The following is a 115,343-nucleotide window of genomic DNA, read 5'->3' as shown; positions in this document are numbered from 1 at the left end:
GCGGTGGCCGGGAAACTCGCCTCGGCCGCGTCGGCCACGTCGAGGATGCGGATGCCCGCGAGCGCGGCGTCTCGGGAGACCACGTCACGTACCAGCGGGAGGTGCTCGGTGTCGGTGACGATGACCCGCGCGCCGGAGTCGCGCAGCACGAACTCGAGATCGGCCGCGCGGTAGGCCGAGTTGACGGGCACGACGACAGCGCCGGCCTTGAGGACCGCGAACCAGGTGAGCGGCCACTGCGCGACGTTGGGCAGCATGATCGCGACGCGGTCGCCCGGGGCCACGCCGTCGGCCTCGATCAGGCGGTGTGCCAGCCGCGACGACGATACGTCGGCCTGCGCGTAGGTCCACGAAGCGTCTCCGAAGCGCAGCAGCTCGGCGCCGGGGGTGCGAGCGGCGCCGTCTGACAGCAGGCCGGTGACCGTGCGCACCCTGGGCGTCGCCCCCATCTGGTCGTGGGTGACGGCGGGGTGCCGCGGTGTTTCGTCCCTGGTTGTCGTCGCGGTTGTCGTGTCAGTGGACATACTCGATCTCCTGCCGTTTTCTCGATTCATCGACGATCCAGGCCATAGCCGGGTCGTCGCGTTCCATCCACTCGGGGTGCCACTGCACACCGAGGATCGGCGCGCCGGGCACCTCCACGGCCTCCGCGACCCCGTCGGGCGTGCGGCCCGTGACGACAAGGCCCGTGCCGCACCGGTCGACGGCCTGGTGGTGCCACGAGTTGGTGACGACGCTGGCGCCGAAGATCCGCGCGGCCGTGGAGCCGGGTTCAAAGCTCACGCGGTGCTCGGCGTCGCCGTCGGTGGGCGCGGCCAGCGGCGACAAGTGCGGCACCGGGCCGGGCGGCAGGTCCGCGATGAGCGTTCCGCCCAGTGCGACGTTGAGCAGCTGCATTCCCCGGCACACCCCGAGCACGGGCAAGCCGCGGTCGATGGCGGCGCGGGCCAGGGTGAACTCGTATTGGTCGCGTTCGGGGTCGTGCGCGTGGGGATCGAGCCGTGGGTTGACGTCGCGGACAACGGAGGTGTCGCCGCCCCACCGGGCCGGGTGCACGTCCTGCCCGCCGGTGATCACCACGCCGGACAACCACTCACAGGCGTCGAGCGGATCGGCGTCGTAGGGCAGGTGCACGGGCACGCCGCCCGCTTTCGCGACGCGTGTGGCGAAGGCGGCCACGAACGCGTCGACGCACGCCGTGGCGTAGCGGTCGTCCGTTCCGGCGATCAGACTCAGCTGGACGCGGCGGCCGGTGATCCCGACCAGTGGCTTGCCCGTCATGGGAACTCGAAGTAGCGACGGGACTCCCACGCGGAGAGTTCGGCGTACGGGTCGCCGCCCTTGGTGTGGAATTCCATCCATTCCCACCGGCGTGAGGCCACCCAGAAGTCGACGAACTCGTCACCCAGGTACTCGCGGAGCACCTCGTCGCCGTCCAGCGCCGCGATGGCCTTGGTGATCGAGTCCGGGACCCGCTCGACCCCGGTGTCGTCGGGCAGGCACCACGCCATGTCGTCGACCTGCGGCGGGGCCTGCATCCTCCGTTCGATGCCTGCCACCACCCCGGCCAGCACACCGGCCAGGGCGTAGTACGGGTTGACGTCCGAGCCCGGCAGCCGGTACTCGAGCCGCGAGTACTTGGGGTGCCCGACGATGGCCCGCACCGCCGCGGTCTTGTTGTTGACGCCCCAGGAGATGGTCGTCGGTGGTCCGCTGATGTCGACGAGGCGCCGGTACGAGGTGATCTGTGGCAGCGACAGCAGGGTGTTTCCCGCCATCGTCGTCAGCAGCCCACCGACGGCCTGCAGCATCACCTCGGACGGTCCGTCGGGTGCGAAGAACTGGTTCTCACCGTCCCGGTGCAGCGAGAGGTTGATATGCGCGCCCTGCCCGAAGCCTGCGGTCGGCTTGGCCATGAACGTCACCGTCCGGTCCTGCTCGAACGCGACTTCCCGCATCACTTGCTTGGTGCGCACCCAGGAGTCGCCGAGCGCCACCGGATCGGTGGGTGCGAGATTCAGCTCGGTCTGGCCTGCGGCCGCCTCGTCGGTCCACGCTTCCCAGGTGATGCCGAGCTCGTCGAGCCGGTCGGTGACGGCCTCCATGTAGTCGACCCAGTCCTTCGACCTCGCCAGGTGATACGTGGCACCGGTATCCCCACCGAGCGGGGTGAGATCGCGGTAACCGCGGGCCCGCGCCTGCTGGACGGACTCCTCGAACAGTGTCGTTTCGATTTCCACCGCGACCGTGGCGGTGTAGCCGAGCGCCCGCAGTCGCTCGACCAGCCTGCGCACCATATTCCGCGGACAGATCGGTACCGGCCGCCCGTCCCGGAGCCAGTAGTCACCGATGACGGCGCCGAGGCCGGGCTTCCACTCCACCAGCGTGTCCATGTCGGGAATCATCGAGATGTCGTAGAGGTTGCCGCGCCAGTCCGGAAAGGCGTCACCGAACACGAACTCGTCGCCCAGGTCGATCGCGAACAGGATGTCGGCGAAGGCGAAGCCCGACTCCTTGCCGGACGCGAACTTCGCCGGCGTGATGGTCTTTCCCAGGAAGCTCCCGTCGTGACCGGTGGCCTCCAGGCGGATCGCCTTCGTCGGTACTTTCCACGCGGAGCAGATGGATTCCGACGGGGTGAGCTCAGACATCGAAACGAACCTTCCACGAGGCGGCCGTCATGACCGACACCTGCGAGAGCGTCCCTTGGACCCGCAGCCCGGAGTCCAGGGAGGTGAGGAGATAGTCGGCGCCCGTGAACACCCCGGCGAGCGCGTCGGGCGTGCCGACCATGCGGTAGGTCGTCGGGCCCGAGCCGAACCGGGCCTCCTGGGGGCCGTCCGGCCCCTGTGCGACCGCGATGAGGACGTCGGGGATGCCGCGGATGCCGCGGGTCACCTCCCAGAAGCGCTCGGCGGCCTCCTGCCACGAGGGCAGTGGGTGCTGTAGGGCGCGCAGTACACCGTCAGCCAGGTCCGCGTCACCGTCGGGGTCCTGGGTGAGCGCGAAACGGGCTTCGAGGTCGACGACCAGCGTCGCGTCGGCCGGCGCGAAGACGCCGCCGGTCACGGTGACGGCGCCGTCGCACAGCGTGACGGTGGCGGCCTGCGGTGTGTTGTGCGAGCGGACGGCGACCGTCCCGATGCCGCGATCGAACACCTCGGGCAGATGGCCGAGCCGGACCGCGTCGCGCAGGGTCCGGCCGAGCAGCCGGACGATGGGAGTGGCGTCGTCGTCGATCTCGATCGGGGCCGGCGCGCGCTGCGCCGCCGGGCCAGGCGCGATCGTCGGGGTTTCGGTCATTGTCATACCTTTCTTCGGTGGCGGGTGCGGTGCTCTCGGGGCTGCGGGTGCGGCCGTCATTCGAGGGCGGCGTAGGTCTGCGGCCGACGCCGGCGCAGGAGCGGCGACCATGCGAGGCCGCAGGCGAACGCCCCGGCGATGACCGCGAGGAAGACGTAAGCCCCGGTGCGCGACCCGATCAGGAGCTCGAAGTTGCCGATGACGAGCACGAGGATCGCCCCGAGCGCGGCGAGCGACAGGACGGGGGCGACGGTGCCCGTCCACGCCGTAGCCGTGCCGACCTTGCGGAAGTGGACGACGATCGCCGCGGAGGTCAGGGCCAGCAGCACGATCAGCCCGAGGGTTCCGGCGCCGCCGAACCAGGCGTAGATCTCGACGACGGGGTCGAGCCCGGCGATCGCCGTGGCCGCGAGCAGCGTGCCGATCACCCCGGAGGTCAGCAGCGAGGCCACGTGCGGCGACCGGTGCGTGGGGTGCGCCGATCCGAGCGAGACCGGCAGAGCGCCCTGGCGGCCGAGGGCGAACAGGTAGCGGGCCACCACGTTGTGGGCGGTGAGAACGCATGCGAAGAAGCTGGTGACGAGCAGAACCTGCATGACATCGTGGGCGGCCTGCGACAGGTAGCGGGTGGCGAGCCCGGGTGCGAGTCCTTCGGGGTCGTCGGCAGCGAGGTCGACGGCACGCGCGACGCCGAGACCGTTGATCATGGCCCAGGACGAGAAGGCATAGATCAGCGCGATCAGGACGACCGCGATGTAGGTGGCCTTCGGGATCGTCCGGTCGGGGTCCTGGGCCTCGGACCGGAAAACGGCGGTGGTCTCGAACCCGACGAAGCCGAAGACGGCAAACATGATCCCGGTGCCTGTGGCACCGGTGGTGAACGCGTCCCAGGTCAGCGGCTGCGCCGAGAGGCCGTTGTCGCCGCCGCGCAGCACGACGGCGAGGTCGACGAGGGCGACGATCGCGACCTCCGCGATGAGCAACGCGCCGAGCACCCGCGCGCTGACCTCGACGTTGCGGTAGCCCAGGTACCCGATGGCCGCGAGCCCGGCGGCCGCGAGGCACCACCACGGCACCGACACACCGGAGAAGGTCACGAGCACATTGCGCGCGGCAGCCCCGAGGTAGGCCGAGACGGCGACGATGAGCAGCGCGTAGGTCACCAGGGCGAGCGCTGCGGCGCCCAGCCCGGCACCGGTGCCGAGGCCGCGCTGGACGTAGGAGTAGAAAGCGCCCGCGTTGCGTACTTCAGGAGTCATCGCCGAGTACCCGACGGTGAACAGCACGAGCACGATTCCGACGAGCACGAAGTCGACCGGTGTCCCGATGCCGTTCCCCGAGCCGAGCATCAACGGGATGAGTCCGGCGAACACCGTCAGGGGCGCGGCCATCGCCACCACCATGAAGACGATCTGCGGGACGCCGAGTGTCCGGTCCAGGCCGACCGGGACCTCCTGCGCCCGGTCTTCGCTCTGCTGACTCATGCCAACCACTCCATTCTGTGGCGCCTCTCCGCGACCTGAATCACCCGACATCTACGACCGACCGGTATGCATTTCAGGGAACGAAAGACAGCCACCTGCGAATTCTGTGAAACGGAAACGAACGATCAGGAAGGTGGACGGTTTCGGACGCCGACGCCCGCACCAGGTCCGCGCCGCCGCGCCGGGGAGGCTCGGTTACACCCGAGATCGTCGGCCTGCGCTACAGCGCGTCGATCTCCCCGGGCCTCCCGGTGCCGATGACAACGTGGTCCGTGGTGCTCAGCTCGGACACACTGATGCCCTTTCGAGGTGTCCCACGACGTGGTCGGCGACGAGGAGCGCGAGCGCGTCGGGCAGGTGGTGCCCCATTCCGGGAATCACCACGTGCCGTGCATGCGGAATCGCGGCAGCGGTGGCGGTGCCTCCGGACGGCGCGACGATGGGGTCGCGATCGCCGTTGATCACCAGAGTGGGAGCCGTGATGCGGGTGATCTCCGCCGTTCGGTCGCCCGAGGCCTGGATGGCCTGGACCTGCCGGGCGGTCCCTGCCGCAACGTCGCCGGCCGTGCGGTCCCACGTCTGCACGGCGTGGTCCGCTTCTTCGACCTCGTCGATCGGGAACCCGGCACCCGCGAGGTGTGCCGTCATGCGAAGGTGCGCCCGCACGGCCTGCACCCGGTTCCGGGGCGGCGGGGCGGCGATCAACGCGATCGTCGACGCGGCGGCCTGCCCGACCTTCGGATCACCTGTGGTCGAGTACAACGAGGTCAGCGACCTCGTGAGTGCGGGGTAGCGCGCCGCGACGGTCTGCGCGATCATCCCGCCCATCGAGCGCCCGATGAGGTGCGCCGGTCCCCGACCGAGGTGCTCGATGAGCTGCGCGGCATCGGCCGCCATGTCGGCCAGCGTGTACGCGTCCGGACGGGGCCGGGCGAGCAGTTGCCGTAGCGTGCTTGGTGGCGGGGTGATCGCGTAGGTCGAGCGGCCGCAGTCCCGGTTGTCCATCCGGATCACCTGAAAGCCGGTCGCGACGAGCGCGGAGACGAACCGCTCGGACCACATCGTCAAGTCCTCGCCGAGGCCGGCGAGGAGCAGGGCCGGCGGGTCGCCGGGATCGCCGTCGATTCGGTAGCAGACACGCGTGCCGCCCGGGAGGGTGACGAAGCGGTCCTGGGCGTCGTCACGCACGGATCGCCTCCCCTGCGGTCGAGCGTGCACTGTCGTCGGTGGTGGAGCTGAACCGCAGCGCGTCGTCGAGCAGGGGGCCACGGAGCAGCTTGGCGTCCTGCGGGTACGACATCGACATCTGCCACAGGCCGGTGCCCTGCTTCGGGGTGCTCTCGCGGGCCCGTTGCGCGTAGCCCGCGCTGAGGTCCATGACCGGGCGCGTCTCCATGCCGGGATCGGCCTCGACGACGACTCGGTCGTAGCCGAAGGCGTCCATGTGCTTCACCAGGTTGCAGAAGTAGCGGCACAGGATGCCGACCTTCAGCGTCCACGACGAGGTCGTGTAGCCGATGGCGATCGCCAGGTTGGGGATCCCCGAGAGCAGGGTGCCGCGGTAGACGACAGAGTCGGCGAGGTTCACCGGCACGCCGTCGACCGCCAGGTCGATGCCGCCGAGCAGGCGCACGTTGAGGCCGGTCGCGGTGATGATCACGTCGGCGTCGAGGTGCTCGCCCGATTCGAGCTGGATCCCCGACTCGGTGAAACGCGAGATCCGGTCGGTGACGATCGAGGCGCCGCCGGCACGTAGTGCGGCGAAGAAGTCGCCGTCGGGCGACAGACACAGGCGCTGATCCCACGGGTCGTAGGGCGGGTTGAAGTGGGTGTCCACGTCATAGCCCTCGGGCAGCAACTTCTTGTTGATGCGCCGGATCAGCGCGCGACCCAGACGGGGGAACGTGCGTAGCGACTTGACCACGCCCCGATCGATCCAGATGTTGTTGAACCGGGTGATCGCGTAGCCGCGTCGTTCGCCGAAGAGCCGGGTGAACAGGAGCGCGAGGGAATCGACCTTCGGCCACGGCATCACGTACGTGGGGGTGCGCTGGAGCATGGTCACATGAGCGGCGGCGCCCTCACCGGTGAGCATCGACGGGATCAGCGTCACCGCGGTCGCGCCCCTGCCGATCACGACGACCTTCTTGCCCGAGTAGTCATATCCCTCGGGCCAGTGCTGCGGGTGGATGATGTCGCCGCCGAAGTCCTCGCGACCCTCGAAATGCGGGGTGTAGCCCTCGTCGTAGCGGTAGTACCCGGTGCCCGCGAAGATCCAGTTGGCGGTGATGGTCTTGTCGCCGTCGGCGGTGTGCACGTCGATCGTCCAGCGCGCGTCGGCGCTCGACCACTCCGCGCGCTGCACGCCGTGCCCGAGCCGGATGAGCCCGCCCAGGTTGTTCTCTTCGACCGTCTCCTGCAGGTAGTTCCGGATCTTGGGGGCTTCCGCAATGGCGGCGCGGTCCTTCCACGGCTTGAACTCGTAGCCGAAGGTGTGCAGGTCGGAATCGGATCGGATGCCGGGGTACTTGAACAGATCCCAGGTGCCGCCGATATTGTCGCGCCCTTCGAGCACGACGACGCGTTTGCCGGGAAACGCCTCGACGATGTAGCGCGCGGCGCCGATGCCGGAGATGCCGGCACCGATGATGACGATGTCGAACTCCTCGGTTCGTTGCTTCGATGCGTTCATCGTGGGGCCTTTCGGTGGTGGTCACGTCGGTGTGTGATTCCACGGTGACCGCCGCGGCGGCCCGCGCTCTACGCCGCCGTGCCCCGTCCTTCGCGACGCGGTGGTGCACAGTGCACTGCGCGCGCCTTTGAGATGCCGATCACACGGCCTCGTGGTGCAGTGTGTCGCGGCTGGCGCGACACGTGGTTGCACGTCGGCGTAGCGGGCGTCCTCATGGGCACGCCACTGTGGAGGCCACACGAGATCACGGACACTCCCAAGGAGGCGCTGCCATGCGCGACATTCTTTTCGCCGCGGCGGACATCTGGATGATCGTCGTCGGATTCATCTGCGGCGTGAAGTTCATTCGGCGCCATCACAACTATTTGATTGGTCTCGAATGGATCATCATGGCCGTCTCGGGGACCAATTTCCTGCTCTACGGGGTGACCAAGTCCGGCACCGATTCCCCGATGTACCACATCGCCTTCTTCTTGGACGCGTTCTCGCGCTCGATCGGGTTCACGCTGATCCTGGTCCTCGGGTTGCTGGTCGTCACGCACAGGTACAAGCCCACGCTCGGCGTCGAGGTGGGCGCGTTCGCCCTGGCCGCGATCCTCGGGTTCTTCCTGTCCGAGTACGCCGAGGAGATCGGCACGCCGGGCAAGGTGTTCTTCTTGATCACCGCGCTCGCGACCTCCGGCTTCCTGTGCTACTTCGCGTGGCGCCTCTGGGAGCTCGGCGAACGCGCCCACGCCGCGTGGGCGGCGTGCGCCACCGCGCTGAACGTGGTCGTCGCCTCGATCTACGACTTCTGGCGAATTCCGGGCGACGACGCCAACCACACCCTCTTCTACACCCTCGCGCTGTTCACCTGGGGCCTGGCGATGCTCGTCATCTACCGGGCGTATACGGCCTTCGCTGCCCACAACAAGCGGGACGACGCACACCTCGATCCGACCGCCGCCTCCCCCGTCCGAGGAGCTGAAATCGCATGAGCTCTACCGCGAACACGACCTACACCACCTTCACCGGGTGGGTCGATCCGCCCACCGACATCCGACCACCGCTGACGGAGAACTTCACCTGCTCCGTCGCGGTCATCGGCGGCGGGCTCGCGGGCATGGCGACGGCGCTGCGACTCGCGGAGCGTGGCGTCGACACCGTGCTGCTGGAGTCGGACTTCTGCGGGCACGGTGCGGGCTCGCGCAATGCCGGCCAACTGGCGAGCGCGCCCGGCGGCGACATCCAGCTGCTGAATCTGCTCTACCGCAAGGGCATGCCAGCGATCATCCGCCTCACCGAGAACGCCGCCGGCCACGTCGAGAGCATGATCGAGAAGCTCGGCATCGACTGCGACTACGAAGCCGTCGGCAACGTCTTCGCGGCCGTCTCGCGCGGACAGCTGGGACGCACGCGCCGCATCGCGAAGATCCTCCGCCGCGCCGGTGCCCACGTCGAGGAGGGCACGGCACGCGAACTGGGCATCCCGCACGGCTTCCTCGGCGGCATGCGCGAAATCAAGGGCGGAATCATGAACCCCGGCAAGCTCCTACGTGGCCTTCGCAGCGCGGTGCTCGCCTCGACCGTGCGGGTCTTCGAGCAATCAAAGATCGTCGACGTCGTTCGCGGCAATGGCGGCGTCACTGTCGAGACACCCGGCCGCGTGATCCTGGCGCAGAAGGTGGTGCTGGCCACGAACGCCTATGCGGGCGAGTGGGACATCACGCCGAAACGCCTATCGTCACCGATGTGGGTGACCGAGGTCGAAACCGAGCCGATCTCCCCGCAACGTCTCGCCGCGCTCGGTTGGACCAGCCGATCCGGACTCATCACACAGCACAACATCATGGAGAACTACCGACTCACCGCACGCAACACCATCGTGTTCGGCGTCCGCCAGATCGAGCGTGCCGCAAGCTATCCGCTGCCCGAACGCCATCCCGACCCGGCGGTGGTCGCCGACCTCGCGAAGGCATTCGCACGACGCTTTCCGCCGCTGGCGGACGTCGCGATCGACCGCGCCTGGGGCGGGTGGATCGGGATCACCTCGACTTGGCTACCGGTGGCCGGCACGGTCGGCGACGACGTCTACTACTCCCTGGCCTGCAACGGCCACGGACTCGCCCAGGCCACCTACGTCGGGGCCCTCATCGCCGATCGGATCGCCACCGGCATCACCCCGGACGATCTGCGCACCATCTGGGTCGACGAACCGAAATTCGGCCACGCGGTGCCGATGATCATGGGGAGGATCGGGCTGCGCGCGGCATGGACCGCAGACAGGTTCAACGACATGATCAACGGCAGCAAGCGCCACGCGCGCGAGGGATTCGCCACTGCCGCACGTGGCTTCACCGCCCCCGCGTAGCGCATTGTGCTGCGTTCCTGATGCCGGAACGACGGGTGCGAGGTCGGCGGCGCCGGTGTCGCGACGGAAGTCGCCGCTTCCAAAGCCGAGCCGGGAAGTTGGCTGTGCAGAGGCGGTCGTTACCTGCGGCAAATAACGCGTGACGGTCCACATGCATTCACAAGTGCCCAGGCAAGTCCCGAACAAGCAAGCATCCCCTCAGTACGACGCCCGGCCACCGCTGGCGTCGTAGACGGCGCCGGTCGAGAAGCTGAGCGCCTCCGAGCACAACCATGCGACGAGTTCCGCGATCTCCTCGGGCCGTCCCATCCGGGCCATGGGGGTCAGGCTCTGCGACCGCGCGAGAATCGCCGGGTCGGTGCCGGCATTCATCGGGCTCTGCACCGCGGCGGGTGCCACCACGTTGGCCAGGACACCGGTCTTGGCGACCTCCTTCCCGAGTGATTTCGTCAGCGCGATCACGGCCGCCTTCGACGCCGAGTAGGCGCTCTGGTTGGGATTTCCATCCTTCGCGGCGATGCTCGCCAGATTCACGACCCGCCCCCAGCCGGCGTCGGTCATGGCCGGCACGAATGCGCGGCAGAGGAGGAATGTCCCGTCGACGTTGATGCGGAACGTTCGGCGCCAGTCCCCGAGGTCGACGTCCACCAGAGGAGCGGACGGTCCCACGACGCCGGCGCTGTTGACGAGGATGTCGACACGGCCGAGCCGGGCGGCGAGCTTCTCGACGGCGTCGGCATCGGTGACGTCGAGGTGTTCGTCGGCCCCCGTGGCGACGTCGGCGGTGACGACGCGGACCCCAGCGTCGGTGAGGCGTTTCGCGCACGCCGCGCCGATTCCGCTCGCGCCGCCGGTGACGAGCGCGGTGGCGCCCTCGGGATACGTGGACATGGCGGTTTCTCCTCGCGACTGTGTGCGCATTAGTCTTGTTCTATGTGCGAAATCGGTTTGATCCGTGTCGCACTGTGTATGAATTGGAATATATGGGCTGAGCAACACTCGTCAAACTCGCCGAAGGGAATCCGATGGAGATTCGCTGGCTGCAAGCGTTCGTCGCCGTCGCCGAAGAACTGCATTTCGGCAGGGCTGCCGCGCGCCTCCAGATGGCCCAGTCGCCGCTGAGTCAGACGGTGCGCAAACTCGAGAAGGACATCGGCGTGCCGCTGTTCGAGCGGAGCACCCGCAGTGTCGCCCTGACGTCGGCCGGCCATACGTTTCTGCCGCACGCCTACCGCATTCTCGAGAGTGTCGACATCGCGCGGCAAGCTAGCCGCGCGTCCGCCGGGGGCGTGTACGGCCGGATCAAGATCGGCTTCACGGGCGTGCTCAATCACCTGTCCCTGCCGCCACTCACCCGCGCGCTCCGGCAGCGCTATCCCGACATCGAACTCACCCTCGTCGGGCGCATCATGACTCGTGAAGCTCTCTCTCAATTAGATAGCGGCGCACTCGATCTCGCGTTCGTCGGACTTCCCGTCGAGACGGCTTCGGTGTCCACCCGATTGATCCGCCGCGAGCCATTCGGGGCGGTGCTTCCGGCGGACCACCCGCTCGCGTCCGAGCAGGAGATCGACCTATGCGACCTGGCCGACGACGGGTTCGTCACGACACCGCTGTCGGCCGGCTCGGCATTGCAGGAGGTCGCGATGCGGGCCTGCGTTGATGCAGGGTTCCGTCCCCGCGTAGTGCAAGAGATCACCGACCCGTACATGATCCTGATGCTGGTGGCGACGGGTGTCGGCGTGGCGCTCATGACGTCGGGCATTGCAGCGCTCACGCCCCCGGGCACGGTGTTCGTGCCGCTCACCGGCGAGCCGATCTACATGAATCACGGACTCGCGTGGTCGCCGCGTCGGGTATCCGACGCGCTCCGGGTGGCCCTCGCGGTATCGGAGGATATTCTCCCCACCCCCGATTAGGACATTTTCGATCTATATCTAAGACTTTTTTTGCGCTGGACTGCGCATAGTCTGCCATGACACGCTCGTCACGGTCCGGAACTTCGTGTGAGGTGGATCACCTCCGAACAAGCGCTTCGCGGCGCACCGGATCCTGGGACGAAAGGAACACCATGGCAAGCACGTCTACTCGTGACACCGGGGGACAACCGAACGAGAACGCCCGCCGGGCCGCCGTCTCGGGATTCCTAGGCAGCACGCTGGAGTACTACGACTTCTTCATCTACGGATCCGCGGCAGCGCTGGTCTTCCCGCGGATCTTCTTCCCGGGCGGAGGCGCCACGGCGACCCTGCTGTCGATCGGCACGCTCGGTGTCGCGTATATCGCGCGTCCGCTCGGCGCAGTGCTGTGGGGACATCTCGGGGATCGATACGGGCGCAAGAATTCGCTGCTGGCGTGCCTCCTGCTCATGGGTATCGCGACCGTGGTCGTCGGGTGCCTGCCCACATACGACCAGATCGGCATCGCCGCACCCGTCATCCTGGTGTTCCTGCGATTGCTGCAGGGTCTGTCGGCAGGCGGCGAATCGCCGGGATCCTCCGCGTTGACGCTGGAACACGCACCGGACAACCGTCGCTCGTTTTACACGTCGTTCACCATGAGCGGCATCATGTTCGGCATCGTGCTCTCGAGCCTGGTGTTCATCCCCGTGGCCGCGCTGCCGGATGACGCGCTCTACTCGTGGGGCTGGCGTGTGCCCTTCCTGCTCAGCATCGTCGTGACGGGTGTCGCGGTTTGGCTGCGTCGCAAGCTCGACGAGCCGGAGGTCTTCGAAGAGTTGAAGGAACACGACGACACCGCGGGCATTCCGGTGGTCGAGATGTTCCGCTCGCACTGGCGCACCGTGATCCGCATCAGCCTCAGCGCGACGTTCGCGATGATCAACACCATCGTCAACGTCTTCGCGTTGGCGTACGCGGTGCAGGTGGCCGGGCTCGAACGCTCCACGATGCTGTGGGCCATCGCCGTCGCCAACTTCGTCGCGGTCCTCACCCAGCCGCTGTTCGGAATGCTCGCCGACCGGATCGGCCGTAAACCGGTGTTCGTGACGGGCGCCGTCGGTGCCGCGGGCATGGTGTTCGTGTTCTTCCACGCGATCGGAACGGGCAGCGTGCCAATGGTCTTCGCGGCCGGCATCGTTCTGATCGGCCTGTTCTACGCGATGCCCAACGGCGTGTACCCGGCGTACTTCCCCGAGCAGTTCCCCGCCAAGGTCCGGTACACCGGAATGGCCGTAAGTCTCATGCTGGGGCTGTTGGTCGCCGGCTTCACCCCGGCCATCGCGCAGTGGCTGTCGGCGGGTGACACCGCGAACTGGGCCCCAGTCGCCTGGATGTGCCTGGGCTTCGCGCTGCTGTCGTCGGTCGCCGCGCTCACCGGTCCCGAGACGTACCGCACACCCACCGAGCAGCTCGGCGAACCCGGCACGACGACGGCCGGCACGCGGCACCATGCGCTCGCCCGCACCGACGCCTGATCGGACCTTCACCACTGCAGGAGATTTTCATGCACCCCTTTTCCACCCGGCACCGGATCCGCCTCGTCGGGGCAGGGATCGCCACGTCCCTGTCGCCGGCGCTGCACGAACACGAGGCCGCCGCCCTCGGCCTGACCGACTACCGCTACGACCTGATCGACGTCGCGGCGGAAGGCATTCCCGTCGACCGTTCCGGCGACGCGCTGCGGCAGGCAGTTGCAGCGGGTTGCACCGGACTCAACGTCACCCATCCGTGCAAGCAGGTGGTCGTCGACTCCCTCGACGAATTGTCTGGCAACGCGCGACTTCTCGGCGCCGTCAATACCGTCGTCGTCCGTGACGGGCGGCTGATCGGTCACAACACCGACCACAGCGGATTCCTCGCGGCGCTGCGCCGGGGACTGCCCGATGCCACGCTCGGCCGTGTCGTCCTCGCCGGTGCGGGCGGTGCCGGTTCGGCCGTCGCCTACGCGCTCGCCGCCGCCGGGGTGACGGACCTGCGCGTCGCCGACCTCGACCCGGCCCGTGCCGCGGACGTCTGCGCGCGCCTCGCGGCGGCCTTCCCGCAGACGCGGGTCACGGCCATCCCCCTCGAGGCGATCGAAGCGAACCTGGAGCACTGCGACGGCGTCGTCAACGCCTCCCCGATCGGCATGGTCGGACATCCGGGAACGCCGTTCGACACCGACGCGCTCCATCCCGGACTGTGGGTCGCCGACATCGTCTACCGCCCGCTGCAGACCGAACTCGTCGCGGCAGCAACCGCTCTCGGCTGTGATGTGCTCGACGGCGGTCAGATGCTCGTCGCTCAGGCGGCCGACACGTTCGCCCTCCTCACCGGCATCACGCCCGACCCCGACCGCATGCGACGTCACCTCGGCGAACTGGTCGCCGATCAGTGCGCCCCGACCGTTCTCGAGGAGTCCCGATGACCGCGCGTCTCTTCGCCGCACCACTCGACCTGGGCAACGTGCGACTGCGCAACCGCTTCGTGTCGGCGCCGATGGAGCGCAACTACTGCGAGGTCGACGGCACGATGACCGACGAGTACATCGCGTACCTCGAGCGCCGTGCGGCGGGCGGCGCAGCTCTCGTCTTCACCGAGGCCAGCTACGTGCGGGCCGACGGCAAGGGGCGTATCCGGCAGATGGGTGTGGACGTCGACGAACGCATCCCGGGCATCGCGAAGATGGCCGAGGCGATCCATGCGCAGGGTGCGCTCGTCGGCGTCGAACTCAATCACGGCGGCCGCACCGCGCAGGGTTCCGTCAGCGGATTCGTCCCCGTCGCACCGTCACCGATCCCGTGCGCGGTGGTCGGCGGCGAAATGCCCGAGCAACTCGACGGCGACGACATCGAGCACATCATCGAATGCTTCGGCGAGGCCGCCGCGCGCTGTCAACAGGCCGGGGTCGATGTGATTTCGCTGCACGGCGGTCACGGCTACCTCATCCACCAGTTTCTCTCGCCGGCGTACAACCACCGCGACGACAAGTGGGCCGATCCGGCACTGTTCGTCAACAAGGTGATCGACGCCGTGCGCACGATGGCACCGGATATCGCTCTCGGACTGCGGTTCTCGGCGTTCGAGGCCGTCGACGGCGGTCTCGACGCGGAGACGACCCGCGCCCGGATCGACGCGATCGACACCGACCGGCTCGACTTCCTCGACGTCTCCGCCGGCAACTACGAATCCGGGCAGTGGATCATCCAACCCGGCGAGTGGCCGCGCGGACTCCTCGCCCCGTTCTCCGAGCAGTACACGCGGGACTTCGACCTCCCCGTCGGGGTCGCAGGCCGGATCAGCTCACCCGAGGTCGCGGCGCAGATCATCGAATCCGGGCAGGCCGACTTCGTCAGCATGGCCCGCACCCTGCACGCCGACCCGGACTTCCCGAACCGCGCGCTGGACGGCGGCCGGTACCGGCCCTGCATCGCTTGCAACTACTGCATCGACAGCCTCGCCGCCGGACCCGTTCCGTGCTCGGTCAATCCGTGGGTGGGCCGCGAACTCGAGCAGCTGTCGAAGCCGGCGGCCGCGGCGGTGCGTGTCGCTGTCGTCGGCGGCGGGCCGTCGGGGATGGCGGCCGCCCGCGACCTCGCGCTCGCCGGGCACCGTGTCGACCTGTACGACGAACGCGGGAGTCTCGGTGGAGATTTCGCGCTGGCCTCCCGGCTGCACGAGTACCCCGAGTACTCACGGATCGTCGACTGGTACCTCGCCGAGATCGCCGACCTCGACATCACCTGCCACCTCGGCACCCGGGTCGACGCCGCCGCACTGGCCGGCCTGGACTTCGACGCCGTCGTGCTCGCGACCGGCGGCCGCGGACCCGAGGTCGACCTCCCCGGGGCCGACACCCGGAGGGTCCGCGACGTCCGGGAGTTCCTGGAATCCGGAGACCCCGCACCCGCGGCGATCACGATCTTCGGCGCCGACCGGGAAGCAGCCGCGGTCGCCGACGACCTGCTCCAGCACGGCACCGAGGTGGTCATGATCGGCCCGCAGGAGACGATCGCCCACGACGTCGGCCGGCGCGGAAAGATAGTGCTGCTGCCGCGGCTCGCGAAGAGTGCGAACCTCACCACCCACCTGTCGTCGATCGTGACGCGGATCGAGGAAGACCGGGTGGTGATCTCGACCGCCGGGGACGAGCGGGTGGTGGACGCTCCCGGCGAACTGCTGATCTCGCACGGCGTCGAGCCGCGCACCGACCTGCTCGCCGCAGTGCGGTCGCTGGCACCGCGACTCGGCGTCCACACGGTCGGTGACGCGAGTGGCGACGGCGGCTCCATCCACGCCGCTCTCGTCACCGCAGCCGACGTCGCCGCGAAGATCACCGCGGCCGCCGATGCTCGCGAGGTCAGCGCATGATCGACATGCCACCCCTCGGTCTCGGGACCTGGCCGCTGACCGGACCGGACGCCACACGGGCCGTGCTGTCCGGCATCGAGGCCGGCTACCGGCTCGTCGATACCGCAACGATCTACGACAACGAAGAGGCAGTGGGTGTGGCGCTCGCGGAGTGCGGACTGCCACGCGAGGAGCTGTTCGTCACCACGAAACTGCGTGGGAGCGATCACATGTCGGGCGACATCCGCGGCGCGGTCGAGCGGAGCCTGAAGAATCTGGGACTCGATCGGCTCGACCTGTTCCTCATCCACTGGCCGCTGCCACGCCACGACAGGTACGTGGCGGCGTTCGAGGCGATGCTCGCCTGCCGTGACGCCGGCCTCGTCCGCCACGTCGGTGTCTCCAATTTCCTGGAGACGCACCTGCGTCGCGTCGTCACCGAAACCGGAGAAGCGCCGGCAGTCAACCAGATCCAGATGGACCCGTCGCTCGCCCGGCTACCCGTCCGGCGCGCGAACGACGTACTCGGCGTGTCCACGCAGTCGTGGAGCCCGCTGGGCCGCGGCGAGGTGCTCGACTCACCCGTGGTCACCGACATCGCCCGGCGCCTCGACCGCGCCCCCGCACAGGTGGTCCTGGCCTGGCACTTCGCGCAGGGTGTCGTGCCGGTCGTGAGATCCGCGAATCCCGCCCGCCAGGACGAGAACCTGGCCGCCCTCGGCGTGCGGCTCACCGCCGACGACGTGGCCGCCCTGAATCGACTCGACCGCGGCGAATCCGCGGCCCGGGACGTCGAAACCGAGGAGCACTACTGATGGCCCTACGTATCGGCATCGTCGGCTGCGGCAAGATCGCCGGCAACCACGCCCGGGCCCTGCAGCAGGTGCCCGGCGTCGAGGTGGTCGGCTGCTGCGACCCCGACGTCGACCGCGCCCGCGAGTTCGCGGACTCGCACCGTATCGCGCGGGTCGTCGGTTCGGTGGAGGAGTTGATCGACCTCGGCCTCGATGCGTGCACCGTCTGCACACCGCACCCGGTGCACGAGCAGGTGGTCGTCGCGGCGGCTGAGGCCGGGATCCACGTGCTGTGCGAGAAGCCGATCGCGGTCGACGTCGCCGCGGCAGACCGCATGATCGCGGCCGCCGACCGCGCCGGCATCACGTTCGGTGTGCTGTTCCAGCGCCGGTTCTGGCCGGCCGCGCAGCGCATCAGGACGGCCATCGACGACGGCCGGATCGGCATTCCGGTGCTCGGCGAGGCGTCGGTGCTCCTGCACCGCCCGTCGTCCTACTACTCCGCCGACGAGTGGCGCGGACGGTGGGACACCGACGGCGGCGGAGTCCTGATGACGCAGGCCGTCCACCAGATCGACATGCTCCAATGGTTCATGGGTGAGGCCGTGTCGGTGAGCGGCTTCATCCGCACCCACACACACGGCGGCCACATCGAGACCGAGGACAGTGCGTCCGCCGTCGTCTCGTTCGCGTCGGGCGGCACGGCGACCGTCACCGCGACCACCGGCGTCAACCACAACCTCGGCAACCGGGTCACCGTGATCGGGCAGACCGGTGCGATTGCGAGCGTCCTCGAGTTCCCGGAGGGCAGGGAGGGCGTCAACGAGCTCTGGACGATCCCCGGCGAAGTGGAGTTCCGTACCCCGTTCACACCCGGCGTCCGTGCCAATCTCGACGTCACGGAAGTCAACGCCCGACTCGCCGACTTCCACACACTCCAGGTGCAGGACTTCGCGGACGCCGTCCTGACCGGTCGCGACCCCGCCGTCACCGGACGCGACGCGCGCGCCTCGCTGGCGATCATCGCGGCGATCTACGAGTCCTCGCGCACCGGCCGGGTGGTCGACCTCACGCCCGCACCGACTTTCGCAACAACATCCGCTCAGGAGACGCTATGACCCCCGATCACACCACCTCCACCTATGACGTCGTCGTCATCGGCTCCGGAGCGGGCGGTCTGTCCGCCGCCGTCGCCGCAGCCGACGGGGGCGCCTCCGTCCTCGTCGTCGAGAAGGCGGACACGTGCGGCGGCGCGACGGCATGGTCCGGCGGCTGGATGTGGGCGCCGCGGAACCTGTTCGCGCAGGCGGACGGCGTGAACGAGGACCGCTCGCTGCCGCGCACCTATCTCGAGCACCGACTCGGCGAGAACTTCGACGCCGCCAAGGTCGATGCCCTGCTCGACGGAGCACCCGAGATGGTGGAATTCTTCGAGACGAAGACGGCGCTCCAATTCGTTCCGGGCGCGAAGATCGCCGACATCCACGGCGACACACCGGGTGCGGGCACAGGGCACCGCTCGGTCGGACCGAAGCCGGTGAACCTCCGGAAGCTCGGCCCCGACGTCGCGGCGCTCCTGCGTCGCCAGCTCTACGAGACGTCGTTCCTCGGCATGGGCATCATGGCCGGCCCGGACCTCCAGGCCTTCCTGCACTCGACCCGTTCGGCGAAGGCTTTCGCGCACTGCGCCCGAAGGGTGTCCACGCACCTGCTCGACCTCGCCACCACACGCCGCGGCCAGCAACTCGTCAACGGCACCGCGCTCGTCGGTCGGCTTCTGCGGTCAGCGCTCGACGCCGGCGTCGAGATCCGCGTGAGCACGGCGGCCACCGCGCTGACCACCGACTCCGCGGGCACCGTCACCGGCGTCCGGCTGGAGGGCCCGGACGGGGTCTACTCCGTGTCCGCCCGCCGCGGAGTCGTCCTCGCGACGGGCGGCTTCAGTCGCGACGTCGACCGGCGCCGTCAACTTTTTCCCCGCACACCCACGGGCCGTGAACACTGGACCCTCACCCCGTCCACGACCACCGGCGACGGCATCACCCTCGGCGAATCGGTCGGCGGCCGACTCGACCGCTCGGTCGCGTCCCCGGTGGCGTACTGCCCGGTGTCGATCGTCCGGTACCGCAACGGCAAGGAGGGTGTGTTCCCGCACATCCTCGACCGCGGAAAGCCCGGTGTCATAGGCGTTCTCGCCGACGGCCGCCGCTTCGTCAACGAGGCCCTCGGCTACCATGACTACACCCTCGCGATGGTCGAACAGGTCCCCGACGGCGATGAGGTCTGCTCCTGGTTGATCGCCGACCAGCGGTACCTGCGGTACTTCCCGCTGGGCATGGCCAAGCCGCTGCCAATCCCCACGTGGCCGTACCTGAAGTCGGGGTATCTCACCCGCGGCCGCACGGTGCGCGAGCTGGCCGAGAAGATCGGTGTCGACCCCGACGGCCTGGAGAAGACGGTCGCAGCGTTCAACGAGGGCGCCCGCGACGGCGTCGACCCCGAGTTCGGTCGCGGCACCACACCCTTCACCGTCGGCTCCGGCGACCCCGACAACCCATGGCCCAACCCCTCCCTCGCACCGCTCGAAGAAGGCCCGTTCTACGCGGTCAAGGTGGTGCCCGGCAGCTTCGGCACGTTCGCCGGTCTGGTCACCGACAGCATGTCCCGGGTTCTGAACGACGACGACCAGCCGATCGACGGGCTGTTCGCGGTCGGGGTCGACCAGTCCAGCGTCATGGGAGGCCACTACCCGTCCGGCGGTATCAACCTCGGCCCAGCCATGACCTTCGGCTACCTCACCGGCCGCCGCCTCGCCTCGACGACAGGAGCTCTGCGATGACCGCCCCACTCGGCCTTGCCGCACTCACCGTGCTCGACACCGCGCCGCTGCAGCAGGTGGACCTCGCCGAGAAGCACGGCTTCGACACCATCGGTATCCGACTGCTGCCCGCAGCGCCCGGCGCCACCGCCTACCCGCTGCACGAGGACGACGCCGCCCTCGATGCACTGATCCGTCGCCTCGACGATTCGCCGATCGAGGTGTTCGACCTCGAAATCGTCCGGCTGCAAGCAGATTTCGACCCAAAGTCGTACGTTCCGCTGCTCGAGGCGGGCGCACGCCTCGGCGCGAAGGCCGTGCTCGTCGGCGGCGACGACCGCGACCGCGCCCGGCTCACCGACTCCTACGCCCGGCTGGCGGAACTGTGTGCGCAGTACGGCATCGTCGCGAGCCTCGAGTTCATGCCGTGGACGGCTGTGCCCGACGCGACCACCGCGGTCGAGATCGTGACGCAGGCCGACGGGCCGGCGCGTAGCGTACTGATCGACGCTCTGCATACCGCCCGTTCGACGACGACCCTCGGCGACCTGGCGGCGATCCCACGCGAGTGGCTGCATTACGCGCAGATGTGTGACGGTTCGGTGCCTGCACCCACCAACGACGCCGAACTCGTCCGCCACGCACGGGAGGAACGGCTCGTGCCCGGCACCGGGGGCATTGACCTCACCGGCATCTGGTCGACACTGCCCACCGACCTTCCGGTGAGCGTCGAACTGCCCAACGAACCCCTCCGCCGTGCGGTCGGCACCGACGCGTGGCTCGACCGACTCGTCACGCAAACACGAAGAGTTCTCGACACGAATCGCACCACTTCAATCCACTGACCACGATCGATGCGACACGACGGCGGCCCTGCGCCTCGCGAGCTGGGGCTCGTCGACGACGTGGTGTGAGATTGCGTGGGGCGAGGTCGAGGATCAGGCGGATCACATCGGCCGGCGCGAACTTCACGGTGCGACCCTGCCCTCGGACATGTCCTTTCCTCAGGTCACTCGCACCTGCGTCTCACGGGCGTGCACCGTAGGGCCTAGCCTGAAGTGGTCGGGTGAGCGATGACGAGTGATGGCGGAGTCATGGCCGTGTCGTCCGACGATGGCGGCCTGGCCGATTTAAGCTCGAATGATGGTGCGCGCAGCCGACTTCATCAAGCAGGTGGTCTCCTCGACGCTCTACCGCCCGGACGGGACCGTGGAAACGACCCGAGATCCGGCAGTGTGGACCCTGGCCCACCGCGGGTACAGCGGGTCCGGTCGCCTCGACGTGTGGGCCTACCGAACACAGGCCGACGCACTTCGAGCGGGTGCCGTACTGGCGATGGAAGCCGGGATGGACGAAGATCCGCAATGCGTGAAATTGTATGCGGCAGGACGCTGGTCGGAGGTGATGGCGCGGTATGAGGAGCTCAGCCCGGAGGGCCATCTGCTGCGGGTGCAGGCAGCATTCCTGCAACTGGACGACGGTAACATTGATAACGGCTGACCATCGGAATCCGCGAATCCTGATGGTCGACCGAGACCATTCACCGAGAATGACCAACTATCACGCCCGGTCCGGGAGTACGTCGATGTTGCGCAACTCTGCAAAGCGCACTGGACTATCGACCAGCTCGGCTGGACGCTCTCAGCGGCAGGCGATTACAGGAAGTGGGACTGACGATTCTGCCGACTTGATAAGAATTTCAGGACCACGCGACAGTGCGAGTCCGCGTGCATGCATGCCAGATTCGGGACGATGCGAGTGTCCGCCTGTCGGTGCGACTGGTGGACCAGAAAATCCGGGCGCCATGTATGGAAGCTCTCGAATCCGCCCCTCACCGGCGACGGAGCGAGGACGATGGGAGCAGAGCTCGATTTGCCACTCCGCCGCACCAGCGCGGGGCACAGCGTCCGCATCGGGTGCGACCGGGACGGATGTACAAGCGGCCAGGGGGTAGATGGGTGTGACCGCGTCAGAAGACAGCAAGGAAGCCGACCTCGTCCTAGCAGGTGGCGGCGTCAAAGGAATCGGGTTGGTCGGCGCCGCCTCTGCGCTCGTCGATGCCGGATACACCGTTCATCGAGTGTCCGGTACGTCGGCGGGCGCGGTGGTGGGAGCCATCCTCGCGGCCGTCACCGCCAGCGGGGAACCTGTGACCGGCGAGCAACTGAAGAGGCTCACCCATCTCAACTATCGAGAGTTTCTCGATCCGGGACTCCTCGAGAACATCCCGCTCCTCGGGCAATCGTGGGCACTGCTGCGGGGCACCGGCCTCTACCGGGGCGATCGTGTCCACCAGTGGATAAAGGACACGCTCGAGAGCCTCGGGGTCTCGACCTTCCGCGACCTGCATATCGAGGACGACACCCTGCCCCCGAACCAGCGGTACAGGCTGGCAGTCACCGTCTCCGACGTGACGACCGGGCAACTGGTGCGACTGCCCTGGGACTTCGAACGGGTCTACGGCCTCGACCCCAACGCTCAGTCCGTAGCCGACGCGGTACGGGCGTCCATGGCAATCCCGTTTTTCTTCCGCCCCGTCTCGTTGACCAGTGCCGCCGGATTGACCTCGACGCTGGTGGACGGCGGAGTGCTCTCGAACTTCCCGATCGATTCTCTGGATCGGACCGATGGACAGTTGCCGCGATGGCCCACCTTCGGGGTCACCGTTCTGCCCAATCTGCCGGCCGGGAACGATGACGTCATCCCCCATCTCAGACTCCTACGCCTTCTCGGGCCACCTCACCTGTTCGAGAGCGTTCTCAGCACCATGCTCGTCGGCCGCGATCAGGCGTACCTGAACCAGCCGTGGGTGAGTGCCCGTGCAATCAGGGTGGACTCCACCGATGTAGGGGCTCTCGACTTCAACATTCACCAGGAGGACATCGAAGCTCTCCACCGGAACGGATACGAAGCGGCACAAGCATTCCTATCCACCTGGAATTGGAGATCCTACGTTCAAAGGTTCCGGCAGATGCCGCCCAGGTAGCTTCCATAAAATTGCGCGTCCGCCCGGGAACCGGACTCGGTCACGGTCCGCAGTGAACTCCGCGGCGGCGTCATCCGGCGTTGGTTTTCTCCACCAACCGGTCTATGCCGTCGAGCATGCGGTCGAGGCCGAAGCGGAACTCGTCTCGAGCCAATCGGCGACGTCGCTCCCGTCCGGATCGAATGCACCAGCCGCGATCGCGGACAGCAGCGCGGAAATTCGCTCCCGGTCGAGCAGGAATGGGCGCACCTGCGAATAGTCGACCGGTGTGGTGGACGTCGCCGCGATGACCGCCCGCACCACCACGCGCATCCGGCGCAGCCCCAAGACCGTGATCATGGGCGTCGTCCTTCCAGTACTGCTTCTGCTGCTCTTCGTCTACGTCTTCGGCGGGGCGATGGACACCGGCACCGGCTACCTGAACTACGTCGTTCCGGGAATCATCCTGCTGTGCGCTGGATTCGGCTCCTCACAGACGGAAGTCGGCGTGGCGAGCGACCTGGTGCACGGCAGCGTCGACAGGTTCCGGTCGACGCCGATCACCCGATCCGCGTTCCTGTTCGGTCACGTCCTCTCCAGCGTCGCACGTAACCTCGTGACCTCATGGGTCGTCATCGCCGTCGCGCTGGCGATGGGTTTCCGGCCGTCCGCCGGGCCCCTGGAGTGGCTGGCCGCATTCGGAATCATTGCGTTGTTCATCCTCGCCATCTCCTGGCTCGCCGCCGCACTGGGCCTACTCGCCGGCAGTGAGGAAGCGGCCGGGGGATTCACCTTCTTCCTCTTGTTCCTCCCCTAAGTGAGCAGTGCGTTCGTCCCCACCGACACCATGCCGGCCTGGCCGTACTCGTTTGCCGAGAACCAGCCGGTCACCCCCGGTGATCGAAACCGTTCGGGATCTGCTGACCGGCGGACCGGTCGCCGACACTGCCTGGCTCGCGGTGTTGTGGTGTGCCGGAATCAGACTCGGAGGCTACCTCTGGGCGACCACAGCATTCGCGCGCAGAACAGCACACTGATCCGACCGCCCCGGCAAGAACGTCAGCGTCACCGGAATCGAGTTGCGGAATCCGGGCGAGGGACCGAATGCCTCGGGCGCTGACATTCTGTCGCCTCTGGGGTGATCTGAATCCCTGCCAACGCCTCGCGTACTTTGTCCCATACCCGAGCGAAGTGAGGTTCGACCGATGTTCACCGGACTATCCGCGTTCCCCCTCACCCCCATGAACGAGACAGAAATCGACGAGTCCGCGTTCTCCCGAATGGTCTCGCGCTTGGCGGACGCGGGGGTCGATTCCATCGGCGCGCTCGGGTCCACCGGGAGCTACGCCTACCTGACCAGAGAAGAGCGCAAGCGCGTCGCGCAGCTCGCCGTGGCCGCAGCGGGCACCACACCGGTCATGATCGGTATCGGTTCGTTGCGCACCGCACACGTCCGCGCCCTCGCCGAGGATGCACAAAATGCCGGCGCCGCCGCGGTCCTGCTGGCACCGATGTCCTACCAACAGCTGACTGCAGACGAGGTGTTCGGCCTTTACGAAACGGTGACACGTGAACTGTCCGTACCGCTGTGCATCTACGACAATCCCGGTACCACCCACTTCACTTTCACCGATGAACTGCACAGCCGCATCGCCGAACTTCCCAAGATCGGATCGATCAAGATCCCCGGTGTCCCCCTCGACCCCGCCGAGGCAGCCGGTCGAGTGAACTCCCTCCGATCCCAGATCCCGTCGACGGTCACCATCGGCGTCAGCGGAGACGCCTCCGCCGCGATCGGCCTCAACGCGGGCTGCGATGTGTGGTACAGCGTGCTCGCCGGCGTGCTTCCCAAGCCATGCCTGGCCCTGACCCGCGCATCTCAGAACGATGACCGGAAAACCGCTACCGCGCTGTCCAATCGACTCGAACCCATCTGGGAGCTGTTCCGTACCCATGGAAGCCTGCGCGTCGTATCCGCCATCGCCGAATACCTCAGCCTTGTCGAATCACCCAATCTCCCGCAGCCGCTGCGGGGTCTCGCTGAGGCCGCGCGTTCACGGGTCGCCGACGCACTTCAGCAAGTTGACGATCTGCTGTGATCTTCAGCGAGACACCAGCCGTCCGTGCTGTTAGCGAGGCCCGCCTTTGGTTGTCGAACGTGCCCGCGGCAGCGGCAGGTGCGATTCGCAGCCCTTCTTAACGCGTGGTTGACGATCCGTCGGTTCGTCGAGCTACCCATGGCCCCGCATCATTGCGCACCATCGGTGAGTACCTTTCCTCGAGGAATTCCTCGATCACCCGGACGGCAGCGTCCACCCCACCCGCAGAACGCAGCTCGGCGGCGAGCTCCGCGCTGCGGCGCCGGACCGGCTCGGTGTCGATGTGCGCGAGCGCGTCCCGCAATCCGGCGACCGACACCTCCGAACTATCTACTCGAACCGCCACTCCGGCGGCCACGAGGGCGTCGGCGTTCTCGAACTGGTCGGTGGCCTGCGGTGCGGCGATCATCGGGGTTCCCGTGAACATTCCCTCGCTGGACCCGCCCATGCCGGCATGGGTGAGGAACGCGTCGGCCTGCCCGAGGATGTCGAATTGGGGCACCCATCGGTGGACCTCGACGTTGCCGGGCACGGTTCCGAGTCCGGCGACGTCGACGTGCTGCCCGATCTGCAGGACGACATGCCAGCCGTCGAGGTCGCCGAACGCATCGATGCAGCGCCGGTAGAAGTCGGCGTGATCGGTGAATGCCGTGCCGAGCGAGATGAGCAGCACCTTGGCCGCGCCTGCCGGACGCTGCCACCGGCCGTCGGTGGGCCGTCGGGTGGGCAGCGCCGGTCCGACGAACGTGTAAACGTCCTCGTTCACTCGGTCGGCGTTGGGCTGCATCGATTTCGCGATCAGCACCACCGCTCGGGTGGGGCGCCCGTAGAACTCGTCCGGGTCGGTCTCGACACCGTTGTCCACCAGGAGTTTCCGCTGCCGTTCGTACAGGGCCACCCCGCGTGGGTCTGGCCGCATCGTGTCCACGAACGATCTCATGTCGTCGTCGTAGCCCTCCCACGCGACGTACGTCGGCGACAGCTGCACGATCGGCACACCCCATTCTTCGGCGAGAACCCGGGCAGGACCTCCCGCGATGTCGTAGAGGAACAGGTCGGGGCGGTCGTCCTCGTACAGCGACCGTAGTTGCGGCAGCATCGACTCGTACTCGGCCTGGAACAGGGTGAGTTGATCGATTGTGTCTCCCTCCCATGACTTCTCCGACCCTTCCGTCGCAGCCGCGGTGTTCACGCGTGGCAGCGTCGAGGTGTACTCCTTGAATTCCGCTCCCGTGCTCTCGACGGCATCCTTCACGGCGGCGTCGTTGGCGTACGTCACTCGGTGACCGCGTGCGACGAGTTCGTGGAGAATCTCCAGGCTCGGGTTGACGTGCCCGGGCGCCGGAATGCTGACCATGGCGATGTGTGAGCGAGTCATCTTCCTCCTTCAGATACGGAACGGTCCGTCTCGTTCAAGGGTGGCACGTGCTGCGCGCCGAGTCAAGACGATACGTCTCGTCTGGTCTATGATCAGTTCATGCCGTCCGCCGACAATCCCCGCCGTTCCGAACGGTCCCGCGCCGCGATCCTGCAGGCCACGCAGGCACTGATACGCGAACAGCCTTACGCGAAGATCAGCATCGAAGGCATCGCCGCGCGCGCGAAGGTCGGGAAACAGACCATCTACCGGTGGTGGCGATCCAAGGGCGCGCTGGTCGTGGACGCCCTGCACGAACAGAACGCGGCCCGCGCTCAGGAGACGCTTGCCCTACCGGACACCGGCGACCTCGCCGCCGACATGCGCCTGGTCCTACAGGCCACGGTCGACGAGTTCACCTCACCGGAATTCGAACCACTGTTCCGGGCGCTGTCCATCGAATCGCTGCAGGATCCCGCGCTGCAGAAGCAGATCGTCGAGCGGATCTACCGGCCGCAGTTCGAGTTCGTCGCGGCGCGGTTTCGTTCCGCGCAGGACGCCGGACAGATGCGGCCCGACGTCGACCTCGTCCTCGCGTTCGAGTTGTTCATGGCGCCGATGTTCTACCGCTGGCAGAGCGGAGCGCATCCCCTCACCCACGACCACGCGGACGCCGTCGTCGACCTGGCAATGCGCGCCCTCGCACCCTGACGAAAAAGCAGTCCAACAGAGGCAACGCCATTGATGAAACGCTGAGTGACTGGCTAGCTGAGCAGGGCGGCCAAGCCGCCGCGGCACAGCTCAATCCAGCACGTTATGCCTACTTTCGGATGGCAATCAGCCTCGATCACGCAGCAGCGTTACCGCATCGTCCATGCCGTAACGCGCCACCAACTGATCGAGGACCTCGTCCACGGTCATCGGTGGTCGCGCCAGGCGGGTCGCAAGCATCTCGACCGCCCGCGCCGCCGCAGTCGGTAACACCGACACCGTATCGGCCGCAAACTCCGCCGGCGAGACCACCTGGATGTGTCCCGGAATTCGGGCTGGTGGAAAGTCTCTCCGATTCAGCGTGACGATCACCCCGGCTCCGCCGACGACGGCGGCCGCAACGACGTGCTCATCGTCAGAATCCGGCAGCGAGAACGTACCCTCGAGCGGCTCCCAGCCAGTCACAAGGGCGTCGTCGAAGTGCTCGCGCATCGTCCCCACGAGCCGCGCACCAGTCGCTTGCGCCGCCGCCGCACTGTGCCCGCGTCGTTCGAGCTTGGCGGCCTCATGGAATTCGAGCTCGTCGAGAATTACCTCCGACCACAACGGCCGGTACAAGCCCTCAACGGCCATGGACAGCAGAAAGTCCCGCTGCAGGCTCGGCCAGAGAACACAGGTATCGAGAACTGCTGCGAACACCCCGGCAGCCCTATCGACCACCCATCGCAGTTGACCCGCCCCCACTGCGGGTGCGCCGACGCTCCGCGACCGCCCTTCGCGCGATCTTCAACTGCTCAGCCACCATCGCCGGATCGTCCTCGTCATCGATCTCGACAGCGGTCTGGGCGAGCGCCTCGTACTGGCGGGCCCGGCGCTGCTGCTGATACTCGAGCACATCGCGCAACAACAGCCGATGCCGAGTGCCGACCTTCTCCGCCGGCAACTCCCCCACATCGATCAGCCGGCGCACCGTCGGCCGGCTCACCGCCAGCAGATCCGCGGCCTGCTGCGTCGTCAACATCGTCGCCCGCGGCGCCACCGTCACCGCACGCCCGGCCTGCAATGCGGCCACAACCTGCTTGAGCGCCGCATGCACCTCCGCCGGCAACTCCACCTGATCATGCTCACCTGCACCGACCAACAGATACCGCGGCTCCACCCGGTCGCCGCGTCGCCGCTCATGCGCATCGAGGAACCCCACCACCTCCGCCAACCCAGCGCCCTCTGCCGCCTGCGGCAGGTACGTGTGCTGATCCAACGCCTGCGCACCCATTCTGAACCCCTTCCATTCGAAATAATCGTAACATCTTTCGATTCTTTCGAAAATGCACACATGGAGTGAACACGCACTTGCGCTTCCAGGTGCACGGCAGCGCAGACGGAAGCGCTGACCTCTACCAACGCCTCGAAGTCAGCGAAGTCCCCGTGACCGTGCTCCGCACCCCTACCAGTGATCACCGCGCTCGACGGCCCGAGCGGCCACTCCGCCGGCCGAGCCGAAACAGACATTGTTCGATCTCCGCGGAACCCCTCCCAGGGGTACTTTCTTTCCCCCTCCGAGTCACCGACCACCCCCTTCCGGGGAGTTATCGAACGCCGGCTTCCGGCGAAAACTAGTAGTCGTCCGAGAACACCAAAACCCCGAACTTCAGGAGCCACAGAATGTCCTCGACCACAACACGCACCGCAGCCGCAGCCGCAGCCGGCGTCGCCCTCGCCTTCGGTGCCGTGCTGGCCCAGAGTGCCACCGCCGCAGCAGTACCCACCGATGCCGCCGGACCGAAGTTCCCGCACACCTTCCAGGTGCGCGACCGCATCGGATGCGCCAACGCGTGGCCCATGGTCGCCTGCGATGCCCCCGACGAGGACGTCCCCGAGCAGGTCGAACTCTATGAGCCGGGCACCTCACTCACCCAGCCGGGAGGCGTCGACCTCTTCGGCAACTCCAGCGCCACGTACCACGCCGCGAACTACCCTCTCGAACCCGACGACGGCGTGATCTCCCATTCCCTCGACCCCGACATGCCCTGGATCTGACCACCGCCGGGCTCCGGCGCCGAGTTCCCCCTCGCCGCCGGAGCACAACGGTGACGCGACACCGAGAGTTGCCGCCGCCGTCAGAGGCGGCCCCGACACCGCCCTGCTTGCCAAGCTGCAGCCGCCTATCCTTCCCTCCCACAACGGCCTGGCACAACGATTCGACGGACAGCATGACGGCGCTTTCCGTACCGTCCTCGGGCGAGCGCCGTGTCAACGGGTCGATCGTCATCACCCACACCAAGAATGACCTCGCCGTGGGCGTCGCCTATCCCCTGGCCTCACGCATCGCCCGCGACAATGCAGACGCCCTCGGCGACCAGATCGACCCCTACGGTGGGATGGGGCGCAACGGCGCACAACACACACCCGAACTCGACAGAACAGAACAGAACAGAACAACACTTACGGAAGGTGACCCCTCCGCACCAGTACACCTTCACGCACAGCAAGGTTTTCAATCTCCAGGCCAACGCGACGATCACCGACCACGGCGACGTCGCCAATCCGGCCGTAGCGCAAGCCCTGCGCGACGTGCTCCGGGTGCATTGATCCCGGCCGCCAGGCACGTCACCTTGCAAGGTCGAAGATCTAACAGTTTCCGCGACATCACGTGATGTGGCCGAGGATCACCGTGTGAACGTGGTGGGCCTTGTCGACGCCGCGGAAGTCGGCTTCGAATGTGGTCCCAGCGACGGCGAGGGCGATGCTGCTGGAGGAGAAAAATTGGCCGGCCCACGACTTGTTGCTGAGGAATGAGATCGATCGGATGTGCTTGTAGGGGATGGACGTGATCGCGGTGCGCTTGCCGACGAAACTCTTGTCCTGGATCACGACGCGCAGGTTCGTCATCCCGAGGAAGCCGGTACCCGCGCCGATGCAGTCGTAGACGGCGATAATCTGCTCACCAGGGAGGATTCCCTGTTCGACCTGCTTCAGCTGCTCCGACTTGTCGAAGATCGGTTCAGTCATGGCGACTCCTTCGATGTCGGTGCGGAAGTCCATTCTCTCAGAATGATCGTGCGCGGCCCTGCACTCAGCCGGGTGAGATCGGCTCGAATGGGCGGATCTCGTCCTGCCCGGGTCGAACGACCCCGGCGGAGGACTCGGGCACCTCGTTCCACGCGCCTTCGAGGTCGCGGAGGGGTTCGGAGACCACAAAACGGGTCTCCCCTCCCAGTTCGTGCAGGACCTCGACTTCGGGGTGCAGTGCGCGCAACTTCGCGATCTCGGTGGAGAAGAACAGCGACCTCGACTGCCGTTCACTCGAATACCGGAAGACCCACAGCGATTCACCCTCGGTGGTGGCGACGGTCATCTGCACCGGATGGTCGACACCGTGTGCACGGCCGACGTCTTCGACGAAGCCGACCGCGCGGGCAACCGCACCGAAAGGATCGTCGGCGAGGCCGAATGTCAGGGCGAGGAAGAACAAGGTTTCCGAATCCGTCGAACCCTCGATGTCGAGGAACAAGGCCGGGTCGACGGCCATCACCAGGTCGCGTCTGACCTCGTGGAAACTCCGCAGGGCGCCGTTGTGTACCCACAACCACCGCCCGTGCCGGAAGGGGTGACAATTACTGCGCTGCACCGGTGTTCCTGTCGAGGCCCGCACGTGAGCAAGCAACATCCGCGTTCGCACCTGGCTGGCGATCTCCCGCAGGTTGCTGTCGTTCCAGGCCGGTTCGATGTTCTTGTACACCGCCGGCTCACTACCTTCGCCGTACCAGCCGACACCGAATCCGTCACCATTGGTGGTCGTCGCCCCGAGACGTGAGTGCAGACTCTGATCGATCAGCGAGTGTTTAGGGCGGAACAACAGGTCCTCCGCGAGGATCGGTTCACCCGAGTAGGCCATCCACCGGCACATACCTCAATCCAAGCACTCGCCACCGGCCGCGGGGCCGGAACCGAGAAATCCTCTTCGACAGCTGGTTAGTGCTTGTGAGGTGCGCCTCGACCTCGGCACCCTGAACGGACGCCCCTTCGCCGGCCTGGGCCCGGAAGCAATGGGCTAACCGCGCTCACCTGTTCGCTGAGCCCGCCAACGGCTGGGGCTGACCCCGAAGTGCCCGCTGAACCATCGTGAGAAGTTGCTCGGCGCCGAGAAAGCGAGCACGTCCGCGATCTCGGTGAGACTCAGCCGAGGGTTCGCCACCATCCGTTCGGCGAGCTCGGCGCGGGTGCTGTCGAGGACCGTCGAGAACGACTCCCCACTCTCCGCGAGCCTGCGGTGCACCGTCCTCCGATCCACACCCAGACTGCGGGCCACCTGCTCGACGGAACAGCGGCCGGTGGGGAGCAGCAGTTCGATCAACTCGCGGACCCGGCTCACGATCGTCACGTCGTCCACCGGTTCCCAGGAGTCCAGCAACTGCTGCGTGTAGGGGCGGAGAAGCGGGTCGGACATCTTGTTCGTCGCGTCCAGGTCGGCCGCCTCGATGACGATGCCGGCGAACTCGTTCTCGAACGTCACGACCGGACCGAACAAGCGCCGATGCGTTGCCGTGTCGGCCGGCGCCGTGTGCGGAAAACACACCGTGAGGGGTCTCCAGCCGCCGCCGAGGAAGTCGCGCAGCAACCGGTGCAACACACCGACCGCGAGTTCGATCGACTGCCGAGTCTCGAGCGCCTCCCCGAGATCGAGTTCGATGCGGAGGGTCACCAGGCCGTTCACCTCGGACATCCGCGTCCGCAACGCCTCGTTGTACGTGTGTGCATACCGGGTGAGCACGCGCAGGGCACTACGGACGTCGGGTTCTTCTCGGACGACGAGACTGAGCGGGCCGAGGTTGGAGAACTGTCTGCGTTCGGCAAGGCGTACCCCGAAGTCTTCGCGCCCGGACGCCTCCACCGACTGCTCGAGGAGGCGCGCGATCGCCGCGGCCGGGACCCACCGGTCCTGTAGTGCCAGGCCGGACGGATCGAGACCCGCGGATCTCATCAACGGAGCCGGGTCGATCCCGAGCGACCGGCACAGCTCCAGGTAGCCGTTCAGCGACGCGTAGCGCGCAAGGGGTTTCATGCCACCTCCGAATGCCTGTCCCAGAATGATAGGCCGGCTGTCCCGTCAGGATAAGCGTACGGCCCAATGTGGCCGTACTGTTAGGTGCATCACAGAAGCGGTGCGGAGAGGTGATCCGCCACACCGGATCATCCCCGTCAACCGGCCGCGAGCGTCCGGCCGCGGCACCGCACCGATCATCACGTCGAAGAGGAGAAACACTGTGGCACAGGCAGTTCGGTTCTACGAGCACGGCGCTCCGGAGGTCATGAAGTGGGAGAACGTCGAGGTCGGAGAGCCCGGCCCCCACGGAGTCCGGATCCGGCACGAGGCCGTCGGACTGAATTTCGCCGACACCTACTTCCGCACCGGCCTCTACCCGGCCGAACTGCCCGCAGGCATGGGTGTGGAGGCGGCCGGTGTCGTCGAAGAGGTCGGCTCCGGCGTGACCCACGTGCAGGTCGGCGACCGCGTCACCTACACGGGCAGCCCGCTCGGCGCCTACAGCACCGAACGCGTGATGCCGGCCGCACCGCTGATCCCGCTGCCGCAGGCGATCCGCTTCGACACCGCGGCCGCGATGACCATGCGGGGTCTGACCACGGCATACCTGCTGCGCCGCATCTACCCGCTGAAGGCGGGCGACACCGTGCTGCTGCACGCGGCGGCCGGGGGCGTCGGCCTGATCTTCACGCAATGGGCAAAGCTGCTGGGCATCAAGGTGATCGGCACCGTGTCGACCGACGAGAAGGCGGCAATCGCCCGCGCCCACGGATGTGAGCACGTAATCGTCTACACCCGGGAGAACGTCGCCGAGCGGGTTCGCGAGATCACCGGCGGCGCCGGCGTCCCGGTGGTGTACGACAGCATCGGCGAGTCCACCTTTCAGACCTCGCTCGACTGCCTCGCCCGGCGCGGACTGCTGGTGTGCTTCGGAACGGCGTCCGGACCGATTCCCCCGATCAACGCGATGCAGTTGGCAGTCAGGGGTTCACTGTTCGTGACCCGCCCCGCTCTCGCCGACTATATCGCCGACCCGGCAGAGCGCGCCGAACTCGCCGGTGAACTCTTCGGACACGTCGAGGCCGGCCGGATCCGGATCGAGATCAACCAGAGCTACGGGCTCGACGACGCCGTCCAGGCACACCACGATCTCGAATCCGGCCGCAGCATCGGCTCCTCCGTGTTCCGACTCTGACAGCGGGCCACACATTCACCCCGACGGAGACACCACCATGACCGACACCGCACAACTGACCTACTCGCCCGAACCGCACACGATCCTCTCCCCTTCCGGGCCCTTCCGAATCGCACCGCTGACCTGCTCGATCGGCGCCGAACTGTTCGACGTGAACCTCGGCGACGCCGCCCGCGACGATGCCCTGTTCGCCGAACTGCGGGAACTGCTGCTCGAGTACAAGGTCCTGTTCCTCCGCGACCAAGACATGACCCGCGCCGAGCACGTGGCGCTGGCCGAGCGGTTCGGCCCGCTCGAGGATCACCCCGTCGCGGGCAGCGATCCGGATCATCCCGGGCTCGTGCAGATTTACAAGGACCTCGACAGCCCGGCCGAGCACTACGAGAACGCTTTTCACTGCGACGCCACCTGGCGGGAGAACCCACCGATGGGTTGCGTGCTCCGCTGTGTGGAGACGCCCCCGGTCGGCGGCGACACCATCTGGGTGAACATGGCCCTGGCCTACACGAAGCTGCCCGACGCGGTAAAGAAGCAGATCGGCGGGCTCCGCGCCCGGCACAGCATCGAGGCGTCGTTCGGTGCCGCGCAGCCGCCGGATCAGCGGCACGCGCTGCACGACAGGTTCCCCGACGCCGAGCACCCCGTGGTGCGCACGCACCCCGAGACCGGTGAAAAGATCTTGTTCGTCAACGCTTTCGCGACCCACTTCGTCAACTACCACACCCCCGAGCACATCCGGTACGGCATCGACTACGCGCCCGGCAGCAGCAACCTGCTCAATTACCTGATCAGCCAGGCGTCGATCCCCGAATACCAGGTGCGGTGGCGGTGGACCCCGAACAGTGTGGCGATCTGGGACAACCGATCCACCCAGCACTACGCGGTCCAGGACTACTGGCCCGCCGTCCGCAAGATGGAACGCGCCGGGATCGTCGGCGACCGGCCCTCCTGAAACTTTCTCTATTCCTGTTGATCCGAAACCCCCCGAACGGAGAACACCCATGCACTTCCACGACGACGCCCTCTTCCCCGAGACCCAGGAGAAGCTGGTCATCACCGCCGCCCCGTACGGGCCCGAGTGGGAGCCGGACGACTTCCGCGAAGACCTGCCGCTCACGATGGACGAGCACGTCCAGCAGGCGGTCGACTGCTACGAGGCCGGCGCCACCGTCCTGCATATCCACGTCCGCGAACTCGACGGCAAGGGCTCCAAGCGGCTCTCGAAGTTCAACGAACTCCTCGGGCGCCTCCGGGAGGCCGTACCGGACATGATCCTGCAGGTGGGCGGTTCCATCTCGTTCGCACCCGAAGGTGAAGGCGCCGACGCCAAGTGGCTCAGCGACGACGCTCGGCACATGCTCGCCGAACTCGACCCGAAGCCCGACCAGGTGACCATCGCCATCAACACGAACCAGATGAACATCATGGAGTTGATGACCGCCGACGACATCGCCGGCACCTCGTTCCTACGTCCGGAGATCGCCGACGCGTACCGTGAGATGGTCGTCCCCGCCGGACCGTCGTGGGTGGAGGAGCACCTGAAGCGCCTGCAGGCCGCAGGAATTCAACCGCACTTCCAGCTCGCCAATGTAGCCCAGCTCGAAACCGTCGAACGCCTCATTCGGCGCGGCGTGTACACCGGCCCGCTGATGGTCACCTGGGTCGGCATCGGCGGCGGATTCGACGGCCCCAACCCCTACAACATGATGGAGTTCATCCGCCGAACCCCGGACGGCGCCGTGCTCACCCTCGAAACCCTGATGCGCAGCGTGCTCCCGATGAACACCATGGCGATCGCCATGGGCCTGCACGCCCGCTGCGGCAACGAGGACACCATCTGGGGTCGCCGAGGCGAGAAGATCACCTCCGTCCAGCAAATCGAGCAACTCGTCCGCATCGCCGGTGAACTCGGCCGCGAGGTCGCCACCGGCAAGGAGGCCCGCGAGATCTACAAGCTCGACGAGCGGTACGCCGACGCCGAGGAGACCCTCGCGAAGATCGGATTCGCGCCCAGCCGCCGGCCGGGACAGCTCGGCTTCACCCAGCACGCCTGAGTGTCGGTGTCGAGGGATCTCGCATCGTGACCGGGGAGAGAGCCGAGCAGATCGCCGTTCGCTCTCTCCCCACCCCTTTTATCACTCCTGTCCGCCATAGGAGGCCTCATGGGACTGCCTGCCACCACCGCCCCGAACACCACCATCCCGAAGACCACTACCGAGAAGACCGCACCGGCCTCCCGGTCCCGGTTCTATCCCTGGATCGTCTTCGCACTCACCTTCGGTCTGCTGCTGTCGGACTACATGTCCCGCCAAGTCCTCAGTGCCGTATTTCCGATCCTCAAAACCGAATGGACGCTGACCGATTCACAGCTGGCGTCGCTCAGCAGCATCGTCGCACTGATGGTCGGCCTGCTGACGCTCCCGCTGTCGCTGCTGGCCGACCGGTGGGGCCGGGTGAAAAGCCTTGTGCTGATGGCCGTGCTCTGGAGCATCGCCACGCTGCTCTGTGCGGTAGCAAGCAGCTACGAGCAGATGCTCGGAGCCCGATTCCTCGTCGGCGTGGGTGAGGCCGCCTACGGCAGCGTCGGCATCGCCGTCGTCCTCAGCGTGTTCGCCCCGAGAGTGCACTCCACGCTCAGCGGCGCCTTCATGGGCGGCGGATCGTTCGGGTCCGTGATCGGCGTCGCTCTCGGTGGTGTGATCGCCGTCAACCTCGGCTGGCGCTGGTCGTTCGCTGCTATGGCGGTCTTCGGGCTCATGCTCGTCGCCCTCTTCCGGGCTCTCGTCACCGAACGAAAACTCGCTCACCATGCGGCCGACGACGACCCGGCCGACACACCCGGTCCTACGGGATACCGAGCGCCGATCTCGAGCCTGTTCACCACCCCCGCCGTCGTGTTCGCCTACATCGGTGGTGGTCTCCAGATGTTCACCGCGGGTGTCCTGCTGGCTTGGCTGCCCAGCTTCTTCAACCGCTCCTACGGCCTCGCACTCGACAAGGCCGGCGCGATGGCGTCGATATTCGTCCTCCTCGTCGGTAGCGGCATGGTGGTGTGCGGCATCATCACCGACCGCGTCAGTCGCAACGATCCCGCGCGAAAATGGACTACCGCGGTGGCCTTCGGCGTAATCTCTCTCGTCTTCCTCGGCACCGGCTTCCAGATGCCGTCCGGAACAGTTCAATTGGTGCTGATCGGCATTGGCGCCTTCTTCTCCGCCGGCTCATCCGGTCCCATCGCCGCCATGGTCGCGAACCTCACCCACTCGTCGGTGCGTGCGTCGGCCTTCGGCACCCTCACACTGGCAAACAACCTTCTCGGACTGGCGCTGGGCCCGTTCGTCGTCGGGGTGCTGGCCGACCGCTTCGGGCTTGTCACCGCATTACAGATAGCACCCCTCATCTACATCGTCGCGATCGTCGCCCTTCTCCTCGGCAAGCGCGCCTACCCGGCCGGACGCCGCAAGCTCGCCGCCCTCACCGCCACCTCATAGGAATCCGGAGCCACTCGTGACTACATCCACCTCACCGACCGTGGTGATCGTTCCCGGACTGCGCGACCACGTCGCCGACCACTGGCAGACGATGCTCGCCGAGAGACTCGACACCGTGCGGACGGTGCCGCCGCTCGAACGCGACACGTTAAGCCTGGCTGCCCGGATCGCGGCACTCGACGACGTCCTCACCGGCATCGACGGGCCGGTAGTCCTGGTCGCGCACAGTGCGGGAGTCGCAATCACCGTCCACTGGGCACAGCGGCCCACCCGCCCGGTCCAGGGCGCCCTGCTCGCCACCCCACCGGACCTCGAGGAACCACTGCCCGCGGGGTATCCCACCCCCGACGACCTCGAGCAGGGTGGCTGGGAGCCCGTCCCCCGGCGCCGGCTTCCGTTCCCCAGCGTCGTCGCCGCCAGCACCAACGATCCGATGGCTCGCTTCCGTCGGGTCGCCGGAATGGCCGAGTCGTGGGGCAGCCGGCTCGTCGACCTCGGAGCCGTCGGTCACCTCAATCCCGCCGCCGGCTACGGGTATTGGCCGTACGCCGAGGAGTTGCTCCGGGAGTTGATCGACTCGACGGCCGCCGCCGCGCTGTCTTAGCGCGCATCGCCCACCTTCCCACTCCGAGAAAGTGTCCCGTGCTGAACCTCTCCGTACTTCTCGAAGACTCCGCCCGCCGATTCCCCCACCGTGACGCCCTGATTCTCGGCGACGAGCGGATGTCCTACGCCGATCTCGACGCCCGATCCGACCAGGTCGCGAACCTGCTGGTGTCTGCGGGCGTAGAACCCGGCGACAAGGTTGCTCTCTCCTGCCCCAACATCCCGCAGTTCCCCGTCGTCTACTACGGCATCCTCAAAGCCGGTACGGTGGTCGTGCCACTCAACGTGTTACTCAAGGAACGCGAGATTGCCTATCACCTCGCCGATTCCGACGCCAAGGCGTATTTCTGCTACGACGGCACTTCCGACCTGCCGATGGGCGAGTACGGTCGCTGCGCATTCGCGCAAAGTCCGCACTGCCGCAGCATGTTCCGCATCACCACCGACCCGGACGCACCCGTGACGATCGACGGCATCGGCACACTGGCCGACGCCATGGCGTCCCACAACACCGCCTTCGAGACCCTCGTCCGCGAACCCGGCGACACCGCCGTCATCCTCTACACCAGCGGGACCACCGGCAAACCCAAGGGCGCCGAACTCACCCACGCCAACATGGTGCTCAATGCGTTGACTGCCAACCGCCTGTTCGCCAGCACACCTACCACCCACGACCGCTACCTGGTGACGTTGCCGCTGTTCCACTCGTTCGGCCAGACCGTCACCCTCAACGCCGGAATCTCGGTGGGGGCGACCCTCGTGCTACTGCCCCGGTTCGAGGCCGCCGCCGCACTCGACCTCATCGAAAGGGAGAACATCACCGTCTTCGCGGGCGTGCCCACCATGTACTGGGGTCTGCTCGACGCCCTCGACGAACACCCCGCCGACATCGGCGGCATCGCCGCCAACATGCGCCTCGCCATCTCCGGTGGCGCCGCGCTGCCCGTGGAAATTCTCACCCGGTTCGCCGACCGCTTCGGGGTGCAGATCCTCGAGGGGTACGGACTGTCCGAGACATCACCCCTCGCGACCTTCAGCGACCCCGGACGTGATCCACGGCCCGGGTCGATCGGCGTCCCCGTGTGGGGAATCGAGGCCCGGCTTGTCGACCAGGACTGGAACACCGTCACCGGAGCCGACAGGATCGGCGAGATCGCGTTGCGTGGCCACAACGTCATGAAGGGGTACTACAACCGACCGGACGCCACCGCGGAAGTGCTGCGTGACGGCTGGTTCCGGACCGGTGACCTCGCCCGCGTCGACGACGACGGCTTCTATTACATCGTCGACCGGGCCAAGGATTTGATCGTGCGCGGCGGATTCAACGTGTACCCCCGCGAGATCGAGGAGGTCCTCCTCGGCCACGACGCCGTCTCCCTCGCCGCCGTCGTCGGTGTCCCCGACGACAGCCACGGCGAGGAGATCAAGGCGTACGTCATCCTCGAACCCGGCGCACAGGTCACCGCAGACGAGCTGATCGCCTGGGCCAAGCAGCAGATGGCGAGTTACAAGTACCCGCGCACCGTCGAATTCGTCACCGCCCTGCCGATGACCGCCACCGGCAAAATTCTCAAACGCGAACTCGACCGCGCCGGAGCCGGGATCTGATACAGAGCGCGTCAACAGACAGTCAACCGTCGGCACCCATCTCGGCGAGCTCGGTCCGCAGGCGCTCGTTGTCCGCCGAAGTCCAGCCGTCGGGCGGCAGGATCGCACTCCACGCATCGGCAATGTCGACGACGTACGAATGTCCGTGTCCGTCCGGCACACCTGTGGACACCGCCATGTCCGCCGCGACCTGGAAGAACGTCACGAACGGGAACCACTGCGTGCTGTCGAGAACGTCGTAACCGCGCTCCTCCTTCAGCCAGTCCGGTTCGCGCAGTAACAACTCCGGTGACCACCAGACGATCGGATCCGACGGGTGCTGCAAATAGACCATCCGCGGTTGCCCCCACGGAGCATCGGGGCGCGGCAGATCCTCCGACGCCCGCGCCCCGAAGCGCACCGTTTCGCCCCGCTCGTAGACCGGGAGCCATTCGGGTGAGCCCGGATCGCGGTTCGTGGTGACATCGGTCCAGATCTCGTTCGCATTCGGTGGTCCGGTGAACAGCACACCGTCGGTGCGGGCCTCGACGTCGTCGACGTTGCCGAATGCGCTCTCGCCACCGAAGGAGCCGAGGCTCTCACCCATCACGACCAGCTTGGGACGGGACTCCGGTGGCAACTTCTTCCATTTGTCGTACACGGCGTCGAACAATGCCTCCCCGGCCTGGTGGGCACGCTCCTTGTCGACGAGGAAGGACAGCCAACTGGGGAGATAGGAGTACTGCAACCCGACCATCGCGGTATCGCCGTTGTACATGTACTCCAACGAGGACACGAGACTTTCGTTGATCCACCCGGTGCCGGTCGTGGTCGCCACGCCCACCACCGCACGATCGAACCCGCCGGCGCGTTCAAGTTCGTCCGCCGCCACCTCGGCGTTCTCGCGGATCGAGTCACCGCCGCTGGCGAGCCCCGCGTAGGTTCGTATCGGCTCCACCGCGGCTCGACCGCCGTTGAACGCGGACAAGTCTTCGACGGACGGGCCACGCGAAATGAACGAGCGACCCTGCCGTCCCAGTGAATCCCACGTCACCAGCGACTCCGGCCCGCCCGAACGCAGCGGTGACGTGGGTGGCTCGTCGCCGGCCTTGGTCTCCTGGTTGACGGCGGCGAATGAAGTATTCAGGCCCGACATGATCGCGCGAACCGCAGCCCCATTGACCAGTGCGAATACCAGCGCTACGACCACTACTCCGATCACGGTCGCCGAGATACGCCGGGGTACCACACGGCTGATCTTGCGTTCGACCCACCGCACGGCCCGCAGCAGTACCCGGGCCGTGGCAACCAACCCGACATACACCAGCAACGCCACGATCCCCATGACGAGATAACCCCACCACGGGAAGGGCGCGGCGCTCATGATTTCCCGGAGTTGGTCCTGCCAGTTGCCGAACCACACCAACATCACTGCGGTTCCGACGAGACCGATGACCGCCGCCGTCCGGCGAACCATCGTCTTCACATGGTCCGACGCCTCCCGCCGCACGAGATAACGCACGAACTTAGAGCCGAGAAACCCGACGGCGTAACCGATTGCAGCCGACACACCGGTAACCAGTCCCTGGAAGAACGGCCCCCGAGGCAGAAGCGTCGGCGTCAACGACAGCCACACGAACAGTACTGCGATCACCAGGCCGCCGAATGCGTACCTGTCCGGAAGCCAGCGTCGATGCCCGGGCGGCCGCACGGCACCGGTGTCGCGTCCGGGTGCACTGTCGATCACATCGGTCGCCATGGCTCGTCGCGTCCTCTCCATGACGGGCGAACTCTCGGATTTACGTCGTCCGCTATCTACTATTCTCCGTCATGCAAGGGTCCGGACCTATCGAATCGAGCGAGAAATCGCCATCACGGACATTCCCGTGATGCCGGCACTACCCACCGAATCTAGGCCAGCGTCTTCGCCTTGATCGCCTGGAACTCGGCATCGGTAATCGTCCCGGAGTCGAGCAGCGCCTTGGCATCCGCGATCTGCTGGGCGGGCGACTGTCCCGCGACGTCCCGGATATAGGAGTCCTGCGCCTGTTTGACCTGCTGGGCAGCGGCCATCGATCGCTTCGCCATCCCGTCACTCCTGACGATCAGGTAGATCAGCGCCGACAGGAAGGGAATGATGAACAGGAAGAAAATCCAGATCGCCTTCACCCACCCCGAAGTTTCATGGTCTCGGAACAAATCAGTAATGATCGAAAACAGCACCGTCAGGTACGCCGCAAAGGCGAAACAGACGAAGATGAACCAGAAAAATTCCCAAAAGCCTTCCATTTTCAGGACTCCGTCCACTCGAGGTTGCGATCAGGACGCCAGGATTTTGGCCTTCTCTGCGTTGAACTCCTCCTCGGTGAGAACTCCCTGATCGCGGAGTTCGCCGAGTTGCTTCAGGGCGGCAATGCGATCCATGCCACCGGAGGGCGGTGCGGGCTGACTCGACGCAGGAAGTGGCGCCGCTTCTTGCGGTGGTGCAGGCTGGTTCGCCGCCCATCGCTGTCCCTGCCGTCGCGATACCCGGTTGGAGACGGCGGTCGCGGTGCCCGCCACGACGGCGGTCCGGGCCATCCCGCGTAGAAGTCCTGGCATGATATTCCTCCGCTTTCGAGTATTCGGTGCGTCAGCCGGTGGTTTCATCGAGTGCGTCGAGCGCTGCCAGAATGCCTTGGACGGGGATGCGCCCGGACGCGACGAGCTGGGCGCCCTCGCGCCGCAGTGCCGAGGCGAACGGTGCGGCCCAACGATTCTCGTACACCAGGATCGCTCCGGAACAACCTGGCTGTAGTACGGCGGCCGCCTCCTCGAGGTCCGTTGGGTCGACCAGGCCCGTCGCCGCCTCCGCGAACAGCGTCACGTCTACGCCGCCCTCGAATCCGAGATCCTCGATCTCGATACCGGATATCGATCCGTCGGTTTCCTTACGGACGAAGACCAGATCGAACACCCGGATGATGTTTCGCTCGACCAGGTCGATCAAATGAGGAAGCGCCGATCCGTCGGGTTGCCGATCACTGGGGAACTCCACGACGAGATAGTCGATGGGCCCGAGTTCGTCGAAATCGGTGTCATTCACTGCGAGACCTCTCTTCTGAAGACGGCAGCGACAGCCGCGCAGGGCGTCATCTCAGTATCGCCCGCAGGGGACGACGGCGCTAGAGCACGACCTCGCCTGTGAGTGTCTGCTGCCCGCCCGCGAGGGAGAGGTCCCGCCATCCGACGAGCACCTTGTGCACGGCCTCGGCGCCGCGCAGCGGGTCGGGCGGTGCGGGCAGGTCTGCTGGATAGATGAGAAACGGGGTGCTTTGCGGTCCTCCCATGCCGCCGTGCGAGCCGACCTGCTCCTCGAACGCCGCGACCTCGTCGGTGTCGGGCCAGTACGCGCCGCCGACCATGATGTCGGCAACGTTGTCGAAGTTGTCGGTGCGGCGCACCTTCTCCAGCGCGTCAGGGCCCATCACCGCGAGCGGGTTCTGCCCGGTGACCTCCCCTGTTGTCACGTCGACCTGGCCGTGGGGCCCGAGCACGACGGACCCGCCAGGGGCGGCCACGAGCAGAAAACCGATCCCGGGATGGTCGCGCAGCCCGGTGAGCAACCCGGGATGTGCGGCCTCGATGGCGTTGACATCGGCCCGTCCGGGCAGGTCCGGGAAGTAGATCAGACCGAGGTTGCCCGAGCCGAGCACGATCGGCTCGCCGGCGGGAGCGTGCGCCTCCTCGCCGGCCGTCGGTGCGTGCACGCTTGCCGCGGCGTAGCCGCGCCCCTCCGCCCCGGGTTGGGCGGAGACGTCGGGTTCGCGCTCGTACCAGTGACGCTTGACCGCGGTCGGTTCTCGCTGTGTACCAAGCCGGACGACCAATTGCCCCAGTGTTTCCCCGTAGCGTTGCAGAAAGGTCGCGCCCTGGCTCTGCCCGTGATCGGACAGCACGACGACGCGGTAGGGCCGCTCGGCCTGTTCCACGACGGCGAGCAGCATTTCGACGATGTCGTCGAGTTTGGACAGCACCGCGAGGGTCTCGGGCCGGGAGATGCCGGAGTGGTGCGATACCTCGTCGTAGCCGATCAGGTCGATGTAGACGACGCTGCGTCCCTTGATCAGATCGCCGACCACTGCGGCGACGGAAACGTCGGTGGCAAGCACGGTCGCGAACGCCCGCACGAACGGATAAACGCCGCCCCGCGGCACCCGCGGTTGAATGTCCTTGCGCTTTTGTCGCAGTGCCTGGCGTAGTTCCCGTTGCACCTCGCCGAACATTCGTAGCGACGTGCGCAGTGCACTCGCCGGATCGGCGAAATAGTCGCTGTAGCCGGCACCGCCGCCGAGTCGCGCACCGCGCATGCGGCTGACGACGAGGACGTTGTCGTTCGCGCCGCCGGTGAACAGGTTGCCGCGGCTCGCACCGTCGTGTGCCAGCAGGCCGGGGATGTCTGTTCTTTCGAGTTCGCGCTGCTCGTTGTCGGCCGGATTGCTGAACACCGAAATGTGCCCGGTCGCCTTGTCGTACCAACGAAACGCCGGCACGTTGTGGTTGGAACCGTGCAGCACGCCCAGCTGGGTGGCACCCGTCTGACTGCTCCAATCCGTGTGCCAGGGCCGCAGCCTGTGCGTGTGGCGCACCAACTTCGCCAGTCCCGGCGTGACGCCGTCAGCGATCGCGCGACGCAGCACGTCGTAACCGAGGCCGTCGATTTGGATGCACAACAGCCCCGGGGACGCGTTCCCGAGGACGACGTTGCGCCGCAGCCGAAAACGCTGACGACGCACCTGCATCACTCGGTAGGCGGTATCGGAGCGCGACGCGATAGCACCCGACACCACGGAGGTGAACAACGAGAGCAGCGCTGCGAGGACGAACGCATCGCGCGGTTGGTCCACTACCGCGACCGGTACCAAATACAGCGCCAACAGCATGATCACACCACCGGCAAGGAACACCCCGACGAACAGCAGCACCGGACCGATCCACGACATCAGCCACATCATCACCGGCCACAGCGCGGCACTGAGTACGCCGAACACCAACGCGAGAACCAGCGCAGCCGGCAGGGTCGGCAGCGGAGTGAAACTCGACCCGTCGAGCGAAACCCCGCCGAGGACGCGGTCGAGGACGACGATCGCGAGCGCTGACGACCACCAGAGCACGAGGAACTCGACGAACACTCGCACCACACCGCTCACCGTGCGCATCGCAGCTCCTTCGTCATCTGGAATCGTAAGGGGTATGAGCGCAATGACGGGGCCGGATGACGAGGCATTTCGTCTGCGCTGGCTCGGACATGCCAGCGCATTGATAATGGACCGCGGGACGGTCATCCTGACCGATCCGGTGCTGACCGACCGCGTCGCCCACTTGCGCCGCCGCACAGGCCCCACGCCGAGTGGCGTGAAGGTGCGACACCCGGATGCCGTTGTGCTCTCGCACCTGCACGCCGACCACACCCACCTGCCGTCGCTGCGGTTGCTCGATCCGGACGTACCGATCGTGGCGCCGTGGCGTGCGGTCGACGGCCTGCCCGCGCTGCGCGAGTTCGCCGACCGCCTGCTACCGCTGCGGCCCGGCGAACAGGTAAAGATAGGAAGAGTAACGGTGCGCGCCGTCCCCGCCCGACACGACGGCCGGCGCTGGCGACGCGGCCCGCAGCTTGCGCCGGCACTCGGGTATGTCGTCGAAGGAGACCGGCGCACCTACTTCGCGGGCGACACCGACCTATACCCGAATCTCGCCGACCATGTCGGCCCGGTAGATCTCGCGTTACTACCCGTCGGGGGCTGGGGCCCGACACTCGGTAAGGGTCACCTCGATCCACCACGGGCCGCGGTCGTCGCGCGTCTGGTGCAGGCAGGACTGGCTGTACCCATCCACTACGGCACGCTGTGGCCCATCGGCCTCGACGCCGTCCGCCCCCGCCTGTTCTTGGGTCCCGGCGCCGAGTTCGTCCACCACGCCGTCCGGGAGGGCATAGCAACGGCGGAGTTGCGCCCTGGTGACGAACTCGGCGAGCCGGGAATCCAGAGCGTGTAACTATCGGGTCGATAACCTCGCGAACGGCGAATCCCTTGATAAAAGACGAGCTCCACTACCTGATCAGTCTGGTCTAATCATCTAGTGGCAGTGCCTGTATCGCTCAGGTTCGCGTCTCTTATCTCCCTCTCCGGATTCCACGTCGAGACAGCCCAGATGATGACCACGTCGAGTGCGATAATCAACAGTGACCAACCCGGGTAGTAGGGCAGCCACAGAAAGTTCGCCAATATCGAGACGGCCGCGACGATGATAGCCGACACTCTGGCCCACCCCGCACCTGTGAAGAGGGCGAGGCCGACGATCGCGACGATGACGCCGAGAATGATGTGGATCCAGCCCCAGGTGGTGAGGTCGAATTTGTAGACGTAATTGATGCCGCTGACGAATACTTCGTCTTCGGCGACCGCCGCGATGCCTTGGAAGAACTGGATGATGCCGACGGTGACCATGATGACGGCGGCCGCCATCGACGTACCTGCCGCGAAACTCTGTTTGCCGGAGGGATACTCAGAACTCGCTGGATTGACTCCAAAGCTACGATCGGACATGGCTGACCCTTCCAGAGTTACGATGTACCGGTACCACAATTATCTTCCGCAGCCTGTTGCATTCGCGGCAGAATGCGGAATCCCACTCGACATGCCCCGCGCCCCTCGACAACTCTTCGTTCCCCAATTACGACAGGCGTGGTGAACGACGGACGAACACACCCCACACTTTCCCGCTGGTCGTCACCGATCGTGTCACTGGCTCGGCAGGTGAAATAGCGGAAGTTTCGGTTGCGAGCACGGGTTCCGTCGCAAGGGTCGGTGTACGGCTGTATGTGGCTTCGAGCGTGCGCGTGGCTGCTCGTTCGACCAGGAGCGGGACGAAGTCCCGGATGCGACATCCGTCGAACCGGTGAAGAGTTGCCTCGATCAGATCCTCGACCACCCCCGGGTCGAGGTTTGGGAAACGCTGAGTCAGCCGTATTCGGACGACGTCGATATTTTGTCTCTCCTTGTCGTCCATGAGAAGAATTGTCCCGCTACGTCGGGCCGGCGGGGACTCTTTTCGATATCACTTCGACTCATTCTGCCTCAGTGTGGATGCGGGTCGGCCTAGGCATCTTCGACTCCGCCGGTTGTTTTCCCGCACCGGATTCGGAGGCGGTGGGATACGAGCTGGGGCCGAGAGCGACGACAATCGAGGCCGGACGGCCAGATAGGACCACCGCGCCGACCAGTCGTGGGGGTCGGTCAGGGGACGGGTTTCGTATCGGGCGAACTCGGCACGAATCCCGGTGACCTTCATCGCCAGTTGCAGCAGCAATCCAGACGCGAACGCAGTGACTGCGGACAGCTCCAGGGTCAGGTCATTCTCCGCGGCGATCAGCATCGGGGCCTGTACGGGAAGGCCCCGATCTGCGGGTGGTGCGAGAGCCGGCCAACGATGGCGGCGCATGCCTCATCATCGCATCCCGCACGGTGCATCGGGAGTAATTTTGCGCAACAGAGATTTCGTCGACGGTAGGCCGACTCGTGGCTGGTGATCTGTCGTGCACGGAGGGTGCCGTATCACGCCCTTTGCACCGATACCCGAAAGCGATCGACGCTATGCGTGGTTAACGGCTGGGCGGTATGGAAGTCTGAATTCATGAGCAGCACACAGCGGGACCGGGACGACAGGTACGACGCGAATGCTGATTTCGGCATGCCGGACCTCGCTGGTGTGGTTCCTCCGGGCGGCCGGGTCGACGAGGACCCCGTCACCGTGCACAGTGACTATTTCGACACCGCAGATCGGGATCTGCGCGCCCATCGGGTGAGCTTGCGCCGCCGGTCCGGGAACATCGGCGCAGGGTGGCGCCTGCGGGTGCCCGGGCACAAGGCCCACACCGACATTCGCATGCCGCTGACCACCGGCGACGCACTACCCGACGAACTGGCCACCCTGGTCTCGGGGGTCGCGCTGGGTAAACCGGTGCACCCGGTGGCCACCATCTCGACCGCCCGCCGCCGCCACCGCATCCTCGATGCGGACGGGAACCTGCTCGCCGAGATCGCCGACGACACGGTGCGCAGTACCGTCGCCGGTGGTTGCGCCGGCGACGCGGCGATCGCCGGGAAATGGCGCGAGGTGGGGGTCGAACTGGGCGCTGCCGGCGACCGGGCCCTGCTCCGGGCGATCGGCACCCGGCTGACCCGTGCCGGTGCCCGGCCGGCGCGGCACTCATCGAAACTGTCCCGGGCACTGGCCCCCCACGGCACCGGTGACAGCGGCACATCGGGCGTCGACCCGGTCCAGAAATCGTTGACGGCCTACCTCGACACCCAGGTCCAAGAGATCATCGCCGGCGATGTGCAACTACGCCGCGGCCTGGACCCGATCCACCCCACCCGGGTCGGTATCCGGCGGTTCCGCAGCACCCTGCGGGTCTTCAAGAACCTCCTCGATCCCGACGCGGCCGCGCGTCTCGACGAGGAACTGTCCTGGTACGCAGGAGTGCTCGGCGAGGTCCGGGACCGGGAAGTCCAGCGAGCCCGGTTCGTCGCCGCGGTCACCGACCTGCCCGACGAGCTGGTACTCGGCCCGGTCGCCGCCCGGATCGAGAGCGACCTACTCGCCGAACAACTCCGATACCGGGCCGAGGTGATGGCGACCCTCGACACCGAGCGGTACCGGGCGATACTCGCCGACCTGGCCCGCTGGCGCAGCGCACCACCGCTGACCGACGACGCCCGTTCCGGGGCAACGGTACTGAAGAAAGCCGCCAGGAAAGCCACCCGCAAGGCCGACAAAAGATTGGCCGCCGCCCTCGACGACGGAGACGACGAGGGCCTGCACCGCGCCCGCAAGGCCGCCAAGCGCGCCCGCTACGCCGCCGAGCTCACCCGCGGGATAGTAGGGAAGAAGAAGGGCAAGAAGAAGGTGGCCCAGTACAAGAAGATCCAGCAGGTCCTCGGCGACCATCAGGACAGCGTGGTGGCGCTCGGCCCGCTCCGCACCCTCGGTGCCCGCGCCGGGACCACCGAAGGCGAAAACGGCTTCACCTTCGGGCTGCTCTACGGGCTCGAGCTACAGGCTGCCCAACGCGCCCGGGAAGACGCCGCCCAGCTCGCCAGCTGATCTGTAATACGGCTTCGTAGTCGGCGCGAACCGCCAGCTGGCTGCAATGCCCATATCTAGTGCCAGTCGGAGTTGGGGATCGCGGTCATGACCGCCCAGATCATGACCGTGTCGAGTGCGATGACGAGGATCGCCCACGCCGGGTAGTGGGGCAGCCACAGGAAGTTGACCACGATCGATGCTGCCGCGATAGTGACCGTCAACGTCCGCGCCCATATTCCACCGCGGAACAGGGCGCAGCCGACCAGCGCGATCAACAACCCGAGCACGATATGGATCCAACCCCACACGGTCAGGTCGAACTCGTAGGTGTACTCGGCGCCGGCTGTGACGACAGTGTCGTTGCTTACCGCGGCAATCCCCTGAGCGATATGCAAGACGCCGATGGTAACCAGCAAGATCGCGGCACCGATCATTGCGTCGGCTGCGATCTTCTGCCTATCGGTCGACTTGTCGGTCACGACGGTCACCTCTCCGGCTCGGATACTGTGAATTACTTTCCAGTGTGCGCGCGCACCGAGGCCACGATCCCCGAATTCGCGCATTCCAACCCAGTCGCACGATAGGCGTCGGCTAATGTGCGATAGCCCTCAGCCGGCTTGCCGGTGCCACGCCAGTTCGCGGAGCCGGACCCAGTCGACGGTGGGTGCGGCCGGGCGCACTCCCGGGCGGTCGCGGGGAACCCGGACCCGGAGCGCGCCGGGCTCGATCGTGCAACGCACCGGAGTCGGCAGCAGCAGCGATTCGCCATCGACGCCGACCGGAGTCTGGGGTGTGTCGGAATCGACGATCACCTCGGTGGTCGTGTGCTGCGTCAATCCGCGGACGTTGGCGCGGCGTAGCAGGCCGATGGCCTGGCGGGCGCTCGCGACCGAGACGGTGACGGCGCCGAGGACGCCGCGGTCGAGCCGGTCTCGCCGGTTGAGGCCGGCAAGATCACTGGTTCCGTAGGGGTTGTTGCTCACCAGCACTGCTTGCGGGTTCCGCACCGTGATGTCCCCGATCTGGGTCACAAGCGGGGCGCCCGCTCGTCCGGCGAGCAGGTCCGGAAGCATCTGCAGCACGGTGCCTGCCTTGTCGTCGCGGTACGCCGGGCTGCGGACCACCTCGGCGTATACCCCGAAGGAGGCGTTGTTGACGAACGGGCGGCCATTTATCCGGCCGAGGTCGACGGTAACCTCGACGCCGTCGCGCAGGGCGTCGAGGCACCGGCTCGGGTCGGTGCGGTCGAGCCCGAGGTCCATCGCGAAATGGTTGCGTGTCCCGGCGCTGATTACCAGGAACGGCAGGTCGTTGTCTGCCGCGACCGCTGCGACAAGGGCTTGTGTCCCGTCTCCGCCGGCCACGCCGAGTAGGTCGGCTCCACGCTGGACTGCCTGACGGGCCTCGTCGGTGACGTCGAAGGTACCTGGGCCTTCGAGCAGGACCACCTCGGCGCCCAGCTCCTCGGCCTTTCGTTGCAGGTCGAATTTCGCGACCTTGCCTCCACCGGAGTGCGGGTTCATGATCAGCACCGGATGTCGCACAGGCGGGGCAGGCACCTCTCGGACGGCGGTGTCCGACGGCCGTCCGCGTAGGGCGGCGCGGGCGCAGAGCACCGAGAGAAACGTCAGAACAACGGACGCGACGACAACGGCCAGCAGATCGGCACGGATGAAGAGGATCAACACCACGATCGGCGTCAGCACGGCGATGGGCAGTGACACCCGGCGCACGACACCGCGACTGGCGAGGAACCAGTACAGGGCGGCGACGGTGACGACGACGCCACCGACTCCGACGAGGAGGAGGCCGACTGTGCTGAGAAGTCCTGCGGACACCAGCGGCACCACAGCGGCGAGGATCGCAAGCGCGAACGCCGCCCGCGCCCACCAGCGTCGAGAACCGGTCGCGGTGTGGGCGGCGACGGGTACCGCCGAGCTGTCGTCGCTCGCCATCATGTCCCCGATTGAGCGGAAATGCGGCCGTCGTCGATCGCCTTCCGCAGCGCGGTGTGATCGCGTTCGTTCTGGTCGGCGTAGGTCTCGGCGAAGGCGGCCAGCGCCTTGTCGAAGTGCTCGCCCGAACCGAGGTACCCGGCGATCGCGAACCGGTCGCCGGCGCGTGCGTGCGCATACGCGAGCACCCTGGCACACAATCGGCCGTACATCGTCATGAGGTCGGGTTTCATGGTCTCCACGACAGCTGACCCCTTGCCGTCACGCAATTGGCGTACATAGAAGTCCCGCATCACTCCGGCGGCGTCGGGTCCCTGCTGCCAGCCGAGGAAGATGTCACTCGCTGCTTGCATCAGTTGCTGCCCGGTGACGACGCGCTCGCCGTGATTCACGAATGACGGTCCGGGGGCGTACTTCTCGAGAACCGACGGTTGCGCCTCCTTGGCCTGTAGGAATAACGGGTCACCGCCTTGACCGCGCAACAGGACGATCCAGGCCCGGGTGCCGACACTGCCCACCCCGACCACCTTCCGTGCCGTTTGGACGTACTCGTATCGATCGAGCAGCACACGGCGGGCAGGCGGCAGGGTGTCACGGTAGTCGCGCAGTCGTCGGTTCAGTTCCCGGTCGATCTCTTCGGCCTCGGTGCCGGTGAAGATTTCTTCGATCGGTACGACCAGCGGCGGTGTGCTCACTATCCGCGGCCGCCCGTCCACCACTGTCGTCAGCCTTGACAGTGCCTGCACGCTGTCGCGGCCCCGGGACTTGTCGATCGTCTTCTGGACGCGTCTGCGAGTCGAGGAATCCAGGACGTCGCGAAGCTCGTCGAACTGGGCGGCGGCGTCGATATGGGAGTACCACACCTCGAGCTCACCGCGCTCGGACTGGGACGACATGGTCTCGCGGTATTCCGCGGCGCAGGCGAGGGTGATCTTTTTGCGTTGTTTACCGCTGAAACCGTTGCTCCGTCCGGCGACAGCGAGACTGGCGACGAGTCGCTTGACGTCCCATTCGAACGGGCCGGGATAGGTTTCGTCGAAGTCGTTCACATCGAACGCAAGTGTGCGCTCCGGTGTAGCGAAGAGTCCGAAGTTGCTCAGGTGGGCGTCCCCGCACAACTGGGTGTGCAGGCCGGTGGTCGGGGCTCGGGAGAGGTCGTCGGCCATCACCAGCGCAGCGCCGCGGTAGAACGCGAACGGCGACTGAGCCATCCGCCCATACCGGATGGGAACCAGATCCCGAACCCGGGTCTCCGCCTGAGATTCGAGCAAACCGATAGGGTCTCGGTCGCGAACCGGAACGTGTTCGGCCATCGCATCGAAGGGAACTCGACGCCGAACGTTCTCGCCGTGTTCGAGGCGCTCCGCCCGCGTCGGCTGATCGACGACCCCGACGCGTCCCGCGTCGGGGAAAGTGTCTCGCTCTGTCATGGCGTGGTTCCTCGTGTCGAGAACAGCCTGGGTTAACGGTGGCGGTACCCCCATGATCTCGCGCGCCCCGCCCTCACGTCATCGTTTCGGGTGCAATCGGTGCCGTCCGGATATGGCGGCCGCACACACCCGCCCAATCGAAAGTCGGGTCGACGAAAATGCAGCCACAGTGTGTGGTAAGGGAGGACACTGATCTTCGGTACGACCACTTCACACGTCGCCCGGGAAGGGAACGATGATGTCCGAGGACTCGTTGGTCAAGCAGGGTGTGGCAAAGGGAACGTCGATGGGCGGGGCAGTCCTGCTCGTCACGGTCGGGGTGCTCGAGGTTCTCCAGGGTATCTCCGCGATCGCCAAGGACGATGTCATCGTCGTCGGCATCGAATACACCTATCAGTTCGACGTCACCACCTGGGGATGGTTCCATCTCATATTCGGCGTGATCGTCGCGGCGGTCGGCGCGGTGCTCTTCACCGGGGCGACATGGGCGCGAGTCGGCGCCATGATCCTGTGTGCCCTCTCGATCTTCGTGAACTTCCTCTGGCTGCCCTACTACCCACTGTGGGCGATCACGATCATCGCCCTGAACGCGGTCGTGATCTGGGCGGTCGCAACCTGGAATCCCGACGAGATCTGAACGGCGATGACCGACGGCAGCAGCACTACCGCCAGCGGTTCACTCGACAACGACGAACGCGCCGAACTCCTCCGACTACGTGAGGAAGTCGCGACGCTGCGCAAACACACCAGCGGCACCACCGCCGACGTTCCCAGCCAACCAGTTCCGCGTCGACCCCGGCACGGGCTGCGGTGGGTGGGCGTGACGATTCTGCTGGTGTTGGTGGCCGTTCTCGCAATCGCGTCGGTCACCGCCCGCTTCACCCGCAGCCAGATTCTCGACACCGACCGCTACGTCAGCACGGTGGCACCGCTGGGCGACGATCCGGCTCTCCAGGCCGAAATCAGCAATCAGATCACCGACGAAATTTTCACCCGAGTAGACGTCGAGGGGCTGACCGAAGATGCCCTGACCGCACTCACCGATGTCTCGAACCTGGCCACGAACGCCCCCCGCCTCGACCGGGCCGTCATCGGTCTCGCACCCGTCCTCACCAGTCAGGCAAAGACCTTCGTCCACGACACCGTCAGCTCTCTCGTGCAGTCCCAGCAGTTCGAAGACCTCTGGATCCAGGCGAATCGGGCTGCGCACAACACGCTCGTCGCAGTGATGACGGGAAATTACGGCCTCAGCTCCGTCGAAGTCGATCAGAGCGGCACCGTCAGCATCTCGCTCGGCACGGTGATCGACAGGGTGAAGGCGGCACTGAACGAGAGGGGCTTTGCGTTCGCGGACAAGATTCCGTCCGTGGACAAGCAATTCGTACTGTTCCGGTCGCCGGAACTAGTGAAGGCGCAGCGGGCGGTCGCCGCACTCGACAGGGCGGCCACAATCCTCCCGTGGCTGGGAATTGCCTGTGCCGCAGCAGCTGTCGCCGTCGCCCCCACCGGGCGTCGGCTCCGCGCCCTCGCCCTCGTCGGACTGTCGATTGCAGTGGGGATGCTTCTCCTTGCGATCGGCATTCTCATCGGACGAGCGATTTATCTCGACAGCGTCCCACCCGACGTCCTCTCGCCCGATGCGGCCACAGCCGTCATCGACACGGTGCTGGTACCGCTGCGTACGAGTCTGCGCGCGGTCGCAGTCCTCGGCCTGGTGATTGCACTCGGCGCCTACCTCACCGGCGGTTCGTCCTCCGCCACCACGGTGCGCCGCGGCTTCGGACAGTCACTGGACTTCGCCCGTCGAACCGGCAGCGGCCGGCCACCGAACGAGATCGAACGGTGGGCTCATCAGCTTCGAGTACCACTGCGGTGCGCCATCATCGGCATCGCAGCCGTGCTGCTGATGTTCTGGCGGTACCCCACCGGACTGGTCGTCTTGTGGATCGTCCTCGGCGCCTTGCTGGCACTCGCGGCACTCGAACTGCTCATCCGTCCCGCCCGCACATCCACTGAGCAAAACCTGGAATCTACGCCGGTGCCTTCGCCTTGATCACTGACGTCCGCGAGCGAGACCGCTGACCGCCGAATCACCCTTCGCTCGACGATTTTCGACTCGTCTGCCGGGATTGCAGGTTTACCACCACAGCGGCGTGGATCAGCGGACAATAATCGTACCGGGCCGCCTGGTTCGGTGAAGGAAGGGGACGGTCATGTCCGAGACAAGGTCGGTCAAGCAGGGCGTCGCGGCAGGTACTTCGATCGGCGCGGCCATCATCATGGTGACCGTGGGAATTATTCAGTTCTGCCAGGGCATCGCCGCGGTCGCCGAAAACGAAGTGTTCGTGGCGGGGGTGGATTACGTCTACAAGTTCGACCTGACCACGTGGGGCTGGATTCACATCGTGCTGGGTGCGCTCGTCGCAGCGGTAGGCCTCGCATTGGTCACCGGTGCGGGATGGGCGCGGGTGACGGCGATCGTGATTGCGGCGATCTCGATTCTCGCCAATTTCCTATGGCTGCCCTACTACCCCTGGTGGTCATTACTCATCATCGGCCTCGACATAGTGGTGATCTGGGCGGTCTCGACCTGGAAGCCGGACCGGGTCTGATCATTCGGCGGCCCGGGAGCGAACCGTGGGAAAGAAGTCGAAACACGAGAAGTCCGGGCTCGACCTGCCCCGTCCGGACGCAGGCGAGGCCGCGGCACCGATGAGAGACAACGCCTCACCGATGAAAGACAAGGAATATCGCCGCCTGCTCCGTCCGCTCCACGTCGAGCTTGTCGCGTTGCAGGAGTGGGTGAAATCGTCGGGTGCGAGGATTTGCATCGTATTCGAGGGCCGCGACACTGCCGGTAAGGGTGGGGTCATCAAGGCGATCACCGAGCGAGTCAGTCCGCGGGTGTTCCGTGTCGTCGCCTTGCCCGCCCCCACGGATCGCGAGAAATCACAGATGTACGTGCAGCGGTACCTGCCGCACCTCCCGTCCGGAGGGGAGGTCGTCATCTTCGATCGCAGTTGGTACAACCGCGCCGGCGTCGAGCGGGTGATGGGTTTCTGTACCGAGGAGGAAGCTCGGAAGTTTCTGCAACTCGTTCCGACAGTCGAACGCGCGATTGTCGACTCGGGCGTCGTACTGCTGAAATATTGGTTGGAAGTGAGCCAGGAACAGCAGACGCTGCGCCTGCAGAGCCGAATCGACGACCCGCGGAAGATCTGGAAGCTGTCGGACCTGGATCTCGAGTCGTACACCCACTGGTACGAATACTCGCGCGCACGGGACGAGATGTTCCACTTCACCGATACCGGCTGGGCACCGTGGTACGTCGCGGTCAACGACGACAAGAAGCGTGGCCGCCTCAACGTCATCAGCCACCTGTTGAGCCAGATTCCCTACGAACCGCTGGAACGCCCCGACATCACCCTGCCGAAGCGGCGTGGCCCGCACGGTTACGAGGCGCCGAGGCAACCACTGCACTGGATCCCTACCCCCTACTGAGGATCCGAGCCGAAAGGACGAGCGGTCATGGTATCGACGGAACACGCGCAAGCTCAGACCGTCTGGTACGCCCAGGATCCCGACGCCGTCGTGTCCGCGACAATGTCCGATCGGCAGTCCGGTCTGACGGCCGGGGAAGCGGACGAACGGCGTAGACAGCACGGTCCCAACGAGATCGTCTCCGAGCCTGGGCCGTCGACGTGGGCGATAGCGCTGACTCAATTGAAGGATTTGATGAATCTGATGCTGGTCGCAGTGGCCGTCGTCAGCGTCATCATCGGCGAGGTTCCGACAGCGATTGTGGTCGCGGCGCTCGTAGGGCTCAACATCGTGTTGGGCACGCATCAGGAATTGAAGGCACGCGCCAGTGTCGACGCGCTCGCGAAGATGCAGACACCCCAGGCAAAGGTGACCCGGGACGGAATATTGATCCAGCTCGACGCAACCGAGCTCGTACCGGGTGACATCGTGCAACTGGAGGCCGGTGACATCGTTCCTGCCGACGGCCGACTGCTCGCGACGGCCACACTCGAGACTCAAGAGGCCGCACTGACGGGCGAAAGCGCACCCGTCCCGAAGGACCCTCGGACGCTCCACGCCGCGGACGTCCCCCTCGGCGACCGTGTCAACATGGTTTTCCAGAACACCTCGGTCACCCGCGGCACTGCCACCATGGTGGTCACCGAGACCGGTATGCACACCCAGATGGGTCAGATTGCCTCGATGCTCTCTGCCGTCGCACCGGGTAAGTCTCCTCTTCAGCGCGAACTGAATTCGCTGACGAAGGTGCTCGGCATCATCGCTTGGTCGGCGGTCGCTCTGATCGTGGTTCTCGGAGTACTTCGCGGACAGAGCCTGGCGACGGTACTGCTACTGGGCATCTCCATGGGCGTGTCCGCGATCCCGACTGGCCTGCCGACGTTCGTGCAGGCGATGCTGGCCTTCGGAGCCCGTCAGCTGGCCGACGCCAAGGCCGTCGTGAAGAATCTCACCGACGTCGAAACCCTCGGCGCCACCAGCGCGATAAACTCGGACAAGACCGGCACGCTGACCATGAACCAGATGACAGTGCGGTCGCTATACTTTCATTGCCGGTGGTACCTCGTCGACGGTGAGGGCTACAGCAAGACGGGTCGGATCACCCAGACCGCGGGCGAGCCCACTCCCGACTTCACCCTGCTCGCCTACGGACTGTGCCTCGACAGCGATGCCACCGTCTCCGATACCGGAGAGGTGGTCGGCGATCCGACCGAGGCCGCGCTGGTTGTGCTCGCCGCCAAGATCGGTGTCGACGCCCCACTCACCCGCAGGACATATCCTCGCGTCGCCGAGGTGCCGTTCGACTCCGCATACAAGTTCATGGCGACCTTCCACCATCTCTCGGTGGACGGCAGCTCCCGGTTCGTGGAACTCGTCAAGGGGGGACCTGATGTGGTCCTCGCCCGATGTGCCACCGCCTATCGCCCCGGCAGGCAGGTGGTGCCACTCGACGAGGTCCGGGGGGAACTCACCGAAGCGAACCGAGCGCTGTCCGAGAAGGGCTTGCGGGTATTGGCGTTCGCCACCCGCCGACTCGATGGTCAGGAGGAAGCCGCGGCGGCCGACCCCATGTCGTTCGTCGACGACCTCACGTTCGTCGGCATGGTCGGCATCATCGACCCACTGCGGCCGGAGGCGATCGACGCCGTCCGCACGGCCCAAACCGCAGGCATCGAGGTCCGCATGATCACCGGGGATCACGCGATTACCGCGTCGGCGATCGGCGCCGAACTCGGCCTCGGACCAGGCGCCATCGGTGGTCCCGAACTCCAGGCGATGACGGACGACGACCTCGCGGCCGCGCTTCCGAACCTGCACGTGTTCGGCCGGGTAACTCCGCAGGACAAACTCCGCCTGGCCGACATCATGCAGAAGACCGGCGCAGTCGTGGCGATGACCGGGGACGCCGTCAACGACGCCGCCGCATTGAAGAAGGCCGACATCGGCGTCGCCATGGGATCGGGCAGCGAGGTCACCAAGCAGGCCGGGAAGATGATTCTCACCGACGACAACTTCGGCACCCTGATCACCGCGATCCGATTGGGCCGCAACATCTACGAGAAGATCGTCTCGTACATTCGGTACCAGATGTCGAAACTGTTCTCGTTGGTGCTGCTCTTCCTCGCCGCGAGCATCTTCGATATCAACGACGGAGTGGCGCTCACCCCGCTGATGGTTCTGTTTCAGCACTTTTTCATCACGCTCTTCCCGGTCGCCGTCATCATGATGGACCCGCCGGCGCCGGACCTGATGAACAAACCGCCGCGCAACCCCAAGATGCCGATCGCCAACCGAATGGCGTTCGTGCAGTGGCTGGCGTATGGCGTGCTGCAATTCGCGGTCACGCTCGCCGCGATGCTTCTCGCGCCGGGCGACATGAGCACCACCGAGGCGAGCGTCCCTATGACGACGGCATTCGTGGTGCTGTCGTTCGGGTCCATCCTCGCGGGGCTCGTCATGCGGCGCGATCCGGAATCCGGCCTGACGCCACCCATCCTCGGGGCACTGAAGATCCTTTCTGTTCCGATCGTCGTCACCGTCTTCGCGGTCGAATCAGGCTTCCTCCAAGACCTCCTCATGACGACGTCGCTGACCGGTGGCCAATGGCTTGCCTGCATCGGCTGGTCTCTGATCATCCCGATCGTCGTGGAGGCGGAGAAAGTGTTCCGCCGTCGCAGGTATGCACAACCGAGCACGCCGATCACCGCCAAAGCCGCCGTCGACCCGCAACGCGCGCGCTGAGGTTCAATCCATGTCCTGGACAGGTAGCCTCACACAGTTGCCGGGGATCGCGACGGCCCTGGCCTATCGTCGGGAGTGGCTGCGCCCCGACATCACCGCCGGACTCGTCCTCACCGCCCTGCTGATTCCCGCTGGGATGGGGTACGCGGAGGCCGCCGGGTTACCCGCCTACGCCGGCCTTTATGCCACCATCATCCCGCTCCTGGCCTATGCGGTGGTGGGACCCTCGAAGATTCTGGTCCTCGGCCCGGACTCCTCGCTGGCACCGCTCATCGCCGCGGCGGTGTTGCCCCTCGCTGTGGCCGATGATCCGGAAAGCGCGCTCGCGCTCGCCGGAATCCTCGGCGTCCTCGTCGGGGTGATCCTCCTCGTCGGCGGGTTCCTGCATCTCGGCTTCGTGACCGAACTCCTGTCCAAGCCCATCAGGCTCGGTTACCTTAACGCGATCGCACTCATCGTCGTGGTCGGCCAACTTCCCAAGCTCCTCGGGTTTTCCGTCGACGCGTCCGGTCTCATCAGGGAGATCAGGGAGATCGGGCAGTCCGTGATCCGGGGAGAGATCGACCCCGTCACCGCCGCGATGGGCATCGGTTCTCTCGCCGTCATCATCGGGTTCCGCATCTGGTTGCCCCGCGTCCCGGGCGTTCTCGTGGCCGTTATCGGGGCGATCATCCTGTCCGCCGCGCTCGGACTCACCGACGACATCGGAATGGTCGGCGCCCTTCCCGCGGGCCTGCCACTGCCCTCGTTCGGCGGTGTCGACTGGGGAGACGTGGGACAACTCGTCGGTCCCGCGGCTGGTATCGCATTAATCGCGTTCGCCGATACCGGGGTGCTCTCCCGCACGTTCGCCGCGCGGCGCGGTGACGACGTCAACGGCAGCACGGAGATGAAGGCAGTCGGTGTGGCCAACATCGCCGGCGGACTGTTCGGCGGTTTCCCGATCTCCGCCAGCGGATCACGGACCCCGGTGGCGGAACAGAGCGGTGCCCGCACCCAGTTGGCTTGCGTCGTCGGCGCGCTCGCTGTGCTGGTCTTCGTTCTCGTCGCCCCCGGGATCACCACGTACCTCCCAGACGCGACACTCGGTGCCGTGGTGATCGTCGCCGCCACCGCGCTGGTGGACGTGAACGGCATGGTCCGGATGTGGCGTATGAGCACCGTCGAGTTCGGACTCGCTGTCGCCGCATTCCTCGGGGTCGCCCTGGTGGGAGTTCTGCAGGGAATCCTCGTCGCGATCGGACTGTCCTTCGTCGCTGTCGTCGCGCAGGCCTGGCAGCCGTACCGCACCGAACTCGTCCGGACCTCGGACCGTCCTGGCTTCCACGACATCGAACGACACCCCGATGGGCACCGCATCCCCGGACTTGTGCTCGTACGGTTCGACGCCCCCCTCTTCTTCGCGAACGGCGAAATCTTCGACGAATACGTGCGCTCGGTGGTGGCAGCAGCGCCGACCCCGGTCGAATGGGTGATCGTCGCCGCCGAACCGATCACGGGACTGGACACCACCGCAGTCGACGAACTCGTCGACCTCGATACCTATCTCGAAAGTAAGGGGATCCGACTGGCATTCGCGGAAATGAAAGGCCCGATCAAGGACCAGCTGATCCGATTCGGTGTCGGCGACCGATTCGACGTGACTCATTTCTATCCCACCGTCGACGCCGCCGTGGAGGACTTCCGCAGTAGAGCCGACCACCCTGGCGATCCGGCCGACGAGTGAACCGACCGCGCGGTCCAGCTCGAACAGGTGTCCGTCAAGCATCCGCTTCAGCGCCGGCGATGGCATAGGCCGCGCCGATGAGGGTGAGATGGCTGAACGCCTGCGGAAAGTTGCCGACCTGCCGTTGCAGGCGTACGTCGTACTCCTCGGCCAGCAGGCCCAGGTCGTTGGACAGTGCGGTGAGCCGCTCGAACAATGCTCGCGCCTGGTCGGTGCGCTTGTTGAGGGCCAGCGCGCTGACCAACCAGAACGAGCAGGCGAGGAATTGTCCTTCGTCACCGGGTAGTCCGTCGTCGGTCTGCGCAGTCGAGTATCGCGAGACGAACCCGTCGCGGCCGAGTTCCCGAGTGATCGCGTCGATCGTTCCACTCACACGGGAGTCGGTGCCGGGCAGAAACCCGACGAGGGGAATGGTGAGCACACTGGCGTCGAGTTCTTCGGACCCGTAGTACTGGGTGAAGGTGTTGCGTTCGGCGTCGAAACCGTGTTCGCAGACCTCGCGGTGGATTTCGTCGCGCACCTGCGCCCAACGTTCGACGGGAGCATCGAGTGTGAACTCCTCGGCGAGGCGCACGGCCCGGTCGAACACCACCCAGGCCATGACCTTGGAATGGGTGAAGTGTCTGCGTGGCCCCCGGGTCTCCCAGATGCCGTCGTCGGGTTCGCGCCAAATCGTTTCGATGTACTCGACCACGGTGCGCCAGCGTGGCCAACGCTGGGGGTCGATCCGGCCGAGGAGCTGCGCACCGGCGTACAGCATGGCGACGACCTCGCCGTAGACATCGAGTTGGAACTGTTCGGAGGCGGCGTTGCCGACCCGGACCGGTGCGGAGCCTTCGTAACCGGGGAAGTCGTCGAGGTCGAATTCGGTCAGGCGCCGCTCCCCGCTGATTCCATACATGATTTGAATCTTCGTCGGGTCGCCGGTACCGACGCGGGTGAGGAAATCCCGGAAGGCGAGTGCCTCGTCGGTGTATCCGGCAGCAAGCAGCGCCTCGAGGGCGAGCGCGGAGTCGCGGAGCCAGCAATAGCGGTAGTCCCAGTTCCGCACACCCCCGATCTCCTCGGGCAGGGAGGTCGTGGGCGCGGCGACCATTCCGCCGGTGTTCTCCGAAGTCATCGCCTTCAGTGCGATCAGTGAGGTCAGTACCTCGTCGCGGTAGGGGCCCGAGTAGGTGCAACGCTCAGTCCACTCCCGCCACCACGCTTCGGTACGGGCCAGCGCCGAGTCGGCGTCCTCGATCATCGGCGCCGGTTCGAAAGAGGAGTGCCAGCACAGGGTGAAACGTGCCCGGCCTCCCTCGGTGACCACGAACTCGGCCCCGACGGTGCCCTCGCCGATGTGCAGCGGCACGGGCGTGCTGAGGCGGAAAGTGTCCGGTCCAGCGGTAGCGCGCATTCCGTCCGGAGCCGGTTCCACCCACGGGGCGATGGAACCGTAGTCGGGACGAATCACCAGTTCCATCCGCATCGGCACCCGGCCACGCACACCCTGCACGATCCGCATCACCCGCGGTGGACCATCGCCGCGGCGCGGCATGAAATCGATGATCCGCACCATGCCGTCGGCAGTCTCGAAGTCCGATTCGAGCACCAGCGTGCCGGCACGGTAACGGCGGGCACTGACCCGTGTCTCGCCGCTCGGTGAAAGGCTCCACAGGCCGTGCCGCTCGTCGCCGACCAGAGCGGCGAAACACGACGCGGAGTCGAAGCGGGGCAGGCAGAGCCAGTCGATGGTGCCGTTGTCGCCGACCAGCGCCGCGGTCTGCAAATCTCCGATGAGCCCGTAATTCTCGATACGCATGATCGATCCCCTATTCCACCGTCGTCCTCATTCGTCACCGAAAAAATCTGTTGCAGCCAACATCACCGCGTGAGGAGAGCGATCATCTGATCTCGCCTCTCAGATGCACGCACAAGAGCGGACGACTGTGCGCGAGACTTCGAGAATATCGCGGATCGTGCGGCAACCAGATGAACTTAACGAGATCGGGCACCCGGCGATGAGCACACCGAGAACGATGTACGTCCCATCCCGAGGGGCCTGGTAAATGCGGGTCATTCCCCCACTGGGCCTTCGGCGGAGCTCTGCGGCGCCGGGTCTGGGATACGCCTCATGCGGAACGAGTTGAACACCCCGATCAGGCCCGCGAGGATGGGGATGAGTAGGGCGAATTGCAGGGCAAGAGGCCTCGCATCGGTGTTGATTCGGACGATCTCCTCCTGGATTTCGGGTGGTTGGCCGACGAGCAACTGTTCCAGCTGAGTGTTGCTCATGACCTCGGCGTCGTTCTCGAGCACCTGCGCCACCTGTTGCTGCTCTGCCGGCGGGAGCACGGCGCTCGACTGTGCCAACGCGGTGAACGTGAGGGACAGCGTTGCCAGCATGATAGCGCCCGCGAACGCCAGCCCGAACGAGAGCCCGAACGATCCCGCCGCGGAATTGACGCTGGCTGCTTCGCTGATCCGCTCCTCCTCGATCGGGGCGAGTGTGTAGTTGTTGAGTTGAGACACCAGTAATCCCAACCCCGACCCGGCGATCATCAAGGGAATTACCAAGCCCCAACCGAACTCGGCACGCGGCACCAGCGGGATCAGTGCTGCGATCCCCACCGTCAGAAGCACGAATCCCCACCGGATGATGCTGCTCGGCCGCCGATTGCCCGCCTTCTTCCCTGCGAGCAACGCCACTGCGAACATGCTGAGGGAGAGGGGTGCGAGGGACAATCCCGCCTGCATCGCGTTGTACTCGAGCACCATCTGCAGGTAGATCGGCAGCGCGATCATCGTGCCACCGAGGGCGATCTGCTGGAGCATCTGCCCGGTGATTCCCAGACGGAAGATCTTGGAGCGGAACAGATCAGGGTCCAACAGTGTCGGCTTACCGCCACCTTTGCGTCGCACGAGCCAGTACGCCAACCCGGCCATCGCTAGTGCGCCGAGCGCCAAGAGGGCACCCACGGCTTCGCCGCCCTCCTGCCACACCAGGATGCCCAGCACGACACCGCCCATGCCCAGAACGGAGAGCGCCGCGCCCACCAGGTCGATGACCCGAGGTCCGGTGTACCGAACGTCCCGGACGAGCCGGACGCCGGAAAGCACAACGGCGATGATGACGACTTCGAGGACGAAGCCGACCCGCCACGACAGATAGGTGGTGATCAAACCGCCGAGGAGCGGTCCGACGGCGGCGGCAATCGCAGCGGCCGCCCCGACCAGGGCGTAGACCTTCTTCTGGGCAGCCCCTTCGAAGTTGCCGTGGATCAGGGACTGCATGGCAGGCAACAGCAGCGATGCGCCGATTCCACCGAGTATTGCCCAAAAGACGATGATCGCGGTGAGACTCTGCGCGAGTGCCATTGCCGACGCACCCACTGCGTAGCCGAGCAGACCCAGCACGTAAGCGCGTTTGCGTCCGATGAGATCGCCGACTTTGCCGCCTATCAGGATGAACGCCGCAGATACCAGCGCCTCGAGCGCGATCGCCGCCTGAACGCCGCTGACGGTGGCGTCGAGGTCGCGAACCACCGAGGAGATCGACACGTTCATCAGCGACGTGTCCACCACGAGCACGAACATCGCCATCGCCAGCAGTAGTCCGAGAAGGCGTTGTGAGCCCGCTGCCTTCTCTGAGGGATTGCTGGTCTTCGGTCCTCCGGTCATCGATCACACCGTTCTCTCGGCGAAGAACGTCACCTGGCGATCTGACCGTTCTGCACCGTGCCTCCGCGCCAGGCCGACACGGCCCAGATCACTACGGCGTTGAGGGCGATGATGGTGATCGCCCACATGGGGTAGTAGGGCAACCAAAGGAAGTTGACGAGGATCGACACGGCGCAGATCACGATGGCACCCACTCGCGCCCAGCTGGCACCGGTAAACAGGGCGATCCCGACTGCGGTGATGATCACCCCCAACACCAGGTGCGTCCAGCCCCAGGACGTGAGGTCGAATTGATAGGTGTAGTCGATTCCGGTGACGATCACCTCGTCCTTGGCGATCGCGGACAGGCCCTGGAGTACCTCGAGGACACCGATGGTGACGAGCAGGACCGCCCCGCCCATCGCGGTTCCTTGCGCCGCACCTTGCTTTACGAGAGATTTCTCGGACATGACCGTTCCCTTCCCGGGCAATGCGTGAAGTGTTCCGGCGAAATCATTGTCCTCCGAACCGGCCGGTTGGCGTGGCACTTCACAATAGGAATGCACGACCGCCAACCACCGGCCATGGCAGGTTCCGTGCGGGTAGGGTTATCGAGCAGCAGATCCCCACGCGCGGGACGAACCATTCGCGGTATCGGATTCGTGGAGTGCGTCGGGTTGTTCGACACCGCTGCGACCCGAAGCAGGTGTGAGATGGCCCCACGAGACCAGGCAGGTCAACGCTCCGCCACCCTGCGCCGAGTACTGATCCCGCTGGCGCTGGCACAATTCATCTGCAGCTTCGCCGGCTCCAACATGAACGTGATGATCAACGACATCAGCGAAGACCTCGATACCAGCGTGCAAGGTGTGCAGGTCGCGATCACCATCTTTCTGCTGGTAATGGCGGCACTGATGATTCCCGGCGGAAAGCTGACCGACAAGTACGGGCGCAAGCGTTGTTTCACCGTCGGCTTGGTCGTTTACGGTGTCGGTGCCCTCATGAGTGCGGCAGCCCCCGGGCTGGGTCTACTCATTCTCGGCAACTCCATTCTCGAAGGAGTGGGCACGGCGCTCCTGATCCCGCCGGTCTACATCCTCACCACCCTGTTATTCACCGAGGTCACCTCTCGAGCCCGAGCGTTCGGGGCGATCAGTGCGATGGGTGGCATCGGTGCGGCTGCCGGGCCGCTGATCGGCGGGCTGATCACGTCGGCGATCAGCTGGCGGGCGGCATTCGTCTTCCAGGCCCTGGTCGTCGCCGTGATCGTGGTGCTGGCCCGCAATATCACCGATCCGCTGCCGCCGGACCGCAGCCGTCCGTTCGATATCGGCGGGGCATTACTCTCCGCGGTCGGCCTCATCCTTGTTGTGACCGGAATCCTTGCCGCGGACAACAACATCTGGTTGACGATCATTCTGATACTTGCAGGTGCCCTCGTGCTGGTGTGGTTTTTCTGGTCGGTGCGCGCCAAGGAACGCTCCGGCACGGAACCGCTGCTGTCGAGCGCCTTGTTCCACAACCGCACCTCCAACCTGGGCCTGATCACCCAGAATACCCAGTGGCTGCTTCTCACCGGCGTCTCGTTCGTAGTCGCGGCTTACCTTCAGGTCGTGCGCGGCTACGACGCGATCGAGACGGGCGTGATCTTCACCGCGGAAACGGCGGGTCTGCTGGCCGCCTCCCTCGCTGCGGAACGGTTCGCGAAGCGCCGCGCGCAGCGCACCCTGATCCTCGCCGGATTCCTCGTCGTGATCGGCGGCATCGCCGTCCTGTTGGCGCTGGTGAGCGGAACCCCGAACGTCTGGGCGTTCGCGCCTGGACTGCTGCTGATCGGGCTGGGTCTCGGTGTCATGCTGACCCCCTCGGTCAACGTCGTGCAGTCGAGTTTCGCCGAGCAGCTGCAGGGTGAAATCTCCGGGCTCTCGCGCAGCGTATCCAATCTCGGGTCCTCCCTCGGAGCCGCGATCGCCGGCACCGTTCTCGTCGCCGGGATCACGTCAACCCCCGAGCGCTCGTACGCCCTCGCCATGATCGTCCTCGCAGCCGTCGGCTGTGTCGGGCTCGCCGCGTCCGTGCTACTCCCCCGCAGGCTGTCGCCGCCGCTCCAGCCCAATGGCGACCCCCCACGACCAACCGCAACATAACGCTGCCGGCAGATACGCAGGCACTCGAGACCGACCTGCGATGACGGGAGGGACGACCGGCGTGCTTAGATGGCGCATTGCGGCGCGTTCAGGGTGCGCATCTCGGAAGGTGTTCCTCCGCCAACGCATCCCGACTCTCTGCACGCTGGTGTGGTTATTGTGGCTACCCCCGAATGAGTTCGGCGTTGCGCGGGGGGAAGGGTTCGCCGTTGTTGTATTTGCGTGCGAGAACGGCAAGGTAGTGGGCGAGGGCTTCGTCGACGAGGTTGGCCCAACTGTCGGGGGCGCCGGCGATGTGACCGATGGCGGCGACGGCATTCTTGCCGTCCTCGACCTTGGCGCGCTTGATGTAGACCGATTCCTGCTTCTTGTCTGCGGGGGCCCGTTTGGTGGTCTTCTTTTCCTCCCCAGGGGCCACCGGTTCGGCTGTGGCGGCCGCTTCCTGTGTGACGCCCACTCCCTGTTCGACGAGGTTCGGCAGTCGTCGCCTGCGGCGTTCGAAGGGGTTGTTGGCCGGTCCTGCGACGTCCACTCCCTGCTCGACGAGGTTCGGCAGTCGTGGTTTGCGGCGTTCGAGCGGGTTGCTGGCGAGTCCGGGCTTCCGTGTCACGCTCGTCAGCACATCCATGCGGCGAGTTCTCGAGAACGTCCCCTCCGGGTGGGCGCCTGCGCGGGGCTGGTGTCGGCGTTCGAGGGGGTTGTTCGCGAGTCCAGGTTTCCGTGTCGGGCTCATCACGAGGTCCTTTCGACGAGTTCTTGGGCGGCATCGCGGTAGGCCCGTGCCGCGGATGAGGACGGCGCCCACCTGACCACGGGTTCTTCGGCGCTGTAACTTTCGCTGACACGGACGGACTTCGGGATGATGGTGCGCATCGTCTGGTCGGGATAGGTCTCGCGGAGCGCGGCGAGGACCTGCTGGTCGATGACCTGTCCGAGTTCGACGCGGCCGCACAGAATGTGATTGAGCTTTGCAGTGGGATTGAGCAGCTCGACCTGCTGGGTGATGTAGTTCTCGATCCGCATGAGCGCTTCGAGTTCCATAGCTCCGGTCATGACAGCGGCGAGCACTTCGGTGCAGGCGACGAGTGCGCTGATGGTCAGGTGGTCGAAGTCTCCGGGGCAGTCGATCAGGTTGAAGTCGACGTCGGGGGCGCCGGCAAGGGCTTTGCGCAGGATGCCGTGGGCGCCCGGCTTCTTGAGGAAGTAGGGCCCTACGGAGTCGAGTTCCTTGGTGGCAGGAATGAGGTGGATCCCGGACGCGGTGATGGTGGTGGCGTCTTCGATGCTCGACACCAGCATGAGTACCGACAGGACATCGTTGTCGACGGCTTCGGGCGTGGCGCCGAGCCAGGTGGTGGCGTTGCACTGTGGGTCGAGGTCGACGACACGGACGGTGTAACCGGCTTCGACGAGGGCTTGGGCAAGGTTGACCGTGCTCGTGGTCTTGGTGGAGCCGCCTTTATGGTTGACCACTGCGATGGTGCGGGTCATGGGCCTGTCCCTTCGTGAAAATATTGTGACGTAAAAAGTACTCATCCGTGACGGCGTACGTGTCGCGTTGAGACTTTCAGTCCTGAGACGATCTGTGACCGAGGACAGATTTGCTTAACCATCGCGACGAGCAACCGGTCGCCACTCACTGCCCGACCGGTGGTCCGTCACGGTCCTGATCTGCGGGGTTCCACGGGTTGGCTTGTCGCGGAACGTTTCTCGTGAATCGATGCCATTAGTTCGGTCAGGCCGGTGTCTGCCGCGATCAGCCCCGCGATGTAGTCGTTCGCAGTCATGCCGTGCGCTTTCGCGGCGCTGGCAGCTGCTTCTTTGAGCTCTGGTGGCACCAGCGCCTTGACTACTGCACGGGTTCCCTTGCTGGGCCGCCCTCGGCGGCGGGAAGCAACAATCTCGGCCATGCCCGCAATTCTGGGACCAGAAAGTCGAACGACCTAACCGACACGCCGCATCCGTCGAAAGTCCTCACGGCCGGTCATTGCTTCACCCCAAACAGAACTTCGATCGCCGCCATAGCCGTGCGGTGTCGAGGGTCGGTGGCTGAACACCGCGACGCGCGCGGGCGTTGTCCACCACGGACTGCTGCAGGATTCAGGTACCGCCGACACGGGTGGCCGGCAGCACCTAGCCTTTGATGGCCTTCAGCACGCCCTGACGGGTTATTCCGAGGCCGTCGGCGACCTCCTGTACCGGACACCAGCGGCGGAAGGTCCATCGCGTCGGTGAGGCGGTCGAAATCGGCAGTGGTCAACACCCGCAGCGACCGCAACAGCCAGGGGTAGGTCCCCAGGATCGGCAGCACCGGCGGGCGAGTTCGGCAGACTCACCAGGTGCGTTCCGGGAGACCGGCTCGTCGCTATCTAGGTGAGCGCCAATGGTTGAGGTGAGAATTGCTGCGATCGCGGCGAAGTCGGCCGCGGACCCGTGAAAGGTCGGGACCGAGCATCCGCGGGTAGGAATCGCTTCGTCGTCCCGAGCGACTTCTTCCCAATAGGTGTGAAACGGTGGGCAAGCCGGCATGGCCGGTGACCGTCTGGCCTGCATCGACGAGGACTTCTAACCGCACCCCGCCAGCGGCGTCCGCTGAACCGAGTACTTTTCGGCACCCGACGCGGGGGCGCACCGGTCCACGCCCTCCGACGCAGCCCGACCCGAGCGCACACCACCCCGCAGCACCACGCACGGAACAGGCAGTGGAAACACAGGCGATGATCGTCGAACCGGGCGAACCATTCCTCCCACGGAATGTGCTCGAAATAGTGACCCGAGCGGGCACCGAGGACGTCGACGAGCAGAATCCTTCGCCGACCTGACCGCCGCCGTGTCCGGGACCCGGGCCCGGTGCCCCGTGGTGCGGTTGGATCCACCGGCGGATCTCGTCGTGATCGACGGTGTCACACACGCACACTCATCCGCGCCTCCACCTCTGGTCCCCGGACGTGGGGGGAGGAGTGCCCTGGGATGTGGTTGTCAGAAGAGGCTGGATTCGCCGGTCCACTTTCCCGGAAACAGAACATCGCCCTGCGTTAGCCCGCGACGAGTCCCGGCCCGCGTCTGCGCGCACTTGGCGTGAGTGCGATGCGGATCCGTCGGATCGGCGGTCGGGCCCGCGGGCTCGCGCGGGACTCACAAGACACCCCGCCGCGACACGCAGCTCGGTCCGTGGGACCTGATGGTGCTCCGACGCAGTGTGTCGATCAGGTGTTCCTCGACGACGCGATCCGGGAGTGGGAGATCGGCCGCGCCGTCCCACTGCTCGGGGTCACCGGCCGCGTTCACACCGAAATTTATTTCCTGCCCACACCGGTGCGCCGGATGTTCGTCAAACACGCCGTCGATTACGAACCCACCGACACCGAACAACAGGTCCTCGACAACCAGCGGGGCCAGCACCATTCGGCGCGGCGACGTGACTGTCTTCGTCTCCGCGAACGACAAGTGGATCCACCCGCCGGCCGTGGTGATCTCCGATCCGATGCGGATCCCGCGGCCAGGCGGAGCGGTGTTGTTCTTCCTGCGCACCCGCACCGATCTGCCACCTGTGCCCCTCACTGACGCCGAGAAGACGCTCACCGACCTCGGGCACCCCGGCTCACGCCTGCGGACCGATAGCTACGTCCGCTCCCCCAGCCTCCGAACGGCGCTGCTCGCTCTGTGGGGCCTCTGACCCCTCTACCCCGCCCCAGCCGATAGGCGATCGATTACGGAATCGTGTGCGGCGCAGCGACGCCTTGTGGTTGAACTGTTGCGCCGGCGACCAGCCGAATCCCGCGGCTCACGACGTGTACGCTCCTTTCGACGAGACGCCCAGACAGATCGCATACCCTGGCCCGGTGACCGATCCGACAGATCCCACTGCCGAAGCCGCCATGGTCCTGCTCCGCGAGCACGGGCCCATGCATACCGGCGAATGGGCGCGGTTGCTGGTCGCCGAGGGGCACGGCTATCTCGCCGACATGGAGGAACTCGCCGAGTACATCGGCCATCCCCGGCTCGGCTACCTGGCGGACGGTCGCAGCGTGGCCCTCGACTCGCTGCTCGCCGGACGCGTGCTCACCCACCGGCTCACCGACGTGGAAGTCGCGTCCGGCATCCTCGGCGCCCACCCGGACCTGACGCCGCTACTGCCGTTCGACGACCGCGACCCGGCCGCAGGCGGGCTGCGCATCCTCTTCCGGGACCTCGACGACGACGTGTTCGACGAGCGCGGCGTCGACGATCCCGGCTGGCCGACGGCCGCGGCGCTGCTGCTCGAACCGGACGCACTCGTCGACTTCCGGGCCGGTGACCCGGTCGCGCTCGCCTTCGTGGACGGTGAGCTGCGGCTCACCGCCGCGGCGGCCCCACCCGCACCCGCACCAGATCTCACCGACGCGCTGGCCGACCTGGTCCCGATGGACCGCCCCGAACCCCTGGACGGCATCGTCTGGCAGCTGATGGCCGACGACCGGGCCCTGTTCGCGGCGCCGACCACACCGCTCGGCGACCTGATCACCAACGCCGGATACGTGTGCGACGGCGACGACATCGCGGTCCGGGGATTCGACTTCGCCGCACATCGCGGGAAGCAGCATCTAGCGGCGGTCGCGGCGGCGCACCACCTCACCGACGACGAGACGGACGCGGTCATGGCGTTCATGGCCCTGATCGGCGCGCTCGAGCGCACCCCCGACGACGAGCGCGAGGCCGCTGTCGACGCGGTCGTGGCGAGCGCTAGTGACGGGTTCGCCGGGCTCGCCCGCCCGAGGGCGGCCCGCGCCGCGTTCGGCGAGGCGTACGCCACCCTGCACGCCGGCACCGAGACCCTGCGCCTGGCCGCCGCGGTGCTCCGCGACCGCGGTCCCCGCCGGATCGCCCCGACCGCGCACTGGCTGGCGGGCAAGGCGGCCGAGCTCGATGGACGGACCACCGACGCCGAGCGGCACTACGAGCGGGCCCTGGCCGTGGACCCGAACTGGGACGAGGCGCTCGAGGCCTTGGCCCGCTTCGCGTCCGATCGTGGTGACGCGGTGCGGGCGATCGGGCTGCTCGACCGGGTCGAGGGTGCGTCTCGCGAACCCATGTACGACCTGCTCCAGATGTTTCTGCCCGTCGACCGGCCGGACCTGGGACGCAACGATCGGTGCTGGTGCGGATCCGGGCGCAAATACAAGGCGTGCCACCTCGGCAAGGCCGAGCATCCACTGGAGCAGCGGGCTGGGTGGCTGTATCAGAAGGCGAGGTCGTTCGCGCAGGGCAGCGCGTGGCGGTCCCTGCTTCTCTCGCTGGCCCAGATTCGGTCCGCGCACGACGACGATCCGTTCGCGCTGTATCACGCGCTCGACGACCCGCTGGTCGCAGACGTGGCGCTGTTCGAGTGCGGAGCGTTCGAGCGGTTCGTCACCGAGCGCGACGTTCTGCTGCCGGCGGACGAACTGCTCCTCGCGCAGCAATGGTTGCTCACCGAGCGGTCGGTGCATGAGGTCGAGGGGGCGCGTCCCGGCGAGGGGCTGACCCTGCGCGACGTGCGCACCGGCGACCGCCTGGAGGTCACCGAACGCACCGCCAGCAGACAGCTTCGGGCCGGTGACTTCTTCTGCGCCCGAGTCGTTCCCGCCGGTTCCACGATGCAGATCTTCGGGGGTATCGAACCGATCGCGCCGGGGCAGCGTGGTCGGCTGATCGAGTTGCTCGACTCGGATTCCACCGACCCTGAGGATCTCGTCGAGTTCCTCAGCGCCCGGTTCGCGCCGCCGCGGCTGGTTACCGCCGACGGGCATCCGATGGTGGCGTGCCGGGCCGTGTTCGAGGTGTCCGACACCGCCGGGATCCGGCGTCGGCTCAGTCGCCGCTTCGGTGCCGCCGACGCAGACCGGTGGACCTGGACCGAGGACGGCAGTGTGCTCGGCGTGCTGCACCTGGCCCGCGGCACCGACCCCTGGGTGCTCGAGGTCGAGGCGATGAATGAGTCGCGCTTCGAGTCGCTGATCGACGCCGTGGGCGCCGCCGATCCCGGGGCGAGACTGCGGGAGCAGACCCGGACGCCGGCGGCGGAGCTGATGGCTCAGGCGCAGGAAAACGGTGTTCGCCCGGTGCACCCCGTCGGTCCCGAGGATCCCGAGATCGCGACAGCCCTCGACGAGCACATCCGCGGATACGAGCAACAGTGGCTCGACGAGGCGATCCCCGCCCTCGGCGGTCACACACCGCGCGAGTGCGCCGCCGACCCCACCCGCCGCGACGAGCTGACCCGGCTGCTCGACTCCTTCCCGCAGCAGGAGCGGCCGGGAGCGATGAGCGCGCGGCGACTGCGGGAAGCATTGGGACTCTAAACTTCCGGCTGCCGCCCACGCACCGCCCGCAACGATGTCGTCGCCCGAGGCGACGACCGTGGCACCGCTCCCCGAGGTGGGGGCAGCAATGGTAGGCGTCATCAGCCCGGCGTCAGCCAATACCACTGCGTGACAACATGTTTAGAAGCGCGGCGAGGTGTCCTGCCCCGGGGTGTCGGCACGACCGCGGACGGTGTGTACCCAACCAGGCTTCAGGCGGCGTCGAGAGCCTGCTCGACGGTCAGCGGTGTGCGGCATGCGCTCGGGTTTGCGGCGATCCGCACCAACCGCGGCGACGGCGATTCGGTCGAATCCGATCGGCGTGGGCAGGACAGAGTTAGACCGTCGATGCGTATCCGATGGTGCGTGCGGCGGTGCGGATGATCGGCCGCACGCGCGGGTGATCGAGTGGTCGAGTGAACTCGGGGTCGGCGGGGAACGAGTCGGCGGCGGGGTTCCACAGGACGACGTTCGGAAGTCCGGTCATGGTGGACGGTACGTACAGACCGTCGAGATGCGGCCATGTCAGGTGGATGGTGCGCGCCCAGGTGCGGCACACAGTGCGCGGTCCGTGAAGCAGTGCGTACGAGGCTTGGTGACGTACCAACCAGGTTTCGGTGAGGTTGAGCAGATTCAGGGGACGGGTCGGGTGCCACCCTGTCAGGGCAGGCGCCCCGATCGTGGTGTCGATCGTTCGTGTCGCCTGGTACACCTCGGCCAGCGCGGTGGCGACATCGCAGGCGGCGTAGAGGACTCCGATGGTGGTCGCTGCCGAGGCGGGGCCGGGGTGCGGGTCGTAGCGCATGGATGCGAGCGGCCCGTAGGTGCGCAGAGTCCGCCAGGAGGCCACGCGCGGACCGGTGGTGCGGTGGATCCGCCACAGCACACCGTCGTAGGCCAGGATGTCATCCGGATTCACGGTGAGCGGGGTCCGCGGCGCCCGCGGAGTCTTCGGGTGCCGACCGCTCACCAGGTGTCGAGGGATTCCAGGAGCGCGACCACCGGTGTCGGGTCCGCGGCGGCGGCCAGATGCTCGAGCGGGGTCCGGTCGCCGAGGTCGGGTTGCGGGGTGTGTATGAGCGCGGCGACCGACACGGGGCTCGCCGTTGAGGGGATGGCCGCCACGACAGCGCTGAGTCCCGGCAAGACGTCCTCGCCGACGAACTGCCATCGGGGGATGCGGCGGTGCCCATGCAGATCGAACGCCCACAGCGTCCGCGCGGTGAGCCGCCGGGACACCACCGACCTGTCGATGCCGAGCAGCTCCGCTGCCTCCTTGACGTCCAGCGAATCCGCGAGCACCGTCACGGTTTGCCGCGCGATCTCCACCGCGCGAGCGCGGATCTCGGCCACTGACGACCACTGGTCGAGCACTTCGCCCACGCCCTCGCCGGCGTGGGTGCGGAGGAATTCGATCTCTCCGGCCGACAACGCGTCCGACGCGGCGGGCACCGCGGTGAGTGCAGCGTCGAGTTCGCGAAGCATCTCGTGCGCGGTGAGGTCGACGTGATGCTTGGCCAGCAGCGCGTCGAGCGAATCCACCCTATCCAACGACCTCATATGCACACCATAGCTCGCATGTGCACTGTTGTGCAGATCAAGGTTCTCGGACCCGTTACCCCCTGCGGCCTTGCGGCCATGCGGCCAGCGTGAACATACGCCCCTGCCGGCGCGGTGGCGCCGTCGTGAGGACCGGCCCGACGCCTGGTTGGCTTCGGGCATCCTTGGCGCCGTGGCACCACCGAATAGTGCTGCACTCGGGGCGCCCTGGTCGCCGAGGCCACCGTCGACTTCGACAACGACAGCGAAAGCGTCACGGTTTTCTACACCAGTGACATTGCCAGCCCCGCGAACTGCAATGCCGAGCCTGCGCGTACCCACAACTACCTACCGGCACTGGCTGAGGTAGGTGAGACAAGAGCGTGCACATCCGCGACACGGGGCCCCTGAGCGCGATCGGGAGCACCTCATATACACGCACTCTGTCTGCGGTCTCATACGGAAGCCCGACGGGCGGTGTGCACGATCTGCGCGATCGCACGGCTGCAATCTGTTTGGGTGTAGCCGAGCAGCGCGGTCTCGGTTGCGTCGGACTCGTAGTGCATGGTGTTGCCTCGGCCCTGAACGATCATCGCGTCGGGCAGCAGGGGGTGCTCCTCGTCCCGTTCGTCGATGCTGCGTGTACCGCCCGCGGCGTCGACGAGCATCTGGAAGTATTCGCGAAAGGTCAGATTCTCGTCGCCGACGAGGTACGCCTTGCCCGGTTCGGCGTGTTGAAGTGCGCCCCAGATCGCCTGTGCAAGAGAAGTAGCCGACATATAGTTCGATCCCCCGGGCGGCGCGAAGTCCGGGATATCGGGCAACTCACCGGCTGCCCACGCGATCATCCGCCCATACCGCCGCGCGGAGACTCCGGAGATAGCACCGAGGATCGATGGTGGATTGAGAGTGGATACGTTGAACGACTCGTCGGCGAGTGCCCGAGCACCCTCGTCAGCAGCACGCCGAGCCGCGATATAGGGGACGGTGTCGGCGAGGTCTGGACGAAGGTGGTGGTAGTAGCTGCCCACCTGGACGAAGCGCGGCACACCGGCGCGCTTGGCGAGCGCAGCGAAGCGGGGGATGCCGGAGATCTGCGTCTTCTCCCAGAACGCCGCTTGGTCGACGTCTCCGCTCATGTGGCGCACGTCTTGGCCGGCGGCGAAGACAATGGCGTCGAAAGGGGAAAGCTGCTCGACGGTGAAGGTCTGCTCGGTGTAGTCACCGAGCAGGACCGGAAAGTCTCGGACCGGGGACTCGTCGCCGAGCGCGTTTCGCGCTGCCACGGTCACATCGTTGCCCTGCTCACGCAGATGTAGTGCGGTGTAGGCGCCGATCATTCCGGTGCCGCCGACGATAAGAACCTTCATTCGTGTTCGCCCTTCTCGCGTTCGCGCTCGCGCCCAGCGCTGCTGGCTGAGGGAGCAGCGGGATATGCGAGTGAGTGTTCTGGACCTCGGCGTGGATGGCCGGATGCATCGCCCAACCTAGCCGTTGATCACGGTGCTCTTATTCGGAATTCCCACTCAGTGGTCATCGGTGGGGCGTGTTGCTGGTCCCTAGATATGGACGGTGCAGTAAAACTACGGTACGAGATTTTGGTTCAGGTCACGCCCATTGGTCTCGGGAGTGAGTGCGAGTGCTCCAATCGAAGCGAGAGCGGTGGTTGCGGCAATCAAGCTCAACGGCACACTCGACCCGGTTGCCGCGACCAGGCCGCTGGCGATCAGGGGAGTAAATCCGGCACCGAGAAGGGCTGCGGTCTGGTACGCCATGGAAACACCTGTGTAGCGCACACGGGTAGCAAATATTTCGGACAGCAGCGGCGTCAGCGGCGCGTACATTGCATTCTGGAGGAGCTGCGCAAACATCAAGGCGCCGACCATGACCAACATGGATTTTGTGTTGATCATGGCATACAGCGGAAATGCGAACAAAACCGTTCCGATGGCCCCGGAGATCATGACTCGACGTCGACCAAGCCGGTCTGAGAGGGTCGAGAACAGGGGAATGAAGACGATCGATATGGCGACCACTGCGAGAAGCGCGCCCATGACATCGGAGACCGCATAGCCAATTCCGGATGCGTAAGCCACAACGTGCGTACTTGTCAGGGAGGTCAGGGCAAACGGAGCCAGGCCGGCGGCCACCGCCAAGACGAGTTGCTTCGGACGGCGGAGCACCTCCAGAGCGGGACTGCGCCGGTCCTTTCGTTTGGCTGACGCCTCCACGAAGATAGGGCTCTCGACCACGTGGAGTCGGACGTAGAGTCCGATCACCATCAGGATAGCGCTCAACAGGAAGGGAATTCGCCATCCCCAGGTCAAGAGCGCGGATTCCGGGAGGAGGGTCACGGCCGCAATCGCTGCCGTCGACAGAAGAAAGCCGAACGGTGTTCCGAGTTGCATGATCCCGGCCCACCGCCCGCGGTGGTCCGCGTCCGAGTGTTCGACGACCATGAGCGCCGCACCTCCCCATTCCCCACCCACTGCGATGCCTTGAATGACGCGCAGGACGATGAGCAGGATCGGCGCGAGGATGCCTATCCCCTGGTAGGTGGGCAGCATTCCGATCAGCACACTGGCGATACCCATCGTGGTCATGGTGATTACCAGCATCGACTTTCGGCCGAGCTTGTCACCGAAGTGCCCGAATATCACACCGCCGAGCGGTCGCGCGGCGTAACCGGCCGCGAGGGTTCCGAATGCGGCAACTGTACCGACAGCCGGATTCGAGGCGGGAAAGAACAGTTGCCCGAATACGAGGGCAGCCATGGTGCTGTAGAGGAGAAAGTCATAATACTCAATCGTCGTCCCCAGGAGACTCGACAATGCGACCTTGCGGAGCAGGGATCCGTCGTGCAAGGAAGGGCGGCCCTCGGTGGGTGATGCTTGGCGTGCGGGCGGCACTTGGGGCGGATTCGTCATCAGGTGCTCCTTTGCAGATTTACACGGAAGCTGACTGGCGATGGGCATCCGAACCGATCGGATCGGCAGGGTCATTTCGCCAGTAGGGTTGAGACAAACGTCATTTCACCGATTCACCATCATCGGTCAACGTAGTTCACGTTGCACGGAGTCCGGCGGCGTGCTTTTGCATTGCCCACGGGCTCGATGAAATCCGAAAGATCGTGTGGAGCGGTGTGAACCTCCCGGTGACCGGGAGCAAAGGGGCATCGTGGCACCGACATGTCATGAGATGACAAGCATGAACCTCATTTTCACACCAGGCGCACTGTTGCGCGGCCGGCGTGCCGTCGTCACCGGCGGTGTGGCCGGCATCGGAGCCGCAATTGCGCGCAGCTTCGCGGCCCACGGCGCGCATGTCCTCATCGCTGACGTGAACCCCGTCGGAGACGTCGACTTCGACGGTGCCGCCGGTGGGCGACTGGACGCGGTCGTGGCCGATGTCTGCTCTTCGCAGGTGGACCCGGCACTGGTCGAGCACCGACCGGACATCCTGGTCAACAACGTCGGACACTTCGTACGCGCGCCCCAAGAGTTCACCGCCGACACCGCCGAGCAGTGGGCCGGGCTACATGAAGTGAACTTCGCCCATGCGCTGCGGCTGACGCATGCACTACTTCCGGGGATGACCGAGCGCGGGCGCGGAGCGGTGGTAAACCTCACCACCGTCGAGGCGCACCGAGCAATTCCGGGGCACACCGTGTACTCCGCGTACAAGGCGGCGTTGATGCAATTCACCCGCTCGCTCGCGGCCGAGGTGGGTCCGGCGGGAATCCGGGTCAACGCGGTTGCCCCGGACCTGATCGAGACGGCACAAGTTCCCTACGGAGACTTGGTGCCCGAGCAGGACCGCGCGCTGTGGCCGTTGTGGTCACCGCTCGGCGGCCCCGGTAAACCCGAGGACGTCGCGGGTGCCGCACTGTTCCTGGCCTCCGACCTGTCCCGGTTCGTCACGGGCAGCACTATCCACGTCGACGGCGGCACGCACGGTGCCGGGGGCTGGGTGCCGCGCCCGACCGGTGGCTGGACAAACCGCCCCCGAAATCCCTGACCAGAAATGGAATAGCCGCCGGCCGCAGTCGTCCTACCCGAGCCGGACTACGAGTGCAGAGCGACCGGGTGTTCGGTAGTCCTGTCATCGTCGTGGTCCGGGGGTGACGACTCGGTGCCCGCAAGCTCGTCAAGGAGAGCAAGTCCTTTGTGCGCCCAGTCGATCTCGGACCGGCTCCGGGCGATCATGCCGTCGTAGGTGTAAGCCTTGTACGCGATGATTCGTTGGTGTTCGTGCGCCGGGTAGTGATCGAGCCGCCGGACGATTGCTGGATCCGTACCGGCCTTGATCCCGTCCCGGACGGCGGTAAGTAACTCGACTTGAGTGCTGTAGTACTCGATGTGCTTGTGCAGGATTTCCCGCGCACGATCAGGGTCTGCCCATTCGAAGTAGGCGGCCTGCATGTGGTGGGCATCGCGTTCGGGGGCGTGGTCGAGTGGAGTGTTCATCCACGCTCGGAAGGCGGCGATGCCGTCGTCGGTGATGCTGTATTGCGTTTTGGTGCTCCGGGGTCCCCACCTGACCTGTTCACCCTGGATTAGTCCGTCTTTCTCCATGCGGCGCAGTTCGGGATAAATCTGCGAGTCGGGTGCGTGCCAGACGTGCCCGACGGAACCCCCGAACCGTTTGGCGGCGTCATATCCGGTGAGCGGGCCCGCCGTGAGCAGGGCCAGCAATGCGTAGCGAAGGCTCATGTCTCCTCATCGGCCGGGCTGCTGTCTTGCCAATCACTATATCGATAGATAGTGTGTGCGTCACATCACCCAATAGCTATGCATGTAGTTATTGCGGACTTCAGTAGGTGACGACCCCCAAGGACATCGCATGACCGATCTCGGCCCGGGCGGCGCGACCGCCAAGAACATGGCCTTCCCCCTCAACGCGTGGTACGTCGCGGCGTGGGACTACGAAGTGACCTCCGCGAAGCTGCTTGCCCGCAGGATTGCCGACAAGCCGATGACGCTCTACCGCACCACGGACGGCCGCCCGGTCGCCCTCGCCGACGCCTGCTGGCATCGGCTCGCCCCGTTGTCGCTCGGCACCCGTATCGGTGCCGACGAGGTGCAGTGCCCCTACCACGGCCTGCGTTTCAATTCCGCCGGCCGATGCACCAAGATGCCGGCGCAGGAGACGATCAACCCGTCGGCGATGGTGGCGTCCTACCCCATCGAACAGCGTCACCGGTTCCTGTGGGTGTGGCCGGGAGATCCGACGCTCGCCGACCCCGCCACGATCCCCGACATGTTCCAGATGGACTCGCCGGAGTGGGCCGGTGACGGCCGCACCATCGACGTTCAGGCCAATTACCAGTTGGTGCTCGACAATCTCATGGACCTCACCCATGAAGAGTTCGTCCACTCCTCGTCCATCGGACAGGAAGAACTCAGCGAGTCCGATTTCGTAGTCACCCACGACGAGCGGACGGTCACGGTCACCCGTTGGATGCACAATATCGACGCGCCACCGTTCTGGCTGAAGAACATGCGTGACAAGTTTCCCGGGTTCGAGGGCAAGGTCGACCGCTGGCAGATCATCGAGTTCCAGGCCCCTGGCACCATTCGCATCGATGTCGGTGTGGCCACGGCCGGCACCGGTGCCCCCGAGGGTGATCGCAGCCAGGGTGTCAACGGCTTCGTGATGAACACGATCACCCCGGTCGACGAGAAGACCGCGCTGTACTTCTGGGCCTTCCAGCGCAACTACCGCCTCGAGAGCCAACTGATCACCACCCAGCTGCGCGACGGAGTGCACGGCGTCTTCGGCGAGGACGAGGCCATGCTCACCGCTCAGCAGGCCGCCATCGACGCCAACCCGGACCACGAGTTCTACAACCTCAACATCGACGCAGGAGGGATGTGGGTCCGCCGCATCATTCAGCGCATGATCGAGAGCGAGCGCCTGCACACCGCGAATATCGATGCTCTCGCCGCCGAAACGGTGAACTGACATGACCGACAACAAGATTCTTTGGCAGCACGGCCAGGTCACGTCCATCGAGCCCGCCGCCGACGGCATCGCCAAGATCGTGATCGCCACCGAACACTCCCATCGCGCAGCCCCCGGCTCGCACGTGGACGTCCGCATCGACAGCGGCGACGTCCGCTCGTACTCGATCGTCTCCGGCGCCGCCGACGGCCGAAGCGTGACGCTCGGGGTCCACCTGTCCCCCACCTCCCGCGGTGGGTCCCGGCACATGCACACCCTGCAGGCCGGTGACCGGATCGAGCTCACCGCACCACTGCAGAACTTCCCGCTGCGTGTCGGCGCACCGCGGTATGTCCTGCTCGCCGGAGGCATCGGCATCACCGCGATCGCGGCCATGGCGGCGGTGCTGCGGCGGGTCGGGGCCGACTACCGTTTCGTCTACGTCGCGCGCAGCCGGACCGCGATGGCGTTCCTGCCGGAACTGCTCGCCTTGCACGGTGACCGCCTGGAGGTGCACATCGACGACGAGGGCACCGGACTGGACGTCAGGGCACTCGTCACCGCCATCGACGAGGTGACGGAGTTGTACATGTGCGGGCCGATCCGATTGATGGATGCCGTCCGCCGCACCTGGGTCGAGCGAGATTTGCCGCTGCCCAATCTTCGTTACGAAACCTTCGGAAACAGCGGGTGGTTCCAGGCCGAGGAATTCGTCGTAAACATCCCGCGGCTCGGCATCGAGACCACCGTCCGGTCGGGTGACTCACTGCTCGACGCTCTCGAGCGAGCCGGCGCGGACATGATGTTCGACTGCCGCAAGGGCGAGTGCGGTCTGTGCCAGGTCGATATCGTCGACGTCGAGGGCACCGTCGACCACCGGGACGTGTTCTTCAGCGAAGAACAGAAGGTCAACTCGAAGAAGCTGTGCGCCTGCGTGTCCCGCGTAGTGTGCGCCGAAGGCGGCCGCGGCGCGACCTTGACCCTCGAGGTGCCATGACCGCCGGCATCGGACCGTGCTTGATTCCCCAGGTCGGGCTGACCTGGGGAATCAAGCGCAGCTTCATCCGCTATATCGCCACGCTGCCCGACGGTCGACATTCGATGTCCGACGGCGCGTATCTGGGCCAGACGAGCTACTTCACCTTCCCTCCGGTTCCCTCACCGGACGTGCCGCAGGTAATGCGGTTCGGCGGAGTGGTGCGCATCGGTGGACACGGTGGCATGCTCGACCTCCTGATTGCAGAGCCGTGGGTGGAGAAGACCGAGTCCGGGCCGATCCTGACGGTCGTAGATCCCGCCGGCCCACCGGATCGAACCCGACGAATCACACTGGCCGAGCTGCACCCTCAGGATTCAGGACTGGCCGAACGGCAGTACACCGCGACCCTCACGGACGCCGGTTCGGCTATCTTCGACCATCACTATCCGGCGGGTGCCGAACTCGACACGGTCGTCATCCAGTAGGTCCGGTTGCCGCCGCCGGGGTGGTCGCGCCGGCGAGAGTGGCATGCCACTGCGCCGTCAAGACGTCGATCACGTCGGAGAAGTCAGCGGGAGCGGAGCGGACGAGCACGAAGTACAGGGTGCGCTCGAAGCCGAGCATCGTCGTCACCAGCGTCAAATGCGCGCGACACCGTTCCGGGCCCTCCGGGTAGCGGCCGAGGTAGGTCGTCATCGCGTCCGCCGCTTCCGACAGTGTCTGGTACCACCGCTGCGAAACGATCGGTTCCACCGACAGGGCATGCTCGAGGGTTTCGAGTTGCTGGCGCCCGTCCACCCACAGCTGCGAGCTGTCTTCGACCCATCGCCGCAGGCCGTCGATATCGGTCGGGTCGAGCGAATCCAGTGTTCGGTAGCTGTCGACGACTTCCGGACTGAGTTGTTCGAGCATGGCGTCGACCAGCTCGGCTTTGGCCTTGAAGTGCAGATAGAGGTTGGCGCGGCTGATTCCGGCGGCCTTCGCGATCGACTCCATGGTGATCTTGTCGTAGCCGTATTCGGAGAACAGTGGAATCGCACACTCGACGATGCGTGCGCGAGTGGCCCTCTTTTTCTTGCCCACGCGCGGTGCGGACGAGTCGGTCGAAGATGCGGTTTCCGTCGTGCTCATGTGTTCAGCCTATCGGGCCGCGACCAGCACACCGAACAGAACTAGACGAGAATCCAGAAAAAAACTAGACATGGATCTAGTTTTTGGTATCGTGTGTCTTGCACCACTTGCGAGCCGTCATCGTGCTCGTCCCCTTCTCGAGGAGTCTCTCCATGAAACTTGCTGGAAAAGTCGCATTCGTCACCGGCGCTGGATCAGGAATCGGCGCCGCCACCGCACGGTTGTTCGCCGAGCACGGTGCGACCGTCATCGGCGCCGACATCTCCGAAGGCAACGTCAAGGAGGTACTGTCCGGAATCGACCACGGTGAAGGCATCGCCCTCGACGTCGCCGACAGCACCGCCGTCAAGGAAGCTTTCGCGCACGTCGAAAACCGCTACGGCGCACTCCATGTGCTGATCAACGCCGCCGGCATCAACGCACCGACCCGCGAGGAGAATGAGCGCCTGGTCGACGTCAACGTCCGAGTATTCGAAGCACGCAAACGCGGCGAAATCCTGCACCCGGACTTCCTGTCCGGAGTCACCGACGAGCACTTCGATCGCGTCCTCGCCGTCAATCTCAAGGGCCCCTTCTACACCATCCGTGAAGCTACACCGCTGATGAAGCGATCCGGTGGCGGGTCGATCGTCAACATCTCGAGCGTGTCCGCGCTGGTGGGAACACCGATGCCCCTCTACTACCCGGCCTCGAAGGCCGGTGTCCTCGGCATGACCCGGGCCGCAGCCGGAGAACTCGCGCCCCACGACATCCGCGTCAACGCCGTCGCACCGGGCGCGGTGGACACACCGTTGCTGCGCGCACAGCCCGACGAGATCGTCGATTCCATCGCCGGTGTGCAGCCGATATCAAGCCTGGCCAAGCCTGAAGACCTCGCCGCCACCATGCTGTTCCTCGCCTCCGACGACAGCAAGTACTACACCGGACAGACGCTGTCGCCGTCCGGCGGCCTCTACATGTAATCCCGCCCGGACGCACCGACAAGAGAGCACAACCATGAGCACAACCATGAGCACACCCACGATCACTTTCGACGAGAACGCCCTGAGTCGCATCCGCACCTCGATCACCCAGGACATCGACACCGGACGCTACGACGGCGCTGTCATCGCCATCGCCCGCCACGGCGAGATCGGACTGCACGAGGCCATCGGCTACGCCGACCGCACCACCGGACGCACCGCGACTGTCGACGACGTCTTCTGGATCTTCTCGATGACCAAGGCGTTCACCAACATTCTGGTTCTACAGGCTATCGACCGCGGTCAGCTGGATCTGACCACCCGGGTCGTCGACGTCATCCCCGAGTTCGTCGGCCGCGACCCGTTCCGCGCCGCGAAGAAGGATCGCGTCAACGTCGGTCATCTGTTGACCCACCGCGCCGGTCTCGTCGCCACCCCCACGCCGCTGCCGTACTCCGAGCTCGGCAACCTCGACGCCGTGATCGACGCGATCAGCCAGCTCGACGTCGTCGGTGAGCCGGGCGGTACGTTCAACTACTCGCCCACCCTCAACCACGCGCTACTCGGGGAGATTGTCCGCCGCGTCACCGGATACGACAGTTTCGGGGAACTCCTCACCAAGGAACTCTTCGCCCCGCTGAAGATGAACGACACCGCACTCGGAGCACCCAAGGCATGGGCCGATCGCATGGTGCCCATCAAGGCGCACTTCCCACCCGGTGGATGGCTCAAGTCCTCGGACATCGAGGTCATGCAGGAAATCGTCGTCGAGGGGGCGGAGATGCCGTGGGTCGGCGCGGTATCCACCACCAGCGACATTCTGCGTTTCGCGGAAATGATCCGTCGCGGAGGCGAACTCGACGGCATGCGCATTCTTTCGCCGAGCATCCTCGATCTCGCCACGACCCTGCAGACCGGCACGGCGCCGAACGATCTGTACGCAATGCTGTGCCACGCCCGCGGCTGGGACGTTCCCCCGGGGAACTTCGGTCTCGGTTTCGCGCTGCGCGGTGAAGGGGTGTACCCGACGTTCTTCGGCGCATCGACCAGCCCGCGCACCCACGGCAACTACGGCGCCGGATCCACCCTGTTCTGGGTCGATCCCGACAAAGACCTCACGTTCGTCTGCCTCACGGCCGGGGTGATGGAGGAAGGCGACAACCTCGCCCGCTTCCAGCGTCTGTCCACCATGGCCGCGGCCACAGCCCTCTGAACGGACCTCGACATGACCAGCACCTTCGGGCAGCGACCCGCTGCCCCACCAGAGTTCAATCCGCTGAGCGACAGCGCACTACTCGACCCGGCCTCGATGTACGACCAGATTCGCACCGAGCAGCCCGTGTTCTGGCACGAGCAGCTCGGCACCTGGGTCGTCACCCGCCGCGAAGACGTCGACACGGTCCTGATGGACTGGAAAGCCTTTTCCTGCAGGGGTAACGGCGGAAACGTTCCCGTGCCCGAGCAGTTCACCTCCACCGTGACCTCCGAGCTGATGGCGCACATCTCCATCAGCATGGACCCGCCGATCCACACCGAGATGCGTCGGGTCGCCCAGCGAGGCTTTCTCAAGCCGGTCATCGACGCCCTCGAGCCGGAGATCGAAGCCCGCGCCCATCGCATTATCGATCGGCTCGCCGACCGTGGTACTGCCGAGCTGATGGAGGACTATTGCCTCGAGCTCACCACCCAGACGCTGATGGCGCTGATGGACCTCCCGGACTCGTTCGAGCCGATGATGCGGCAACTGCGCGACGACCACTTCGCCGTCCTCGCCAGCGGACGAGAGCCGATGGAGGAGCCGCGCCGCACCGAGGTGTGGACGCGTTACACCACTGCGCAACTCGAACTCCGCAAAGTAGTGCGTGAACGCCGTGACAGCACCGCGTCGGATCTCATTTCGGTGATGGCCTCGGCACGCAACCGCGACGGCGAACCCACGCTGTCCGATGAGCGTGTAGCGCTTCATCTGTGTGAGTTCTCGGCCGCCGGGACCGACACCACCGCCCAAGGCATGGCCAACGCCGTCATCTTCCTTTCGCGCAACGAAGATCAACTCGCCGAGGTCCAAGCCGAACCGAGCCTGTGGCCCAGGGTATTCGAGGAGACCCTCCGTCGCCGCCCGTCCGCGCCGTTCGCCTCACGGCAGGCCACCCGTGACGTCGAATTGTCCGGGGTCACGATCCCCGCTGGGGACATGGTGTGGGTGGCACTGGCCAGCGCCAACAACGACCCCTCCCATTACCCGGAACCGAAGAAGTGGAACATCCACCGCGACGAACCCACCGACCACTACGCCTTCACCAAGGGCCGACACACCTGCCTGGGCCAGCCCCTCGGTCGTACCCAGGGCACCGCAGGCGTCCGTGTCCTGTTCGAACGACTGCCCAGCCTGCGCATCGCTCCTGACTTCGAACAGGACTTCCTCCCATTGGTCATGCTCCCGATCCGGCGCAGCCTCGTCGCGAGCTGGGATCCGGCCGACAGCACGACCAGCTAGCAAGTCGACAAGGACCATCCCATGCACACGACGCCCCTCACAGATGCCGACACACCCTTGCTCACTTCCACGGAATCCCGCATGGAGTTGACGATCACGGCACGAACCGCGGTTGCGGACTCCGTCGTGGAGTTGACGCTCTCCCACCCGGCCGGGTGGCCACTGCCCAACTGGGCCCCCGGCGCACATCTGGATCTCGTCCTCGGACCCGATCTCATTCGCCAGTACTCCCTGTGCGGTGACCCGAGCGATCGCGCCTCCTACCGGGTGGCGGTGCTACGCGAACCCGACAGCCGCGGGGGTTCCCTTGCGGTGCACGAAAAACTTGCCGTTGGCGACACCATCGTCACCCAGGGACCGCGTAACAATTTCGCGTTGGTCGACGCACCGGAGTATCTGTTCATCGCGGGGGGAATCGGAATCACTCCACTGATTCCGATGATCGCCGCTGTGGAAGCCCGTGGCATCCCGTTCCGTCTCGTGTTCGGCGGCCGCGCACGAGTATCAATGGCCTATGTCGAGTTTCTGGAAAGCCGCTACCCCGGGTGTGTCGAGGTTTATCCCCAGGATCAGGTGGGACATCTCGATCTGCCCAAGATCCTCGGCGAGCACCGATCCGAACGGCTGGTATACACCTGCGGACCTGCACCGCTACTCGACGCAATCGAACGATTCTGTACGTCGTGGCCGTCCGGATCGGTGAACATGGAACGTTTCCGGGCAAAAGAAGCCGACCCCGGTGCAATCGACACCGAATTCGAGGTCGAGCTGACGCAAACGGGTGTCACGGTCACGGTCCCCGCCGATCGGTCCATCCTCGATGTGGCCGAAGAAGCCGGCGCAGTCGTGGTCTCGTCCTGCCGGGAAGGTACCTGCGGCAGCTGCGAGACGCCCATACTCGAAGGCACTGCCGATCATCGTGATTCGCTGCTCACTCAGGAGGAGAAGGACGCCCAGGAGACGATGTTCATTTGTGTCTCCCGCTCCTGCTCGGGCCGACTGGTGCTCGACCTGTGAGCGGCCGGTCGCCATTCGACGTCGAAACCCCACACAGAAGGACAATGATGACAGCGAGTGCAAACCGCGCGGTGACTTATGTCGGCCCCGGCAAGGTCGAAGTGCGTGAGATCGAATTCCCGAAACTCGAACTGCGGGACGGACCGGGGGTCAACCCGGCAAATGTCGGACGCAAGTGCGAGCACGGAGTCATTCTGAAGGTGGTCTCCACCAACATCTGCGGAAGCGACCAGCACATGGTTCGGGGCCGCACCACCGCCCCCGAAGGATTGGTCCTCGGGCACGAAATCACCGGTGAAGTCGTAGAAGTCGGCCGGGATGTCGAATTCATCAAGGTCGGCGACTTGTGTTCGGTGCCATTCAACATCGCCTGCGGGCGGTGCCGCAACTGCAAGGAACGTAAGACAGGCATCTGCCTCAACGTCAACCCCGACAGGCCCGGATCAGCATTCGGGTATGTCGACATGGGCGGCTGGGTAGGCGGTCAGGCCGAATACGTCATGGCACCGTATGCCGACTTCAATCTGCTCAAGTTCCCCGACAGGGACCAGGCGCTGGAGAAGATCCGCGACCTGACCATGCTCTCGGACATCTTCCCCACCGGCTATCACGGCGCTCTCACAGCGGGCGTGCGCGCAGGATCGACTGTCTACGTCGCGGGCGCCGGCCCAGTCGGACTCGCCGCGGCGGTCGGTGCCCAGCTCCTCGGCGCTGCTGTCGTGATCGTCGGCGACCTGAACGCCGAGCGCCTTGCTCAGGCTCGCTCGTTCGGTTGCGAGACCATCGACGTCTCCCACGGCGCCCCGCAGGACCAGGTCGAGCAGCTGCTCGGCGTCCCCGAGGTCGATGCGGCAATCGATGCCGTCGGTTTCGAAGCACGTGGTCACGGCGGCGACGCCGGGCACGAACAGCCCGCGGCAGTGCTCAACTCACTGATGGAGCTGACCACCGCCGGAGGCGGCATCGGCATCCCCGGACTGTATGTCACAGGCGATCCCGGCGCCGCCGACGACGCCGCGAAAGCTGGATCACTGTCATTGAGTCTGGGTACCGGCTGGGCGAAATCGTTGTCGTTCGCCACCGGACAGTGCCCGGTCATGAGCTACCACCGCGAGCTGATGAACGCGATCCTCGCGGACCGGGTGCAAATCGCGAAAGCCGTCAACGCGACTGTCATCACGCTCGATGATGCACCGCGCGGATACAGCGCCTTCGACAGCGGAGTGGCCCAGAAGTTCGTCATCGATCCACACGGGATGATCGCGGCCTGTCCCCCGTTTGTGGCTCCTCCATCCACTCCCACGAAACAGGTCAGATGTCGAAAATAGTCATAGCCATCGGCGTATCCGCGATGATGTTCGCCAGTGCATGTTCCACCAACCCCGGCGATGCCGAAGCACCCACCACCTCGTTGTTCGGCGCTGACCAGCCTCGGACGCAATGGGAGTCGGTGACCGAGAACCAAGTCAGTGGCGTCATCAGACCCGAGGATCTCGTCGCAGTCCCCGACACCGCCTGGGTTCTGGCCAGCAGCATGGCTTCGCCGACGCGAGGCACCCCGGGCGGGCTCGTCGCCGTCGACTCGACGACCCATGCCACTGTTCCTCTCTGGCCACACCCGGACCAGCACGCCGAATGGAATCGCAGCACCTACCCTGATTGCGCCGGGATCCCCGACGCGACGTCCGCCGAACCACACGGCATCGCCATCGCCCCGGCCACCGACGGACAGCCAGTCACCCTGTATGCCGTCAATCACAAGCGGGAATCGATCGAAGTCTTCGATCTCGACCCCGCAGCAGGTCCCGCTGCACTGACGTGGGTGGGGTGCATCCCCATCCCCCGTGACGTGTACGCCAATGCCGTCGCACCCCTGCCGGACGGCAGCGGCATCATCGTCTCCAGCATGTTCGATCCCACAGTGCCCGGGGACCCGTTCGCCCGCATGTTCACCGGCGCCGATACAGGACGCGTGATGAAATGGACTCCGGCGCAGGGATGGACGGCCCTGCCGGACAGCGCCGTCGGCGGCGCCAACGGTGTCCTGGTCTCACCGGACGGGCAGTCCGTCCTCGTTGCTGCCTGGACGCAGAAGAAGCTCGTGCGGATGTCTCTGACGAATCCTCGCGACCGCAGCGAGGTGGCGCTACCGTTTCTGCCCGACAACCTCCGCTGGACGCCACAGGGAACGATTCTCGTGACCGGGCAGAACGTCACCATCGACGACGTTCTGGTGTGCAACGGGGGTGAAGGAACCCACTGCCCCACCGGGTACGCGGTCGTGGAGGTCGATCCATCGTCGATGACCAGCACAGTGCTCATCGACGGCACACACTCCTCGGTGAGTCTGGCGACCACTGCCCTGCCGGTCGGGGACGAGGTGTGGCTGGGGACGCTCAGTGGTGACCGGATCGTGCGGTTGACCCGGGGCTGAGCCCAATGACCACCACCGATCTCCTCGTGGTGGTCATTGGGCGGGCGGGACGATCGTCTAGCGGGCCGCGTCGTGACGTGCCCCAGGTACGGACCTACGCCGCCGTGATCGGGGCAGGTGCTGTCCCGATTGGCGACTTGGATTCTGCTGCAGCAGTTGTCGAGAGTCTGACCAGTGCGAGCAAACACGCCATGGACACTGCCAACGCGACCACGATCGCGGCGGCAATCGCGTACGGCGTGCCGGTAGCATTCAGGAGCAACGTGGCGACCAGCGGCATCAATCCGGATCCGATGACATTCGACAGCTGGTAACCCAGTGACATCCCGGTGTAGCGCACGCTCGGCTCGAAACTGTCGGCGAAGAGTGCTGGTTGAGCGCCGTATGCACTGGTGAACAGCACACCCATGCCAACGACATAGCCGATGATGATCCACGCAGGCTGCGCACTGTCAATCGTCCAGAAGAGCAGGAGGGTACCGGCAATGGCGGCCAGAGGACCGGCGGTCATGATCCGTCTCCTACCGAATCGGTCCGCGGCGTATCCACCGAGCATGATGACCGGAATCTGCACCATGCAGGTGGCAAGGATCGCGGCGAGCGTGATCGAGCTGCTGACGCCCTGAGTGTTGCGGGCATAGCCGACGAGGAAGGTCAGCGCCACGATGCTGAAGGCACCGTATCCGAGGAATGCACCGCAGACGAGCAGGACGGGTTTGCGGTGACTGTGGAGCACTTCCGCGAGAGGTACCTTCGCGGACATACCTTCAGCCTTGAGCGCGGTGAATTCGGGTGACTCGGCGATCTTCAGGCGCACGATCAGGCCGAGGGCGACCAGTACGGCGCTGAGTAGGAAGGGGACTCGCCAACCCCAGGAGAGCATGTCGTCTTCCGGAAGCAGGGTCACGAGGAGGAAGACGGCGTTGCCGAGTAGGGTGCCCACCGCAGGCCCGACCTGGGGCACCGACGCAAAGAACCCTCGGCGTTCCGGGCGCGCATACTCGAAGGCCATCAGGATCGCCCCGCCCCACTCTCCGCCGAAGGCGACGCCTTGCAGGAAGCGGAGCGAGACGAGTACCACCGCGGCCCAGGCCCCGATATTCTCGTAGGTGGGCAGCAGTCCGATCGCAGTCGAGGCGACACCCATGATCACCAGCGTGATCACCAAGACCGGTTTGCGGCCGATTTTATCCCCGAAGTGGCCAAAAATGACGGCCCCCAGCGGGCGGGAGAAGTAGCCGACCGCGAGTGTGCCGAAAGAGGCGAGGGCGCCGACGAACGCATTGCTCTGCGGAAAGAACAACGTCGGGAACACCAGAGCGGCAGCGAGGCCGTAGATCGAGAAGTCGTAGTATTCGAGCGCGGTACCGGCCATGCTTGCGGCGGCGATCTTACGCACCTTGGTCGCGTCATCGGACGGAGGGGACATTACCGACTCTGTCATTCTGTCTCCTTCGGTGTGGGTCGGCATCACCCCGGCGGGTAATGCCCATATGTGCTGTCAGTGTTTACTTTTCGAGTCGAAGAGGGATGCTGGACCAACCGGTGCGCAGCGCTCTGCCCGACGTCTCGGCGGGTCCGGCGAGCGTGATGGAACGGGTGCCCGCGAGAAGCTGCGTTCCGAACGCGAGAAGTTCCTGCCGCGCGATGGGCGCACCCACGCACATGTGCGGACCGAATCCGAACGTCAGGTGCTGGTTGCGGTCGCGATCGAACCGGACCCGGTGCGGATCGGCGAATCGTTCCGCGTCGCGGTTGGCTGAGGCGACGTTGATCGCGACGAGCTCGTTTGCCGGGACTGCGGTGCCGGCAATCGTGACATCGGCGGTGGTTCGACGAACGGTCTGATGCAGCGGCGGCCCGAGGCGCAGCACTTCCTCGATGGCAGCGGGTAACAGATCCGGCTCGGCCCGCAGGCGGGCCTGGTCGTCGGGGTTCGTGGCCAGGTAGTGCGCCAATGATCCCATCGCCGAGCTCGTGGTATCTGCGCCCGCGGCGAAGATCTGGGTCCCGAACGAGAGCACCTGTTCAGGTGAGATCGGTTCACCGTCGGGTCGCAGTTCGAGGATCCCACTCATCACATCCTGCTCGGGGTCCCTCGGATGCTCGGTGCGATCGGCGATCAGGGTGTTCACTGCGTCGTCCCACAACGTCGCCTGCAGGGCGCCGAAGGCACTGATCTCGTGGCGTAGAGCATCGGCGCGGTCGAGGGTGGCAGCGAGTTCGACCCATCCCTCGTCGCTCAGTCCGAGCAACACCGAAAGCACTTGCGGCGGAACAGTACGCGCGACGGACCGGTAGATGTCCCCTTCTCCTGCTTCGATAAGCGGGGTGAGTTGCTCGGCCACGATGTGGTCGATATCCGGTGACAGTCGCGCGACCCGGTCGGGTCGGAAGTACTTGTTGAGGAAGGTTCGGTAGAAGGTGTGTTCCGGCGGATTCGTTGCGATGGGTATCGGCCGATTCGGCGACGGGTACTCGACGAAGGGGCGCCCACTCGCGAAGTTCTTCCAGTCCCGGCTGGCCTTCGAGGCGTCGGCGAAGGTCAGCACACTCCAGAATCCCTCGAAGTCGTCACTGTGTACGACCGGAGAAGACGCACGCAGTCGGTCGTACTCGCTGTACAGGTCGGATGCGGTGCTTGGTCGATAAGACGCGGCTGAATTCACATTGTTGCGCGCGCCCGTATTCGTAGTCGTCATGGTGTACCTCTCGGCAGATCGATCCCGCTGAATTAGAGGATTCCGCGGTATCCCACGGGGAAGAGAATTGGTTCCCGCAACATCGAATCGGAGTGACACCCCGATCGGTTCGGCTACCGTCGAATGTAATCTTTGCCATACAAATCGGCAATACCCTGGCGTGAATCAGTTCGCCTGGGGCGCTTGCGGCTACGCGTGACGGCATGCCCTCTTTCGCCTCGGCTTCCTGACTTACCGATGACGAGTGAGTGCGGGCCAGTCACGGCGAGAGCGGCCGACTGATGAGGCCGGCGGGCACGACGCCGCCACGCTCGCGCTGACCGGGGCGGGATGGCTATCTGATGAGGTTGATCAGCTCGAGCCCGTTCCCATCCAGGCATTTCGGAGGAGCTCGCCCAGTTCCGTGCGGGACACGGGGTGCGGGTTCGAGGCGGGAACTACGGGCAGGATCAGATCGGTGGCCTCGTCGAGGTCGCCCTCGGACAGCCCGACGTCGCGTAGCGCGGTGGGCGCCTCAACAGATTTCAGCAGGGCGCGCAGGCCGTCCACCGCGTCGGTCGCGCCGAGTGCGGCTGCCGTCCGTGTTGCCGCGGCCTGCGCATAGGGTGCGTTGAAGGCTAGGACGTGGGGCAGGACGATGGTGTGCGTTTGGGCGTGAGGCAGGTCGAACCGACCGCCGAGCACGTGGCAGATCTTGTGGTGCAGACCCGATCCCGCGCTGGCGAAGGCGACCGCAGCGAGATAGGCGCCGTAGAGTGCGTGCTCGCGTCCGGCGAGGGATTCGGGTCGGTCGGCAACCTCGGGAAGGGCATCGGCGAGGGCGCGGATCGCCTCGGTGGCGAGCGCGGTGTTGATCGGATTCGCGCGCGGCGCCCAAAGTGAGTCGACGCAGTGCGCGAGGGCGTTGCAGGCGCTGGCGACACTTAGCTCACGTGGGAGAGATCGGGTGAGTTCCGCGTCGTAGACGACGGTGTGGGGAAGGACGCGGTCGTCCTGGCCGGTCGTCTTGCGGGCTGCCTCGGTGATTCCCCAGACATTCGTCGCTTCCGAGCCTGCGTAGGTGGTCGGGACGGCAATGATCGGCAGTCCGGTGGTCAATGCGACGGCTTTGGCCAGTCCGGTCGTCGACCCGCCGCCGATGCTGATGAGCAGATCGGCACCGTGCTCTCGGACGATGCTGCGAGCCTGTTCTGCTTGCTCGACGGGCACGTGGGGGCGCACGTCGTCGAATCGCACCGCGACATCGAGGCCGCCGAGGACTGCGCCGACGAGCGACCGATCGCCTCGAGCGGCCACGACCATGGGCGTGGATGCGCTCAAATCATAGGTGGCCGAACGTAAATGGTTCGCCGCCTGACCTGAACCGAACATCACGCGCTGGCCGAGGGTGCGGTGGTCGAATATCGGTATCTCGTTCATGAGGTTTCCTCGCGGACTCGTCGCGGGCCGAATGGGCCGACGTTATGTTCACTGGTCGGATTCGAGGGCGGCGAGCGCTGTGGTGGCGGCGGTACGCACGTGGGCCGCGCACAGTGCGGCGGCGCGGGAGGCGTCGCGTTCCTTGATCGCCCGGACGACGCCGCGCAACTCGGCGACCGCCTGCTCAGAGCGGCCGGATGTGGACAATGACGTCGCCCGCAGGATCCGGACTCGTGCCTGAATGCCCTCGATGAGCTGCTTGAGAGAGCTGCTGGCAGCGCCCTCGACGAGGACGGTGTAGAACTCGTCCTTGGCCGCGAGGATGCTACGGATCTCCCCGCCGGCGGCGGTCACCTCGGCGAAGTGTTCCACCGCCGCCTCGAGCCGCATGACTTGGGACGGTGTGGCTCGTTCGACGAACCGGGTCACGATGATCGATTCGAGTGCGGCACGAACCTCGTAGAGATCGGCGGCTTCACTGACCGTGGGCGCGCTCACCATGGCCCCGCGCTGGGGCACCACGGTAACCAGGCCCTCGGATGTCAATTCCCGCAATGCTTCTCGGACGGTGGTGCGTGAGACGCCGAGTTGCTCGACGAGTTCTCGCTCGATCAACCGTTGACCTGGGCGGAGCCGGAAGTCGAGGATTGCTTCGCGCAGCGCCGCGATGACCTGCTCCCGAAGAGGGGCGGCCGCCTTCCCTACCGGACTCGTTGCCCAGACACCGGCCGTCTCCGTCGCCATCGGATCAGTGTACTTTTTGTACGTTGGTCATACAATTTCCGGGGTTGCCGACTGTTCGACCCACCGGGCGATCTCAGTGTGGTCCGCCCCGGAATCGAGCGTCTCCGACGCTTGGCTCCACAGCGAGACCGCGTGCTCGCCGAGGAGGCTGGGCTGGCCGAGATGCCGCGCCAAATCGGTGGCAATGCGCATATCCTTGAGCATCAGGTTCAGCGCGAAGCCGGAATCGTACGTCTTCGGCACAATGAAGTTCGGCCACTTGTTCTCGGTCGATCCGCTACGTCCGCTCGAGCCGTTGATGACGGTGAGCATGACTTCCGGGTCGAGACCGAATCGCTCCCCCACGAGGATCGCCTCGCTGGTCACCATCAGATGAGTAGCCGAGAGCAGGTTGTTGAGCGCCTTCAGCGCGTGTCCGGCGCCGATATCGCCGACGCGGACGGGTCGGCCCAGAAGTTCCAGGATCGGCAGCGCAGCGGAGACAACGGACGGCGTGCCGCCGACCATGATGGTCAGAGTGCCGTTGACGGCACCTTTCACTCCGCCGGAAACCGGGGCGTCGACCAGGTCCACGCCCCGTTCGTCGGCGATGCGCCGGGCGAGTGCCCGGGTGCGCATCGGCTCGGACGAGCTCATGTCGACCACGACCGCGCCGGGCCGTAGCACCGCGGCGAGTCCGTCGTCGAGGACCGACTCCACCACTGCAGAGCTCGGCAGCATCAGGATTGTCACGTCGGCGTCCGACGCGGCCGCGGCTGCCGTGTCCGCCGCCACGCCGCCGTGTTCCGTAAAGCGTTGTACCGCTGTCTCGCACAGATCGAAGCCGATCACTCGGTGACCTGCCTCGAGTAGGCGGCCCGCCATGGGGGCGCCCATGTTTCCGAGCCCCACGAACGCGACCGTGGCGGTCGACGACAGGTCGTGAGTCGGCAGATCAACACCGGCAGCAGTGTCAGACATCGGCGCGCAGCTCCTTCAGGGTCGCCTCGGCGATGCGGAAGGATTCGAGTGCGGCAGGAACACCCACGTACACCGCGGCCTGGAGGAGAACCTCCTGAATCTCTTCGTCGGTGCAGCCGTTGGTCACTGCCCCACGCACGTGCACCGCGAGTTCGTGAGAGCGGTTGAGGGCAGTCAGCATAGCCAGGTTGAGCAGGCTGCGGGTCCGGGGAGGCAGTCCGTCGCGGGTCCACACGGTGCCCCAGCAGTACTCGGTGACGAGTTCCTGGATGGGACGGGAGAACTCGGTGACGTTGCTCAGAGAGCGCTCGACATGCGCGGCTCCGAGGACCGCCTTGCGCATGGCAATGCCATCTTCGTAGGTCTCCTTGTGCGTCCGACTGGTGGTCATGGATTACTCCCTCTCGTTCAGATTGTATGACGATAATTGTGATAACGCTGCAGACTTTGCCGATCGTCCCGTGATCAGGCATGTAGCAAGCCGGAAAAGCGGCTGACCCGGTCGAGTCAAGGTCATTCAGACGACGTGGCTGTCCAACATCAAGCCACGTGGTGCCACCTTTCGATGTCACCACTTCAGTCTCCCCTCAGAACTAGACTCATGTCAAGTATTGCGGTGACTCGCGTCACTCGGTACGGTAGCTTCAACGCGGCAGATTGTCGTACATATTTTCCTCCACGGGCTCACCACGATGCGTCGCATCGTCGCCGGATATGAGCGGAACACCAGGCTGCCCACTGCAGAAGGAACGGAAGAAGACATGACTGAACAGACGGTGCTCATCGCAGGCGCCGGCCCGGTCGGGATTCTCAATGCCCTGGGACTCGCGCGGGCGGGAATCTCCGTCACCGTGCTCGAGCGGGGCAGCGAGGTAGTGCAATCACCGCGCGCCATGGTTTATCACTGGTCCGTGCTCGACGGACTCGAGCGACTCGGGCTGTTCGACGCGGCCGCCGCTCGGGGGTTCCTCAAACAGGGGTACACCTACCGTGTCCATGCCACCGGCGAGCAGGTGTCCTTCGGACTCGACGCACTCGAGGGCAGGGTTGCGCACCCCTACAACCTGCATCTCGGGCAGAACGCTCTCGTCGAACTTGCACTCGAGGAGCTTTCGGCGTTTCCGCACGCGAAGGTGTTGTGGAACACCGAGGTTCACTCAGTTGATCAAGATGACAACGTTGTGCGGGTGAGGACCATCTCGGACGGCGATCCCCTCGTCTTGACCGCACAGTGGCTGATCGGCGCCGACGGGGCACGCAGCACGGTCCGTGAGTCGGTCGGTATCGCATTCGACGGACACACGTGGCCCGAGCGGTTCGTGGCCACCAACATCCGCATCGATCTCGAAGCTCACGGCTGGCCCCTGACGACCATGCTGATCGACGATCGGTACGGAGCGATCATCTCCAAGATCGACACCACCAACCTCTGGCGGTTCACCTACTGTGAAGACGAGGCCTTGCCGGTCGAGACAGTGCTCGACCGCATGCCCGAGTACTTCGAGGCAGTCTTTCCCGGCATCGACGACATCGAGCTGGTCGCCTTCTCCCCCTATCGGATGCACCAGCGCGCCGCCGCGACATTCCGCGTCGGCAGGGTGCTGCTCGCGGGGGACGCCGCCCACGCAACAAACCCGACCGGTGGCCTGGGGCTGACATCGGGGTTGTTCGACACGTACGTCCTCTACGAGGCCTTGGCCGCGGTGATCGACGGTCGAGTGTCCGACGCGGTGCTCGACGAGTACGCCCGCCTTCGCCGGGAGGTGTTCGTCGACAAGGTCAGTCCCGCGGCGTCGGCGAACAAGAAGCTCGTGTACCACTCCTCGAACGGTGCGGCGTTCGACGAGGCGATGGCCGAACTGCGGCAACTGTCGTCCGACCCGGACGCCTTGTTCGAGCGGTTGATGTTTCCCAAGTCCCTCGAGACTCCGTCACTGGTTGCAGAGGTGCACGCATGAAGGTTCTGAATCAGCGGGTGGCGGTCGTGACGGGCGCGGCGAGCGGGATCGGACTCGCCTTGACCCGCCGCCTGGCCGCCGAGGGAATGCACCTCGTGCTTGCCGATGTGGAACCAGATGCCCTCGAACAGGCCACGGCCCTGGTACGGGCCGACGGCGCGGAAGCCATCGGAGTGCGCACGGATGTTCGCGACCTCGGTGCCGTGCAGGAGTTGGCCGCGCGCACTATCGAAGAGTTCGGTGCGGTGCATCTGGTGTGCAACAACGCCGGCGTCGAAACCGGTGGGTCTTTCCTGGAAATCCCCGACGGTGCGTGGCAATGGGTGATGGACGTCAACTTCTACGGTGTACTCCACGGCTGCCGGGTGTTCCTTCCGCTCCTTGCCCAACATCCACAGGCACATATCGTCAACACCGCCTCGGTCGCCGCATTCACCAGCGGCACAGCAACGATGACCCCGTACTGCGTTTCCAAATCTGCCATCCTGAGCCTGACGGAATCCCTGGCCGTCGAACTGCACACCGCGGGCAGCACTGTGGGGATCTCGCTGCTCGCACCCGGCCCGGTGAAGACCCGGATGCCCGATGCGGAACGGAACATGCCCGATGGCCTCGAACCCGCCCGGGAACCACATCGAGTCGCGCTCATGGAGGAACTGCGGACCAAGGCCCAGCAGGCGGGACTCGAGCCGGCCGAAGTCGCCGACATGACTGTGCAAGCGATCCGGGACAACCAGTTCTTCGTGCTTCCGCATCGCGAGATGGCACTTGCGGGTGTACGCCGGCGTCTGCAGTGGATGGAGACCGGCGAGCTGCCGGCACCCCGCAAGGCCGGTACCTGAGGCCGTCCCGGCCCGCGTCCCACCATATCTGAGAACCGAGGACCCATGACTACTGCCGTAACCCATGCTCCAAGTTCGGATTACGACCCGTTCGATGCCGAAGTCTTGCAGGATGTCCATGTGCATGACGGTCTGCTGCGTGAGGTCGCGCCTGTCGTGCACATCGACAAGTACGATTTCTACGCGGTGACCCGCCACGCCGAAATTCAGAAGGCGTTGCGTGACTGGCGCACGTTTTCCTCGACGGATCGGCCGTTCTACCAGCCGAACCCGTTCCGGCCCAATGCACCACTGATGCAAGACCCTCCCGATCACACGCAAACCAAGTCGGTGATGATGCGAATCTTCTCCAAGGAGAACATGGCGAAGATGCAGGCGTACTTCGCCGAATCGGCCTCACATCTGGTGGACGACCTTGTCAGCGGTGGTGTGGTGGACCTCGATGGATACCGTGACGTTGCCGCCCGGTACGTGCTGCAGGTCTTTCCCGATGTTCTCGGATTGCCCACGGAGGGCAGGGAACTGCTGTTGAAGTTCGGTGATGCGGTGTTCAACGCGTTCGGCCCACAAAACGAGCATCACCACGCCAAGATGCGCAGCGGGGCCCCGGCACTCGGATGGGTCGAGGAAAATATGAAGCGGGAACTGCAGAGTGACGGCGGAATAGGATGGCAGCTCTACGCTGCCGCGGACGAGGGTGTGATCAGCGAGACCGAGGCCGAACAGCTTCTCAAAGCCGTTTTCGGTGCCGGCTTCGACACCACGATCTTCGGGATCTCCGGCATGCTGCGGGCGTTCGCCGACAATCCGGAGCAGTGGCAGTTGCTGCGCGCCCGGCCTGATCTGGTCGAGTCCGCGTTCGAGGAGGCGCTGCGCCTGTACCCGCCGTCCCGATTCGGTGGCCGGGTCGCGCTCCGGGACACCGAACTCGGAGGAATCACCATCCCCGCCGGAACCAAGCTGCTGCTGATGTGGCTCGGCGCCGGACGGGATCCCCGCAAGTGGACCGACCCGGGCCAGTTCCGGATCGACCGCCACGACGCCGGAAGCCACCTGTCCTTCGGCTTCGGCATCCACACCTGCGCCGGGCAGGCCGTCGCACGGTTGGAAGCGAAAAGCCTGCTCAGCGCGTTGGTCGACCGTGTCGAGCGGATCGAACTCACCGGTGAGCCCCGCCGCGCGATCAACTTCCAGGCGTTCGGGCACGAATCGATTCCGATCCGCCTCGTTCCGGCCGGTTGAGCCGATGACCGCCACCACACAATCGGCGCACTCGGCCCCGCATCGCAGCACACCTGCCGCGTGGTTGCGGCGTGGGGAGTTCTGGGTGCATACCGGCACCGGCACCACACGGTGTGCCTCGTACGTCCGCTGGGAAGCGCCCGGAACCGAAACCGGTGAGCTGCCGGTCGTGCTCGTGCACGGCGGTGGTGGTCAGTCGCTCGACTGGACCACCACACCGAATGGTGAACCCGGGTGGGCACCGTTACTCGTCGAGGCCGGTCACCCGGTGTATCTACCGGATCGCCCTGCACATGGCCGCTCCCCCTACCGTCCTGAAGTTCACGGCGACCTGATGCCGGCGGCCACACCCGCCGACGTGCAGCGACTGTTCGCTCCAGGACCGAACGACAGCCGGCACCGGGCGCACACCGAGTGGCCCTGGACGCGAGAATCGGGGTCCACCCAGTTCGACGCTGTCGCATCCGCAGTGCAGCCCCCTCCACGAAGCCTGGCCAATGGGCACCGGCTCGACGGTGACATGCTCGTCGCGCTACTCGAGCGCATCGGACCAGTCGTGGTGATCACCCATTCCGCCGGCGCACCCGCCGGCTGGATCGCCACGCAGCGCCGGCCGGACCTGGTCGCAGCCCTGGTGGCCGTCGAACCTCTCGGTCCGCCCATCCGCGATCTCGGAGATCGAGGCCGACTCGCGTATGGATTGACCGCGGTCCCGCTCGACAACCGATTGCGCACCGACTCGGTCGATCCGGCGCGACCGCAACGACTGCTCGGACTCGCCTCGACACCGATCGCCGTGGTAACCGCCGATGCCTCGGGCCGTCACGACGATGATCTCGCCACGGTGACGTTTTTGCAGGCCGCGGGCGTCCGCGTCGAGCACCTCGTACTCGCCGATCTCGGGTTGCCAGGTCACGGGCACGGCCTCATCTTCGAGCGCGGCCACGATCGCACACTGTCGATCGTCCGGGACTGGTTGTCCACCAGCATCACTCGTAGCACCCCTCCTGCCGAAGGACTGTCATGACCGTATCCACCGCACTGCGTATGTGGGCGCTCGACGCACCGACAATGGATCTCGATGCCGGAGATCTGGTCGTCGGTGCCGAAGGCATGATCACCTTTCCACTCCCGGCGTTCCTGATCGAACATCAGCGTGGACTGATCCTCTTCGACACCAGTTTCGCGCCGGTGCTCAACGACGACCCGCGCGCCTATTTCGGTGACCTGGCCGAGACCCTCAATATCGTCACGAACCCGGAACAACGCATAGACCGTCAACTCGGAAAGCTGGGCTTCCGTACGGAGGACGTCACGCATGTCGTCCTCTCGCACACCCACTCCGACCACGCCGGCGGCCTGTACCTGTTTCCGCAGGCGAAGTTCTTCGTCGGCCCTGGAGAGTTCGACTGGGCGGCCAACCCGAGCGCCATGCAAGCCCATCTCATGCGGCCCGAAGACCTGGTGCCGACCCGTGAGTTCGACTGGACGACGATCCGGACGGCACAGCACGATCTGCTCGGCGACGGGTCCGTCCAGATCCTGCACACGCCCGGCCACACCCCGGGAGAGCTGTCCTGCGTGGTGAACCTGCCCTCGCAGTCCATCGTTCTGACCGGTGACACCGTCCACCTGCGAGAAGGTCTCGACCGAGAGGCACCCGACCCTCACGACTGGGATCCGGTGGCCGGGCGCGAGAGCATCCGCGCCCTCAAACGACTGCGCGACGACGAAGGTGCCCGCATCTGGATCGCGCACGACCCCCAGGACTGGTCCGCATTCGGTGGGCCACTCGTCGCCCAGGAGTGACCCGAATGATCCTCGTCGATTACCGCTGTGACGCGTGCGCCGTCACCACCGAAACGCTCACCTGCACCCCTGTCCCGCCACACCGGCCATGCCCGCGCTGCGGGGGCGACGCGCACCGCCGCTACGGCGCTGCCGGACTCACCGGACGTGCCACCGCACCGGCCGCCGGCAGTACCGCGTGTGTCGACAACCCCGATGTCCCCGGACTCTGCCACGTCGGCCCGGCCGCCAAACGCACCCTCATCGCACGTCACCGCGGCGACACCGACACGCTCGCGCACGAGCAACAGCGGCAACGCGCGGAATACGAACGGTCCGGACCTCCGGATTCGGGCCAGATCCGCGGCCACAGCCACTCGGCCCCCACACGAAGCGGAGTGGTCTCATGACATCGAACCCTCATCTGCGCGGCGACCTGCTGCCGCACGGAGTCCGTGACCTGGGGCAGGCACCGCTGGTGGTGTATGCCGTGCACGGTCGAGGTCAACAGCCGGGTTTCATGGCTGAGGTCGCGAACAGGATCGCCAGGCCGGAAACGGCGTACCTGCTGCCCAGCGCGGACGGCAGCAGCTGGTATCCCGAAAGCTTCCTGAAGCCGCACGAAGACAACGAACCGTTGCTCGGCCACGCCCTCGACGCCGTCGACACCCACCTGTCCCGGATCTCGGATCAGGGAGTGCCCGCAGAACGCACCGTGCTCATGGGTTTCTCGCAAGGGGCGTGCCTGCTTGCGGAATACCTGCTACGTACCGGTCGCCGCTTCGCCGGTGCGGCCCTGCTCACCGGCGGCTACCTCGGCCCCGAGGAGAAGTCCTGGTCCGCGGGCGGTAAGTCCTTCGACGGGATGCCGGTGCTGCTGGCCACGTCGGCGGGCGACGAATTCGTGCCATTGGCAAGGGTGCATGCCACCACCGAATCGTTCGTCGAACTCGGCGCCTCGGTACGCCTGCATGTCGACGACGACCCCGAGCACCACGTCAACGACGACGTCATCGATCACACCCGAAAACTGTTCGACACCATCACCAAAGGAGATAACCCATGGCCTACGTAGAAGGCTCACACCATGTCACCCTGTCCGTCGGCAAGGCCCAGGACGACGTCGATTTCCACGTGAAAACCCTCGGCATGCGCTTCATCAAGCGGACCGTCCTCTTCGACGGCAGCAAGCCGATCTACCACCTGTACTACTCGAACGCCACTGGCGATCCGTCCTCGGTGGTCACCACCTTCCCCTGGGCGCAGGCCGGGCTCTACGGCAAGCGTGGAACCAACCAGGCCCGCGAAGTACTGCTGTCGGTTCCTGCCGGCTCACTCGACTACTGGCACGGCCGCCTCACCGAGCACAAGGTCGAGGTAGACAACCTCGATGTCTTCGACCGGCGCCGACTCGCCTTCCGGCACCCCAGCGGCATCGAGTACCAGTTCGTCGAGAACGACAACGACGAGCGCGAGGGATACGCCGGCAACGGTGTGCCGCAGCAGTATGCAATTCACGGCATCCACGGCGTCGGCATCCACGTCACCACCCCGGAACGGATGGTCGATTTCGCCAACGACACCTTCTTCTCCCAAGGCAAGATCGCCGAGGAAGGCGACCGGGCAACCTTCCAGGTCGGTAACGCGAAGCACGGCAACTACATCGAACTGACCGCGAACATCAGCGAGGACCAGGGAACCTGGCACTACGGTTCGGGCACCTACCACCACTTCGCGTGGAACCTCGACACCCTCGCCAATCAGGACGAGGTGAAGTTCGGGATGGAAGGCGCCGGGTACACCGACATCTCCGAGCTGAAGGACCGTAAGTACTTCAAGAGTGTCTACGTGCGGACGCCCGGTGGAGCCCTGTTCGAGCTCGCCGTCACCCACGAGGACGGCGGCTGGACGTGTGACGAATCGCCGCAGGAACTCGGCAACAAGTTCATGCTGCCGAGCCAGTTCGAGAACCGTCGCGGGGAAATCTTCGAACAGCTCGAGCACATCGAGGTATAGATTGTGACCCGAACACTGGCGTCGGCCGCTGCCTCCATGCAGACAGCGGCCGGCCCCGGCCACCCCCCAGCCGGACTCACCTGGCGTATCAAACAGAGTCTCCTCAGCTACCTGTCGGGCTTGCCCGACGGTGGGCACGCTGCTTCCGGCGGTGCATACCTCAGCGAGAGCAGTTTCTTCACCTTCCCCCCACACACCGACGAGCAGACAGTTGCGGGTGAACTCCGGTTCCGCGGGGCAATTCACCTCAGCGGCCACGCCGGCCTACTGCAGGTTCTCATTGCCGACCCACACCTGATCCTGGGTGATGCCGGAGCCCTCCTCACGGTCGCGAACCGCATCGATGCGCCGGAGGGTTCCGAGCGAATCCCTCTCGCCGAGCTCGAGATCAACGACTCCTACAGCACACAGCAAGGCCTGGTACTGCCTTTCATCATTGCCGAACTCACCGCAGCAGGATGCGACCTCTTCGGTGGCCACTACCCGGCCGGTGAACCCCTCGACCCCATCTTCGTATTCGCTCCTCAGCCCAATCTCCGCAGCACCTGGCAGCGGCACTGACCACATCGCACTGCCCTCAGAGCTGAGCCGTTCCCGACCATCAAACAGATCTGTCAGTTCATTTGCGTTCGAACACTGGTATTCGGCCAACGCGACCGCATAGCAACTCGGAGGACCCTCCTATGCATTTAACAGTGACCGCTTCCGACGCCGACGCTCATGACCTCGAACGCCGCCAGGAACTGACGGTGGCAGGAAAAGAGGTGGTGGCGGAAGGTGTCATCCGCCTGACCCTCACATCACCGGACGGTTCTCCTCTGCCTGCGTGGACCCCAGGCGCTCATCTCGACCTCGTTCTCGGTGACGGACTCGTGCGGCAATACTCGTTGTGCGGTGATCCCGCCGACCGCACCCGCTATCGGGTGGGAGTGCTCCGCGAACCAGACAGTCGAGGTGGTTCCCGTTACGTCCACGACACCCTCACCGTCGGCGATGCCGTGGTGGTTCGAGGCCCTCGCAACCACTTCCCGCTCACCGATGCGAAGGAATACGTGTTCGTCGCGGGTGGCATCGGTATCACCCCGTTGATACCGATGCTGGCCACGGCGGCAGCACGCGAAGTCCCGTTCCGCCTGGTCTACGGCGGTCGGACCCGGTCCTCGATGGCGTTCGTCGACGAGCTGCGGAAACTCTATGCGGACCGCGTCGAGGTAATCCCTCAGGATGAATTCGGGCATCTTGATCTCGCCACCGTCATCGGTGACCAACGTGACGGTGTCGCGGTGTTCACCTGCGGACCGGGACCGCTGCTCGATGCGATCGACAAACACTGCAGTGCATGGACTCCCGGAGCACTGCACATGGAGCGATTCCGACCCAAGGAGTTGCCGGCCGGCACCGTGGATACGGAATTTACTGTCGAGTTGGCGCAGACCGGTGTGACGGTGACCGTGCCCACCGACCGATCGATTCTCGACGTCGTCGAAGAGGCCGGTGTGACCGTTCTGTCCTCGTGTCGCGAAGGCACCTGCGGCACCTGCGAGACCCCGATCCTCGAGGGTGTGGCCGACCATCGGGATTCGTTGCTCACTCAGGAGGAGAAAGACGCCAACGAGACGATGTTCATCTGCGTCTCACGCTCCTGCTCGAAGCGGATCGTCCTCGATCTCTAACGCCCCGCCGGAAATCGGCACGCTAAACCTGACACGACACGAAAGATTACTGGAGGACTTGCCGTGAAGAATGAAAGTTGGATCGTGGACCGGGCGTCGACGGGCACATACGATCCCAGCTGTTTTCGCCTGATCGAAGGCCCGATCCCCGCCGCTCCAGACGGCAAGATCGTGGTCCGAACGCTGCTGATGTCACTCGACCCGACGAATCTCAATTGGCTCAAACTCGATCCTCAACTACAGGCGATACCGTTCGGTGTCGGAGATCCGATGATCGGTGTTTCCATCGGTGTCGTCATCGAATCCCGCGCGCCTTCACACGCCGTCGGTGACGTCGTGACGGGAATGTGGGGTTGGCGACGATTCGACGTCGTCGATCCCCTCTTCGTGCGTCCCGCGAAACCTGCTATGGAAATGTCGTTCGAGCAACAATTGGCGATCTTCTCGCACGTCGGGCGCGCGGCAGCCGGCGGCATGACTCTCATCGGTGAAGTGAAGCCGACCGATGCGGTGTTGGTGTCCGGGGCAGCCGGGGCCACCGGCTCGCTGGCCGCCCAAATCGCGAAGGCGCAGGGCTGCCGAGTAGTAGGCATCGCCGGTGGACCAAACAAGTGTGAGTTCCTTCTGGAAGAGTTGAAACTCGACGGTGCAATTGACTACAAGAAAGAAGATCTTCGCGAGGCTATCCACCGGCACTTTCCGGACGGTATCGACCTGTTCTTCGACAACGTGGGCGGAGAAGGAATCGACGCCGTCCTCACAAACATGGCAGTAGGATGCCGGATTGTCGTGTGCGGAGCCATGTCCCAGTACGACATCAGCGAAAAGTCCAATCTCTATGGCGTAAAGAACCTCCCGATGCTCATCTTCCGCAGCGCACGCCTTCAAGGCTTCGTTGCAGATTTCGGTCCACGCAACCAAATCGTCGACGAACTGCTCGACGACCTTGCACAGCGAGGACAGTTGGTTGCGCGCACACATGTCATCGACGGCTTCGAGAAGATTCCCGACGCGTTGACTCTCCTACTCAACGGGAAGAACCAAGGAAAACTGGTGGCGCAGGTCTAACTCGATCGCACAGCATTGCGATCATCACCATTGCCGGTTGCCAGGTATCTGCGGCGCGGCCGGTCGGTGGATGACGGGTAGACCGACTTTCATCGCCGGAGCGTTGCCGATGGCGTCTCGCCGAACTTCTCTCGGTACTGCACGGAGAAGCGGCCGAGATGCAGGAATCCGCACCTGCCCGCCGCATCGGAGACCGTCGTGGTCGACGGATCGGCCTCGAGCAGCAGGGCGTGAACAGCTTTCATGCGGACTTCCCGGAGATATCCCATCGGCGTGGTGCCGTAGTACTTCTTGAAACCGTCTTGCAGCGCCCGAACGCTGATGCCCGTAGCCGATGCGACATCTTCGACCGTGAGCAGCTCGTCCGCGTGGTGTTCGAGTATTTCGACCGCACGGCGAATCGTTCGAGGCGCCGCCGGCGCTGGCCGCTGCAATGCCTCTGTGTAGTTGTTGGGTTGCGCCACAATAAGTTGACTGAGCAGAAGCCGTTCGAACTCTTTCATGACGGTCGGCTCGTTCGGGAGGGTGCCACCATTTTCCATTTCGCCCCGCAGGAGCTCGAGCACGCCGCGCCACGAGCGAATTCCCGGTTGCTCCAGCTCCATTCGAACGTCGAACCGCAGTGGATCGCGGAGTGAGGCACCGAGCGCCTCTTGCACTTGCCGCTCCAGACTCTGGCGATCGATCCGAACGATCAGCTGCCGGTTCCCCTTGTGCCATTCCATAGTCGTCGCCCCTCCCGGCTGGAGGATCGACGCAACAGCTGGTGTCGACTCGAATGTTTCTGTTCCCCAGTGTATTTCCGCCACTCCCGAGAGGGGAATCTGAACGAGATAGAAGTCGTCGAGATCGCTCGGGCGAATCCGCATGCCGGTGCCGTAGTCGAGGTAGTGCAGGCCTATGGTCCCGGCGGTGGCCGAATGGAACCTGACGGACGCTGCACCGTCGCCGCCTGTGGGTTCGAGCGTATGACGACAGAAGGCCGAACCGACCACCGATCGAACCTGGTCCAGATCGACGGTGTGGACCTGCTCGAATTGGGCAATGGGCAGTGCGGCCTTGTCCGCAGTCACTGTCGGGTCCATCGCCATCATAGCCTTCCACTGTGCTCGAAATAGCGGCGCCGGAACGATCGTCACCATCTCTACCTACTGATCGTACCCCGCGATTTCGCCTTCACCCCAGGGTCCGATCAGGGCACCTTCCGGCTCGGCGAGCGGTCCGCCCTCTCCGTTGAAGGTGACCGGCTGCTGCGGTGCGGTGTTGACGTTGAGGGAGAAGATGTCGAAGCGATTGTAGTGACCGATGATGTCGTGCATCTGCTTCGGCGCGATGCAGCGAGCCAGGTCGATCTCGCCGTAGACGATTCCTTCCTTGTCCACCAGGGGTTCGGAGACGGGGCGCCCGTCGGGTCCGAAGATCCCGGACAAGGCGCTGCGCTCGCGCCGCAGCATCTGCGCTGCTTCCTCGTCGTCCCCGGCGACGATGTCGATGATCTCCTCGGAGACGGTCGAGCAGGAGACAACCGAGAACAGTTTGCCCTCGAAGGCGTGTGCGGCGGTACGAATGGCGATGGCGTCGGCCATGTCGTAGTCCTTCGGCGCCACCGGCAGCGAGATGTAGTTGGCGACATGTACGAGCTCTCCCTGCGCCAGGAGTGCGAAGCGGGCGAGGGTGTTCGTGTTCTCCCCGCACGCCAGGACGCCGAGTGGACCGACCTCGGTGTTGTGCACGCGCAGGGTGGATCCGTCGCCGTTGGTCCAGGTAAGCTTCTCCGCCCATGTCGGGACCAGTTTCCGGTGTACTGCGATCAGGGAGCCGTCCGGCCCGATCGTGAGGACACTGTTGTACAGCACTCCCAGGCTGTGGCGGCCGCGTTCGTTGACACCGATCACGACTGTGGTCTTGGTGGCGGCCGCCGCGGCACGGAGGGTGTCGAGATGCCGGCCGGGTATGTCGATCGCGGCGCGGTAGAGCCGTTCGAACCACTCCCCTCCCTTGACCGGGTTCATCGTCCAGTTCCAGTACGGATAGCCGGGGACGAACACCTCGGGGAAGGCGATCAGCGTGGCACCGGCCGCGGCGGCCTCGTGGATGAGCCCGACCGCCTTCTCCACGGTGGCGTCGGGGTCGAGGTACACCGGAGACGCCTGCACGGCTGCAGCGGTGAAACGGGGGAAGGTGTCCATCAGCGTGCCGCCTCGGTCATGGTGCCCGCGCCTGGGCGCCAGCGTTGGTGGATGTTGGGCTCCGCCTCCCCGAACAGGGCCAGCTGGGGCCGCGCCCGTCCGGCTGTCGGCGGCCTCGCCGATCCGGCCGCGTAGAGAGCCGGCCATTGGCCACCGGCGCCGCGGTAGCCGATCTCGGCGGCGGCGTGCAAGGTCCAGGAGGGGTTGTGCAGGTGCGCGCGGCCGATCCCGATGAGGTCGGCGCGACCGGCCAGCAGGATCGAGTTGGCGTCGTCGTCGGAGGAAATGGAGCCGACCGCGATCGTGCAGATACCGACGTCGGCGCGGATGCGCTCGGCGAAGGGGGTCTGGTAGCCGCGCCCGTACTCGGGGCGCTCCTCGGCCACGACCTCGCCGCTGGAGACGTCGATGGCGTCGACACCGTGTTCGGCCAACGCCCGCGCGATGGCGACGGCGTCGTCGATGGTGGTGCCCCCTGGGTGCCAGTCGACGGCCGAGATCCGCACCAGCAGGGCCTTGCCCTTGGGCCAGGCTGCCCGGACCGCGTCGATGACCTGCAGCGGGAAGCGGAGGCGGTTCCGCAGGCTTCCGCCGAAGTCGTCGGTGCGCTGGTTCGTCAGCGGCGACAAGAAGGTCGAGAGGAGGAACCCGTGCCCGGCTTGGATCTCGAGGACATCGAATCCGGCCGTGTCGGCGGCCCGGGCGGCCCGGGCGAAGTCCTCGACAATGCCGTTCAGCTCGGAAAGGTCGAGTTCGCGGGGCGCGGGGAGGTCACCGAAAGCGATCGCGGACGGCCCGACGGTCTCCCAGCCCTTGTCGCCGAGGGAGGTACCGAGGGTGCCGGCGGTGGGAACGGTGGTCGCACCCTTGCGTCCGGAATGGTTGAGCTGGACGCCGATGGCCGCGGTGGTGTTGTTGTGAACCAGATTCGTGATCCGACGGTAGGCGAAGACTTGTTCGGGGGCGTACAGGCCAGCACACGCGGGGGTGACGCGTCCGGCAGCGCTGACGGCCGTCATGCCGGTCATCACCAGACCGGCGCCGCCGAGTGCCGCGCCGGCCAGGCGTGCGAGTTCCGGGTCGCCGACTATCCCATCCGTGGCGGAGTAGGTGGCCACGGGTGCGGCGACGATGCGGTTCTTCAGCCGGGTGTTCGCGATGCGGTAGGGCTCGAACATCGGACGGGGCGGCTGTTCGGTGGAGTCCGGCGACTGGGTCCAGTGGTACCAGTCGTTGAGGGTGTCGATGTATTCCGGATCGCGATCGCGCAGGTTGTCGTAGGTGACGCGGCGGCTGCGGGTGAGGAGGTTGAAGCCGAACTGTGGAGGTGCCTGACCGACGGAGTGCTCGATCGACTCGAACCACTCCAGGCTTGCCTGCGCCGCGCGTTGCGTGGATTCGACGACGGGGCGCCGTTCCCGCTCGTAGCGGAGCAAGGCCTGTGCGACGTCCCGGTCGTCGACTGTCAGGCTCGCCGCCAGAGCGAGGGAATCCTCCATGGCGAGCTTGGTTCCCGAGCCGATGGAGAAGTGCGCGGTGTGCGCGGCGTCGCCGAGGAGGACTATGTTGCCGTCGCGCCACGACGTGTTGCGGACCGTCGTGAACTGGATCCAGCGAGAATTGTTGGTCAGCAGTTGATGACCCTCGAGGTGATCGCCGAGCAGGCTGGCGCACAGGTCGACGCTCTTCGTGTCGCTGTGTCCCAGGGCGAACTCTTGGGCGGCGAACGCGTCGAATCCCGCGTTACGCCAGCTCTTCTCGCTCATCTCGACGATGAAGGTGCTGCGCTCGCTGCTGAACGGATAGGCATGCACCTGTATCGGGCCGAATTCTGTTTCCGCGACGATGAAGGTGAACGCGTCGAAGATCTTGTCGGTGGCCAGCCACATGTAGCGGCAGTTCCGGACATCGAGGTCGGGGCCATATGCTTCGGGACTCGACTTACGAGTGAACGAGTTGACTCCGTCGGCGGCCACCACGAGATCATGAGTGCGGGCCAGATGTTCCGCGGCGGGAGCGATGGTGTCGTATCGCACGTCGATACCGAGTTGCGCGCACCGAGTCTGCAGAATGTTGAGCAGGGTCCGCCGCTCGATTGCCGCGAAGCCGTGCCCGCCGGATGTCAACACCTCACCGCGGTAGTGGATGTCGATGTCGGTCCAGCGGGCGAACTGTGCTTCCATGTCTGCGAAGATCTTCGGATCGGCCGCAGTGATCCCGTCGAGGGTTTCATCCGAGAACACAACGCCGAAGCCGAAGGTCGTGTCCGCGGCGTTACGTTCGAACACCGTAATCTCCCGTCGCGGGTCCAACTGCTTGGCCAGAGCGGCGAAGTACAAGCCGCCCGGACCGCCACCGATGACGGCGATCTTCAACGACGGCAGGCCGTCGTCGACTCGCGCCGAGCGCACTGTTGTTTCTTGACTGGTCACTTGGTCACCACTGCTTCCTGGGTACGAATCGGGTCGAATGCGTCGAGGACGGGTTGAGGCCACGGCGTCGACGTCGGCGACTCCGGGGTGGCGTGGGCGACGATGAGGGTTCCGTCGGCTGCCACGCCCTCTTTGCCGCGAACCTCGAAGGTGTACGCGAGAGAGGTGTTTCCCAACCGCGCCACCTCCAGGGTCACGGTCACGGTTTCGCCGAACCACAGCCGCGATCGGTAATTGATCTCGTGGCGTACCCGCGGGGTCTGCCCGAACAGCCATGCCAGGCCGTGCTCGCGAAGCAGCGCCGCCTCGGCGGCTTCCACGAATCGCACGATGCACGAATGATGTTGGTGGCCGGCAGCATCGGTGTCGTACCACTCCACCGTCCGCTCGATCGTCACTTTCGCCATCTGTCACTGACCACCTTTCATCGGAGTCGATGACCGAAGTTTATAGCGCTCTTGTGACGATCGTCAAGATAGGTGTATATTAGTAATTGCGACGGGCGGTGAATGCTTGCGCAGCACGATCGACATCCACTGAGAACAGGTCGGCCGCACGCGCCCAATGCCATACACATGCGTTGCCGACGAAAGGGAGGAACACACATGTCACTCAGTGACGACGTTCTCGGTCGGGCTCGGGTCAAGGACACCGCAGCCTTGGAAGCGTTCTATGACGAACTCGGCAAGCGCGACACGGTGGCGCTATGGACCGTGGCAAACAAGATCGAGCCGTGGTTCCCGCAGCCGGCATCGGTGCCCATCCTCTGGCGCTACGAGGACATCCGCCCATTCGTCATCGACTCGCTCGCGCTGGTCAAACCGGAAGACGCCGGGCGACGGGTGGTGGCCCTGGTAAACCCCGAACGCAAGGACGTCACCGCCGCGGTCGGGTTGCTGTACACCGGCTTGCAGGGAATGGGCCCCGGCGAGTCGATGACCGCACATCGCCACATGGCGGCCGCCCTGCGCTTCGTCGTCGAAGGACAGGGCGCCTGGACGGTGGTGGACGGACAGAAACTGAAGGTCGGCCCCCGTGACTTCGCCATCACCCCCAGCTTCACCTGGCACGAGCACGGCAACGAGGACTCCGACGAGCCGGTCATCTGGCAGGACGGACTCGACATCCCCCTGGTCAATGCCCTCGACGCCGGGTTCTATGAGGTCCACCCGAATCACTACCAAGAGCGGGGCGCGGTGGTCAACTCCTCGCTGCTCACCTACGGCGCCGGCCAATTGCGTCCCGTGGGCTTCGAGGAGGGTTGGACCAAGCCCTACTCGCCGCTGTTCGCCTACCCGTGGGAACCCACCTACGCCGCCCTGCAGAACGCCGCGAAAGCGTCGGAGGGGTCACCCTACGACGGCATACTGCTCGAATACTCGAACCCGCGGACCGGCGGGTCGGTGATGCCGACGCTGAGCGCCCACATCCAATTGCTGCGAGCCGACCAGCACACCCGCGCCCACCGGCACACCGGATCGGTCGTCTACAACGTGGCCAAAGGCGAAGGCTACTCGGTCATCGCGGGCCGACGATTCGACTGGAAGCAGGGCGACATCTTCGTCGTGCCCTCCTGGGCGTGGCACGAGCATGCCAACCTCAGCGCCAGCGAGGACGCGGTCCTGTTCTCCTTCAACGACTTCCCCGTCATGCGTTCGCTCTCCTTCTGGCGCGAGGAGGCGTACCTGGAGAACGACGGTCACCAGCCGATTCAGTAACTCGCCTCGTACACCACCATCACCAACCCTCAGAACAAGGACCGTTCATGATTCTTCTGACCTTCTCCACCCGTGACAACACCCCCCGGCTCGGCGTCCAGCGCGACGACACGGTCATCGACGTCACCGCCCTGGCACGGAGCACCGGCGCCGAGGTGCCGGCCGATCTGTCGACCCTGATCCACCAGGGCAGTGCGGGTCTCGCCGCGCTGACCGCGCTGGTGGCCGGTGACCAAACCCAGCAGTTCAGCCTCCCGATCGCCGACGTCACCGTGCACGCCCCGATGCGCCCGGGCAAGATCATCGGTGTCGGCCTCAACTACACCGAACACGTCGCCGAGTCGGCTCGGACCCTCGACACCGACAAGGATCTGCCCCAGCGCCCGGTGTTGTTCAGCAAGCCCGCCACCGCCGTCGTCGGCCCCGGCGAGCCGATCCGCCACAACGCGAATCTCACCAACCAGCTCGACTGGGAATGCGAGGTGGCCGTCGTCATCGGCCGCACCGCGAAGAACGTGTCGGCAGCCGACGCACTCGACTACGTCTTCGGTTACACCATCATCAACGACATCAGCGCCCGGGACCAGCGTCGCGGCGGACAGTGGTTCTTCTCCAAGGGCCAGGATTCGTACGCGCCGCTCGGACCGGTCATTCGCACCGCGGACGACGTCGCCGACCCGCACGCCCTGGACCTGTCCCTGCGTGTGAACGGCGAAGTCAAGCAGAAGTCGAACAGCCGCTACATGCTCTTCACGATCCCCGAGCTGATCGAGGACATCACCTCCGGGATGACCCTCGAGCCCGGAGACGTCATCGCCACCGGCTCCCCCGCCGGCGTCGGCGCCAGCTTCGTGCCCCAGCAGTTCCTCACCCCGGGCGACGTGGTCGAGTGCACCGTCGAATCGATCGGAACGCTGAGTAACCCGGTCATCGACGCTCGCTGATACCTGTCCGATCAGAAAAGGAAGCCCGATGAGCAACCGCCCGTACCGTATCGGCCAGATCGTGCCGAGCTCCAACGTGACGATGGAAACGGAAATACCCGCCCTCTTCCGGGCGCGGGAAACCGTCGCCCCCGAGCGATTCACCTTCCACTCGAGCCGCATGCGGATGAAGGAGGTGACCAAGGAGGAACTCGAAGCGATGGACGCCGACTCGACTCGATGCGCCGCCGAACTCTCCGACGCACGAGTCGACGTCCTCGGCTACGCCTGCCTGGTGGCCATCATGAGCATGGGCAAGGGCTACCACTGCGTCTCCGAACAGAAGCTGGCCCAGATCACCCTCGACAACGGCGCCCCCGCGCCCGTGGTCACCAGCGCCGGCGCGCTGGTCTCCGCACTCGAGGTGCTGGGAGCGAAGAAGATCGCGTTGGTGGCGCCGTACATGAAGCCGCTCACCCAGCTCGTGGTCGAGTACATCCAGGATCAGGGCATCGACGTCGGTGACTACCGGGCGCTGGAGATTCCCAACAATCTCGATGTGGCCGCGCATGATCCGCGCAACCTCGTGCAGATCGCGAAGCAACTCGACTACCAGGACGCCGACGTCATCGTGCTCTCGGCCTGCGTCCAGATGCCGTCACTGCAATCGATCGAGATCGTGGAAAACGAACTCGGCAAACCGGTCATCTCGGCCGCCGTCTCCACCGCGCACCAACTGATGCGGGCACTCGATCTGCCTGCCATCGCCCCCGGCGCCGGGGCTCTGCTGTCCGGAGACTATGCCCACGCTCCCTACATCCCGAGTCTGCCGATCGCCGTGAAGTGATCCTTCCGGCCCTGGCTCGAAGTGACGTGTGGGCCCCGGCGCGATCCGCCGTGGCCCACACGGACCTTGGACCGCACCCGCGCTGGTGTGATACTGGGTCAGAGGTGGTGAGATGGCTGACCCCGATCCCTTCGCGACACAAGCCGACGCCCCCCACGCGATAGCCGGCGAACTGATCCTGGACGGCTTCGATGACCCCGTGGAGATCGGGCGTGGCGGGTTCGGTGTCGTCTACCGGTGCATGGAAACTGCCCTCGATCGGACGGTCGCAATCAAGGTGCTCTCCGGTGTGGATGACGAAAACCGGAATCGCTTCCTCCGCGAGCAACAGGCCATGGGCCGCCTGTCGGGCCATCCGAACATCGTGACCATCTACCACGCCGGGAGCACGCCGGGGGGACAGCCGTACATCGTGATGGAGTACCACCGCCACGGCTCGCTGGAAGCGATCATTCGTCGCGACGGACCGCTCAGCTGGGAGAAGGCCTTCGATCTGGGCATCAAGATCTCCCGTGCCTTGGGCAGAGCGCATCAGGCGGGGATCCTGCATCGAGATGTCAAACCCTCGAATATCTTGCTCACCGACTACGGCGAACCGCAGCTCACGGACTTCGGCATCGCCCGCATCCACGGTGGTTTCGAGACCGGGACCGGTGTCGTGCTGGGTTCGCCGGCCTTCACCGCACCGGAAGTGTTCACTGGACGGGCACCGACGGTGCAGTCCGATCTCTACAGCCTGGCCGCGACTCTTTTCTGCCTCATCACCGGCCACGCCGCCTTCCAGCGCCGCGACGGTGAACAACTGGTCGCGCAATTTCTTCGAGTAGCCACCGAACCGGTGCCCGATCTCCGCCAGGCCGGAATCCCGGCGCAGGTGTGCCGTGTCATCGAGCGCGCCATGTCGGAAGACCCGACGCGCCGCCAGGTATCCGCGGACATCCTCGAGCAGGACCTCCGTACAGCCCTACGACGCACCCGCGCCACATCCCCCGATCTTCCACCCTCGGCGGACGCGGACGTCACGCAGCGCGGGCACCCGGACCTGATCGAGGGTCCTGAAGATCATGCCGGGCCACCGTCGGTGACCCCGCCACGGTTGTCGACGAAGTACCGGCCACGTACCCAGCCCCGTGCCCCGGTGCAGCGGCGCCGCCTGATCGAGGCTCTGCACGCCGGCGGGGATCGGCGGCTCGCGCTGATTCATGCGCCGGCAGGATTCGGCAAGAGCACCCTCGCCGCCCAGTGGCGCGACTTGTTGACCGATTCCGGGGCACCCGTCGCCTGGCTCAGTGTCGACCACGACGACAACAATGTCGTCTGGTTCCTGGCGCACCTCCTCGAAGCGATTGCGTTGGTGAGGCCCGCACTCGCCTGCGACCTCCCGCAGGTGCTGCAAGAGGAGGGTGAGCAAGCAACCAGATACGTCCTGTCCACACTCGTCGACGAGATTCATGACACGGGCGAGGTGGTCACGGTCGTCATCGACGACTGGCACCGGGTTTCCGATGTGGCGACCGTCTCGGCGATGGCGGCTCTCCTCGACAGCGACTGCCACCACCTGCGCTTCATCGTCACGAGCCGAACGCAAGCCGGGCTTCCGCTGAGCCGGTTGCGGGTACGCGACGAATTGGTCGAAATCGATTCGACCGCTTTACGTTTCGACCTTCCCGAAGCGCAGTCGTTCCTGTCCGACCAAGGAGGGCTGACCCTCACCGCCGACGACATGGCCAATCTTCGCGAGACGACGGACGGATGGGTTGCCGCCCTGCAACTGGCCTCCCTCTCACTACGCGGGCACACCGATCCGGCCACACTGATCGGGCAACTCTCCGGGCGGCACCACGCGATCGGCGAGTACCTCGCCGAGAACGTCTTGACCTCGCTCGAACCCGAGCTTCTCCACTTTCTGCTCGCAACATCGGTGACCGAACGCATCAGCGGCGGACTCGCGTCGGCGCTGACAGGTAGCAGTTCCGCCCAGGCTCGCCTCGAGGAAATCGAGAACCGGGACCTGTTCCTGCGAAGACTCGACGAGGACGGCGAGTGGTTCCGCTACCACCACTTGTTCGCGGAGTTCTTGCGTCGCCGGCTCGAGCGAGACCAACCGGATATGGTCGGCGAACTCCACCTTCGTGCCTCCCACTGGTTCGGTGAGCACCACCTGCTCAGTGAGGCCGTCGATCACGCCCTGGAATCGGGTAATCCCGACCTGGCGGTGCAGTGGGTCGAACGCGAGGGAATGCGGTTGCTCGAACAGTCCCAGATGGCGACGCTCATCGGTTTGATCGACAAGCTCCCACCCCAACAGGTATTCGCACGCCCGGTGTTACAGATCGCGTTGGCCTGGTCGCACGTACTGCTGCATCATCCGGCGCCCTCGGCGCTCCGGGCACTGGACCGCGCGGAAGCATCGCTGACCCTGCACGCTCGCGAAGACGAGGATCAGACCGCCCTGTTGATCGAGGCTTCGTTGGTGAGAGGCGTCGTCGAGTTGTTCGCCGATCATTCCGTCACGCTCGGTGAGCGGATCTCGGACTGCCTCGAACGTCCCGAGACCGTACGGCCGTTCGTGGTGTCGGGGGCAGCGAACGTCGCGTCGTTCGAGGCGATCTACCGGTTCGACTTCGACGCCGCCCGCCGCTGGCAGGAGTGGGCGACTCCCTACAACCAGCAAACGTCGGGACCCTTCAGCGTCCTCTACGGATACTGCTTCGCGGGGATCGCCGCACATGAGCAGCTCGACACAATCGCTGCCGAAAAATACTTCCGGATAGCGCTACGGCTGGCGAAGCAGTCCGGCGGCGGGCAATCGTACGCAACCCGCGTGGCCGGCGCGATCTTGGGAGACTTGCTGTACGAGCAGGGCCATGTACCCGAGGCCGAAGTCCTTCTCGACGCCAGCCATA

General features: G+C 65.6%; 103 protein-coding genes and 3 pseudogenes (2 of these 106 cut by a window edge). 59 read left to right on the top strand and 47 right to left on the bottom strand.

Translation table 11 applies throughout. The features are described from left to right. The 7 genes from HYG77_RS21665 to HYG77_RS21635 all read right to left on the bottom strand — a co-directional run. On the bottom strand, positions 1-524 hold the beginning of the coding sequence (locus HYG77_RS21665; RefSeq protein WP_244373021.1) for an AMP-binding protein. The gene continues 1,909 nt to the left of window position 1, outside the view; the window shows 524 of its 2,433 coding nt (coding positions 1-524); the start codon lies at positions 522-524; its stop codon lies off the left edge, out of view. Beyond that, positions 514-1,281: a gamma-glutamyl-gamma-aminobutyrate hydrolase family protein gene (locus tag HYG77_RS21660; protein ID WP_208960569.1), complete on the bottom strand. Its 768-nt coding sequence runs from the start codon at positions 1,279-1,281 to the stop codon at positions 514-516. Before HYG77_RS21660 ends, HYG77_RS21665 begins: the two co-directional genes overlap by 11 nt. Further along, positions 1,278-2,651 (bottom strand): glutamine synthetase family protein, encoded by a 1,374-nt coding sequence (locus tag HYG77_RS21655; protein WP_208960568.1) that lies wholly within the window; start codon positions 2,649-2,651, stop codon positions 1,278-1,280. The genes HYG77_RS21660 and HYG77_RS21655 overlap by 4 nt, the downstream gene beginning before the upstream one ends. Further along, on the bottom strand, positions 2,644-3,303 hold the full coding sequence (locus HYG77_RS21650; protein ID WP_208960567.1) for a hypothetical protein: 660 nt from the start codon (positions 3,301-3,303) through the stop codon (positions 2,644-2,646). The genes HYG77_RS21655 and HYG77_RS21650 overlap by 8 nt, the downstream gene beginning before the upstream one ends. A gap of 56 nt (positions 3,304-3,359) precedes the next feature. Beyond that, positions 3,360-4,787, bottom strand: coding sequence for an APC family permease (locus HYG77_RS21645; RefSeq protein WP_109333099.1), 1,428 nt, complete (start codon positions 4,785-4,787; stop codon positions 3,360-3,362). A gap of 279 nt (positions 4,788-5,066) precedes the next feature. Beyond that, on the bottom strand, positions 5,067-5,975 hold the full coding sequence (locus HYG77_RS21640) for an alpha/beta hydrolase (RefSeq protein WP_208960566.1): 909 nt from the start codon (positions 5,973-5,975) through the stop codon (positions 5,067-5,069). Next, on the bottom strand, positions 5,968-7,479 hold the full coding sequence (locus HYG77_RS21635; protein WP_208960565.1) for an NAD(P)/FAD-dependent oxidoreductase: 1,512 nt from the start codon (positions 7,477-7,479) through the stop codon (positions 5,968-5,970). Before HYG77_RS21635 ends, HYG77_RS21640 begins: the two co-directional genes overlap by 8 nt. 272 nt (positions 7,480-7,751) lie before the next feature. Between HYG77_RS21635 and HYG77_RS21630 the strand changes: the two genes are divergently transcribed. After that, on the top strand, positions 7,752-8,456 hold the full coding sequence (locus HYG77_RS21630) for a transporter (protein ID WP_109333103.1): 705 nt from the start codon (positions 7,752-7,754) through the stop codon (positions 8,454-8,456). Next, a complete protein-coding gene (locus HYG77_RS21625) occupies positions 8,453-9,829 on the top strand; it encodes an FAD-binding oxidoreductase (RefSeq protein ID WP_208960564.1) in 1,377 nt (458 codons plus the stop codon). The genes HYG77_RS21630 and HYG77_RS21625 overlap by 4 nt, the downstream gene beginning before the upstream one ends. A 198-nt stretch (positions 9,830-10,027) precedes the next feature. On the opposite strand, the gene HYG77_RS21620 is transcribed toward HYG77_RS21625, so the two are convergent. Next, on the bottom strand, positions 10,028-10,720 hold the full coding sequence (locus tag HYG77_RS21620) for an SDR family NAD(P)-dependent oxidoreductase (RefSeq protein ID WP_208960563.1): 693 nt from the start codon (positions 10,718-10,720) through the stop codon (positions 10,028-10,030). Between the two features lie 134 nt (positions 10,721-10,854). Here HYG77_RS21620 and HYG77_RS21615 point away from each other — a divergent pair, with 134 nt between their 5' ends. The 10 genes from HYG77_RS21615 (at position 10,855) to HYG77_RS21570 (ending at position 22,717) form a co-directional block, all read left to right on the top strand. Then, the gene (locus HYG77_RS21615; protein ID WP_208960562.1) at positions 10,855-11,748 is read left to right on the top strand and encodes a LysR family transcriptional regulator; all 894 of its coding nucleotides are present in this window, start codon (positions 10,855-10,857) and stop codon (positions 11,746-11,748) included. A gap of 152 nt (positions 11,749-11,900) precedes the next feature. Beyond that, entirely contained in the window at positions 11,901-13,265 is a 1,365-nt protein-coding gene (locus HYG77_RS21610; protein ID WP_208960561.1) for an MFS transporter, read from the top strand. A 29-nt stretch (positions 13,266-13,294) separates the two neighbouring features. Next, on the top strand, positions 13,295-14,197 hold the full coding sequence (locus tag HYG77_RS21605) for a shikimate dehydrogenase (RefSeq protein ID WP_208960560.1): 903 nt from the start codon (positions 13,295-13,297) through the stop codon (positions 14,195-14,197). After that, entirely contained in the window at positions 14,194-16,140 is a 1,947-nt protein-coding gene (locus tag HYG77_RS21600) for an FAD-dependent oxidoreductase (RefSeq protein ID WP_208960559.1), read from the top strand. The genes HYG77_RS21605 and HYG77_RS21600 overlap by 4 nt, the downstream gene beginning before the upstream one ends. Further along, positions 16,137-16,934 carry an aldo/keto reductase gene (locus tag HYG77_RS21595; RefSeq protein WP_208960558.1) on the top strand — a complete coding sequence of 266 codons (798 nt, stop codon included), beginning with the start codon at positions 16,137-16,139 and terminating at the stop codon, positions 16,932-16,934. Before HYG77_RS21600 ends, HYG77_RS21595 begins: the two co-directional genes overlap by 4 nt. Further along, on the top strand, positions 16,934-18,031 hold the full coding sequence (locus HYG77_RS21590) for a Gfo/Idh/MocA family oxidoreductase (protein WP_208960557.1): 1,098 nt from the start codon (positions 16,934-16,936) through the stop codon (positions 18,029-18,031). The genes HYG77_RS21595 and HYG77_RS21590 overlap by 1 nt, the downstream gene beginning before the upstream one ends. After that, on the top strand, positions 18,028-19,752 hold the full coding sequence (locus HYG77_RS21585; protein WP_208960556.1) for an FAD-dependent oxidoreductase: 1,725 nt from the start codon (positions 18,028-18,030) through the stop codon (positions 19,750-19,752). The genes HYG77_RS21590 and HYG77_RS21585 overlap by 4 nt, the downstream gene beginning before the upstream one ends. After that, positions 19,749-20,576 (top strand): sugar phosphate isomerase/epimerase, encoded by an 828-nt coding sequence (locus HYG77_RS21580; RefSeq protein ID WP_208960555.1) that lies wholly within the window; start codon positions 19,749-19,751, stop codon positions 20,574-20,576. The genes HYG77_RS21585 and HYG77_RS21580 overlap by 4 nt, the downstream gene beginning before the upstream one ends. Before the next feature lie 298 nt (positions 20,577-20,874). Further along, on the top strand, positions 20,875-21,231 hold the full coding sequence (locus tag HYG77_RS21575; protein ID WP_244373019.1) for a hypothetical protein: 357 nt from the start codon (positions 20,875-20,877) through the stop codon (positions 21,229-21,231). Positions 21,232-21,691: 460 nt separating this feature from the next. Further along, complete coding sequence (locus HYG77_RS21570; protein ID WP_244373017.1) at positions 21,692-22,717, top strand: patatin-like phospholipase family protein; 1,026 nt, start codon at positions 21,692-21,694, stop codon at positions 22,715-22,717. A gap of 102 nt (positions 22,718-22,819) precedes the next feature. Here HYG77_RS21570 and HYG77_RS21565 read toward each other — a convergent pair whose 3' ends face one another. Next, a complete protein-coding gene (locus HYG77_RS21565; RefSeq protein ID WP_208960552.1) occupies positions 22,820-23,056 on the bottom strand; it encodes a hypothetical protein in 237 nt (78 codons plus the stop codon). Between HYG77_RS21565 and HYG77_RS40980 the strand changes: the two genes are divergently transcribed. Both HYG77_RS40980 and HYG77_RS21555 read left to right on the top strand, forming a co-directional pair. Then, positions 23,055-23,513 carry an ABC transporter permease gene (locus HYG77_RS40980; RefSeq protein WP_348273564.1) on the top strand — a complete coding sequence of 153 codons (459 nt, stop codon included), beginning with the start codon at positions 23,055-23,057 and terminating at the stop codon, positions 23,511-23,513. The two genes, HYG77_RS21565 and HYG77_RS40980, sit on opposite strands and share 2 nt — an antisense overlap. Before the next feature lie 388 nt (positions 23,514-23,901). Then, positions 23,902-24,795 carry a dihydrodipicolinate synthase family protein gene (locus HYG77_RS21555; protein ID WP_208960551.1) on the top strand — a complete coding sequence of 298 codons (894 nt, stop codon included), beginning with the start codon at positions 23,902-23,904 and terminating at the stop codon, positions 24,793-24,795. 97 nt (positions 24,796-24,892) lie between these two features. Here HYG77_RS21555 and HYG77_RS21550 read toward each other — a convergent pair whose 3' ends face one another. Beyond that, positions 24,893-26,173, bottom strand: a complete 1,281-nt coding sequence (locus tag HYG77_RS21550) for a macrolide family glycosyltransferase (RefSeq protein WP_244373013.1) — start codon at positions 26,171-26,173, stop codon at positions 24,893-24,895. A 99-nt stretch (positions 26,174-26,272) separates the two neighbouring features. Between HYG77_RS21550 and HYG77_RS21545 the strand changes: the two genes are divergently transcribed. Next, positions 26,273-26,863: a TetR/AcrR family transcriptional regulator gene (locus HYG77_RS21545; RefSeq protein WP_208960550.1), complete on the top strand. Its 591-nt coding sequence runs from the start codon at positions 26,273-26,275 to the stop codon at positions 26,861-26,863. A 126-nt stretch (positions 26,864-26,989) separates the two neighbouring features. Here the strand turns inward: HYG77_RS21545 and HYG77_RS21540 are convergent, their stop codons facing one another. Both HYG77_RS21540 and HYG77_RS21535 read right to left on the bottom strand, forming a co-directional pair. Continuing rightward, on the bottom strand, positions 26,990-27,583 hold the full coding sequence (locus HYG77_RS21540) for a PIN domain-containing protein (protein WP_348273563.1): 594 nt from the start codon (positions 27,581-27,583) through the stop codon (positions 26,990-26,992). Continuing rightward, positions 27,573-28,136 carry a helix-turn-helix domain-containing protein gene (locus tag HYG77_RS21535; RefSeq protein ID WP_208960549.1) on the bottom strand — a complete coding sequence of 188 codons (564 nt, stop codon included), beginning with the start codon at positions 28,134-28,136 and terminating at the stop codon, positions 27,573-27,575. Before HYG77_RS21535 ends, HYG77_RS21540 begins: the two co-directional genes overlap by 11 nt. 389 nt (positions 28,137-28,525) lie before the next feature. Between HYG77_RS21535 and HYG77_RS21530 the strand changes: the two genes are divergently transcribed. Both HYG77_RS21530 and HYG77_RS39745 read left to right on the top strand, forming a co-directional pair. Further along, positions 28,526-28,900 carry a hypothetical protein gene (locus HYG77_RS21530; RefSeq protein WP_109333145.1) on the top strand — a complete coding sequence of 125 codons (375 nt, stop codon included), beginning with the start codon at positions 28,526-28,528 and terminating at the stop codon, positions 28,898-28,900. A 414-nt stretch (positions 28,901-29,314) separates the two neighbouring features. Next, on the top strand, positions 29,315-29,452 hold the full coding sequence (locus HYG77_RS39745) for a hypothetical protein (RefSeq protein ID WP_244373011.1): 138 nt from the start codon (positions 29,315-29,317) through the stop codon (positions 29,450-29,452). 57 nt (positions 29,453-29,509) lie between these two features. On the opposite strand, the gene HYG77_RS21520 is transcribed toward HYG77_RS39745, so the two are convergent. From HYG77_RS21520 to HYG77_RS21510, 3 genes are all read right to left on the bottom strand, one after another. Beyond that, positions 29,510-29,872, bottom strand: a complete 363-nt coding sequence (locus tag HYG77_RS21520) for a PH domain-containing protein (protein ID WP_208960548.1) — start codon at positions 29,870-29,872, stop codon at positions 29,510-29,512. Between the two features lie 64 nt (positions 29,873-29,936). After that, positions 29,937-30,758 (bottom strand): class II glutamine amidotransferase, encoded by an 822-nt coding sequence (locus HYG77_RS21515; RefSeq protein ID WP_208960547.1) that lies wholly within the window; start codon positions 30,756-30,758, stop codon positions 29,937-29,939. A gap of 156 nt (positions 30,759-30,914) precedes the next feature. Beyond that, on the bottom strand, positions 30,915-31,925 hold the full coding sequence (locus HYG77_RS21510) for an AraC family transcriptional regulator (RefSeq protein ID WP_208960546.1): 1,011 nt from the start codon (positions 31,923-31,925) through the stop codon (positions 30,915-30,917). Positions 31,926-32,127: 202 nt separating this feature from the next. On the opposite strand from HYG77_RS21510, the gene HYG77_RS21505 reads away from it, so the two are divergent. The 6 genes from HYG77_RS21505 to HYG77_RS21480 all read left to right on the top strand — a co-directional run bounded on the left by HYG77_RS21505 (position 32,128) and on the right by HYG77_RS21480 (position 38,807). Further along, complete coding sequence (locus HYG77_RS21505) at positions 32,128-33,102, top strand: quinone oxidoreductase (protein WP_208960545.1); 975 nt, start codon at positions 32,128-32,130, stop codon at positions 33,100-33,102. 37 nt (positions 33,103-33,139) lie between these two features. Beyond that, on the top strand, positions 33,140-34,054 hold the full coding sequence (locus HYG77_RS21500; protein ID WP_208960544.1) for a TauD/TfdA family dioxygenase: 915 nt from the start codon (positions 33,140-33,142) through the stop codon (positions 34,052-34,054). A 49-nt stretch (positions 34,055-34,103) separates the two neighbouring features. After that, positions 34,104-35,156 carry a 3-keto-5-aminohexanoate cleavage protein gene (locus HYG77_RS21495; protein WP_208960543.1) on the top strand — a complete coding sequence of 351 codons (1,053 nt, stop codon included), beginning with the start codon at positions 34,104-34,106 and terminating at the stop codon, positions 35,154-35,156. 108 nt (positions 35,157-35,264) lie between these two features. Beyond that, positions 35,265-36,593: an MFS transporter gene (locus tag HYG77_RS21490; RefSeq protein ID WP_208960542.1), complete on the top strand. Its 1,329-nt coding sequence runs from the start codon at positions 35,265-35,267 to the stop codon at positions 36,591-36,593. A gap of 16 nt (positions 36,594-36,609) precedes the next feature. Further along, a complete protein-coding gene (locus HYG77_RS21485) occupies positions 36,610-37,197 on the top strand; it encodes an alpha/beta hydrolase (protein ID WP_208960541.1) in 588 nt (195 codons plus the stop codon). Positions 37,198-37,235: 38 nt separating this feature from the next. Continuing rightward, positions 37,236-38,807, top strand: a complete 1,572-nt coding sequence (locus HYG77_RS21480) for a long-chain fatty acid--CoA ligase (RefSeq protein WP_208960540.1) — start codon at positions 37,236-37,238, stop codon at positions 38,805-38,807. A 22-nt stretch (positions 38,808-38,829) separates the two neighbouring features. Here the strand turns inward: HYG77_RS21480 and HYG77_RS21475 are convergent, their stop codons facing one another. The 5 genes from HYG77_RS21475 to HYG77_RS21455 form a co-directional block, all read right to left on the bottom strand. Beyond that, positions 38,830-40,545, bottom strand: coding sequence for an alpha/beta-hydrolase family protein (locus HYG77_RS21475; protein WP_208960539.1), 1,716 nt, complete (start codon positions 40,543-40,545; stop codon positions 38,830-38,832). Positions 40,546-40,697: 152 nt separating this feature from the next. Then, positions 40,698-41,075, bottom strand: a complete 378-nt coding sequence (locus HYG77_RS21470) for an SHOCT domain-containing protein (protein ID WP_208960538.1) — start codon at positions 41,073-41,075, stop codon at positions 40,698-40,700. 30 nt (positions 41,076-41,105) lie between these two features. Beyond that, complete coding sequence (locus HYG77_RS21465) at positions 41,106-41,387, bottom strand: SHOCT domain-containing protein (protein WP_208960537.1); 282 nt, start codon at positions 41,385-41,387, stop codon at positions 41,106-41,108. Positions 41,388-41,418: 31 nt separating this feature from the next. Further along, the gene (locus HYG77_RS21460) at positions 41,419-41,871 is read right to left on the bottom strand and encodes a DUF6325 family protein (RefSeq protein WP_208960536.1); all 453 of its coding nucleotides are present in this window, start codon (positions 41,869-41,871) and stop codon (positions 41,419-41,421) included. 79 nt (positions 41,872-41,950) lie between these two features. Further along, on the bottom strand, positions 41,951-43,984 hold the full coding sequence (locus HYG77_RS21455) for a phage holin family protein (protein WP_208960535.1): 2,034 nt from the start codon (positions 43,982-43,984) through the stop codon (positions 41,951-41,953). A 34-nt stretch (positions 43,985-44,018) separates the two neighbouring features. On the opposite strand from HYG77_RS21455, the gene HYG77_RS21450 reads away from it, so the two are divergent. Next, entirely contained in the window at positions 44,019-44,819 is an 801-nt protein-coding gene (locus HYG77_RS21450; RefSeq protein ID WP_208960534.1) for an MBL fold metallo-hydrolase, read from the top strand. A gap of 77 nt (positions 44,820-44,896) precedes the next feature. Here the strand turns inward: HYG77_RS21450 and HYG77_RS21445 are convergent, their stop codons facing one another. Then, on the bottom strand, positions 44,897-45,289 hold the full coding sequence (locus HYG77_RS21445) for a hypothetical protein (RefSeq protein ID WP_208960533.1): 393 nt from the start codon (positions 45,287-45,289) through the stop codon (positions 44,897-44,899). A 724-nt stretch (positions 45,290-46,013) separates the two neighbouring features. Beyond that, positions 46,014-46,265, bottom strand: a pseudogene (locus tag HYG77_RS39740) (hypothetical protein); the annotation flags it as partial. A 192-nt stretch (positions 46,266-46,457) separates the two neighbouring features. Between HYG77_RS39740 and HYG77_RS21440 the strand changes: the two are divergent. Continuing rightward, positions 46,458-47,930, top strand: coding sequence for a CYTH and CHAD domain-containing protein (locus HYG77_RS21440; protein WP_208960532.1), 1,473 nt, complete (start codon positions 46,458-46,460; stop codon positions 47,928-47,930). A 56-nt stretch (positions 47,931-47,986) separates the two neighbouring features. Here HYG77_RS21440 and HYG77_RS21435 read toward each other — a convergent pair whose 3' ends face one another. From HYG77_RS21435 to HYG77_RS21425, 3 genes are all read right to left on the bottom strand, one after another. After that, complete coding sequence (locus HYG77_RS21435; protein WP_208960531.1) at positions 47,987-48,391, bottom strand: hypothetical protein; 405 nt, start codon at positions 48,389-48,391, stop codon at positions 47,987-47,989. 129 nt (positions 48,392-48,520) lie between these two features. Next, complete coding sequence (locus HYG77_RS21430; RefSeq protein ID WP_244373009.1) at positions 48,521-49,870, bottom strand: diacylglycerol kinase family protein; 1,350 nt, start codon at positions 49,868-49,870, stop codon at positions 48,521-48,523. Further along, positions 49,867-51,297, bottom strand: a complete 1,431-nt coding sequence (locus tag HYG77_RS21425) for a DUF2252 domain-containing protein (RefSeq protein WP_208960530.1) — start codon at positions 51,295-51,297, stop codon at positions 49,867-49,869. The genes HYG77_RS21430 and HYG77_RS21425 overlap by 4 nt, the downstream gene beginning before the upstream one ends. A gap of 238 nt (positions 51,298-51,535) precedes the next feature. Here HYG77_RS21425 and HYG77_RS21420 point away from each other — a divergent pair, with 238 nt between their 5' ends. The 6 genes from HYG77_RS21420 (at position 51,536) to HYG77_RS21395 (ending at position 59,305) form a co-directional block, all read left to right on the top strand. Continuing rightward, positions 51,536-51,934, top strand: coding sequence for a hypothetical protein (locus tag HYG77_RS21420; RefSeq protein WP_208963472.1), 399 nt, complete (start codon positions 51,536-51,538; stop codon positions 51,932-51,934). A gap of 6 nt (positions 51,935-51,940) precedes the next feature. Continuing rightward, complete coding sequence (locus HYG77_RS21415; RefSeq protein WP_208960529.1) at positions 51,941-53,350, top strand: hypothetical protein; 1,410 nt, start codon at positions 51,941-51,943, stop codon at positions 53,348-53,350. 160 nt (positions 53,351-53,510) lie between these two features. After that, positions 53,511-53,909, top strand: coding sequence for a hypothetical protein (locus HYG77_RS21410; protein ID WP_208960528.1), 399 nt, complete (start codon positions 53,511-53,513; stop codon positions 53,907-53,909). Between the two features lie 25 nt (positions 53,910-53,934). Beyond that, positions 53,935-54,798 carry a polyphosphate kinase 2 gene (gene ppk2, locus HYG77_RS21405; protein WP_208960527.1) on the top strand — a complete coding sequence of 288 codons (864 nt, stop codon included), beginning with the start codon at positions 53,935-53,937 and terminating at the stop codon, positions 54,796-54,798. Positions 54,799-54,825: 27 nt separating this feature from the next. Next, positions 54,826-57,579, top strand: a complete 2,754-nt coding sequence (locus HYG77_RS21400; RefSeq protein ID WP_208960526.1) for a cation-translocating P-type ATPase — start codon at positions 54,826-54,828, stop codon at positions 57,577-57,579. 10 nt (positions 57,580-57,589) lie between these two features. Further along, positions 57,590-59,305: a SulP family inorganic anion transporter gene (locus HYG77_RS21395; protein ID WP_208960525.1), complete on the top strand. Its 1,716-nt coding sequence runs from the start codon at positions 57,590-57,592 to the stop codon at positions 59,303-59,305. Positions 59,306-59,339: 34 nt separating this feature from the next. On the opposite strand, the pseudogene HYG77_RS21390 reads toward HYG77_RS21395, so the two are convergent. From HYG77_RS21390 to HYG77_RS21380, 3 genes and pseudogenes are all read right to left on the bottom strand, one after another. Further along, positions 59,340-61,121 (bottom strand): annotated as a pseudogene (locus HYG77_RS21390) (glycoside hydrolase family 15 protein); the annotation flags it as partial. A 242-nt stretch (positions 61,122-61,363) separates the two neighbouring features. Then, positions 61,364-62,968, bottom strand: a complete 1,605-nt coding sequence (locus HYG77_RS21385; RefSeq protein WP_208960523.1) for an MFS transporter — start codon at positions 62,966-62,968, stop codon at positions 61,364-61,366. Between the two features lie 29 nt (positions 62,969-62,997). Next, entirely contained in the window at positions 62,998-63,417 is a 420-nt protein-coding gene (locus HYG77_RS21380; protein WP_208960522.1) for a hypothetical protein, read from the bottom strand. A 243-nt stretch (positions 63,418-63,660) separates the two neighbouring features. Here HYG77_RS21380 and HYG77_RS21375 point away from each other — a divergent pair, with 243 nt between their 5' ends. After that, the gene (locus tag HYG77_RS21375) at positions 63,661-65,094 is read left to right on the top strand and encodes an MFS transporter (protein WP_208960521.1); all 1,434 of its coding nucleotides are present in this window, start codon (positions 63,661-63,663) and stop codon (positions 65,092-65,094) included. 163 nt (positions 65,095-65,257) lie between these two features. Here the strand turns inward: HYG77_RS21375 and HYG77_RS21370 are convergent, their stop codons facing one another. The 3 genes from HYG77_RS21370 to HYG77_RS21360 form a co-directional block, all read right to left on the bottom strand. Further along, positions 65,258-65,827 carry a hypothetical protein gene (locus HYG77_RS21370; RefSeq protein WP_208960520.1) on the bottom strand — a complete coding sequence of 190 codons (570 nt, stop codon included), beginning with the start codon at positions 65,825-65,827 and terminating at the stop codon, positions 65,258-65,260. Next, entirely contained in the window at positions 65,827-66,585 is a 759-nt protein-coding gene (locus HYG77_RS21365; protein WP_109333157.1) for a ParA family protein, read from the bottom strand. The genes HYG77_RS21370 and HYG77_RS21365 overlap by 1 nt, the downstream gene beginning before the upstream one ends. A 167-nt stretch (positions 66,586-66,752) precedes the next feature. Next, positions 66,753-67,004 (bottom strand): hypothetical protein, encoded by a 252-nt coding sequence (locus tag HYG77_RS21360; protein WP_230989955.1) that lies wholly within the window; start codon positions 67,002-67,004, stop codon positions 66,753-66,755. A 1,291-nt stretch (positions 67,005-68,295) separates the two neighbouring features. On the opposite strand from HYG77_RS21360, the pseudogene HYG77_RS40975 reads away from it, so the two are divergent. Continuing rightward, a pseudogene (locus HYG77_RS40975) lies at positions 68,296-68,770 on the top strand (phosphatidylserine/phosphatidylglycerophosphate/cardiolipin synthase family protein); the annotation flags it as partial. Positions 68,771-68,936: 166 nt separating this feature from the next. Then, a complete protein-coding gene (locus tag HYG77_RS21350) occupies positions 68,937-71,414 on the top strand; it encodes an SEC-C domain-containing protein (protein ID WP_208960519.1) in 2,478 nt (825 codons plus the stop codon). Positions 71,415-71,751: 337 nt separating this feature from the next. Here HYG77_RS21350 and HYG77_RS21345 read toward each other — a convergent pair whose 3' ends face one another. The 4 genes from HYG77_RS21345 to HYG77_RS21330 form a co-directional block, all read right to left on the bottom strand. Beyond that, the gene (locus HYG77_RS21345; RefSeq protein WP_208960518.1) at positions 71,752-72,384 is read right to left on the bottom strand and encodes an RES family NAD+ phosphorylase; all 633 of its coding nucleotides are present in this window, start codon (positions 72,382-72,384) and stop codon (positions 71,752-71,754) included. After that, positions 72,381-72,974, bottom strand: a complete 594-nt coding sequence (locus HYG77_RS21340) for a helix-turn-helix domain-containing protein (RefSeq protein WP_208960517.1) — start codon at positions 72,972-72,974, stop codon at positions 72,381-72,383. The genes HYG77_RS21345 and HYG77_RS21340 overlap by 4 nt, the downstream gene beginning before the upstream one ends. A 434-nt stretch (positions 72,975-73,408) precedes the next feature. Next, positions 73,409-74,323, bottom strand: coding sequence for an NAD-dependent epimerase/dehydratase family protein (locus HYG77_RS21335; RefSeq protein WP_208960516.1), 915 nt, complete (start codon positions 74,321-74,323; stop codon positions 73,409-73,411). Positions 74,324-74,536: 213 nt separating this feature from the next. Next, a complete protein-coding gene (locus HYG77_RS21330; RefSeq protein WP_208960515.1) occupies positions 74,537-75,880 on the bottom strand; it encodes an MFS transporter in 1,344 nt (447 codons plus the stop codon). 271 nt (positions 75,881-76,151) lie between these two features. Here HYG77_RS21330 and HYG77_RS21325 point away from each other — a divergent pair, with 271 nt between their 5' ends. Next, positions 76,152-76,970, top strand: coding sequence for an SDR family NAD(P)-dependent oxidoreductase (locus HYG77_RS21325; protein WP_208960514.1), 819 nt, complete (start codon positions 76,152-76,154; stop codon positions 76,968-76,970). Positions 76,971-77,017: 47 nt separating this feature from the next. Here HYG77_RS21325 and HYG77_RS21320 read toward each other — a convergent pair whose 3' ends face one another. Beyond that, complete coding sequence (locus HYG77_RS21320; protein WP_208960513.1) at positions 77,018-77,665, bottom strand: PadR family transcriptional regulator; 648 nt, start codon at positions 77,663-77,665, stop codon at positions 77,018-77,020. A gap of 130 nt (positions 77,666-77,795) precedes the next feature. Between HYG77_RS21320 and HYG77_RS21315 the strand changes: the two genes are divergently transcribed. The 3 genes from HYG77_RS21315 to HYG77_RS21305 are packed head-to-tail and all read left to right on the top strand — an operon-like array spanning position 77,796 to position 80,360. After that, on the top strand, positions 77,796-78,917 hold the full coding sequence (locus tag HYG77_RS21315) for an aromatic ring-hydroxylating dioxygenase subunit alpha (RefSeq protein WP_208960512.1): 1,122 nt from the start codon (positions 77,796-77,798) through the stop codon (positions 78,915-78,917). Between the two features lies 1 nt (position 78,918). Further along, positions 78,919-79,893, top strand: a complete 975-nt coding sequence (locus HYG77_RS21310; protein ID WP_208960511.1) for a PDR/VanB family oxidoreductase — start codon at positions 78,919-78,921, stop codon at positions 79,891-79,893. After that, positions 79,890-80,360: an HtaA domain-containing protein gene (locus tag HYG77_RS21305; protein ID WP_208960510.1), complete on the top strand. Its 471-nt coding sequence runs from the start codon at positions 79,890-79,892 to the stop codon at positions 80,358-80,360. The genes HYG77_RS21310 and HYG77_RS21305 overlap by 4 nt, the downstream gene beginning before the upstream one ends. Here HYG77_RS21305 and HYG77_RS21300 read toward each other — a convergent pair. Then, on the bottom strand, positions 80,350-81,006 hold the full coding sequence (locus tag HYG77_RS21300; RefSeq protein WP_208960509.1) for a TetR/AcrR family transcriptional regulator: 657 nt from the start codon (positions 81,004-81,006) through the stop codon (positions 80,350-80,352). The two genes, HYG77_RS21305 and HYG77_RS21300, sit on opposite strands and share 11 nt — an antisense overlap. A gap of 152 nt (positions 81,007-81,158) precedes the next feature. On the opposite strand from HYG77_RS21300, the gene HYG77_RS21295 reads away from it, so the two are divergent. Genes HYG77_RS21295 through HYG77_RS21275 form a run of 6 tightly spaced genes read left to right on the top strand, consistent with a single transcriptional unit; the run spans position 81,159 to position 87,916 of the window. Next, complete coding sequence (locus HYG77_RS21295) at positions 81,159-81,968, top strand: SDR family NAD(P)-dependent oxidoreductase (RefSeq protein ID WP_208960508.1); 810 nt, start codon at positions 81,159-81,161, stop codon at positions 81,966-81,968. A gap of 46 nt (positions 81,969-82,014) precedes the next feature. Further along, positions 82,015-83,181: a serine hydrolase domain-containing protein gene (locus HYG77_RS21290; protein WP_208960507.1), complete on the top strand. Its 1,167-nt coding sequence runs from the start codon at positions 82,015-82,017 to the stop codon at positions 83,179-83,181. Positions 83,182-83,193: 12 nt separating this feature from the next. Then, positions 83,194-84,465, top strand: coding sequence for a cytochrome P450 (locus HYG77_RS39725; protein WP_244373002.1), 1,272 nt, complete (start codon positions 83,194-83,196; stop codon positions 84,463-84,465). A gap of 21 nt (positions 84,466-84,486) precedes the next feature. Next, on the top strand, positions 84,487-85,482 hold the full coding sequence (locus HYG77_RS39720) for a PDR/VanB family oxidoreductase (RefSeq protein WP_244373000.1): 996 nt from the start codon (positions 84,487-84,489) through the stop codon (positions 85,480-85,482). A 44-nt stretch (positions 85,483-85,526) separates the two neighbouring features. Next, positions 85,527-86,810 (top strand): formaldehyde dehydrogenase, glutathione-independent, encoded by a 1,284-nt coding sequence (gene fdhA / locus HYG77_RS21280; RefSeq protein WP_208960506.1) that lies wholly within the window; start codon positions 85,527-85,529, stop codon positions 86,808-86,810. Further along, on the top strand, positions 86,798-87,916 hold the full coding sequence (locus HYG77_RS21275) for a hypothetical protein (protein WP_208960505.1): 1,119 nt from the start codon (positions 86,798-86,800) through the stop codon (positions 87,914-87,916). The genes fdhA and HYG77_RS21275 overlap by 13 nt, the downstream gene beginning before the upstream one ends. Positions 87,917-88,010: 94 nt before the next feature. Here HYG77_RS21275 and HYG77_RS21270 read toward each other — a convergent pair whose 3' ends face one another. The 6 genes from HYG77_RS21270 to HYG77_RS21245 all read right to left on the bottom strand — a co-directional run bounded on the left by HYG77_RS21270 (position 88,011) and on the right by HYG77_RS21245 (position 94,132). Next, a complete protein-coding gene (locus HYG77_RS21270; protein ID WP_208960504.1) occupies positions 88,011-89,360 on the bottom strand; it encodes an MFS transporter in 1,350 nt (449 codons plus the stop codon). Between the two features lie 64 nt (positions 89,361-89,424). Then, positions 89,425-90,618, bottom strand: coding sequence for a cytochrome P450 (locus HYG77_RS21265; protein ID WP_208960503.1), 1,194 nt, complete (start codon positions 90,616-90,618; stop codon positions 89,425-89,427). A gap of 351 nt (positions 90,619-90,969) precedes the next feature. Further along, a complete protein-coding gene (locus tag HYG77_RS21260) occupies positions 90,970-92,037 on the bottom strand; it encodes a maleylacetate reductase (protein ID WP_208960502.1) in 1,068 nt (355 codons plus the stop codon). Between the two features lie 48 nt (positions 92,038-92,085). Further along, the gene (locus tag HYG77_RS21255; protein ID WP_208960501.1) at positions 92,086-92,781 is read right to left on the bottom strand and encodes a GntR family transcriptional regulator; all 696 of its coding nucleotides are present in this window, start codon (positions 92,779-92,781) and stop codon (positions 92,086-92,088) included. A 27-nt stretch (positions 92,782-92,808) separates the two neighbouring features. Continuing rightward, a complete protein-coding gene (locus tag HYG77_RS21250) occupies positions 92,809-93,741 on the bottom strand; it encodes an NAD(P)-dependent oxidoreductase (protein ID WP_208960500.1) in 933 nt (310 codons plus the stop codon). Then, the gene (locus tag HYG77_RS21245; protein WP_159924374.1) at positions 93,734-94,132 is read right to left on the bottom strand and encodes a carboxymuconolactone decarboxylase family protein; all 399 of its coding nucleotides are present in this window, start codon (positions 94,130-94,132) and stop codon (positions 93,734-93,736) included. The genes HYG77_RS21250 and HYG77_RS21245 overlap by 8 nt, the downstream gene beginning before the upstream one ends. Positions 94,133-94,502: 370 nt before the next feature. On the opposite strand from HYG77_RS21245, the gene HYG77_RS21240 reads away from it, so the two are divergent. The 11 genes from HYG77_RS21240 (at position 94,503) to HYG77_RS21190 (ending at position 104,328) form a co-directional block, all read left to right on the top strand. Then, positions 94,503-95,699 (top strand): NAD(P)/FAD-dependent oxidoreductase, encoded by a 1,197-nt coding sequence (locus tag HYG77_RS21240; protein ID WP_208960499.1) that lies wholly within the window; start codon positions 94,503-94,505, stop codon positions 95,697-95,699. After that, positions 95,696-96,541, top strand: a complete 846-nt coding sequence (locus HYG77_RS21235) for an SDR family NAD(P)-dependent oxidoreductase (RefSeq protein ID WP_208960498.1) — start codon at positions 95,696-95,698, stop codon at positions 96,539-96,541. The genes HYG77_RS21240 and HYG77_RS21235 overlap by 4 nt, the downstream gene beginning before the upstream one ends. 45 nt (positions 96,542-96,586) lie before the next feature. Continuing rightward, complete coding sequence (locus HYG77_RS21230) at positions 96,587-97,783, top strand: cytochrome P450 (RefSeq protein ID WP_208960497.1); 1,197 nt, start codon at positions 96,587-96,589, stop codon at positions 97,781-97,783. Positions 97,784-97,787: 4 nt separating this feature from the next. Next, complete coding sequence (locus HYG77_RS21225; protein ID WP_208960496.1) at positions 97,788-98,810, top strand: alpha/beta fold hydrolase; 1,023 nt, start codon at positions 97,788-97,790, stop codon at positions 98,808-98,810. Further along, positions 98,807-99,592: an N-acyl homoserine lactonase family protein gene (locus tag HYG77_RS21220; RefSeq protein ID WP_244372998.1), complete on the top strand. Its 786-nt coding sequence runs from the start codon at positions 98,807-98,809 to the stop codon at positions 99,590-99,592. The genes HYG77_RS21225 and HYG77_RS21220 overlap by 4 nt, the downstream gene beginning before the upstream one ends. A 5-nt stretch (positions 99,593-99,597) precedes the next feature. Next, positions 99,598-99,981, top strand: a complete 384-nt coding sequence (locus tag HYG77_RS21215) for a zinc ribbon domain-containing protein (RefSeq protein WP_208960495.1) — start codon at positions 99,598-99,600, stop codon at positions 99,979-99,981. Further along, positions 99,978-100,646, top strand: a complete 669-nt coding sequence (locus tag HYG77_RS21210; RefSeq protein WP_208960494.1) for a phospholipase — start codon at positions 99,978-99,980, stop codon at positions 100,644-100,646. The genes HYG77_RS21215 and HYG77_RS21210 overlap by 4 nt, the downstream gene beginning before the upstream one ends. Next, positions 100,634-101,587 carry a VOC family protein gene (locus HYG77_RS21205; RefSeq protein WP_208960493.1) on the top strand — a complete coding sequence of 318 codons (954 nt, stop codon included), beginning with the start codon at positions 100,634-100,636 and terminating at the stop codon, positions 101,585-101,587. The genes HYG77_RS21210 and HYG77_RS21205 overlap by 13 nt, the downstream gene beginning before the upstream one ends. Before the next feature lie 3 nt (positions 101,588-101,590). After that, positions 101,591-102,148 (top strand): HtaA domain-containing protein, encoded by a 558-nt coding sequence (locus HYG77_RS21200; protein WP_208960492.1) that lies wholly within the window; start codon positions 101,591-101,593, stop codon positions 102,146-102,148. A gap of 122 nt (positions 102,149-102,270) precedes the next feature. Then, a complete protein-coding gene (locus HYG77_RS21195) occupies positions 102,271-103,260 on the top strand; it encodes a PDR/VanB family oxidoreductase (RefSeq protein ID WP_208960491.1) in 990 nt (329 codons plus the stop codon). Positions 103,261-103,323: 63 nt separating this feature from the next. Then, on the top strand, positions 103,324-104,328 hold the full coding sequence (locus tag HYG77_RS21190) for an NADP-dependent oxidoreductase (RefSeq protein ID WP_208960490.1): 1,005 nt from the start codon (positions 103,324-103,326) through the stop codon (positions 104,326-104,328). An 89-nt stretch (positions 104,329-104,417) separates the two neighbouring features. Here HYG77_RS21190 and HYG77_RS21185 read toward each other — a convergent pair whose 3' ends face one another. The 4 genes from HYG77_RS21185 to HYG77_RS21170 all read right to left on the bottom strand — a co-directional run bounded on the left by HYG77_RS21185 (position 104,418) and on the right by HYG77_RS21170 (position 109,356). Then, positions 104,418-105,401, bottom strand: coding sequence for an AraC family transcriptional regulator (locus HYG77_RS21185; RefSeq protein ID WP_244372996.1), 984 nt, complete (start codon positions 105,399-105,401; stop codon positions 104,418-104,420). A 75-nt stretch (positions 105,402-105,476) separates the two neighbouring features. Continuing rightward, positions 105,477-106,517 carry a carbon-nitrogen hydrolase family protein gene (locus HYG77_RS21180; protein WP_208960489.1) on the bottom strand — a complete coding sequence of 347 codons (1,041 nt, stop codon included), beginning with the start codon at positions 106,515-106,517 and terminating at the stop codon, positions 105,477-105,479. Continuing rightward, a complete protein-coding gene (locus tag HYG77_RS21175; protein WP_244372994.1) occupies positions 106,517-108,949 on the bottom strand; it encodes an FAD-dependent monooxygenase in 2,433 nt (810 codons plus the stop codon). Before HYG77_RS21175 ends, HYG77_RS21180 begins: the two co-directional genes overlap by 1 nt. Beyond that, positions 108,946-109,356, bottom strand: coding sequence for a thioesterase family protein (locus tag HYG77_RS21170; protein ID WP_159924277.1), 411 nt, complete (start codon positions 109,354-109,356; stop codon positions 108,946-108,948). The genes HYG77_RS21175 and HYG77_RS21170 overlap by 4 nt, the downstream gene beginning before the upstream one ends. Positions 109,357-109,554: 198 nt before the next feature. Here HYG77_RS21170 and HYG77_RS21165 point away from each other — a divergent pair, with 198 nt between their 5' ends. The 4 genes from HYG77_RS21165 to HYG77_RS21150 form a co-directional block, all read left to right on the top strand. After that, entirely contained in the window at positions 109,555-110,667 is a 1,113-nt protein-coding gene (locus HYG77_RS21165) for a cupin domain-containing protein (RefSeq protein ID WP_208960488.1), read from the top strand. A gap of 47 nt (positions 110,668-110,714) precedes the next feature. Then, the gene (locus HYG77_RS21160) at positions 110,715-111,611 is read left to right on the top strand and encodes a fumarylacetoacetate hydrolase family protein (RefSeq protein ID WP_208960487.1); all 897 of its coding nucleotides are present in this window, start codon (positions 110,715-110,717) and stop codon (positions 111,609-111,611) included. A gap of 28 nt (positions 111,612-111,639) precedes the next feature. After that, a complete protein-coding gene (locus HYG77_RS21155; RefSeq protein WP_280123272.1) occupies positions 111,640-112,437 on the top strand; it encodes an Asp/Glu racemase in 798 nt (265 codons plus the stop codon). A 112-nt stretch (positions 112,438-112,549) separates the two neighbouring features. Continuing rightward, on the top strand, positions 112,550-115,343 hold the 5' portion of the coding sequence (locus HYG77_RS21150; RefSeq protein WP_208960486.1) for a serine/threonine-protein kinase. 704 nt of this gene lie beyond the right edge of the window; only the first 2,794 of its 3,498 coding nucleotides appear in the window; the start codon lies at positions 112,550-112,552; its stop codon lies beyond the right edge, outside the window.

The organism is Rhodococcus sp. ZPP (assembly GCF_017656075.1).
Taxonomy (GTDB): Bacteria; Actinomycetota; Actinomycetes; order Mycobacteriales; family Mycobacteriaceae; genus Rhodococcus_F; species Rhodococcus_F oxybenzonivorans.
Note: the sequence above shows the minus strand (reverse complement) of the source record. Positions and strands in the feature narration are given on the sequence as shown.

What these genes read in the sequence shown, in the direction of transcription:
- HYG77_RS21660 (WP_208960569.1), bottom strand. Translation starts at nt 1,281, where the DNA reads ATGACGGGCAAGCCACTGGTCGGGATCACCGGCCGCCGCGTCCAGCTG.
- HYG77_RS21655 (WP_208960568.1), bottom strand. Translation starts at nt 2,651, where the DNA reads ATGTCTGAGCTCACCCCGTCGGAATCCATCTGCTCCGCGTGGAAAGTA.
- HYG77_RS21650 (WP_208960567.1), bottom strand. Translation starts at nt 3,303, where the DNA reads ATGACCGAAACCCCGACGATCGCGCCTGGCCCGGCGGCGCAGCGCGCG.
- HYG77_RS21645 (WP_109333099.1), bottom strand. Translation starts at nt 4,787, where the DNA reads ATGAGTCAGCAGAGCGAAGACCGGGCGCAGGAGGTCCCGGTCGGCCTG.
- HYG77_RS21635 (WP_208960565.1), bottom strand. Translation starts at nt 7,479, where the DNA reads ATGAACGCATCGAAGCAACGAACCGAGGAGTTCGACATCGTCATCATC.
- HYG77_RS21630 (WP_109333103.1), top strand. Translation starts at nt 7,752, where the DNA reads ATGCGCGACATTCTTTTCGCCGCGGCGGACATCTGGATGATCGTCGTC.
- HYG77_RS21625 (WP_208960564.1), top strand. Translation starts at nt 8,453, where the DNA reads ATGAGCTCTACCGCGAACACGACCTACACCACCTTCACCGGGTGGGTC.
- HYG77_RS21620 (WP_208960563.1), bottom strand. Translation starts at nt 10,720, where the DNA reads ATGTCCACGTATCCCGAGGGCGCCACCGCGCTCGTCACCGGCGGCGCG.
- HYG77_RS21615 (WP_208960562.1), top strand. Translation starts at nt 10,855, where the DNA reads ATGGAGATTCGCTGGCTGCAAGCGTTCGTCGCCGTCGCCGAAGAACTG.
- HYG77_RS21610 (WP_208960561.1), top strand. Translation starts at nt 11,901, where the DNA reads ATGGCAAGCACGTCTACTCGTGACACCGGGGGACAACCGAACGAGAAC.
- HYG77_RS21605 (WP_208960560.1), top strand. Translation starts at nt 13,295, where the DNA reads ATGCACCCCTTTTCCACCCGGCACCGGATCCGCCTCGTCGGGGCAGGG.
- HYG77_RS21600 (WP_208960559.1), top strand. Translation starts at nt 14,194, where the DNA reads ATGACCGCGCGTCTCTTCGCCGCACCACTCGACCTGGGCAACGTGCGA.
- HYG77_RS21595 (WP_208960558.1), top strand. Translation starts at nt 16,137, where the DNA reads ATGATCGACATGCCACCCCTCGGTCTCGGGACCTGGCCGCTGACCGGA.
- HYG77_RS21590 (WP_208960557.1), top strand. Translation starts at nt 16,934, where the DNA reads ATGGCCCTACGTATCGGCATCGTCGGCTGCGGCAAGATCGCCGGCAAC.
- HYG77_RS21585 (WP_208960556.1), top strand. Translation starts at nt 18,028, where the DNA reads ATGACCCCCGATCACACCACCTCCACCTATGACGTCGTCGTCATCGGC.
- HYG77_RS21580 (WP_208960555.1), top strand. Translation starts at nt 19,749, where the DNA reads ATGACCGCCCCACTCGGCCTTGCCGCACTCACCGTGCTCGACACCGCG.
- HYG77_RS21575 (WP_244373019.1), top strand. Translation starts at nt 20,875, where the DNA reads ATGGTGCGCGCAGCCGACTTCATCAAGCAGGTGGTCTCCTCGACGCTC.
- HYG77_RS40980 (WP_348273564.1), top strand. Translation starts at nt 23,055, where the DNA reads ATGGGCGTCGTCCTTCCAGTACTGCTTCTGCTGCTCTTCGTCTACGTC.
- HYG77_RS21565 (WP_208960552.1), bottom strand. Translation starts at nt 23,056, where the DNA reads ATGATCACGGTCTTGGGGCTGCGCCGGATGCGCGTGGTGGTGCGGGCG.
- HYG77_RS21555 (WP_208960551.1), top strand. Translation starts at nt 23,902, where the DNA reads ATGTTCACCGGACTATCCGCGTTCCCCCTCACCCCCATGAACGAGACA.
- HYG77_RS21550 (WP_244373013.1), bottom strand. Translation starts at nt 26,173, where the DNA reads ATGACTCGCTCACACATCGCCATGGTCAGCATTCCGGCGCCCGGGCAC.
- HYG77_RS21545 (WP_208960550.1), top strand. Translation starts at nt 26,273, where the DNA reads ATGCCGTCCGCCGACAATCCCCGCCGTTCCGAACGGTCCCGCGCCGCG.
- HYG77_RS21535 (WP_208960549.1), bottom strand. Translation starts at nt 28,136, where the DNA reads ATGGGTGCGCAGGCGTTGGATCAGCACACGTACCTGCCGCAGGCGGCA.
- HYG77_RS21530 (WP_109333145.1), top strand. Translation starts at nt 28,526, where the DNA reads ATGTCCTCGACCACAACACGCACCGCAGCCGCAGCCGCAGCCGGCGTC.
- HYG77_RS21520 (WP_208960548.1), bottom strand. Translation starts at nt 29,872, where the DNA reads ATGACTGAACCGATCTTCGACAAGTCGGAGCAGCTGAAGCAGGTCGAA.
- HYG77_RS21515 (WP_208960547.1), bottom strand. Translation starts at nt 30,758, where the DNA reads ATGGCCTACTCGGGTGAACCGATCCTCGCGGAGGACCTGTTGTTCCGC.
- HYG77_RS21510 (WP_208960546.1), bottom strand. Translation starts at nt 31,925, where the DNA reads ATGAAACCCCTTGCGCGCTACGCGTCGCTGAACGGCTACCTGGAGCTG.
- HYG77_RS21500 (WP_208960544.1), top strand. Translation starts at nt 33,140, where the DNA reads ATGACCGACACCGCACAACTGACCTACTCGCCCGAACCGCACACGATC.
- HYG77_RS21495 (WP_208960543.1), top strand. Translation starts at nt 34,104, where the DNA reads ATGCACTTCCACGACGACGCCCTCTTCCCCGAGACCCAGGAGAAGCTG.
- HYG77_RS21490 (WP_208960542.1), top strand. Translation starts at nt 35,265, where the DNA reads ATGGGACTGCCTGCCACCACCGCCCCGAACACCACCATCCCGAAGACC.
- HYG77_RS21475 (WP_208960539.1), bottom strand. Translation starts at nt 40,545, where the DNA reads ATGGCGACCGATGTGATCGACAGTGCACCCGGACGCGACACCGGTGCC.
- HYG77_RS21470 (WP_208960538.1), bottom strand. Translation starts at nt 41,075, where the DNA reads ATGGAAGGCTTTTGGGAATTTTTCTGGTTCATCTTCGTCTGTTTCGCC.
- HYG77_RS21465 (WP_208960537.1), bottom strand. Translation starts at nt 41,387, where the DNA reads ATGCCAGGACTTCTACGCGGGATGGCCCGGACCGCCGTCGTGGCGGGC.
- HYG77_RS21455 (WP_208960535.1), bottom strand. Translation starts at nt 43,984, where the DNA reads ATGCGCACGGTGAGCGGTGTGGTGCGAGTGTTCGTCGAGTTCCTCGTG.
- HYG77_RS21450 (WP_208960534.1), top strand. Translation starts at nt 44,019, where the DNA reads ATGAGCGCAATGACGGGGCCGGATGACGAGGCATTTCGTCTGCGCTGG.
- HYG77_RS21445 (WP_208960533.1), bottom strand. Translation starts at nt 45,289, where the DNA reads ATGGCGGCCGCCGTCATCATGGTCACCGTCGGCATCATCCAGTTCTTC.
- HYG77_RS21440 (WP_208960532.1), top strand. Translation starts at nt 46,458, where the DNA reads ATGAGCAGCACACAGCGGGACCGGGACGACAGGTACGACGCGAATGCT.
- HYG77_RS21430 (WP_244373009.1), bottom strand. Translation starts at nt 49,870, where the DNA reads ATGATGGCGAGCGACGACAGCTCGGCGGTACCCGTCGCCGCCCACACC.
- HYG77_RS21425 (WP_208960530.1), bottom strand. Translation starts at nt 51,297, where the DNA reads ATGACAGAGCGAGACACTTTCCCCGACGCGGGACGCGTCGGGGTCGTC.
- HYG77_RS21420 (WP_208963472.1), top strand. Translation starts at nt 51,536, where the DNA reads ATGTCCGAGGACTCGTTGGTCAAGCAGGGTGTGGCAAAGGGAACGTCG.
- HYG77_RS21415 (WP_208960529.1), top strand. Translation starts at nt 51,941, where the DNA reads ATGACCGACGGCAGCAGCACTACCGCCAGCGGTTCACTCGACAACGAC.
- HYG77_RS21410 (WP_208960528.1), top strand. Translation starts at nt 53,511, where the DNA reads ATGTCCGAGACAAGGTCGGTCAAGCAGGGCGTCGCGGCAGGTACTTCG.
- HYG77_RS21400 (WP_208960526.1), top strand. Translation starts at nt 54,826, where the DNA reads ATGGTATCGACGGAACACGCGCAAGCTCAGACCGTCTGGTACGCCCAG.
- HYG77_RS21395 (WP_208960525.1), top strand. Translation starts at nt 57,590, where the DNA reads ATGTCCTGGACAGGTAGCCTCACACAGTTGCCGGGGATCGCGACGGCC.
- HYG77_RS21385 (WP_208960523.1), bottom strand. Translation starts at nt 62,968, where the DNA reads ATGACCGGAGGACCGAAGACCAGCAATCCCTCAGAGAAGGCAGCGGGC.
- HYG77_RS21380 (WP_208960522.1), bottom strand. Translation starts at nt 63,417, where the DNA reads ATGTCCGAGAAATCTCTCGTAAAGCAAGGTGCGGCGCAAGGAACCGCG.
- HYG77_RS21375 (WP_208960521.1), top strand. Translation starts at nt 63,661, where the DNA reads ATGGCCCCACGAGACCAGGCAGGTCAACGCTCCGCCACCCTGCGCCGA.
- HYG77_RS21370 (WP_208960520.1), bottom strand. Translation starts at nt 65,827, where the DNA reads ATGAGCCCGACACGGAAACCTGGACTCGCGAACAACCCCCTCGAACGC.
- HYG77_RS21365 (WP_109333157.1), bottom strand. Translation starts at nt 66,585, where the DNA reads ATGACCCGCACCATCGCAGTGGTCAACCATAAAGGCGGCTCCACCAAG.
- HYG77_RS21360 (WP_230989955.1), bottom strand. Translation starts at nt 67,004, where the DNA reads ATGGCCGAGATTGTTGCTTCCCGCCGCCGAGGGCGGCCCAGCAAGGGA.
- HYG77_RS21340 (WP_208960517.1), bottom strand. Translation starts at nt 72,974, where the DNA reads ATGAGGTCGTTGGATAGGGTGGATTCGCTCGACGCGCTGCTGGCCAAG.
- HYG77_RS21335 (WP_208960516.1), bottom strand. Translation starts at nt 74,323, where the DNA reads ATGAAGGTTCTTATCGTCGGCGGCACCGGAATGATCGGCGCCTACACC.
- HYG77_RS21330 (WP_208960515.1), bottom strand. Translation starts at nt 75,880, where the DNA reads ATGACGAATCCGCCCCAAGTGCCGCCCGCACGCCAAGCATCACCCACC.
- HYG77_RS21325 (WP_208960514.1), top strand. Translation starts at nt 76,152, where the DNA reads ATGACAAGCATGAACCTCATTTTCACACCAGGCGCACTGTTGCGCGGC.
- HYG77_RS21320 (WP_208960513.1), bottom strand. Translation starts at nt 77,665, where the DNA reads ATGAGCCTTCGCTACGCATTGCTGGCCCTGCTCACGGCGGGCCCGCTC.
- HYG77_RS21315 (WP_208960512.1), top strand. Translation starts at nt 77,796, where the DNA reads ATGACCGATCTCGGCCCGGGCGGCGCGACCGCCAAGAACATGGCCTTC.
- HYG77_RS21310 (WP_208960511.1), top strand. Translation starts at nt 78,919, where the DNA reads ATGACCGACAACAAGATTCTTTGGCAGCACGGCCAGGTCACGTCCATC.
- HYG77_RS21305 (WP_208960510.1), top strand. Translation starts at nt 79,890, where the DNA reads ATGACCGCCGGCATCGGACCGTGCTTGATTCCCCAGGTCGGGCTGACC.
- HYG77_RS21300 (WP_208960509.1), bottom strand. Translation starts at nt 81,006, where the DNA reads ATGAGCACGACGGAAACCGCATCTTCGACCGACTCGTCCGCACCGCGC.
- HYG77_RS21295 (WP_208960508.1), top strand. Translation starts at nt 81,159, where the DNA reads ATGAAACTTGCTGGAAAAGTCGCATTCGTCACCGGCGCTGGATCAGGA.
- HYG77_RS21290 (WP_208960507.1), top strand. Translation starts at nt 82,015, where the DNA reads ATGAGCACACCCACGATCACTTTCGACGAGAACGCCCTGAGTCGCATC.
- HYG77_RS39725 (WP_244373002.1), top strand. Translation starts at nt 83,194, where the DNA reads ATGACCAGCACCTTCGGGCAGCGACCCGCTGCCCCACCAGAGTTCAAT.
- HYG77_RS39720 (WP_244373000.1), top strand. Translation starts at nt 84,487, where the DNA reads ATGCACACGACGCCCCTCACAGATGCCGACACACCCTTGCTCACTTCC.
- fdhA (WP_208960506.1), top strand. Translation starts at nt 85,527, where the DNA reads ATGATGACAGCGAGTGCAAACCGCGCGGTGACTTATGTCGGCCCCGGC.
- HYG77_RS21275 (WP_208960505.1), top strand. Translation starts at nt 86,798, where the DNA reads ATGTCGAAAATAGTCATAGCCATCGGCGTATCCGCGATGATGTTCGCC.
- HYG77_RS21270 (WP_208960504.1), bottom strand. Translation starts at nt 89,360, where the DNA reads ATGACAGAGTCGGTAATGTCCCCTCCGTCCGATGACGCGACCAAGGTG.
- HYG77_RS21265 (WP_208960503.1), bottom strand. Translation starts at nt 90,618, where the DNA reads ATGACGACTACGAATACGGGCGCGCGCAACAATGTGAATTCAGCCGCG.
- HYG77_RS21260 (WP_208960502.1), bottom strand. Translation starts at nt 92,037, where the DNA reads ATGAACGAGATACCGATATTCGACCACCGCACCCTCGGCCAGCGCGTG.
- HYG77_RS21255 (WP_208960501.1), bottom strand. Translation starts at nt 92,781, where the DNA reads ATGGCGACGGAGACGGCCGGTGTCTGGGCAACGAGTCCGGTAGGGAAG.
- HYG77_RS21250 (WP_208960500.1), bottom strand. Translation starts at nt 93,741, where the DNA reads ATGTCTGACACTGCTGCCGGTGTTGATCTGCCGACTCACGACCTGTCG.
- HYG77_RS21245 (WP_159924374.1), bottom strand. Translation starts at nt 94,132, where the DNA reads ATGACCACCAGTCGGACGCACAAGGAGACCTACGAAGATGGCATTGCC.
- HYG77_RS21240 (WP_208960499.1), top strand. Translation starts at nt 94,503, where the DNA reads ATGACTGAACAGACGGTGCTCATCGCAGGCGCCGGCCCGGTCGGGATT.
- HYG77_RS21235 (WP_208960498.1), top strand. Translation starts at nt 95,696, where the DNA reads ATGAAGGTTCTGAATCAGCGGGTGGCGGTCGTGACGGGCGCGGCGAGC.
- HYG77_RS21230 (WP_208960497.1), top strand. Translation starts at nt 96,587, where the DNA reads ATGACTACTGCCGTAACCCATGCTCCAAGTTCGGATTACGACCCGTTC.
- HYG77_RS21225 (WP_208960496.1), top strand. Translation starts at nt 97,788, where the DNA reads ATGACCGCCACCACACAATCGGCGCACTCGGCCCCGCATCGCAGCACA.
- HYG77_RS21220 (WP_244372998.1), top strand. Translation starts at nt 98,807, where the DNA reads ATGACCGTATCCACCGCACTGCGTATGTGGGCGCTCGACGCACCGACA.
- HYG77_RS21215 (WP_208960495.1), top strand. Translation starts at nt 99,598, where the DNA reads ATGATCCTCGTCGATTACCGCTGTGACGCGTGCGCCGTCACCACCGAA.
- HYG77_RS21210 (WP_208960494.1), top strand. Translation starts at nt 99,978, where the DNA reads ATGACATCGAACCCTCATCTGCGCGGCGACCTGCTGCCGCACGGAGTC.
- HYG77_RS21205 (WP_208960493.1), top strand. Translation starts at nt 100,634, where the DNA reads ATGGCCTACGTAGAAGGCTCACACCATGTCACCCTGTCCGTCGGCAAG.
- HYG77_RS21195 (WP_208960491.1), top strand. Translation starts at nt 102,271, where the DNA reads ATGCATTTAACAGTGACCGCTTCCGACGCCGACGCTCATGACCTCGAA.
- HYG77_RS21180 (WP_208960489.1), bottom strand. Translation starts at nt 106,517, where the DNA reads ATGGACACCTTCCCCCGTTTCACCGCTGCAGCCGTGCAGGCGTCTCCG.
- HYG77_RS21170 (WP_159924277.1), bottom strand. Translation starts at nt 109,356, where the DNA reads ATGGCGAAAGTGACGATCGAGCGGACGGTGGAGTGGTACGACACCGAT.
- HYG77_RS21165 (WP_208960488.1), top strand. Translation starts at nt 109,555, where the DNA reads ATGTCACTCAGTGACGACGTTCTCGGTCGGGCTCGGGTCAAGGACACC.
- HYG77_RS21160 (WP_208960487.1), top strand. Translation starts at nt 110,715, where the DNA reads ATGATTCTTCTGACCTTCTCCACCCGTGACAACACCCCCCGGCTCGGC.
- HYG77_RS21155 (WP_280123272.1), top strand. Translation starts at nt 111,640, where the DNA reads ATGAGCAACCGCCCGTACCGTATCGGCCAGATCGTGCCGAGCTCCAAC.